This is a genomic window from Runella sp. R5_40 (assembly GCF_057652295.1).
In genome coordinates, this window is record NZ_JBYFCH010000008.1 from 173,014 (window position 1) to 288,356 (window position 115,343).

General features: G+C 45.9%; 85 protein-coding genes (2 of these 85 only partly in view). 49 read left to right on the forward strand and 36 right to left on the reverse strand.

Features of this window, described 5'->3' with window-relative positions:
• The 4 genes from AC23N5_RS16420 to AC23N5_RS16435 form a co-directional block, all read right to left on the reverse strand.
• Positions 1 to 664: the 5' portion of a response regulator transcription factor gene (locus AC23N5_RS16420; RefSeq protein ID WP_183974915.1), read on the reverse strand. It extends 32 nt beyond the left edge of the window; the window shows 664 of its 696 coding nt (coding positions 1-664); it begins with the start codon at positions 662 to 664; its stop codon lies beyond the left edge, outside the window.
• 3 nt (positions 665 to 667) lie between these two features.
• Positions 668 to 2,506 (reverse strand): sensor histidine kinase, encoded by a 1,839-nt coding sequence (locus tag AC23N5_RS16425; RefSeq protein WP_487756411.1) that lies wholly within the window; start codon positions 2,504 to 2,506, stop codon positions 668 to 670.
• A gap of 30 nt (positions 2,507 to 2,536) precedes the next feature.
• On the reverse strand, positions 2,537 to 3,277 hold the full coding sequence (locus AC23N5_RS16430; protein ID WP_487756412.1) for a GLPGLI family protein: 741 nt from the start codon (positions 3,275 to 3,277) through the stop codon (positions 2,537 to 2,539).
• Between the two features lie 158 nt (positions 3,278 to 3,435).
• Positions 3,436 to 6,231, reverse strand: a complete 2,796-nt coding sequence (locus tag AC23N5_RS16435; protein WP_487756413.1) for an outer membrane beta-barrel protein — start codon at positions 6,229 to 6,231, stop codon at positions 3,436 to 3,438.
• 266 nt (positions 6,232 to 6,497) lie between these two features.
• On the opposite strand from AC23N5_RS16435, the gene AC23N5_RS16440 reads away from it, so the two are divergent.
• Positions 6,498 to 7,322 carry an aminotransferase class IV gene (locus AC23N5_RS16440; protein WP_487756414.1) on the forward strand — a complete coding sequence of 275 codons (825 nt, stop codon included), beginning with the start codon at positions 6,498 to 6,500 and terminating at the stop codon, positions 7,320 to 7,322.
• Between the two features lie 83 nt (positions 7,323 to 7,405).
• A complete protein-coding gene (locus AC23N5_RS16445) occupies positions 7,406 to 7,816 on the forward strand; it encodes a DUF6326 family protein (protein WP_487756415.1) in 411 nt (136 codons plus the stop codon).
• On the opposite strand, the gene AC23N5_RS16450 is transcribed toward AC23N5_RS16445, so the two are convergent.
• Positions 7,788 to 8,366: a Crp/Fnr family transcriptional regulator gene (locus tag AC23N5_RS16450; RefSeq protein ID WP_487756416.1), complete on the reverse strand. Its 579-nt coding sequence runs from the start codon at positions 8,364 to 8,366 to the stop codon at positions 7,788 to 7,790. The genes AC23N5_RS16445 and AC23N5_RS16450 overlap by 29 nt on opposite strands.
• Before the next feature lie 42 nt (positions 8,367 to 8,408).
• Entirely contained in the window at positions 8,409 to 8,984 is a 576-nt protein-coding gene (locus AC23N5_RS16455) for a Crp/Fnr family transcriptional regulator (RefSeq protein ID WP_487756417.1), read from the reverse strand.
• A 171-nt stretch (positions 8,985 to 9,155) separates the two neighbouring features.
• On the opposite strand from AC23N5_RS16455, the gene AC23N5_RS16460 reads away from it, so the two are divergent.
• Positions 9,156 to 9,656 carry a cupin domain-containing protein gene (locus tag AC23N5_RS16460; RefSeq protein ID WP_487756418.1) on the forward strand — a complete coding sequence of 167 codons (501 nt, stop codon included), beginning with the start codon at positions 9,156 to 9,158 and terminating at the stop codon, positions 9,654 to 9,656.
• Here AC23N5_RS16460 and AC23N5_RS16465 read toward each other — a convergent pair.
• The 4 genes from AC23N5_RS16465 to AC23N5_RS16480 are packed head-to-tail and all read right to left on the reverse strand — an operon-like array spanning position 9,653 to position 14,031.
• Positions 9,653 to 10,327 carry an ABC transporter ATP-binding protein gene (locus tag AC23N5_RS16465; protein WP_183974895.1) on the reverse strand — a complete coding sequence of 225 codons (675 nt, stop codon included), beginning with the start codon at positions 10,325 to 10,327 and terminating at the stop codon, positions 9,653 to 9,655. The genes AC23N5_RS16460 and AC23N5_RS16465 overlap by 4 nt on opposite strands.
• Positions 10,328 to 10,350: 23 nt before the next feature.
• Positions 10,351 to 11,607 (reverse strand): ABC transporter permease, encoded by a 1,257-nt coding sequence (locus tag AC23N5_RS16470; RefSeq protein WP_487756419.1) that lies wholly within the window; start codon positions 11,605 to 11,607, stop codon positions 10,351 to 10,353.
• Positions 11,604 to 12,704, reverse strand: coding sequence for an efflux RND transporter periplasmic adaptor subunit (locus AC23N5_RS16475; RefSeq protein ID WP_487756420.1), 1,101 nt, complete (start codon positions 12,702 to 12,704; stop codon positions 11,604 to 11,606). The genes AC23N5_RS16470 and AC23N5_RS16475 overlap by 4 nt, the downstream gene beginning before the upstream one ends.
• Positions 12,705 to 12,732: 28 nt before the next feature.
• On the reverse strand, positions 12,733 to 14,031 hold the full coding sequence (locus AC23N5_RS16480; RefSeq protein WP_487756421.1) for a TolC family protein: 1,299 nt from the start codon (positions 14,029 to 14,031) through the stop codon (positions 12,733 to 12,735).
• Positions 14,032 to 14,191: 160 nt separating this feature from the next.
• On the opposite strand from AC23N5_RS16480, the gene AC23N5_RS16485 reads away from it, so the two are divergent.
• From AC23N5_RS16485 to AC23N5_RS16500, 4 genes are all read left to right on the forward strand, one after another.
• On the forward strand, positions 14,192 to 15,328 hold the full coding sequence (locus AC23N5_RS16485; protein ID WP_487756422.1) for a DUF819 family protein: 1,137 nt from the start codon (positions 14,192 to 14,194) through the stop codon (positions 15,326 to 15,328).
• A gap of 263 nt (positions 15,329 to 15,591) precedes the next feature.
• Positions 15,592 to 15,972, forward strand: a complete 381-nt coding sequence (locus AC23N5_RS16490; RefSeq protein ID WP_487756423.1) for a hypothetical protein — start codon at positions 15,592 to 15,594, stop codon at positions 15,970 to 15,972.
• Positions 15,973 to 16,051: 79 nt separating this feature from the next.
• Positions 16,052 to 16,924 carry a glycosyltransferase family protein gene (locus AC23N5_RS16495; RefSeq protein WP_487756424.1) on the forward strand — a complete coding sequence of 291 codons (873 nt, stop codon included), beginning with the start codon at positions 16,052 to 16,054 and terminating at the stop codon, positions 16,922 to 16,924.
• Positions 16,925 to 16,970: 46 nt separating this feature from the next.
• Positions 16,971 to 17,387, forward strand: a complete 417-nt coding sequence (locus AC23N5_RS16500) for a DUF1801 domain-containing protein (RefSeq protein ID WP_487756425.1) — start codon at positions 16,971 to 16,973, stop codon at positions 17,385 to 17,387.
• A 56-nt stretch (positions 17,388 to 17,443) separates the two neighbouring features.
• Here AC23N5_RS16500 and AC23N5_RS16505 read toward each other — a convergent pair whose 3' ends face one another.
• Positions 17,444 to 20,314: a M16 family metallopeptidase gene (locus AC23N5_RS16505; RefSeq protein WP_487756426.1), complete on the reverse strand. Its 2,871-nt coding sequence runs from the start codon at positions 20,312 to 20,314 to the stop codon at positions 17,444 to 17,446.
• Between the two features lie 156 nt (positions 20,315 to 20,470).
• Between AC23N5_RS16505 and AC23N5_RS16510 the strand changes: the two genes are divergently transcribed.
• Entirely contained in the window at positions 20,471 to 21,085 is a 615-nt protein-coding gene (locus AC23N5_RS16510; RefSeq protein WP_487756427.1) for an IMPACT family protein, read from the forward strand.
• A gap of 87 nt (positions 21,086 to 21,172) precedes the next feature.
• Here AC23N5_RS16510 and AC23N5_RS16515 read toward each other — a convergent pair whose 3' ends face one another.
• Both AC23N5_RS16515 and AC23N5_RS16520 read right to left on the reverse strand, forming a co-directional pair.
• The gene (locus AC23N5_RS16515) at positions 21,173 to 21,472 is read right to left on the reverse strand and encodes a hypothetical protein (RefSeq protein ID WP_487756428.1); all 300 of its coding nucleotides are present in this window, start codon (positions 21,470 to 21,472) and stop codon (positions 21,173 to 21,175) included.
• 557 nt (positions 21,473 to 22,029) lie between these two features.
• Positions 22,030 to 24,285 carry a S9 family peptidase gene (locus tag AC23N5_RS16520; protein ID WP_487756429.1) on the reverse strand — a complete coding sequence of 752 codons (2,256 nt, stop codon included), beginning with the start codon at positions 24,283 to 24,285 and terminating at the stop codon, positions 22,030 to 22,032.
• Positions 24,286 to 24,441: 156 nt separating this feature from the next.
• Here AC23N5_RS16520 and nth point away from each other — a divergent pair, with 156 nt between their 5' ends.
• From nth to gldG, 3 genes are all read left to right on the forward strand, one after another.
• Positions 24,442 to 25,101, forward strand: a complete 660-nt coding sequence (nth, locus tag AC23N5_RS16525) for an endonuclease III (protein ID WP_183974874.1) — start codon at positions 24,442 to 24,444, stop codon at positions 25,099 to 25,101.
• A gap of 55 nt (positions 25,102 to 25,156) precedes the next feature.
• A complete protein-coding gene (locus AC23N5_RS16530) occupies positions 25,157 to 26,242 on the forward strand; it encodes an aminotransferase class V-fold PLP-dependent enzyme (RefSeq protein ID WP_487756430.1) in 1,086 nt (361 codons plus the stop codon).
• 264 nt (positions 26,243 to 26,506) lie between these two features.
• On the forward strand, positions 26,507 to 28,138 hold the full coding sequence (gldG, locus tag AC23N5_RS16535; RefSeq protein WP_487756431.1) for a gliding motility-associated ABC transporter substrate-binding protein GldG: 1,632 nt from the start codon (positions 26,507 to 26,509) through the stop codon (positions 28,136 to 28,138).
• A gap of 52 nt (positions 28,139 to 28,190) precedes the next feature.
• Here the strand turns inward: gldG and AC23N5_RS16540 are convergent, their stop codons facing one another.
• The gene (locus AC23N5_RS16540) at positions 28,191 to 30,077 is read right to left on the reverse strand and encodes a DNA topoisomerase IV subunit B (protein ID WP_183974868.1); all 1,887 of its coding nucleotides are present in this window, start codon (positions 30,075 to 30,077) and stop codon (positions 28,191 to 28,193) included.
• A 406-nt stretch (positions 30,078 to 30,483) separates the two neighbouring features.
• Between AC23N5_RS16540 and AC23N5_RS16545 the strand changes: the two genes are divergently transcribed.
• From AC23N5_RS16545 to AC23N5_RS16650, 22 genes are all read left to right on the forward strand, one after another.
• The gene (locus tag AC23N5_RS16545; protein ID WP_183974866.1) at positions 30,484 to 32,967 is read left to right on the forward strand and encodes an SLBB domain-containing protein; all 2,484 of its coding nucleotides are present in this window, start codon (positions 30,484 to 30,486) and stop codon (positions 32,965 to 32,967) included.
• Between the two features lie 23 nt (positions 32,968 to 32,990).
• Entirely contained in the window at positions 32,991 to 34,070 is a 1,080-nt protein-coding gene (locus tag AC23N5_RS16550) for a hypothetical protein (RefSeq protein WP_122933198.1), read from the forward strand.
• Between the two features lie 212 nt (positions 34,071 to 34,282).
• Positions 34,283 to 35,125, forward strand: coding sequence for an ABC transporter permease (locus AC23N5_RS16555; RefSeq protein WP_183974864.1), 843 nt, complete (start codon positions 34,283 to 34,285; stop codon positions 35,123 to 35,125).
• 35 nt (positions 35,126 to 35,160) lie between these two features.
• On the forward strand, positions 35,161 to 36,411 hold the full coding sequence (locus AC23N5_RS16560) for an ABC transporter ATP-binding protein (protein WP_028523120.1): 1,251 nt from the start codon (positions 35,161 to 35,163) through the stop codon (positions 36,409 to 36,411).
• A gap of 21 nt (positions 36,412 to 36,432) precedes the next feature.
• Positions 36,433 to 37,506, forward strand: a complete 1,074-nt coding sequence (locus tag AC23N5_RS16565; RefSeq protein WP_122933201.1) for a DegT/DnrJ/EryC1/StrS family aminotransferase — start codon at positions 36,433 to 36,435, stop codon at positions 37,504 to 37,506.
• 2 nt (positions 37,507 to 37,508) lie between these two features.
• On the forward strand, positions 37,509 to 39,578 hold the full coding sequence (locus tag AC23N5_RS16570) for a glycosyltransferase family 39 protein (protein ID WP_487756432.1): 2,070 nt from the start codon (positions 37,509 to 37,511) through the stop codon (positions 39,576 to 39,578).
• Between the two features lie 90 nt (positions 39,579 to 39,668).
• A complete protein-coding gene (locus AC23N5_RS16575) occupies positions 39,669 to 40,367 on the forward strand; it encodes a WbqC family protein (protein WP_183974855.1) in 699 nt (232 codons plus the stop codon).
• Positions 40,368 to 40,371: 4 nt separating this feature from the next.
• The gene (locus AC23N5_RS16580; protein WP_028523116.1) at positions 40,372 to 41,025 is read left to right on the forward strand and encodes an acetyltransferase; all 654 of its coding nucleotides are present in this window, start codon (positions 40,372 to 40,374) and stop codon (positions 41,023 to 41,025) included.
• A 93-nt stretch (positions 41,026 to 41,118) separates the two neighbouring features.
• The gene (locus tag AC23N5_RS16585) at positions 41,119 to 42,111 is read left to right on the forward strand and encodes a glycosyltransferase family 2 protein (RefSeq protein ID WP_487756433.1); all 993 of its coding nucleotides are present in this window, start codon (positions 41,119 to 41,121) and stop codon (positions 42,109 to 42,111) included.
• 3 nt (positions 42,112 to 42,114) lie between these two features.
• Positions 42,115 to 43,218, forward strand: a complete 1,104-nt coding sequence (locus AC23N5_RS16590) for a glycosyltransferase (protein WP_487756434.1) — start codon at positions 42,115 to 42,117, stop codon at positions 43,216 to 43,218.
• A gap of 93 nt (positions 43,219 to 43,311) precedes the next feature.
• Positions 43,312 to 44,496, forward strand: coding sequence for a glycosyltransferase family 4 protein (locus AC23N5_RS16595; RefSeq protein WP_487756435.1), 1,185 nt, complete (start codon positions 43,312 to 43,314; stop codon positions 44,494 to 44,496).
• An 87-nt stretch (positions 44,497 to 44,583) separates the two neighbouring features.
• Complete coding sequence (locus tag AC23N5_RS16600; protein WP_487756436.1) at positions 44,584 to 45,561, forward strand: glycosyltransferase family protein; 978 nt, start codon at positions 44,584 to 44,586, stop codon at positions 45,559 to 45,561.
• Between the two features lie 262 nt (positions 45,562 to 45,823).
• On the forward strand, positions 45,824 to 46,747 hold the full coding sequence (locus tag AC23N5_RS16605; protein ID WP_487756437.1) for a hypothetical protein: 924 nt from the start codon (positions 45,824 to 45,826) through the stop codon (positions 46,745 to 46,747).
• Between the two features lie 83 nt (positions 46,748 to 46,830).
• Positions 46,831 to 47,940, forward strand: a complete 1,110-nt coding sequence (locus tag AC23N5_RS16610; protein WP_487756438.1) for a glycosyltransferase family 4 protein — start codon at positions 46,831 to 46,833, stop codon at positions 47,938 to 47,940.
• 3 nt (positions 47,941 to 47,943) lie between these two features.
• Positions 47,944 to 49,140 carry a glycosyltransferase gene (locus tag AC23N5_RS16615; RefSeq protein WP_487756439.1) on the forward strand — a complete coding sequence of 399 codons (1,197 nt, stop codon included), beginning with the start codon at positions 47,944 to 47,946 and terminating at the stop codon, positions 49,138 to 49,140.
• Entirely contained in the window at positions 49,140 to 50,189 is a 1,050-nt protein-coding gene (locus AC23N5_RS16620) for an SGNH/GDSL hydrolase family protein (protein WP_487756440.1), read from the forward strand. Before AC23N5_RS16615 ends, AC23N5_RS16620 begins: the two co-directional genes overlap by 1 nt.
• An 84-nt stretch (positions 50,190 to 50,273) precedes the next feature.
• On the forward strand, positions 50,274 to 51,308 hold the full coding sequence (locus AC23N5_RS16625) for an acyltransferase family protein (RefSeq protein ID WP_487756441.1): 1,035 nt from the start codon (positions 50,274 to 50,276) through the stop codon (positions 51,306 to 51,308).
• 12 nt (positions 51,309 to 51,320) lie between these two features.
• The gene (locus tag AC23N5_RS16630) at positions 51,321 to 52,037 is read left to right on the forward strand and encodes a glycosyltransferase family 2 protein (protein WP_028523106.1); all 717 of its coding nucleotides are present in this window, start codon (positions 51,321 to 51,323) and stop codon (positions 52,035 to 52,037) included.
• An 8-nt stretch (positions 52,038 to 52,045) separates the two neighbouring features.
• On the forward strand, positions 52,046 to 53,344 hold the full coding sequence (locus tag AC23N5_RS16635; protein WP_487756442.1) for a hypothetical protein: 1,299 nt from the start codon (positions 52,046 to 52,048) through the stop codon (positions 53,342 to 53,344).
• 18 nt (positions 53,345 to 53,362) lie between these two features.
• Entirely contained in the window at positions 53,363 to 54,931 is a 1,569-nt protein-coding gene (locus AC23N5_RS16640) for a hypothetical protein (protein WP_487756443.1), read from the forward strand.
• A 23-nt stretch (positions 54,932 to 54,954) separates the two neighbouring features.
• On the forward strand, positions 54,955 to 55,947 hold the full coding sequence (locus AC23N5_RS16645) for an SGNH/GDSL hydrolase family protein (RefSeq protein WP_183974829.1): 993 nt from the start codon (positions 54,955 to 54,957) through the stop codon (positions 55,945 to 55,947).
• Positions 55,925 to 57,064, forward strand: a complete 1,140-nt coding sequence (locus AC23N5_RS16650) for a glycosyltransferase family 4 protein (protein WP_487756444.1) — start codon at positions 55,925 to 55,927, stop codon at positions 57,062 to 57,064. The genes AC23N5_RS16645 and AC23N5_RS16650 overlap by 23 nt, the downstream gene beginning before the upstream one ends.
• Before the next feature lie 111 nt (positions 57,065 to 57,175).
• On the opposite strand, the gene AC23N5_RS16655 is transcribed toward AC23N5_RS16650, so the two are convergent.
• Positions 57,176 to 58,339, reverse strand: coding sequence for an FG-GAP repeat domain-containing protein (locus AC23N5_RS16655; RefSeq protein ID WP_487756445.1), 1,164 nt, complete (start codon positions 58,337 to 58,339; stop codon positions 57,176 to 57,178).
• A 216-nt stretch (positions 58,340 to 58,555) separates the two neighbouring features.
• Here AC23N5_RS16655 and AC23N5_RS16660 point away from each other — a divergent pair, with 216 nt between their 5' ends.
• On the forward strand, positions 58,556 to 59,068 hold the full coding sequence (locus tag AC23N5_RS16660; RefSeq protein WP_310586995.1) for a hypothetical protein: 513 nt from the start codon (positions 58,556 to 58,558) through the stop codon (positions 59,066 to 59,068).
• Positions 59,069 to 59,147: 79 nt separating this feature from the next.
• Here AC23N5_RS16660 and AC23N5_RS16665 read toward each other — a convergent pair whose 3' ends face one another.
• The 4 genes from AC23N5_RS16665 to AC23N5_RS16680 form a co-directional block, all read right to left on the reverse strand.
• Positions 59,148 to 59,825, reverse strand: coding sequence for a superoxide dismutase (locus AC23N5_RS16665; RefSeq protein WP_084332294.1), 678 nt, complete (start codon positions 59,823 to 59,825; stop codon positions 59,148 to 59,150).
• 250 nt (positions 59,826 to 60,075) lie between these two features.
• Positions 60,076 to 61,449 carry a glutamine synthetase family protein gene (locus AC23N5_RS16670; protein WP_487756446.1) on the reverse strand — a complete coding sequence of 458 codons (1,374 nt, stop codon included), beginning with the start codon at positions 61,447 to 61,449 and terminating at the stop codon, positions 60,076 to 60,078.
• Between the two features lie 42 nt (positions 61,450 to 61,491).
• Positions 61,492 to 75,897 carry an Ig-like domain-containing protein gene (locus AC23N5_RS16675; protein ID WP_487756447.1) on the reverse strand — a complete coding sequence of 4,802 codons (14,406 nt, stop codon included), beginning with the start codon at positions 75,895 to 75,897 and terminating at the stop codon, positions 61,492 to 61,494.
• A 65-nt stretch (positions 75,898 to 75,962) separates the two neighbouring features.
• Positions 75,963 to 77,639, reverse strand: coding sequence for an AMP-binding protein (locus AC23N5_RS16680; protein ID WP_487756448.1), 1,677 nt, complete (start codon positions 77,637 to 77,639; stop codon positions 75,963 to 75,965).
• Positions 77,640 to 77,728: 89 nt separating this feature from the next.
• Here AC23N5_RS16680 and AC23N5_RS16685 point away from each other — a divergent pair, with 89 nt between their 5' ends.
• A complete protein-coding gene (locus AC23N5_RS16685; protein ID WP_487756449.1) occupies positions 77,729 to 78,679 on the forward strand; it encodes an alpha/beta fold hydrolase in 951 nt (316 codons plus the stop codon).
• On the opposite strand, the gene AC23N5_RS16690 is transcribed toward AC23N5_RS16685, so the two are convergent.
• Positions 78,676 to 79,647, reverse strand: coding sequence for a zinc-dependent alcohol dehydrogenase family protein (locus AC23N5_RS16690; RefSeq protein ID WP_487756450.1), 972 nt, complete (start codon positions 79,645 to 79,647; stop codon positions 78,676 to 78,678). The genes AC23N5_RS16685 and AC23N5_RS16690 overlap by 4 nt on opposite strands.
• A gap of 70 nt (positions 79,648 to 79,717) precedes the next feature.
• Between AC23N5_RS16690 and AC23N5_RS16695 the strand changes: the two genes are divergently transcribed.
• Positions 79,718 to 80,443, forward strand: coding sequence for a lysophospholipid acyltransferase family protein (locus AC23N5_RS16695; protein WP_487756451.1), 726 nt, complete (start codon positions 79,718 to 79,720; stop codon positions 80,441 to 80,443).
• A gap of 21 nt (positions 80,444 to 80,464) precedes the next feature.
• On the opposite strand, the gene AC23N5_RS16700 is transcribed toward AC23N5_RS16695, so the two are convergent.
• The 3 genes from AC23N5_RS16700 to hisA all read right to left on the reverse strand — a co-directional run bounded on the left by AC23N5_RS16700 (position 80,465) and on the right by hisA (position 82,316).
• Positions 80,465 to 80,704 (reverse strand): hypothetical protein, encoded by a 240-nt coding sequence (locus AC23N5_RS16700; RefSeq protein ID WP_028525763.1) that lies wholly within the window; start codon positions 80,702 to 80,704, stop codon positions 80,465 to 80,467.
• Positions 80,679 to 81,278, reverse strand: a complete 600-nt coding sequence (locus AC23N5_RS16705) for an RNA polymerase sigma factor (protein WP_028525764.1) — start codon at positions 81,276 to 81,278, stop codon at positions 80,679 to 80,681. Before AC23N5_RS16705 ends, AC23N5_RS16700 begins: the two co-directional genes overlap by 26 nt.
• Positions 81,279 to 81,593: 315 nt before the next feature.
• On the reverse strand, positions 81,594 to 82,316 hold the full coding sequence (gene hisA / locus AC23N5_RS16710; RefSeq protein WP_487756452.1) for a 1-(5-phosphoribosyl)-5-[(5-phosphoribosylamino)methylideneamino]imidazole-4-carboxamide isomerase: 723 nt from the start codon (positions 82,314 to 82,316) through the stop codon (positions 81,594 to 81,596).
• Positions 82,317 to 82,497: 181 nt separating this feature from the next.
• On the opposite strand from hisA, the gene AC23N5_RS16715 reads away from it, so the two are divergent.
• Both AC23N5_RS16715 and murI read left to right on the forward strand, forming a co-directional pair.
• Positions 82,498 to 84,903 (forward strand): endonuclease MutS2, encoded by a 2,406-nt coding sequence (locus AC23N5_RS16715; protein ID WP_487756453.1) that lies wholly within the window; start codon positions 82,498 to 82,500, stop codon positions 84,901 to 84,903.
• 7 nt (positions 84,904 to 84,910) lie between these two features.
• Positions 84,911 to 85,735, forward strand: coding sequence for a glutamate racemase (murI, locus tag AC23N5_RS16720; protein ID WP_487756454.1), 825 nt, complete (start codon positions 84,911 to 84,913; stop codon positions 85,733 to 85,735).
• A gap of 187 nt (positions 85,736 to 85,922) precedes the next feature.
• On the opposite strand, the gene AC23N5_RS16725 is transcribed toward murI, so the two are convergent.
• Entirely contained in the window at positions 85,923 to 87,158 is a 1,236-nt protein-coding gene (locus AC23N5_RS16725) for an ABC transporter permease (RefSeq protein ID WP_487756455.1), read from the reverse strand.
• A gap of 200 nt (positions 87,159 to 87,358) precedes the next feature.
• On the opposite strand from AC23N5_RS16725, the gene AC23N5_RS16730 reads away from it, so the two are divergent.
• Together AC23N5_RS16730 and AC23N5_RS16735 are read left to right on the forward strand one after the other, a co-directional pair.
• Positions 87,359 to 88,201, forward strand: a complete 843-nt coding sequence (locus AC23N5_RS16730; protein WP_183974801.1) for a universal stress protein — start codon at positions 87,359 to 87,361, stop codon at positions 88,199 to 88,201.
• A gap of 105 nt (positions 88,202 to 88,306) precedes the next feature.
• Complete coding sequence (locus AC23N5_RS16735) at positions 88,307 to 88,573, forward strand: hypothetical protein (RefSeq protein WP_487756456.1); 267 nt, start codon at positions 88,307 to 88,309, stop codon at positions 88,571 to 88,573.
• 179 nt (positions 88,574 to 88,752) lie between these two features.
• Here the strand turns inward: AC23N5_RS16735 and AC23N5_RS16740 are convergent, their stop codons facing one another.
• The 4 genes from AC23N5_RS16740 to AC23N5_RS16755 form a co-directional block, all read right to left on the reverse strand.
• Positions 88,753 to 89,343, reverse strand: coding sequence for a pseudouridine synthase (locus AC23N5_RS16740; RefSeq protein WP_487756457.1), 591 nt, complete (start codon positions 89,341 to 89,343; stop codon positions 88,753 to 88,755).
• Positions 89,340 to 89,534, reverse strand: coding sequence for an RES family NAD+ phosphorylase (locus AC23N5_RS16745; RefSeq protein ID WP_487756484.1), 195 nt, complete (start codon positions 89,532 to 89,534; stop codon positions 89,340 to 89,342). Before AC23N5_RS16745 ends, AC23N5_RS16740 begins: the two co-directional genes overlap by 4 nt.
• A gap of 52 nt (positions 89,535 to 89,586) precedes the next feature.
• Positions 89,587 to 90,003 (reverse strand): type II RES/Xre toxin-antitoxin system antitoxin, encoded by a 417-nt coding sequence (gene parS, locus AC23N5_RS16750; RefSeq protein WP_487756458.1) that lies wholly within the window; start codon positions 90,001 to 90,003, stop codon positions 89,587 to 89,589.
• Positions 90,004 to 90,072: 69 nt separating this feature from the next.
• Positions 90,073 to 91,254 (reverse strand): thiolase family protein, encoded by a 1,182-nt coding sequence (locus AC23N5_RS16755; RefSeq protein ID WP_487756485.1) that lies wholly within the window; start codon positions 91,252 to 91,254, stop codon positions 90,073 to 90,075.
• 69 nt (positions 91,255 to 91,323) lie between these two features.
• On the opposite strand from AC23N5_RS16755, the gene AC23N5_RS16760 reads away from it, so the two are divergent.
• Both AC23N5_RS16760 and AC23N5_RS16765 read left to right on the forward strand, forming a co-directional pair.
• Positions 91,324 to 92,292, forward strand: a complete 969-nt coding sequence (locus AC23N5_RS16760; protein WP_487756459.1) for a DMT family transporter — start codon at positions 91,324 to 91,326, stop codon at positions 92,290 to 92,292.
• 27 nt (positions 92,293 to 92,319) lie between these two features.
• Positions 92,320 to 93,684 (forward strand): DUF2254 domain-containing protein, encoded by a 1,365-nt coding sequence (locus tag AC23N5_RS16765; protein WP_487756460.1) that lies wholly within the window; start codon positions 92,320 to 92,322, stop codon positions 93,682 to 93,684.
• A 101-nt stretch (positions 93,685 to 93,785) separates the two neighbouring features.
• Here the strand turns inward: AC23N5_RS16765 and AC23N5_RS16770 are convergent, their stop codons facing one another.
• The gene (locus tag AC23N5_RS16770) at positions 93,786 to 94,757 is read right to left on the reverse strand and encodes an aldo/keto reductase (protein ID WP_487756461.1); all 972 of its coding nucleotides are present in this window, start codon (positions 94,755 to 94,757) and stop codon (positions 93,786 to 93,788) included.
• A gap of 63 nt (positions 94,758 to 94,820) precedes the next feature.
• Between AC23N5_RS16770 and AC23N5_RS16775 the strand changes: the two genes are divergently transcribed.
• The 5 genes from AC23N5_RS16775 (at position 94,821) to AC23N5_RS16795 (ending at position 103,880) form a co-directional block, all read left to right on the forward strand.
• The gene (locus tag AC23N5_RS16775) at positions 94,821 to 97,250 is read left to right on the forward strand and encodes an AsmA family protein (RefSeq protein ID WP_487756462.1); all 2,430 of its coding nucleotides are present in this window, start codon (positions 94,821 to 94,823) and stop codon (positions 97,248 to 97,250) included.
• A gap of 368 nt (positions 97,251 to 97,618) precedes the next feature.
• Positions 97,619 to 98,836 (forward strand): porin, encoded by a 1,218-nt coding sequence (locus AC23N5_RS16780; RefSeq protein WP_487756463.1) that lies wholly within the window; start codon positions 97,619 to 97,621, stop codon positions 98,834 to 98,836.
• 598 nt (positions 98,837 to 99,434) lie between these two features.
• Complete coding sequence (locus tag AC23N5_RS16785) at positions 99,435 to 100,247, forward strand: DUF2490 domain-containing protein (RefSeq protein WP_487756464.1); 813 nt, start codon at positions 99,435 to 99,437, stop codon at positions 100,245 to 100,247.
• Positions 100,248 to 100,268: 21 nt separating this feature from the next.
• On the forward strand, positions 100,269 to 101,690 hold the full coding sequence (locus AC23N5_RS16790; protein WP_487756465.1) for an inorganic phosphate transporter: 1,422 nt from the start codon (positions 100,269 to 100,271) through the stop codon (positions 101,688 to 101,690).
• A 162-nt stretch (positions 101,691 to 101,852) separates the two neighbouring features.
• A complete protein-coding gene (locus tag AC23N5_RS16795; RefSeq protein WP_487756466.1) occupies positions 101,853 to 103,880 on the forward strand; it encodes a CHU_0125 family OmpA-like outer membrane integrity protein in 2,028 nt (675 codons plus the stop codon).
• A gap of 99 nt (positions 103,881 to 103,979) precedes the next feature.
• On the opposite strand, the gene lacZ is transcribed toward AC23N5_RS16795, so the two are convergent.
• Complete coding sequence (lacZ, locus tag AC23N5_RS16800; RefSeq protein ID WP_487756467.1) at positions 103,980 to 107,363, reverse strand: beta-galactosidase, LacZ type; 3,384 nt, start codon at positions 107,361 to 107,363, stop codon at positions 103,980 to 103,982.
• Positions 107,364 to 107,643: 280 nt separating this feature from the next.
• On the opposite strand from lacZ, the gene AC23N5_RS16805 reads away from it, so the two are divergent.
• On the forward strand, positions 107,644 to 108,420 hold the full coding sequence (locus tag AC23N5_RS16805) for a type III pantothenate kinase (protein WP_487756468.1): 777 nt from the start codon (positions 107,644 to 107,646) through the stop codon (positions 108,418 to 108,420).
• Between the two features lie 35 nt (positions 108,421 to 108,455).
• On the opposite strand, the gene AC23N5_RS16810 is transcribed toward AC23N5_RS16805, so the two are convergent.
• The 6 genes from AC23N5_RS16810 to AC23N5_RS16835 all read right to left on the reverse strand — a co-directional run bounded on the left by AC23N5_RS16810 (position 108,456) and on the right by AC23N5_RS16835 (position 114,303).
• Positions 108,456 to 109,115, reverse strand: coding sequence for a DUF2490 domain-containing protein (locus AC23N5_RS16810; protein ID WP_487756469.1), 660 nt, complete (start codon positions 109,113 to 109,115; stop codon positions 108,456 to 108,458).
• A gap of 258 nt (positions 109,116 to 109,373) precedes the next feature.
• The gene (locus AC23N5_RS16815; RefSeq protein WP_183974763.1) at positions 109,374 to 110,033 is read right to left on the reverse strand and encodes a DUF4956 domain-containing protein; all 660 of its coding nucleotides are present in this window, start codon (positions 110,031 to 110,033) and stop codon (positions 109,374 to 109,376) included.
• Positions 110,002 to 110,838 (reverse strand): polyphosphate polymerase domain-containing protein, encoded by an 837-nt coding sequence (locus AC23N5_RS16820; RefSeq protein WP_487756470.1) that lies wholly within the window; start codon positions 110,836 to 110,838, stop codon positions 110,002 to 110,004. Before AC23N5_RS16820 ends, AC23N5_RS16815 begins: the two co-directional genes overlap by 32 nt.
• Positions 110,786 to 111,268 (reverse strand): hypothetical protein, encoded by a 483-nt coding sequence (locus AC23N5_RS16825; RefSeq protein WP_487756471.1) that lies wholly within the window; start codon positions 111,266 to 111,268, stop codon positions 110,786 to 110,788. Before AC23N5_RS16825 ends, AC23N5_RS16820 begins: the two co-directional genes overlap by 53 nt.
• A 7-nt stretch (positions 111,269 to 111,275) precedes the next feature.
• On the reverse strand, positions 111,276 to 112,733 hold the full coding sequence (locus AC23N5_RS16830; protein WP_487756472.1) for a CotH kinase family protein: 1,458 nt from the start codon (positions 112,731 to 112,733) through the stop codon (positions 111,276 to 111,278).
• 79 nt (positions 112,734 to 112,812) lie between these two features.
• Positions 112,813 to 114,303 carry a CotH kinase family protein gene (locus AC23N5_RS16835; protein ID WP_487756473.1) on the reverse strand — a complete coding sequence of 497 codons (1,491 nt, stop codon included), beginning with the start codon at positions 114,301 to 114,303 and terminating at the stop codon, positions 112,813 to 112,815.
• Positions 114,304 to 114,506: 203 nt separating this feature from the next.
• On the opposite strand from AC23N5_RS16835, the gene AC23N5_RS16840 reads away from it, so the two are divergent.
• On the forward strand, positions 114,507 to 115,343 hold the 5' portion of the coding sequence (locus AC23N5_RS16840) for a sensor histidine kinase (protein ID WP_183974746.1). The gene runs 252 nt beyond the window's last position; the window shows 837 of its 1,089 coding nt (coding positions 1-837); its start codon is at positions 114,507 to 114,509; its stop codon lies beyond the right edge, outside the window.

Sequence of the window (115,343 nt, forward strand, 5' to 3'; positions counted from 1 at the left end):
GGGTAATGATTTCGAGGGTGGCGTCGTCGCGGAAGTAGTCACGGAGGCGGGTGATATAGACGTCGAGGTTGCGCGAATTAAAGAAGGAATCGTCGCCCCAAACGCGCAAAAGAATATCGCGACGCTGTACGGTGAAGTTAAGATTTTCGGTCAAAATAGAAAGCAGCTCGGTTTCGCGGTGGGAGAGCTTCCGAACGTTTCCTGCTTGATGAAGTTCGTAGCGGTGAGGTAAAAATTGGTACTGACCGAGCGCGATGGCTTGGTTGGGGGAAATGGCGGCGGTTGTCGCGGTTTTTTGTTGGGTAAGGTGCAACAAATTCTGAATCCGAACAATGAGTTCTTCCATGCTAAAGGGTTTTCGGATAAAATCATTGCCGCCTACTTGAAAGCCCTTCAAAACGTCTTCAGTTTGGGTTTTGGCCGTCAAAAAAATGATGGGCATGTCGGGTTGTAACTGTCGGATGTCTTGGGCCAATGCGTATCCGTCGCGATACGGAAGCATGATGTCAAGCACACAAACGACGGGCTGAAAGGACTTAAATTGGGCAATAACCTCTCTTCCATCGGCAACCATACAGACCTCAAACCCGCGACTTTCGAGGCTTTCTTTGACAATTTTTCCTAAAAATGGTTCGTCTTCGACGTAGAGAATTTTGGTTGACATGGTTTACGCTTTGGGTATTGTAATGGTAAATGTACTGCCTTTTCCCGCTTCGCTTTCCACGGAAATCGTTCCCTGATGCTGCTGTACCACCGAAGCGACGTAGTTGAGTCCCAAGCCGTAGCCTTTGACGTTGTGGGTGTCGCCCGTGGGTACGCGGAAAAATTTATCGAAAACGCGCGTTTGGTATTCGGTAGGAATGCCAATGCCCTGATCGCGGACGGTGAGGGTAAGCTGGGTCGGTGTTTCGGATAATTTCAAGGCAATCTCGGGCGTACTTTCGCTGTATTTCAGGGCGTTGTCTAACAAATTGTAAATAACGTTGGTCAAATGAACGCGGTCGGCTGTAAGTAAAAAATCGCTGCCTTGGGTCGTAAACTGCACGTTGGCCCGAAACTTCTCAAATTGAATCTTCATGGATTGCAGCACTTGCTCGACCAGTTGTGCGGTATCCAATTCCTCTTGGTTTAGCTGCAAACCTTGTTGCTCAAAGGTGGCCATTTTTAGTACTTTATCCACCAAAAGCGTCAACCGACTAAGCTCATTTTTAGAAATTTCGAGGTATTCTTGGGTCAGTTTTGGGTTTTGAGCGGCTCCAAAATTTTGCAATGCTTCGATGGCGACACTCACCGTGGCAATGGGCGTTTTCAGCTCGTGGGTCATGTTGCTGATAAAATCATTTTTCAGCTCGGTCAATCGGCGTTGCTGCTGTAAGTTTCGGTAAATAGCTCCAAAAGCCAAGCCCGTGATGGCCAACAGAAGGAACGAAAATAGACTTTGTGGGATGATTTTTTTTAACAAATATCCCTGATAATCAGCAAAAACGGCGCGATAGGTGCTTCCCATCGGCAGGGCTGTTTTTACGGCCGACGTAGCGAGGGAGGCCAGCGAGTCGGACGTGGTGGTGGTATCGGTTGTTTTTTTACGAATGACCTTAAACGGCAAAGGAAGGCGCGCTTGCCGAATTTGACGGCCATAGACTTTCTTGATGTCTTTGAGTTGGAGAGAATCGTCGTCGAGGCGAATGACGAACTGCTTTTCTGAGGTAGCGGTACTTTTTACCGTAGAGAGCCCCAGCTCTTGCTCCTTGCTTTCAGTGTCTGTTTTACGAATGGAGATTTTGATATTACCGATTTGTTTAAAATCAGATGGCTGACGAATACTATCTTTGGGAACATTGAGCCGAATAAACGCCCTCGCAACTTTTCCCACCATATCTTGTAGGGTATCTGTTTTGGGCAAAGAACGCACAAACATAATATCCGACTTCCCTGCCGCAGAAGTATCTTGAATAGTCATGGTCGTAATCGTAATATTTCCAACCTGATTAACTCGAATGGCACGTATGTCCTTCGGTTTGGTATTCATCAACACTTCGTGGAACTTATCTTTTGTAAAAATACTGCTGTCTTTTAGTTGAGGAGCGTTAAAGTGGGAGGTGTAACGGTAAGCAGAAGCGTTCGTATCTTTAGGCGCTTTGTTAGATTTAATGATAGTATAAGCAGGAAGAATCGGCGATGTAATGTCTTCTAGTGTAGGCGAGTATCTTATGATTGCCTTGGGAGTAGCCTTTTTTTTGAAAGTGGTTTTTGGAGTTAGGGTTTTGATAGAGTCAATGGGCGCAGAAATTTTACGCTGAATGACCGAATCTTCCATCGTTTGAATGGTGGTTCGGAAGAGAATATCGGTTTCTTTTTGTAGGATACTTTTTTGTTCTTGGTATTCTTTACGCAGCCAAAATACCAGAAAGGCCGCTAGTAATAGCATACTAGCGACCATAAGCAGCCCTCCTGTACGGGTAGCATATGCCCCCGACGATAACGTATTTTGCGTTTTTTTGCTCATTTTTCTCCCCTTTTATCGGGTTGGGAATTTTTAATTCCGAATAATCCGAAAACCTCCTCCCGAAGCGCCCATTTCTTTCATGTACTCGTCGCGCTTCTTAGTAAACTCGGCATTGGTGATTTTCTTGCCTCCCGATGGTGCTTTCAAATCGTTGCCCGTGAGGCTTTTGAAATCAATTTTGGTGGTTAGATAGACCATGTCACCGTCGTTGACATCGACTTCCAAAATTAAGCCAGGAAGTCCACCAAAACCAGCGGGGCCGCTTGGAACGGGTATCGCTTCCGTAAACCACGCCACAATCGGTTGATTGTTGACTTTGTTCACCATCGTGGCTTTCATGCAGTCGTAGTTCTGAATTTTCTTGGTTTCGCCTGTCAATTTCCACGGCATTCGTTTGAGGGTATCTTCTACCAAAAACTTTTGTCCTGCTAATTCACGAATTTCGATGTTTTTTTGCAAATCATAATTGCGATAGGTCTCATTTTGAGGAACCCGAACCACCATCCGAACAGTCGCGCCGTTACCATCGGTACTTTCCGACTCTTCATTGGCTGGTTGTTCGGCAGCTTTGTAGAGCGATTCGCTGCCTTTAAAACTAAGCTGCATTTTGTTGGTACGAAACTCAGGAATCATGGCTTTCATCGACTCGTCTTGGAGGCGTTTGTGCATGTTGATTTTTTGGTCGTAAGACACCATTCCTTCGTTTTGCTGGGCCACGACGGTCACCAAAGGACTCACCGCCAAAAGAAATACTAAGAGTTGTTTTTTCATTGGGTTTAATGTTAATTATTGGTTTGAAATTCAAGTTTTAATATCGAATTCGGGATGTGAGCATCCCTCAGCACGGATACGACGCTTAGAAAACTCGGGATGTGAGCATCCCTCAGCACGGAAATTCGACACTCTGCACTCAACATTCGACACTCCCTCTATCCTCGTTGAATCACGCGAATGCCACCCGAAGGCGCGCCGCCTAGCAGGTTTTTGAGGCTGTAGGTGAAACTGAGCAAGTAGTAGCGCCCGAGCGAACGAATACGCTCGTCTTGAACGAAGTTCGCTTGCGCCATTCGGTTGATGCTCACGTTGCGATTGAGCATATCTACGACTGAGAATTTGAGTTCTCCCCGTTTGTTTTTCAAGAAAAACTGCGAGATAGAAGCGTTCCAAATGGGTACTTTTTGGTTGAACGACGAACCCGCAAAGTTGTAAATGCTGTAGTCGAGCGATGAGCTTAGGTTGAGCGACTTGGTGAGTTTAAAGTTCCCCTCTACGTCGTAGCGCTGGTTGACAAACGATTGATTTAACGCACTGTTGAGCGAATAGGCCGTTTGATTGTACGTGACACTTCCGCTGCTCGAAATGTCAAAAAACTCTTTAAAGCGGTAGTCCAAACGGAGGGTGTTGCGGCTTTCGAGGCGGCGCGTGCGATTATCGACATCGTTGACGGGAGTGATGCCACGATTGAGGAGCAAATTGCTACTAAAATTCACCCGCGTGTTGAGCGCCTTAATGCGGAAGCCTTTTGATAAGTTGGCGTTGAAGGTATAGTCATCTTTGACGTTGACGGGGCGGTAGGTTCGCACCAAGTTTGCGTCAATTTGCTGGGCGTTGGTAATGCGGTTGGCGGTGTAGGTGAAATTGGCAAACGCAAAGAAGTTGCTAAAGTTCAACTGGTTGAAATTGAAAAAGTTGAGGTTCATTCGATGATTGTATTCGGGACGTAAGTTGGGATTGCCCAAGACAATGTTGAGCGGGTCGCTGTTGTCAACAATCGGTGAAAGTTGCTGAATACTCGGTTCACGTACGTCGGCATCGTAGGTAAGGCTGAGGTTACGGCTAGTTGAGAAATTATATTGGTAACGGAGGTTTGGCAAAAGGTTCGTAAACGAGCGTTTGATTTGGGTATTTTGTAAAATCAATTCCCCGTCTAAGGTCGATTGCTGCACGCTTAACCCCGTCGAAAAGTTGTATTTTTTGCCGTTGAAACGCAGGTTAAAACCACCTCGTTGATAGATAAAATCATTACGGAATTGATTGCTCAACAACGCATTGAAACGAGGCGAGCGGCCGTCGCCATTGACGTCAAAAACTTGGCGATTGACGTCGTTTTGGGTCAAATTGAGGGCATAATTTAGTTCCAAAAAGCGACGTTTTCCCAAGGGCTCCGTGTAAGACGCCGTAAGGCCATAGCTTTGGCGGTCGTTGGTTTGGGTATTGGTTTGGCGCAGGGTATCCACGCGGTTTTTCGCTCCCGACGGCGCATAGAACGAATTGACGGCTTGCAGGTTGCCGTTTCGGTCGCTTTGCTCTATCCCGAGGGTGAAGTTGGTGGAAAGTGTACGTCCTTTTTTGGCAAACTTATGACGCCACAACAACTCTGAGTTCAAACGAAAGGTGTTTCCTTTGGAAAAAGACTGGCGCGTCCCCTCGTTTTCTAATGCTCCATTGGCGTTGGTCGTGCTGGCGCTGCTACCCGTGTTGGCACTGTTTTGGGCGTAGTTGGCGTTATTTGTCCATTTGAGGGAGTTAAGTGAGTCAATTTTATGGTCTATCGTCCAACTAGCGCGGTGGGTGTTGTTGGTCGTAGTTTGGGCGGTATTTTGTTTTGATACAAAACTACCCGTGGGAAGAAATGACTCTCGATTGGTCTCTCTGTCAATGAGTTGGTCGAGTTGGTTGTAAAAATAACTGCTTTGGAGTTCCGTTTTTTTGCTGAGTTGGTCGTTGTAATTAACCCCTATCCCACCCGATTTGACAAAGCCGTTGTTACGACCGTTAAAATTGAGGGGAATGATGGCGTCATCGTCGGAGTTAAATTGTAGGCGTATTCCGCCACCAGCCATCATTCTTTGGGCGGCCCCCGTAAAATTCATGTAGTCGTCGATGGAAAAACCTTGCTGATTGATGTTGTTGGCCATTCCCAAAAATGAGAATTGACGTTTTTTACTAAATCGGTTGAGGTTGGCCTTCACCGAATAGCGGCTGTCGGGGCCTAAACCCGCCGTAGCCATCCCAAACATTCCTTTTTTCTTCTCTTCTTTGAGCGTCAGGTTAATGGTTTTTTCGCGTTGGCCGTCGTCGATGCCCGTAAACTGCGATTGGTCCGACTTACGGTCAAATACCTGCACCTTATCCACCGCGTCGGCGGGGAGGTTTTTGGTTGCCATTTTGGGGTCGCGTCCAAAAAACTCTTTGCCATCCACCATCACGCGGCGTACTTGCTGTCCTTGGGCTTTTACCGTTCCGTCGCGGTCCACTTCCACGCCTGGGAGGCGTTTGAGCAAATCTTCCACAACGGCGTTGGGTTGTACTTTAAACGACCCCGCATTGTATTCAATCGTATCTTGCTTGATTTTGACGGGGTCACGTTCTCCCTTGACAACCACCTCGTTGAGGTCTTTGGGAATGGGTAACATTTTAATAAAACCAAGGTCAATGACTTCGCTTTTTTGGGGGGCAATGTTTTGCTGAACGGGCTGTAAGCCAACGTACGTTATTTTGAGAAAATAGGCTTCATTGGTCAGGTTTTTAAACTCGAATGCTCCCGTACTTTGAGAGCGAGCAAAAGAAACCAACGACGTGTCTTTTCCGTCGAGGAGCATCACGGTGGCACCGTCCAATGGTCGGTTGGCTGAGTCGCGCAGGGCGCCTTTGATACTGATTTTTTGGGCAAAAGCAGCACTTGAAATCAGGACAAGTACTAAAGCATGTACATAGTTTTTCATATAAAATAGCTGCTCAAGTGTCGAGGGTTGCTCACAACCCGAGTACGCTAGTCGGTACCCAGGTTGTGAGCAACTCTCAGCACGGATTATAAAAAATAGCTGTTGGGTGAATGATAATTGAAAAAAATCATGGCTGTAAAGATTTTGATGGGACAAAACTAGGGCAGTGGGCGGAGGAAGTAGGTTAAAGGCCGTTGAAAGAATGTTAATTAAGGTTAAAGCCAAATTCCTATCTTTGTGAATCCTCATCTTATCCTCTCAAAACCATGCATTGTTACTTCAACGGCGCTATCATGCCTGTCGAGCAGGCTTCTGTCAACATCAACGATTTGGGACTGTTGCGCGGCTACGGCCTTTTTGATTATTTCCGTACCTACAACGGCGTTCCTTTTCAGTGGGACGGATACTGGGCGCGTTTTGTCCGCTCGGCTGAGGTATTGCACTTGCGCGTACCATTGACCCAAGCCCAAACGGCTGAAATTTTGACAGAACTCCATCGCTTATCGGGACAACCCGACGTTGCGTTTCGTTTTGTGCTAACGGGCGGGTATTCGCCTGATAGCGTGAGTGTTGTCGAGCCTAACTGGTTGATTATTGCCGAAAATTTACCCAAAGACAACCCCGAAGGCCGTGTGCGGGGCATCAAGGTACTTCCCTTTGAGTTTGTGCGTGATTTGCCCGAGCTTAAAAGCACCAATTACCTGCACATGATTCGCTTGGCGGCTGAGATGAAGTCACAAGGAGCGGCGGATTTGCTTTACTACAAAGACGGCGAAGTAAGTGAGTTGACGCGCAGTAACTTCTTTATTTTCAAAGGAGATACGTTGGTGACGGCCGATAAAAATATCCTGCACGGCATCACGCGCAAGGTGGTACTGGAGCTTGCTGAAAAAGAGTTTAAGGTAGAGATTCGCCCGATGTTGGTGTCAGAATTGGAAGAGGCCGACGAAGCCTTCACGACGAGTACGACCAAATGGGTCATGCCTGTGGTACAAATTGGGCGTCAGATAGTGGGCGACGGCAAACCTGGGCCACGTACGCTCAAACTACTAGCTCAGCTTGAAGCATTGGTCAACGGCTACGGGAAATAGTAGTCGCATTACGTTCTTAACCCAAGTCAATCATTTTCTTGTTGGTAGCTTCGACCTTTGTGGTTGAAAAAACGAACAAGAAAATGAACAAGAAAGACGTATTATCAACGATTTGGGTATTTGTTACCATCAATTACCTCTACTGTGACCTCATTGGCCTCATGGACGCCTCGCTTTTGAAGCAGTACTTGACGGGGCAGGTCGAAGGGATGGCCATTTCTAGGGAGTTTTTGTTGTATGCGGGTATTTTGATGGAAATTCCGATTTCGATGATTCTCTTGTCAAAAATCTTACCCGACAAAGCTAATGCTTGGGCAAACATCAGCGCGTCGTTGGTAAAAACCCTTGTCATGGTGGCGACACTATTTATGGGAACGCCTACGATTTATTACCTCTTTTTTGCGGTGATTGAGATTTCGACCACGATTTTTGTTTTTGTCTATGCCCTGCAATGGCTCAAAACGCTTAGGGTTTCTTCGCCAATCGCCGCCTAATTCTGCTCAACGACTCAGGCTTGACGCCGATGTAACTGGCAAGCTGGTATTGCGGAATGCGCTGGATAAGGCTAGGCCGTGTTTCGAGCAGGCGCAGGTAGCGTTGTTCGGGGGTATCGGTAAGGTAGGTAGTGACGGTCGCTTGAAATTCGGCGAAGGTATTTTCGACAATTTTTCGCGCAATAAATTCAAGACGAGGGTACAATTTAAACAACGATTGCGCGGCTGCATCGTTGCCAATGAGCAAGACACAAGTTTCGTCGCATACCCAATAATGAGGGAAAGGTTTGGGCGTGTTAAAACTACTGAGTGAAATAATCCATTGGCCTTCTGTGAAAAAAGCGGTCGTTTTTTCTTCGCCGTCCACGAGGCTATATTGGCGTACAAGTCCTTGAAATACAAAAAAAGTAGAAGTAGCCATTTGCCCTTCTTGGAGCAAAAACGTCCCTTTTTCAAACGTTTTGATGATTGCGCTGTCCGCAATGGCCGCGGCTTCTTCGGGCGAAAGAGGCGAAATCTTGGAAAAATACTCAACCAGTTGGTTTTTCATGATTTTATTGACGTTGTCATAACTTCCTTTTAGGCTCTCCTGCTACTTCTTCGCCAGCCGCCGCCTAATCCTACTCAACGATTCGGGGGTGATACCCAAATAACTCGCAATTTGATGCTGAGGAACGCGCTGGAGTAAGTCGGGCCGATTGGTTTGCAAGTTGAGGTACCGTTCTTCGGGCGAAGAGGTAATAAACGTCGCAAAGTCTTCTTGGGTTTTACCAAAACCTTGCTCCACCATCATTCGGGTGAGCGATTCTAGCTTTGGGAATTTTTGGTACATTTCCTTTTCCTCGCTTGGATTCCCCACAATCGCAGTCACGTCTTCAACGCACATAAAATAATGCCTCGATGGTTTTTGCTGAAGGTAACTGTCAAACGAGACAACCGCTTGATTTTCTGTGTAAAAGGACGTCGTTTTTTCAATGTCATCGTCGAGCAAATACTGCCTGACACATCCCTTGAGGATGAAAAAGCACTTGGAAGAAATTTCACCTTCCCGCAAAATGTGCGTGCCTTTGGGAAAGGTTTGAATGTCCAATAAAGCCACAATCGCCTCCATTTCTTGCCGAGGCAATGGCGCGTCTCCGAATAATTGCTGTAGAAGGTCGCTGTTCATTATTTTTCTTAGGTGTAAATTAAACTTTTTACCTCCCATTTCCCCCAAGTTAGACGCATTAAAAAAATAGCCTCGGAGAGGCGAATCCTTTGTAGAGAAAAGGCAAACCGCCAAAAGTATAGCGCGAATTTGGTAGTTTTATGCCAATTTTTCTAATACAAACCTACATCAATGAAACCAGCGAATTATTGGGTTGAAAAATACAACATGTTGTCGCATCCTGAAGGCGGATTTTTTGCTGAAACGTACCGTTCAGCGGAAGTGATTCCGCAAAGCGCGTTGCCTGCCCGTTTTGGGGGTGAGCGAAGTTTCAGTACAGGCATTTATTTTTTGCTCGAAAACCATCATTTTTCGACATTACACCGCATTCAGGCCGACGAAATGTGGCATTTTTACGCAGGAGGCCCGCTGGATGTGTACGTCATTTATCCCGACGGACGCTTGGAAATCATTCAATTAGGCAATAACCCCGACGCAGGCGAGGTGTTTCAGGCGGTAGTACCTGCAGGAACGTGGTTTGGCTCCAAACCCAAGGCCGAAAGTGCGTATTCGCTAGTAGGTTGCACAGTAGCGCCTGGTTTTGACTTTGCTGATTTTGAGTTGGGCGAACGGGCGCAATTGTTGGCGCTTTTTCCCCAACACCAAGACGTAATTCACTTACTGACGCATTAATGGCGAACGATGCGCCCGTCCGACATTTCGATGATGCGGTCACTGCCGTTGGCAAAGTCAGGGTCGTGGGTGACGGTAATGATGGTTTGTCCGTTTTCGTGAGAAATTTGGCGAAAAATGTCAAAAACCAGCCCCGAATTGGCTTTGTCGAGGTTGCCAGTCGGTTCGTCGCCCATGATGATGGCAGGGTCATTGATGAGCGCCCGCGCAATAGCCACCCGTTGCTGCTGCCCTCCCGAAAGTTTGGAAGACTGTTTGCGGGCGTGTTCGGTCATGTTGACAAGGCGTAGTTTTTCGTAAGCCCTTTCTTCAATCTCTTTGTTGGAATATTTTCCCAACTTCAACGCGGGAAGCATCACGTTTTGCAAAACCGTAAACTCGGGTAGCAAAAAGTGAAATTGAAAAACAAAGCCCAAATGTTCGTTGCGAAAAGCGGCCAGCGTGTCTTGGGGTAATCCCGTAAGGCGTTGGCCGTTTACTTCGAGCAATCCTTCGTAGTCAGTGTCCATGGTCGAAAGGATGTACAAAAGGGTGGACTTACCACAACCTGACTTGCCGATAATGGATAAAAATTCGCCTTTTTTTACCTCAAAATTCACGTCTTGCAACACCTGAAATTTTTCAGGCTCAAAGAAGTATTTGTTGATATGGGATGCACTGAGGACGTTCATAGTGGTAGGGGTTGAAGAACTTTTTAGCCTCGCAATATCGCCACGGGGTCGATTTTGGCGGCTTTACGCGAAGGAAAATAACCTGCTAAAATGGTGGTAATGACGCCAAACGCCAGCCCCATGAGGTAATACTGGGCCTCAAAAAGGACGGGAAAGGTTTTAAGGCTAATCATGTCGCCCGTCTCGAAAGGGGTAATCGACAGGGCATAACTGATACCAAAACCAATGAGTAGCCCTAAGACGCCACCTAAAATTCCGATGATAATGGCTTGGAGCAAAAACACGGCGACGACGTCTTTGCTTCCAAATCCTGTGGCTTTCAGAATCGCAATGTCTTTAAGTTTGTTGATAACGTTCATGTTCATGATGTTATAAATTCCAAACCCTGCCACTACGAGTAAGGTCATCGAAATCACAAAGGTCATTACGTTCCGAATCTTCTTTCCCGCCAAAATCGCTTGGTTGGCCGTGCCCCAGTCTTCGGTGTGGATGTCAAACTGTTTTTGGAGGGTTTGGGCAAAATCAAGGGCTAAAAGTGGGTCGGTCATTTTGATGTGAATGTCGGTGATGTAGCTGGCATCTTTTCCCAAAATCTCCTGCACGGTACTGATGCTGGTGTAGCAGCGGATGTTGTCAATTGTGCCAATCCCGAACCCAAAAATCCCCACTACCCGAAGGGTAAGGTTGCCGCCCGTTGGTGTCGTAACGCTGACCTTGTCGCCGACGTTGACGTTGAGTTTTTTGGCTAAATTGGCACCTACGACAATGCCCTTGGGATTGGTCAACAGCGCTTGAAAACTCCCCGATTTGATGCGGCTATCTAGGTTGTACAGGCGGTTTTCGCGCGGATAATCGATTCCTGCCATACTTCCTGAAATCTGAATGGGGCCGTTGTTGAAAAAAGCTTGTGAGCTTACCTCGGGCGAGACGCCTAGAACGCCTTTCATTTTTTCGATGAGTCGCACCATTTGTAGGCCATTTTTGATGCGGGGAAGTTGCTGCTTGGGTTTTTGGTGATAAACGACATTGACGCTGCTGTCGGAGGTGCGATTTTGGTCTAAAATGCTGGGTCGTTGGGTGTTGACTTCGTTGTAAATCCGAACGTGCGGGCTGGCGTCAAGCGCCGAATCTTCCAAAAACTGGTTGACGCCCTGCATGAAACTAATCATGACGATAAACATCGCAATCCCAAACGTCACGCCGAGCATGGCCACGAGGGTTTGGCGTTTTTTTGCCAAAAGGTGGGTTTTGGCTATTTGGAAAGAGAGTTTGAGGTTCATGGTTTTAGGAGAACGCTTTGGACGGTTAGGCCATTTTTAACTTCTACGAGTTCAAAATTCTCGGCACCTTTGGTGATTTTGATTTTTTGCTTGTCTTTGTCGGCACGTACCCACACGCTGTCTTGGCCCACTAAATAAGCTTTGGGAATCGTCAGGGCTTTCGGATTGTGCGAAATGACAATGTTGGCTTCGACCGTTAGGCCATAGTAGGCTTGCGGAACTTCGCCAATAAAATCGGCATCGACCCGAAACGATTGGTCCACCTTGTTAAGTTTGGGGTAAATTTTCGTGATTTGAGCTTTGAACACTTTGTCGCCGTAGGCATCCATTTTTACCACAATGGCCTGTCCAATGCGGAGTTTTGAAAAATCGGTTTCGTCCACCGCCAATTGAAGATAAACGTCTTGCGGGTTTCCCAACAAAGCTACGGCTTCTCCTCGGCGCACCAGTTCTCCCACTTTTTTATACACTTCATACACCCGAGCCGCTTCGATGCTCTTGATGCGGTAGTTGTCGCCTTCGCGGGCGTTGACCCGAAAATTGGAGCGGGAGTTTTGGAGGTCAACGTACAATTGATTTTTGGTACGCTGCCACGTTTTTTGGCGGGCCGCTACGTCGTTTTTGGACGTGCGATAGGCCAATTCTGCCCGTTCTACTTCGACTTTGGCCGTGGCGTTTTGGTCATAGAGGGCTTTGAACCGAAAATAATTGACCGAGTCGTTTTCCAGTTTGGTACGGGCATTGCGAAGGGCAACTTCCAACTCAGCCAACACGGGCGAGCTGTCCGAAAAATTGGCTTCAGATTGGCGGTAAATATTAGCAGCGGCTTCGGCGCGGGCGTCTTGCGACAGGCTTTCCAGCGAAAACAACAGTTGGCCGCCTTTTACCACATCGCCTTCCGTGACCAGTTGTTGTTGGAGGTAGCCGTCGGCATTGGCCACAACCTTGTATTCATTTTTGGGAAAAACGTTGCCCGAGGCATACACGGCTTCGGTGAGGTCTTTATAGACGGGAGAGGTGGTTTCGGATTTGGAAGAACAGGCCGCGATAAACAGCAAAAGGCTCAAAGCGACCGAAGAAAGGATATAGCGTTTCATGGTAAATTCGGTGTTAATGGGGCAATAGTTAGTTTCTCAACTCTAGTAATTTTCCGTTAATCATCACATCGGCCAACGTGCGCAAGTACTTGTTTTGGGCGTTTAAGGCTTCGTTAAATACGTTGAGGTACTGGTCGTAGCTCAAAATTCCGCCTCGGTATTTGATAAGCACCAATTGCAAATTCTCTTGGCTCAATTGATACGCTTCTTCGTTGGTTTTCAGTGAACTAACTGCTTGACGGTAGTTGAGTAAAAGTTCCTCGGTTTCGGTCTGAAACTTTCGTTTTTCGTTGTCAAGCTGAAGCTGGGCGATGTCTGCATTCACCTGCGCGCGTCCGATGGCGCTTTCTCGGAGGCGAGCCGTGTAGATGGGCACTTCAAAGCGGAGCCCCGTGACGCCGATACCGTACCATTTTTCGTTGAAATTCAGAAAGTTGAACGTAGAACGTTGCGCTTGCTCTTGGTAGCGAGCAAAGGCCGACAAGGTGGGCAAGCGGAGTAATTTTTCTTTTTTGAGTTGCGCTTGGGCTACCACCAGTTGCTGGGCACGAAGCTGCAATTTGGGGTGACTTTCTCCTACGCTTTCTTTGACTGTCGCTAACGAAGCAGGAACAACATACGGAGCCAGCGTTAGATCTTGGGTATGGAGCAGCAACCGCAGTTGGTTGAGATTTTTGGCGTAGGCCAATTCATTTTGCTTCAACACATCTTCCACGCTGAGGCGGGTGGCTCGGCTGCGATTGTATTCGAGCTGGTCGATGAGTCCTTTGTCTTTGCGTTCTCGCGCAATCGCCACAATGCTGTCGGCATTGGCTAAGTTCCGTTGGAGGAGGGCGAGATACTGTTGGGTAAACACCGTAGCAAAGTACAAACGAGCGACTTGTGTGCTGAGGTCGTCGGCGAGGACAAGCGTTTGTAAATCAGTTAGTTTTTGATTTTGTTGGGCAAGCTGAACATCTTGTTTTAATCCTGCATTCCAAAGCGGAGCGCTGGCTTCGAGCCCAGCGGTAAGGTTGAACGGCACCCCAAATTGTACGCCGCGGTACTCTCCCTCTTTTCCTCCAAAAAACTGCGCAGGAATTAGCTGCGTGGGCAGCACAAAATTGTAATCCAAGGCCGTTGTGAATTTAAGTTGCGGAATGCGCGTACTTTGGGCAGCGGTGACATTCCACGACTGGATGCGGGCATTTTGTTGGGAAATCTGGAGGTCGGCGTTTTGTTTTTTTGCCAACTCAAGGGCTTCATTGACCGTTGAAATAACCGTTTGGCCGAAGACATGAGGAGACCCTAACAACAACGCAATAAAGGCAAGAATGAGCTTTTTCATACGGCTCTAAGTTTCAGTATCTGAGGTGTAGTGATTACATTTGGTAAAAATCACGGAACAAAGCAAAAGTATCCATGACGAATGTCACCTACGAAGGTGAATGAAGCGGAAAAAAAGCTGTTGAAAACGGAAAATTTGAAAGCAAACCCTTTAACTCGTAATGAATTCTCTCTACATCTTGACGATGCTCTGTGCCAATGTGGTACTGGCCGAATGGCTGACTAAATTCCCTTATCTGCGCTCAATGGGAGCGGCTTTGCTGGTGATTATCACCACGGCCATCACCGCCAATCTGGGCCTGATTCCATCGTCGAGTGAGGAAGTGCCCGTTTATGATGGTATTTTTTCGTACCTAGCGCCCCTCTCTATTTTCTTTTTGATGCTCAAAGCCAACTTGCGCAGCCTCCGAAAAGCGGGAGGGGTCATGCTTTCGTTGTTTTTATTGGGGTCAATTGGGACAATTTTGGGAGTTATTGTAAGCCTACAACTTTTTGATGCTCCCCGCTCCTTGGGCGAGCTTCATTATGCCATTGCGGGCATGTTTACGGGGACTTACATCGGGGGAAGTGTCAATTTCAACGCCGTTGCGCTGCATTATGGAGTTTCCAAAGCAGGAACATTATACGCAGCAACTACGGCGGCTGATAATATCATTACGGCTATTTGGATGGTAGGAACACTGGCCATCCCCCAATTTTTGAATCGTTTGTACCCTCGTCAAAAGCGCCAAGAAGCGGTCTCGTTAGTGGAATTGGAAGAAGAATTGAGTGAAAACGAAACTGTAGGCCCCAAAGACGTGGCGTTGTTGGTCGGGTTAGGGGTTCTGAGCATTTACCTGTCCCAGCAAATCGCCCAGTGGATTCCTTCTATCCCCGTGGTGTTGATTCAAACGACCTTAGCGTTAGGTTTGGCCCAAATTCCCGCCATTCATCAGTTGGCAGGCTCGCGGATGTTGGGGCTGTTGTGTGTCTATTTGTTTTTGGCGGTCATTGGCGCTTATTGCGACATTCCTGCGCTGGTAAAAGACGGAAAATTGGCGTTTACTTTGTTGGGCATTATTACCGTTTTGGTGGTGATTCACGCAAGTATTGTTTTTGGCATAGGTGCGTTGTTAAAACAAGATTGGGACATGTTAGGCATTGCTTCTCAGGCCAATATCGGGGGCGCAAGTTCGGCGTTAGCCTTGGCCAAAAGCCTTCATCGCCCCGATTTACAGCTCCCTGCGGTACTCATTGGCGTGCTAGGAAATGCCATCGGAACGTATTTCGGGATTTGGATTGCCGAATGGATGAAGTAAAACAAAATGTAACAGTGAAGACATTCGTAAAGCACGTATTTACCAAACAGTTTGGAAAAAAAATCTTAATCTGGGCAGGTATCTGTGTGGCATTCTGTGTATTGGTTATTATTAGCCCTGAGCTTGTTCCCATTTTAGTATTATGCGGAATTGCATCCTTTTTTACCGTTCCTCTGGGAATCCTTCTGTTATTAATCGTACCCATTTGGTACTTACTAGCACCCAATAAACATCTAGTCACGGCATTACAACTTGCGCTCCTAATGATAGGACTACCCGCCGTATCTTGGACGACCTACTTGGTGGGCGATGAAAAGGCATTAGATATTCGAGCAGAATGGCGTTACCATGCAGCCGAGGAATTGATTGCTGAATTAGAAGAATACAAACGCAAGCATCAAACCTATCCAGTATCGACGGGAGGAGTTCCTTTTGAATTCAAATCAAGAGAAGAGTGTCGAAAGAATAACATTCGCTATACCAGTCAAGGACAGTTTTTTAGGGTTTATTTTGACTTGTCTTCTCATTCGTTTATCGTTTACAACTATACCTATTGCTCTGATTGGTCGAAAGTACCTCAAGAATCAATCGTAGGCCAACCGACTGAGCGAGCAAACTGGCGGCTAATCAGTAGAGCCGATTAATTCTGGGGAGATTAAATGAATGAATGGGCAAAACAGCGGCGATAAATCGTAAATTTGACCCAAAAATTAGACCGAAATAATGCACGTTACGGGTTTTACCTTTATTCGCAATGCCGTCAAGTTCGACTTCCCGATTGTGGAAGCCATCACCTCCATCCTACCCATTTGTGATGAGTTTGTGGTGGCCGTAGGAAAAGGCGAAGATGAAACACTGGAGCTCGTGCGGCAGATTGACCCCCAGAAAATCCGTATCATCGAAACCGTATGGGATGAATCGCTCAAAGACGGGGGAGTAGTGTATGCCAAAGAAACGGATAAAGCTTTTGAAGCCATTTCGGCTCAAAGCGACTGGGCATTTTACATTCAGGGCGATGAGGTGGTACATGAAAATGATTTGCCCAAAATCAAGGCCGCCATGGAACGCTGGAAGGACGACAAAAACGTGGACGGGCTGTTGTTTTACTATACCCATTTTTACGGCTCGTACGACTATATCGGCGATTCGCCCACCTGGTACCGTCACGAAATCAGGGTGGTGCGCAACGACAAACGCATTTATTCGTACCGCGATGCCCAAGGATTTCGGAAAAACAATAACGAGAAGCTACGAGTGAAGCTAGTAGATGCCCGTATTTACCACTACGGTTGGGTCAAAGACCCGCGCGTGATGCAAGAAAAATACGTGCACATTCACCAATATTGGCACGGCGGAGACGTAGAAGGCCACGTGAATGTATCGGCTGAAGGGTTTGATTATTCACAAATTGACTCGTTGGCCAAGTTTACGGGAAGCCATCCCCGCGTGATGCTGCCCCGCATTCAGCGCCAAAATTGGCAGTTTAGCCATGATATTTCGCACAAAAACCTCCGTTTTAAGTACCGTCTCAAAATGTGGGTAGCTCGTCTAACGGGATGGTATATTGGTGAATACAAAAACTATAAGCTGCTCTAAAAGGAATCCATTTGACACTCTCCTCTCCTAAACTCGACACTCAAAAATGGTTGAATACGCCGATGCTGATGATTTTTTGGCCAGTCAAACCCCCGAAATTCGGCAGTTGTTGTCGTACGTTCGGCAGTTGGTGATGGTGGCGCACCCCAAAATGAGAGAGCGGTTTATGTACAACAATACCCTCTTTTTTATGTGCCTAGATTACGTTTGTTATTTTGGCAAAATTCAAAAAACCAAGGGCGTGGAGATTGCGTTTGTAAAAGGGTTTTTACTGAAAGACGAAGCGGGAGTGTTGGAGGCGAAAGGCCGAAAAATCATTCGTGGCATGACGTTTCAGAACCTCAAAGACTTTCAGGCGCGGGAGGAAGCATTTTTAGAGGTGTTGCAAGAAGCCATTTTACTGAACGAAACCCAACCTCAAAAAACCTTCGCGAAGATTATGTTTGAGCGTCGCAAAAAATAAGGGCTGCCCAAAAGCCATTGCTTTCAGACAGCCCCAAAAAGAGAAGGACTCCGTTGTTATTTTTTCTCAGGAAGCAACACTACCTTGATAAAGTTGGCGTCGTTGAGGTACTTGTTGGCAGCAGCTTTGGTACTTTCTACGGTTACTTTATTCAATTGTTTTTCCCAACCCAAAATATCTACTGGATTTTCGCCAATGCTATACGCTCCAATCAATTGGTTTTGCCAGAATCCATTTTCTTTCATCTGAACTTCCATTGAGCGGCGGGTTTCGGCTTTGAACTTGTCAATATCCACTTGGGTTGCGCCGTTTTTCTTGATTTCGTCCAAAACAGCCAACGTCTTAGTCGCCAATTCTTCTACGCGCTCAGGGCCTGTGCCGTATCCGATACGAACCGTGTAGCGAGGCGCGGGAGTTTTGCTGTAAGAAGCGCGCGCACCGATACCATATACACCGCTTTCTTTCTCACGAATCACCTCGATAAGCTTGATGTTCAAGATTTCTTCGAGGGCGTCGAGTTGCCAGTTGTTGTCTTCGTTGTAAACATAGTCGCCACTGAAAATCAACGAAGCTTGGCTTTTTTGCTCAATTCCTTTATACACTTTCTTGTCAAGACGTCCCGACGGAGTACGGATACCTAAGTCGCGGAAGCTTTCTTTTTTGTTTTGTGACGGAAGCGCGCCCAAGTATTTTTCTAACAAAGGCTTCACTTCGTCCACCTTGAAACTTCCCGTGAAGAAGAACGTAAAATCAGACGCATCTGCAAAGCGCTCTTTGTAGATTTGGAAAGCACGGTCGGGGTTAATCATGTCCCAACGCTCTACCGAAATAGGCTGACGGCGGAAGTTGTTGTTCCCCAAAATACGGCTCAACGAATCTTGGAACACCACTTCAGGGGAAGGAGAAGCGTTGCGGTTTTGAATGGCAGAGCGCTGCGACGTCAAGAAACCTTTGATGATGTCGTCGTCTTTGCGAGGTTTGGTAAAGTATCCATACACCAATTGCAAAGCTGTTTCGAGGTCTTTAGGGCTACAGTTTCCGCTGAACCCTTCTTCGTTTTCCCCTACAAACGGGCTAACGTTGGCAACTTTACCCGTAAGGTATTTTTTCAACGCAGGCGTATTGAACTCGCCAATTCCACTTTCTTCTACCACGGCATCGGCCATGCCTGCGCTCATAAAGTCTTTTTCGTCGTAGAGCGACGTACCGCCTTGGCTGCGAGCGCCAATCAAGATTTCGTCGTTTTTGAAGTCAGTAGGCTTCAATACTACTTTCACGCCGTTGCTTAGTGTCAACTCTGTCACGCCAATTTCTGGGATTTGCTTCGTAGAAACCGTGCGACCAGCAGCAGGAAGGTTCTCGATAAGTGGTTTGTTCACTACTTTATCCACGTATGCAGTAACGTCTTTACCCGCGCCGTTGATCCATTCCAAAATAGTGGCTTCGGTTGGTAATTTTGCTTTGTCTTTTTCAGACGCAAGCACCAATACCGTACGGTTATCAGCAACCAAGTACTTGTTGGCAAGGGCGTTGATTTCCGCAATAGTGATGCCGTCTAGCTGTCCTTGCACAAACTCAAATTGAAATTCTATACCTGGAATAGGTGATTCTTCAAGGAAGTTACCCATGTATTCGTTGACGTAAGAAGCCGACTTGGTTTTGTCTTTTTCCTTGAAACGTTTTTCGGTAGCAGTGAGCAATTGCTTTTTGGTACGGTCTAATTCCGTATCGGTAAAACCAAATTTTTTCACGCGAGCACCCTCGTCCAACACCGCCTTAACGGCGCGTTCTAGGTTGCCATCTTTTGCCACGGCAATGTTGATAAACGAATCATAATCACCAATGAAACCGCCGTAACCCGCACCCCCAAACAAGAAAGGAGGGTTAGCTTGTTGCGTTTGTTCTTGCAAACGTGCTTGGAGCATTTGGTTAAACAAGTTGCGCTTGATGCTTTCGCGAGAATCACCGAGCGTTTTTTCTTCTGCTTTTGGTAACTTCGTAATCACCTGCGCAAGCATGTAAGGTTGCTCTGGGTCAGTTACGATGGCTACGCGCGTACCTTTAAAATCGGCTACGGGGAATTTGCCCAACGGACGAGGTTTCGTGGCCTTTGGAATCGATCCGAAGCGCTCTTTAATCATTTTTTCTACTTGGTCGATGTCAAAATCTCCCACGGCTGCAATCGCTTGCAAGTCGGGGCGGTACCATGTTTTGTAGAAATTACGGATGGTCTCGTGGCTGAAGGTTTTCAAAACTTCTTCGGTACCAATAACATTGCGTTTCCCATATTTTGAATCGCCTACGAGGATAGGCATCCACTTGTCGCGCATCCGTTGTTGGGCGCCTTTTCCACCACGGAGTTCTTCCAAAATAACGCCGCGTTCTTTGTCGATTTCTGCACCTTCAAACGTAATGTTATGTGCCCAGTCTTCCAGTACGACAAACGCTTTGTTGAAAATATCAGCCGAGTCGGTAGGGACTGGCAACTGATATACCGTTTGGTCTTGTCCTGTGAAGGCGTTGAGGTCGTCACCAAATTTCACCCCTGCGCGCTGGAGGTAGCTCACTAGCTCGTTTTTGGGGAAGTTTTTGGTGCCGTTAAACGCCATGTGCTCGGTAAAGTGGGCGAGTCCGTTTTCTTTGTCTTCTTCCTGAATTGCCCCTACTTTGTTGATGAGGTACAATTCAGCGCGCTTTTTGGGTTCTTCGTTTTTACGGATGTAATAAGTCATACCGTTGGGAAGTTTGCCGTAGCGAACTTTGGGATCCATTGGAATGGGTTTCTTGAGATCGGTTTGGGCATTGGCTGCGGTTGCCCAGCCGAAAGCTACAGCAAGAAAGAGTAGTTTGGCTTGTTTCATAGATGTTTGAAGTCTATTGGAGAGATTGATTTGGAGGTAAAACAACTTATTTACGGAAGTGTTCATAAATTATTGTGATAAACGGTCTGAAACGAGGTTTAGCTAATCAAAACCTTGCAGGTTTTTTTTACCTGTAAGGTTTGTAATCATGATTGTACTACTTTTGACTATTTTAACAAGAACGATTGTGTTCGTTATTTTCTAAAAAGAAATATTCCTGAAATGTTATTTGACGATAGTTATAAAACCATTGATGCCCCGTCGGAAGGTTTTTTTCGCGACCGAGGTAGCAAATTTTTGGCCTACGCATACCCCATCAAGACCGAAGACGACGCCAAAGGTCACCTAAATGAGCTGTACGAACTGCATCCCAAGGCAGTTCATCATTGCTACGCCTACCGATTGGGGCTGGACCGTGCCCAATTTCGCGCCAACGACGACGGCGAGCCTTCGGGGTCGGCGGGAAAACCGATTTTGAACACCATTTATGCCCACGACCTCACCAACGTATTGGTGGTAGTAGTGCGGTATTTTGGGGGAACCCTGCTGGGCGTCCCTGGTCTTATCAATGCCTATAAAGTCGCCACCGACGAAGCCCTAAAAATAGCAAAGGTGGTGACTTTGCACGTGCGTGATGTTTATACCTTGGTCTATCCTTATGAGCAAATGAACGATGTCATGAAAGTTATCAAGGCGTTTGACCTAGTACCCCAACACCAGCAATTTGACAACGAATGTAGCCTCCAACTCGAAATCCGAAAAACGATGCTGAACCAAGTGCTTGGCAAACTAGAAAAAATCGACTCGTTGCGCTTGGAGTTTGAAAGGACTATTTAGATGTTATTCCCTTGAACTTTTGAAGTGAGTTTTGGGTGTAAACTCTGTATAGTTCTTTTAATTTGATGTCAGTCTTTTTGTAGGTTATCATTGTGAAAATGGGTGATTAAAAAAAGACCCTATTGTGAACAAGCTACAAGCTAGTAAAATTAAAAAAGACCAAAGCCCATAGCCAAAAGATGAAAATCTGTTTCTATAAATTCTTAAAAAAGAAACTACTAACAGTATGAGCTGTAATAATAAAAAAGGCAGTGTGAGTGTTTCTTGAAGAATACCCATTGCAAAAAAATCAAATTGAAATACGTAAGTATTAACACAAAGAAGAGAAAAGTATAATCCAATGATTACACTTAAAGCAAATAGCTGTTTGCTTGTGATGGCTTTCATATCTATTTTTTGTTTTTAGTAACTGTTTAGGCTATTTTCAAAGCCATTTTTTTTGCGCTATTACCCACTTCAATAAATATTCCCATACTCAGCAGAACCCTGCCAAGTATATCGGCTGTGCCTGAGATGAAGAAATAACAACCCGCTAAAACAAGCATTATACCGATTAAAAGTAATTTGAATGTAGTAGGTATTTTTCTGTTTGTTTAAAAAGTACAATTAATGGTTAGAGACAATCAACTACATTGGTATGATGAATTTCAATAAAAAATCAGGTAAAAACCAAATTGTAACCTTAGTTTTTTGGCAAAAAACCGTGAAACCTACTTTTTAGCCCGTGAAATCTACACAGAATTGCATTTTATCAAATGTTTCACGGCGAAGTAAAAATGAAGAGAAGTACTATTTATATACTATTGGTATAGTGTATAAGTATATTTGATAAAATAAGAAGAAGAAGGGGTTGTTGGAAAAGTACAACTAATAGGAGGTGGGGATTGAAATAAATTGGCCGATAATGCGTAGGTATTAGCTTGCATTATCGGCCAATTGTGTTTTTACAAATTCTTCAATACCCAATCGGTCATCATTTGGTAGCGGTGAATGAGGGTATTTCCGCCGCCTATGCCGTGGTTGCGGTTGGGATAATAAAACGAATCAAACTGCTTCCCTGCTTTGATGAGGGCGTTGACAAAATCAACGGAGTTCTGGAAATGCACGTTGTCGTCGCCCGTTCCGTGAATGAGGAAGAACTTACCCTTGAGCTTATCCACGTGCTGAATCGGCGAGTTGTCGTCGTAGCCCGCAGCGTTGTCTTGGGGGCGTTTGAGGTAGCGTTCGGTATAAATGGAATCGTAGTAGCGCCAAGTCGTGACGGGTGCGCCCGCAATTCCCGCTTTGAAATAATTGGCCCCAATGGTCATGCAGAGCGAGGTCATATAGCCACCGTAGCTGTGGCCGTGAATCCCGATGCGGCTTGCGTCCACGTACGGGAGGGTCGCCAGGTATTTCGCCCCTTCGATTTGGTCTTCCGTTTCTAGTTTTCCAAGTTGGGCGTACGTGCACGTACGGAAAGCGTTCCCGCGTGCGCCCGTTCCACGCCCGTCCACCGACACAATCAGGTAGCCTTTGGTCGCCAGTACTTTAAACCAGCCGATGAGGGCATTGGTCCAGGTGTCGGTGACGGTCTGCGAGCCTGGCCCACCGTAAACGTACATCAGTACAGGGTATTTTTTAGCAGCGTCGAAATTCAACGGTTTAATCATCCAACCATTTAGCTCAGTACCTTGGGTGGTGGTAAACTTGAAAAAGTTTTGGGTGGGAAGGTCGTACTCAGCCAAACGTTCGCGGAGTTTTTGGTTATTTTCGAGTACTCGCACGGCTTGGGTGGCGGTGCTTTGGTGTAAACTCACTGTCAGAGGCTCTTGCGCCGATTGATTATACACCAAGTAGTAGCTACAATCAGGACTCATGTTGATGGCGTTATTGCCCGATTTTTCGGTGAGTTTGACGGGCTGGGGCGCAACCACTGGCGTGGCTTTCTTTGATTTTTTGGCCACAGGCGTCGCAAAACTCAAACTGTACAAATGGCGCTCCATGGGCGACACCATCGACGAAGTAAAATAAATCACTTGTTTTTTCTCGTCAATACCCACAACGTCAGTTACTTCCCAGTTGCCCGAAGTCAATTGTTTGACCAGCGTGCCATTGATGTCGTACAAATACAAGTGCTTGTACCCGCTGCGCTCCGAAGTTTGAATAAACGATTTGCCGTCGGCCAAATAGGTGAGGTCGTCAGTAAATTCCAAGTCCACGTAGGTTTTGCTTTCTTCACTCCACACAGTTTGCGACTGCCCCGTGGTGGCATCGGCGTGCAAAATATCCAAGCGGTTTTGAAGGCGATTCATGCGCTTGAGCGACAACACATTGGCGTTTTGTGTCCACTTGATGCGGGCAATGTACTGGTCGGCTTCGGGGCCAACGTCGATTTTGGCTTTTTGGTTAGTAGCCAAATGATGTACCCAAATTTGCACCACAGAATTTGCCTCTCCCGCCTTTGGATATTTATAGCGGTAATCTTTGGGGTACAAATCACCCCAAATTTGCATGTTGTATTCAGGAACGCGGCTTTCATCGAAACGATAGTAGGCAAGTTTGGTACCATCGGGCGACCATTCGAAGGCTTTGGCAAAGCTAAATTCTTCTTCATAGACCCAATCGCAGGCCCCATTGATGATTTCGTTGCGGCGACCATCCGTAGTGATAGCACGTTCAGTCATGGTCGCAAGGTCGGTGATGTACACGTTATTGTCGCGGACAAAAGCCACTTTCGAGCCATCAGGCGACAGCGTAGCAAGCATTTGTTTGCCATTTTTTGACAATTGTACCAGTTTTTTGGTTTGCAGGTCATAGACGTAAAAATCGGCCTTGAATGAGCGGCGATAGATACGCTCAATGCCCGTGGTAAGCACCAGTTTTTGTTCGTTGGCGCTCAACTCATAGCTATCAAACTGGATACTTTGGTTCGTACCTTCGACTTTAACAGCCGTTTGGTCAAACAACGTTTCGACGGCTTCGCCCGTGGCAATGCTGTATTTGACCACTTTGCCCGCTTGTTGAGCGGTATAGAATCCTCCTGCTTGCATCCAATTGACACCCGTGACCGTGCGAGGGGTAAAAACAGAGCCTTGTGGGCCGTAAATGTCGTTGAGGGCGAGGGTTTTCTTTTGTGCCTGCGATGGGCTTGCTAGGGTGGCGAGTAAAAAAGCCAATGAAACACCCCAGTTTTTAAGGGAAATAGTGGTTTTTCTCATGTACGATTGATGAATAGGTAAACGGATAAAACTCGACAAAGATAGCCAAATCTTATCCATCAACGACATCACCCATATTGAGGGAAAAAAGTATCTTTGGGGACTGTTTTGGAAACACACAAACACCAACGGATAACCGTGCGACAGCACTTGTATATGTTAAAAAAAGAACGTTACCGCCAGTTAATTGCGCATTTCTCTCAAAAATTCCCACAAGCCGAAACCGAATTGCACTACACCAATCCGTACGAATTGCTGGTGGCGGTTATTATGTCGGCACAGTGTACCGACAAGCGGGTGAACATGGTGACGCCAGCCTTGTTTGAGCGTTATCCTGACCCGCAAGCATTGGCCGACAGCACCTCTGATGAGGTTTTCCAATATATTCGGAGCATTTCGTATCCCAACAACAAAGCCAAGCATTTGGTAGGAATGGCGCGAATGCTGTTAGATAAGTTTGGCGGGGAAGTGCCCAGTTCGATTGAAGAACTTCAGCAAATGCCAGGCGTGGGGCGAAAGACCGCCAACGTCATTGCTTCCGTCATTTATAATCAACCTGCCATGGCCGTTGATACGCACGTTTTTCGGGTATCGCACCGACTGGGCTTGGTTCCTAAAACAGCGACAACTCCGCTGGCTGTTGAGAAAGAACTCATCAAATACATTCCTGATTCGGTGATTCCTGTGGCGCACCATTGGCTCATTTTGCACGGACGCTACGTGTGTCTTGCCCGAACTCCGCAGTGCGACAAATGCGATTTGACGCATTTGTGCAAGTATTTTGAAAGCCAACAGAAGAAAAATAGTCCGAAGTAGTCAGCAATTTAGCGTATTTTTGTGGCCTACTTTCATTTTGACCACCTACTTACCGATGAAACAAGTGTATTTTACGGCAGGACCCGCAGAGATGTATCCTACCTTCGAGCAACATTTACGTACGGCTGTCGAAAACCAACTTGGCTCCATTTCGCACCGAAGCCAGAAATTCAGAGACATTTACAAGTTCACGGTCGAGCAACTTCGTACATTGATGAACATTCCCGAATCGCACGCGATTTTTTTTACGGGCTCGGCGTCGGAAGTATGGGAGCGGATATTGCTTAATTGCGTAGAGCACGAAAGTTTTCACTTGGTCAATGGCTCGTTTTCCAAGAAATTCTACGAGTATGGAGTTTCCTTGCGCAAATTTGCTCACAAACAAGAAAAACCGTTTGGTGAGGGGTTTGACTACGGCGAAGTAGAAGTTCCTGAGTATGCTGAAGTTATTTGTGTAACTCAAAACGAAACCAGTTCGGGTGTTCAGATGCGCGAACCGGACATTCATAAATTGAAGCGGAGCAATTCTAAGAAATTGATTGCGGTTGATATGGTTTCGTCGGCGCCTTATCCCGAATTAGACTTTGGCGTGATTGATACAGCCTTCTTCTCAGTACAAAAAGCCTTTGGCTTGCCTGCGGGGCTAGGGGTATGGATTGCCAACGACAAATGCCTTACCAAGTCGGAGCGGTTGAATAAGTACGATGACATCACGATTGGAGCACACCATAACCTGCCTTCGCTTTGGAAAAACTTCAAAACCTACGAAACCCCTGCTACGCCCAACGTATTAGGCATTTATCTGTTAGGTAAAATAGCCGAAGACCTCAACGCCATCGGAGCGGATGTGGTTCGTAAGCAGACCGAAGAAAAATACAAAGTTCTTAATAAATACGTAGAGACAAGCAATGTGTTTAGCCCAGCGGTAGCTGAGGAAAGACACCGTTCTCGGACGGTTGTGGTGGCCAATACCAGCAAGTCATCGGCGGAGGTAATTGCGGAGGTGAAAAAAGCTAATATGGTGGTTGGAAGTGGCTACGGGCCTTTCAAAGATAGCCAAATTCGCATTGCCAACTTCCCAGCGGTTTCGCTTGAGCAAGTGGAATTGCTGATTGAAGAATTGAAAAAACTAGAGAATTAACCCGCCGAACCCGCCGTCAGACGACAGTCAGACGGCGGCAGTAGTCGATAGTCAGACGGCAGAGGTAGGCGATAGTCAGACGGCAGCAGTAGTCGATAGTCAGACGGCAGAGGTAGGCGATTCTCAGAGGGCAGTAGTCTGACTATCGTCTGACTACCGTTTTATCGTCTGACTCTTGTTTTGTAACAACAAAAAAACGCCCTGCAAATGCGATAAAGCTTCGTTGTTCGTTTTTGGTGTATCTTTGGCCGAAAATTGGGACGTATGAAGTCGAACCTTGCACGCATTGCTCTTTTTATTGGGATTTTAGTCGGAATAAATGCCATCGCAGCATTTGTTTTTTTTCGTTGGGATTTGACCCAAGAAAAACGCTACACTATCTCGGACGCTACTAAAAAACTTCTCCAAAACTTGGATCACCAAGTGGTGATTAAGGTCTATCTGACGGGCGACTTTCCAGCGGGTTTTGAACGGTTGGAACGCGCCATTCAAGAAACCCTAGAATCATTTGTTGATTATGGCGGAGGCAATGTGGCCTATCGCTTTATTGAACCTACTGACCCCAAACTTCAGGAAGAACTCATGGGTAAAGGATTGATTCCGACCAATTTGTTTGCCAACGAAGAAGGAAAACGTACCGAACGCCTGGTGTTTCCAGGGGCTGTTTTGGTATATGAAGGCAAGGAATATCCCGTCCAACTGTTAAAAGGGAACAAGTCGGCTACGTCGGAAGAACAACTCAATCAATCGTACGAAGGCGTAGAGTTTGAGTTGGCGTCGGCGATACGTCGATTGGCGCAAAAGGACCGCAAGCGAATCGGGGTTTTGGTAGGTCATACCAAGGTTCCCCCTCCGCGTTTTTCGGATTTTTTGGCCAATCTTCAACAGAATTATGACCTTTACTTTGACGTTCAAAACCCTGACAATTGGGATAAAGGTGACTTGTTGGTAATTCCCAAACCTGATAGCCCTTTTAGCGAAGATGAAAAATACCGCCTCGACCAGTTTGTCATGCGCGGAGGAAAACTACTAATGTTTGCCGACGGTGCGCGCGTTGATAGCGTAAGTTTGGAAGGAACATTTGCGCAGCCTTTGGATGTCAATCTCGATGATTTGTTGTTCAAATACGGGTGCCGAATCAACCAGAATTTAATCAAAGATTTGAGTTGTGCCATGATTCCCCTCAATGTGGGTAACATGGGCGACAAGCCGCAGATTCAATCCATGCCGTGGCGCTTTTTCCCTTTAATCAATAATTTTGGAAAACACCCGATTGTCCGCAATCTAGATGCCCTTTATACCCGTTTTCCCAGTAGTATTGACACCATTCAGGTGGATGGTATCAAGAAAACACCATTGCTTCTGACCTCGCGCTACACCCAGCTACGCAAAGCGCCAGTGTTGGTAGGTTATAACGAAGCGCGTCAGCAACCCGACCCGCGTGAGTACAACGCAGGTGAAAAGCCCATTGCGGTGTTGTTGGAAGGCTCGTTTTCGTCGTTGTACAATAACCGTTTGTTGCCTAACGACCCACGTACAAAATCGTTTTTGGGAAAAAGCAAACCGACCCAAATCATTGTAGTATCTGATGGTGATTTGATTGTGAATGATATTGATTACAAGCGCAATGCCCCTTTGCCGTTAGGCTACGACCGACTTTCTGGCAATACGTTTGCCAACCGTGATTTTGCGTTGTACGCCGTAGATTACTTGGCTGATTCGGAAGGATTAATTACGGCAAGAAACAAACAAGTGACGCTGCGACCGTTGGATAAACTGCGTCTTAAAGAAGAGCGTATGCAGTGGCAACTGCTGAACTTGTTAGGCCCGTTGGTATTGATTGGTGTCGTGGGCGTAGTGTGGCAATGGAATCGTAAACGCCAATACGGAAGCTAAAATCAAAGTTCCCTGCGTACCGTTTTTGCAACGGCGCGCAGGGAATAATACGTTAAGCTGCGAGATTGGGGTCTTCGACCACGTCTTTTTCGACCCGCAAGTTATCAATGATAAACCGTTGACGTTCGGGGGTGTTTTTGCCCATGTAATACGTCAACAATTTGGGAATAGTTGTTTCTTTTTCCAAAATCACGGGTTCGAGGCGAATGTTTTCACCAATAAACTTTCCAAACTCCTCGGGAGAGATTTCCCCAAGCCCTTTGAATCGCGTAATTTCTACTTTTTTGTTACCTCCTAATTTTTTGAGTGCCTTTTGGCGTTCTTCGTCGCTGTAACAATAAATCGTCTCTTTGTGATTTCGGGGATTTCGGACGCGGAAAAGCGGCGTTTGTAAAATGTACAAATGCCCGTTTCGGACCAAATCAGGGAAAAACTGCAAGAAAAACGTCAGCATCAACAAACGAATGTGCATCCCGTCCACGTCGGCATCGGTCGCAATCACAATGCGATTGAAACGTAAATTTTCCAGCCCTTCTTCAATATCTAAAGCGTGTTGGAGGAGGTTAAACTCTTCGTTTTCATACACCACTTTTTTGGTTAAACCAAAGCAATTCAGGGGCTTCCCTCGTAAGCTAAACACTCCTTGGGTTTGTACGTTACGAGACTTCGTAATCGAACCACTCGCCGAGTCTCCTTCGGTGATAAACAAGGTTGTTTCGTAACGGTCGTCCGATTTTACATCTGGCAGGTGAATGCGGCAATCACGCAGTTTTTTGTTGTGCAAACTTGCCTTTTTTGCTCGTTCGTTCGCCAATTTTTTGATACCCGCCAATTCTTTTCGCTCGCGTTCTGATTGCTCAATCCGTTTTTTTAACGCTTCCTTAACCGCTGGATTCATGTGAAGGAAATTGTCGAGCTTTGCTTTGAGAAAGTCGTTGACAAATGTCCGTACGGTAGGGCTGTTGGGATCGGGAGAGATATTGCTTGAGCCTAGCTTAGTTTTGGTTTGGGATTCAAAAACAGGTTCTTGTACCCGAACGCTAACGGCGGCTATGATAGATGCCCGAATGTCTTCTACGGCATAGTCTTTGCCGAAGTGATCGCGAACGGTATCGACGAGCGATTGCCTAAATGCCATCAAGTGAGTACCGCCTTGGGTGGTATATTGGCCGTTTACGAACGAGTAATATTCTTCCCCGTATTGGTTGCCGTGTGTCATCGCAATCTCAATGTCCGAGCCTTTGAGGTGGATAATAGGGTAGCGAATCGAATCTTCGTCGGTTTTATTACGGAGTAAGTCGAGCAAACCGTTTTGAGAAACAAATTTTTGCCCGTTATAATTGATGGTAAGACCAGCGTTGAGATAACAATAATTCCAAATCATGTTATCCAAAAACTGCGGGATGTAGTGGTAATTTTTGAAAATGGTATTGTCAGGCTCAAAAATCATCAAGGTTCCGTTGCGTTGATTCGTATCTTCTTCGCCCGATTCTGTCACGATTTCACCTTTGCGAAATTCGACCCATTTGGTTTTTCCTTCGCGAAAAGACTGCACTTTAAAGTAAGAAGAAAGGGCATTGACAGCCTTTGTCCCGACTCCGTTGAGCCCTACCGATTTTTGAAAAGCGCCCGAATCATACTTTCCACCCGTATTGATTTTAGAAACGCAATCCACCACTTTCCCAAGCGGAATTCCTCGTCCGTAGTCACGAACTTCGACGCGGTGTTCTGAAATTTTTATATCAATCGTCTTTCCAAAACCCATGGTATGTTCGTCAATGGAGTTATCAGCAATCTCCTTGACCAATACGTAGATACCATCATCGGCAGCTGAGCCATCGCCGAGCTTGCCAATGTACATTCCAGGACGTAATCGGATGTGTTCTTTCCAATCGAGCGAACGAATACTGCTTTCGTCGTACTTTACTTGTTCTGCCATTAATAGTTCAAAGATTATTTGTAGCAGGCTTGTAGATAGCCTTTGGTATGATTTTACAAACTTACAATTTTAAGTCTTGAAGCACAAGTGCAGCCTTATCACAAAATATTTCTGACCAAACACTTGTCATATTCAGGGGTAAAGTATTTACTTTGTAAAACAAAGTTCTTTTTGTTGATTTTATTTAAAGCTCTATAGAAAAAAACAAAGTAGTAACAAAACCATGAAAATATCGGAAAAATCATACAATAAGCCCAGAAAATGGCCGTAAAAAAGAAAAAAGTTTAAAAAACTGAAAAAGTTACGTTACTTTGTCGGCCAATTTGATTCTGTATAAATATTGGCTTGTCTATCGTGTTAATTTATTGTTAATCAGAATCTACCTTTTTTCTCTGAAACACATTTCATGAAGAAGTTTTTTAAAGATTTTAGCGCAGGACGCGCAGTCTTACACCTATTTTCGATTAGTTTATTAACAGCCACTTTAGTAAACGCCCAAACTCCTGCTGGAACAGGAAGTAGTAGCTCAAGTTCAAGTTCGGCGCCTGCGCAGGGTCAAGCCCCTGCTTCTACAACGCCAGGCTCAACGGCTCCTACCACGACAACGTCGCCTACTACTACTACGGCCGACAAAGGAACAGATGCAAAGAAAAGCGCTGATCCTAAGGCTCTTAATCAGGTAGAAAAAGCAAAGGACAAAGAAACGACAGCTGCTGATGCTCAGTCAAACGAAGATACAGAAGAAGCGTATCGTCAGGCAGAGTTGAATAAGATGCGTCGTAAGATTTTTGGATACCAGCTTTTTAATAATCCAAATGTTTCATTTGCACCTTCTGATAACATCGCTACCCCCCGTGACTATACCATTGGGCCAGGGGATGAGTTGATGGCGTACATCTACGGTTATTCACAGTCGATGTTAGAACTGCCCGTCAACTCAGATGGATTTGCCTTTGTGAAAGCGGTTGGCCCAGTGCAATTAAGCGGTCGGTCGATTGAGCAGGCACAAAAAGAATTAATTACTCGTCTTTCGCCTTACTACAATAATCTTGGGGCGCCAGGAAGTAGTGCAAGTACCTATCTTCAATTGCGTTTGGGACGGATTCGTACCATTCGGGTGACGGTATTGGGTGAAGTTACGACGCCAGGTACTTACAATGTTTCGTCGCTTTCAACGGCGTTGAATGCGCTTTATCTTACAGGAGGCCCTAATGAATTAGGGTCATTCCGTCAGATTCAGGTGGTGCGTAAAAACAAAACCGTAGCAACCCTCGATTTGTACGAACTGTTGATGAACGGAACCTTGAACTCAGACATTCGTTTGCAAGATAATGACATCATTCAAGTGGGTGTTTACAAAAAACGGGTAGAGATAAAAGGAAATGTAAAACGTCCAGGCTTGTATGAGCTTCTTGACAATGAAACAATGAGTAATGTCCTAAACTACGCGGGTGGTTTTACGGACAATGCGTATACGGATCGGTTGAAACTCTTGGGGCTTACGGCCAAAGAGCGCCGTATTGTGGACGTGCGTTCGACAGACTATGGCACATATATTCCTAAAAATGGAGACGAAATTACGGCTGATATGTTGTTGGCGCGTTTTGAAAACATGGTCGTTATCTCAGGGCCTGTGTTTCGTCCAGGACAATATTCGTTGGATCAAAATAAAACGTTGCTTCAGCTAATTAAAAGTGCCGAAGGTCTGACAGGCGAAGCTTTTACAGGGCGTGTGAATGTGATTCGTACGCGGGAAGACTTGTCGGTAGAAAATATTTCGTTGAATCTAGCGGATATGCTCAACGGCAAAACCCAAGATTTAATCCTTCAACGCGAAGACCAAGTGATTATCCCTTCTAAATTTGAACTTCGTGAAGGGACTTTCATTAAAGTGATTGGAGAAGTAAACCAAGGCCCAGAAGTTAATCTTCCTTACAGTGCCAACTTTACGTTAGAAGATGCAATCATTCGTTCGGGTGGTTTTAAAGAGTCCGCATCTACGGCTCAAATCGAAGTGGTGCGCCGCAAGCGTGATGTGAACGTACAGTCTGCCACTGCACAAGTAGCCGATATATTCTTGTTTGACGTTAATCGTGATCTTACACTCGACGGAAATGACAGCCGTTTCATATTGGAGCCATACGATGAAGTGTTAGTACGTCCATCGTCAAACTATCAGCCGCAAACATTCGTGACTTTCAAAGGAGAAATCGTAAGTCCAGGAATATATGGTATCAAAACCAAGGATGAGAAATTGTCGGACCTACTCAAGCGTGCAGGAGGATTGACAGCACAAGCGTATGTAAATGGAGCGACTTTGTTGCGTAAGATTACACTTTCCGACGAAGAAATCGCACAACGCAACCGTGCAGTATCTGAAATCTCGGATGATGCTAAAAAAGGCCGTTTTGACGACGAGGGCGTTGTAAAAGATAAGCAAGAAGCCATTGGCATTGATTTGGGCCGTATTCTTCGTAACCCAGGAGGCCGCGAGGATATCATTATCCAAGATGGTGACGTGATTGATATTCCTAAGCGTCTCGAAACGGTACGTTTGCAAGGAGAGCTTCTTTTCCCAACCACCGTAAAATACCGCAATGGTAATTCGTTTATGGATTATGTTTCGCAAGGAGGCGGCTTTACGCGGATGTCACTCAAACGTAAATCGTACGTGATTTATCCCAATGGTTCGATTGATCGTACGCGCAAGTTCTTGTTCTTCAATGTGTATCCAAAAGTAGAACCAGGTTCTGAAATCCATGTGCCACAACGTACCCAATCAGACCTTGCAGAGGCGCAAAGAGCGATGCAGTCAGTGATTGGTATATCATCAACCTTGATGACATTGATTACTACGGTGTTGGCTTTCAGAGTATTAGGTGCAAAATAAAAAGAATTAACTAAGAAGCTTTTATGGAACAACAAGAGCAAGTAACCCTCACGCCCAAGCTGATTTTTCAAAAGATAATCGCTACCAAGAACCTAGTTCTAAAAAACTGGTGGATTATTTTATTAATTACGGCGATTGGTACGGGAATAGGATACTACATAGATGCGGAAAAAAATAAACGTCTTCAATACTTAGCTAAAATCGTTTTTAGCATCAGTGGCGCGTCTGGCGGACAGGACATGGGAGGTTTTGGAAGCTTGTTAGGAATGTCAGGTGGTGGACAAGGTGGTGACGCAGGATTGTTTAGAGGAGAAAACCTGTTTTATGTCATCAAAACGCGCCCCGTGTTGGAAAGAGCGTTGCTATCAACGGTGACTTTGAGTAATGGGAAAAAAGAAAAGTTTGTCAATTACTACCTCGATTCGACCTACTTGCGTCAAGACGAATGGGCGAGTTTTTTGCCCGAATGGATGAATGTGCGCATTACGCATAATCGCCGCGACTCCATGACTAAAGTAGAACGTCAAGTGTTTGATGGGGTACTTTATCGGGTAAAAGACCGAGAAATCAAAATTTTGCAACCTGACATCAAGACAGCTTTTTACGACCTAACGGTGTCGATGGAAAATGAGCAGGTATCAAAAACATTTGCGGAATTGTTGTTGACAACCATCGAACGAGTTTACCAAGAAACCCAAACCCGTAAGTCGCGCGAGATGATGGGCATCATGCAGCGTCGGGTCGATTCGTTAGGGCGCGTGCTGAACCGTACAGAGAGCAGTTTAGCGCGGACTGTCGTCATCAATACCGACGCCGTCGCTCCTACCGCCAAAGTGGAAGAGGGGCGCCTGACTCGAAGTAATACGTTTGTTTCTTCGCTCTATTTGGAGGCTTCGCGCAGCTTGGAAAACTTACGGATGTCGATTGTCAAAGAAGCTCCGTTATTTACCATCATCGAACCCGCAGTATTACCACTCGAAACTCGTCTTTTCACGCGTGAGAACACCAAGTTTGGAGCGATGTTAGGACTCATTGTGGCTATTATCTTTGTGCTCGCCAAACAAACGTACGGTGAAGCATTGAGAGACATGAAAAAGAACTAAACATAAGACAAGAAAATGAAGCTTTGGGTGGGAGAAATCCTGTTCAAAGCTTTATTTTTGGCATAAAGTAATTGTGCCAGTATAAAGCTATTTCTATTTTAACCCCACGCCTTTAGGCTGGGGTCTAAGGGGTTACTTAGTATCAATACTGTTAACAGTTAACAAATAACGATTAACCGTGCGAAAGCACTTAAATCTGAACGTAAAAAACAATGGCGCATTCGGAAGAAGTAATCATTGAAGCTGGCCACGGAGCAAAGAACTACTGGCGTGACTTGTGGAAAAATCGTGAATTGTTGTTGATTCTTTCCCGTCGCGATTTATCAGTTCGCTACAAACAAACGGTAGTTGGGGCTGGCTGGGCTGTCATTCGGCCTTTTGCAACCATGCTCGTCATGGTTTTTGTGTTTGATAAAGTAGCCAAATTCAAAGGAGACGAAGGAATTCCTTATCCGTTGATGGTATTGGCGGGAATCACCATTTGGAACTTCTTCTCTACAACCTTTACCCAAATTAGCCACAGTATTTTGCTGAATTCTAACTTGGTGACCAAAACCTATTTCCCGCGTTTAATCATGCCATTGAGTTCGGTGGTTGTGGGGTTTGTCGATTTCATTATTTCGATTGTTCTATATGTACTCATCGCCATCTGGTACCAACATTTTCCAAGTTGGCAACTTTTGCTTTTTCCCGCTTTTGTACTTTTGACATTGGCGGCTTCGCTGGCTTTTGGACTATTTTTTGCCGTGATGAATGTGCGATTTAGGGACATTGCGCAGTTGATTCCTTTTATTGTTCAAATCGGATTTTACGCTTGCCCTATCGCCTACAGTAGCAGTATGGTCGAAGCCAACCAAGGAGCTTGGTGGTATGACTTGTATTATCTCAACCCGATGGTAAGTATTATTGATGGGTTTAAGTGGTGTCTTTTAGGCGACGGCGCCTTCTTTAAAGTGAGTAGTTTGTACAGCACAATAGGTTTCACAGTGGCCGTATTGGGTATTTCGATTTACTATTTTCGTAAAGAAGAAAATTCGTTTGTTGACTACATTTGATTACTTTTGAAACTAGAACAATACCTATACGACCAATGGAGGTTATCGTTGCGGAAGATATTAGCAAAAAATATATCATAGATCACCAAAAAAAGGCTCGTAAGAATTTTACACTACGAGATACTTTTTCGGAGAAGTTTAAGCATTTTTTTGGCAAGGGAGAAGAGGACGAAGTCGAGCACGAGGAATTTTGGGCCTTGCGTGATGTGAATTTTAGCGTGAACCAAGGCGACCGCGTTGGTATCATTGGTCACAACGGTGCAGGCAAATCGACTTTGCTGAAAATTTTGAGTAAAATCACGGAGCCTACCAACGGTCGAGTGACCATCAAAGGACGAGTCGCTAGTTTGCTTGAAGTAGGAACTGGGTTCCATCCCGAACTCACTGGGCGCGAGAATATCTTCTTAAACGGGGCTATTTTGGGCATGAAACGCCACGAAATCAAGGCTGCGTTTGATAGCATTGTTGATTTTGCGGGAGTCGATAAGTTTTTGGATACGCCCGTAAAACGTTATTCTTCTGGTATGTACGTTCGTTTGGGCTTTGCCATTTCAGCGCACTTGAGCCCTGAGATTCTTATCATCGACGAAGTACTGGCCGTAGGAGACGCTGATTTTCAGAAAAAATGCCTCGGTAAAATGCGGGATGTCTCGGAAAGTGGTCGTACCATTTTATTTGTGAGTCATAACCTTGCCGCCGTGCAGTCGTTGTGTAACCGCGCTTTCTATTTTGAACACGGTCGTCTCAAATTACAAGGAGATACGACCCACGTAGTTAATAACTACTTGAGCCACGTTGCAAAAACTACCCTTGAGCACACTTGGGAAACTCCCGAAGAAGGCCCAGGAACCGATGAGGTGCGTTTCCGTAGTATTCGGGTGAAGCCTGCGTATGCCAGCGGAAAACTGTACATCGACGTAACGACCCCCATAAAAGTACACATTGAGTTTTGGAACATGGCCGAGCGCGCCGACCTTAACTTGAGCTTGCACCTTTATGCCTTTACTGGCGAGTGTATTTTTAATGTTGGGACAACCTCTCAGTCTTTTGACAAAGGTTTGGTGTCGGCAACGCTTGATATTCCTGGAAACTTCCTTAATGATGGTTCGTACGTCATATCGGTGATGGTTGTCAAAGATACCTCTACCGTTTTATACCAATTGGCTGAAGCGGTTTCGTTTGAAGTAGAAGACCACCGTGAAGGTGTGACGTGGTATGGCAAATGGCCTGGTTATGTACGCCCTCAGTTTAATTTTCAAATTAGCCAATCAGAAGTATTGGTTTAAACGGCTGGATTGTCCAAGCGAATGATTAACGTTACCAAAACATACCTTCCCGATTTTGATGAATATGTTTCTTATTTAAAACAAATCTGGGACAATTCACAGCTGACCAACAATGGCCCCTTGGCCCAGCAGTTGGAAAAAGGACTTAAAGAATATCTTGGAGTCGAGTATTTGTCTTTTTGTGGAAACGGCACCATCGTGCTGCAAATGGCATTGAAGCTACTCGAGCCCGCTGGGGAGATTATTACGACGCCTTTTTCGTACGTAGCGACTACCAACGTTATTTTGTGGGAAAACCTCAAACCCGTTTTTGTCGATATCGACCCTGCGACCTATTGCATCAATCCCAATTTGATTGAAGCGGCTATCACCGAAAATACACGGGCGATTTTGGCCACCCACGTCTATGGCAATGCTTGTGATGTGGAAGCCATCGAGAAAATAGCCCAAAAATATAACCTCGTTGTCATTTATGATGGGGCTCATGCCTTTGGGGCTAATTATTTGGGGAAATCGCTGCTCTCTTACGGTGATTTTGCCACGTGTAGTTTCCACGCCACCAAATTGTTCCATACCGTAGAAGGGGGGGCAATTGTGACCAATACTCCTGAACGTCACGAGAAAATGCACTTGATGCGTGCTTTTGGGCACCGTGGAGATGACTATTTCTTTATGGGGGTCAACGGGAAAAACTCGGAAGTACACGCTGCAATGGGGCTTTGTAACTTGCCAATGGTGCCTCAATTGATTCAGGCACGGAAAGCTGTTTGTGATATATACACGGAGCTTCTCGACTGGAGCCGCTTGTCGGCACCTCAGTGGGCCGATGGACTAGAGCGTAACTACTCCTACTACCCAATCGTTTTTGAGTCAGAAGAAAAACTACTTCAGGTAAGAGACGTTTTGGCACAGCACGAGATTGTGCCACGTCGTTATTTTTATCCTTCGCTCAATCAGCTTCCGTTTTTAAAGGAAGCCGAAGCTTGTCCCGTGTCTGAAGATATTTCGTTGCGGGTGGTATGTTTGCCACTTCATGCCGAGCTACCTCACGAAGATGCTAGACGAATAGCTACGTTGATAAACCAACATCTGTAACTATGGCATTGCTTAGTTTAGTATGTTTCGGGGTATTCGTTGGATACATCGGACGGACAGCCGCTCAAATTTGTCGCCCGTCGCTTATCGACTGGCTCTTAACATCGTTTCTCCTTTTTGCGAGTAGTATTATTCTCACGGGATTTTGTCTATCCCCTTTACACCTTACCAGTGCTACGTGGGCTTGGGCGTTGGGGGTATTTGTACCTCCTACGTTGATTTGGGGTGTTTTTTCAAAAATAGCCCCCCAAAAAACGCCTTTTGCGCCGCTGACAATGCTGGTACATCGGTGGCACGCCGCACAACGCTGGTACGTGAGCGGTGGTGCTTACCTTCGTTTCTTATTTGGAATAATGATCCTGACCCTAGCGGTCATTGGCATCACCAACTTAATCCTTGTCTTGTTTACCGTTCCCAACGAATGGGATAGCATGACAGGCCACCTCAATCGGGCTGTGCAATACATTCAACGGGGTACGATGGCGCATTTTGGTGGAACCAACTGGAACATGGATACCTACCCTAAAAGTGTGACCACCATTCAAATTTATTCCTATTTGATGACGGGGGGCTTTGAAAACGCTTTTAAACTCATCCACCATTTATCGTACTGGATGACCATCGTGGCCGTGTTTGGCATTGCTCAACGCGTTGGGAAAAATCGCTTGAATGCGAGTTTCTTTGCGGCGTTTGCTTTTGCCATGTTTTTGGATTTTTTAATGCAAGCCATCACCACCGAAACGGACATCGTTCTGACGGCTTACTTTAGTACGCTTTTGTATTTTTTGTTCACTTACCGCATCACGCGCGAAGACCGTTATTTATACTTAGCGGCATTAGCGTTTGGGGTAGTGTATGGCCATAAAGTAACGTTTACCCTGTTGCTACCTTCGGTATTTGTGGTGATGATTTATACCGTATTTTTACAAAATGCGTGGGGAGAAAAAAAGGGGCTTAAAAAAGGCTTTTTTAATTGGGCAGCCATAGGAAAGTTGGCAGTTGCGATTCCGCTTTGTTTTTGCATTTGGACATTGCCAACGGGCTATTTAAAAAACATTGAAGTATTTGGCCACCCCATTGGCCCACCTACTTCTCTCAAACACCAGTCCATCGAGCGAGCGACTTCCAACGGAGGCTTTCGGAATTTATTTGAACAAGGTTCACGCAATGCGGTGCGCTATGCGTACGATTTTGTCAATTTAGACGGTATTCGCAATGTGGAAATAGGCCAAAAAGCCAACCGCGTTATGCGTAAGCCACTTGTTTATTTGGAAGATAAACTGAAGATGCGTTTGGATGAAACGACGGAGTTTTCAATTGTTCCATTTACGTTTGAACGCCGTTTTGAGTTTATTAATGGAAACCCTTATTGGGGCATTTTCGGTTTCGCGTTGGTGTTTCCTTTGCTATTTTTGGTGATGATTGGCCTAGTGCGCTCGCCTGCGCATTGGTTTCTGGGTATTGCGTTGCTGTTGCACTTTGCGGCCTTATCCTATTCTGCCCCTTACGACCCTTGGAAAGGACGCTATTTTCAGGAAACAGGGGTACTGGGCGTGCTGTTTTTGACGCTGTTGTTTAGCCACAAATATAGCCTCGAAAAATCGGGCTACTCGTGGGCGCTTAAAACCTACGTAGGCATCGTGACAGTACTGGGCTGTATTTCGGCCTTGTTAGCGGTGTTTTTGAACGTGCGTTGTTTGCCTTTTGACGCACTTGGGCATAAGTCGGCGTTTAAGACCGAACGGATTGAATTGATGACTTTTGCCCGTCCTGATATTACCAAAGCCTACCAAAAATTTGACCAAATGGTGCCCGACTCCGCCACGGTGGCCTTGGGTACTATCAACGATGACTTTGAATATCCGTTGTACGGTAAGCACCTTTCGCGGCGCTTGATTACCATCAATCCTTTTGAAAAAGGCGTTCAACCCATTCCGAAGGAGGCTGATTATCTGTTTTTCTCGAAAAATGTCATTCCTCCTCTTCCGACCGATATTCGTTTGGGGACAGACACCACCATGAAAGACCTGATTGTGCCAGGGGAAGATTACTACCTAAGAAAATTGAAATAAACCAACTTCTCGAAAGTTCAAAACTTTCGAGAAGTTCGCTCTCTACACCTGCGTACCTCTTTTATTCATCATTCTAAAAACGATTAATCTATGCGTCTTGCCATTATGCAACCTTATTTTATGCCGTACATCGGGTACTTACAACTGATGAATGCTGTAGATAAGTTTGTGCTGTACGATGACGTCAATTATATTAATAAAGGCTGGATCAATCGGAATCGTATCTTGGTCAACGGGCAAGAGTATTTGTTCACGATTCCGCTTAAAGAGGCCAGCCAAAATAAGCTTATCAATGAGATTTATCTTTCAAACGACCCAAAATGGAAAGGTAAATTGTTGAAAACTATCGAACAAGGTTACAAAAAAGCGCCATTTTATTTAACGGCCTTTGAGGTAACGGAAAAAATTATCAATTTCGATGCCGAGAAATTGAGCGACTGGATTGCGGCGGGTTTTGGGGTTTTGGCCGAGCACTTGTCGATTAAAACGGAAATTGTACCTAGTTCGGCGATTTACCAAAATACGCACCTGAAAGCGCAAGAACGAATTTTAGATATTTGTTTGCAAGAAAAAGCGCAGCATTACATCAATCCGATTGGTGGCACGGAGCTTTACGACAAAACGGTGTTTGAAGAAAAAGGAATTCGGCTCAATTTTATAAAATCGAAACCCGTGGGGTATGCTCAATTTAAAAATGAGTTTGTCCCTTGGTTATCAATCATTGATATTCTAATGTTCAATGAAGTAGTTGACATTCAGCAGTTTTTAAACGAATACGAACTGGTATAATCTTATGGCAAAAGTGGTCATCTTTGGTGTTCTTGACACCGCAGAACTAGCTCATTTTTATTTAACGCACGATTCCGACCACGAAGTGGTGGCATTTACGGTCAATCAAGAATACCTGAAAGAAACCGAATTTAAGGGGTTACCTATTGTGCCATTTGAGGAGGTAGAAACGTTTTACTCGCCGTCGGAGTTTAAGTTTTTTGCGCCTATGACGGGCCGAAAAATGAATAAAAATCGCGAAAAAGTCTATCTCGAAGCCAAAGCCAAAGGATATGAATTTATTACCTACATCAGCTCCAAAGCGACGTGGTTTGGCAACGAAATCGGCGAAAATTGCTTTATCCTTGAAGATAATACCATTCAGCCTTTTACAAAAATAGGCAATAATTGTGTGCTTTGGAGTGGCAACCACATTGGTCACCACGGAATTATCAAAGACCACGTATTTTTCACTTCGCACGTCGTGCTTTCGGGGCACTGTGTGGTAGAATCGTACTCGTTTTTCGGAGTAAACGCGACCATTCGTGATTATACGACCATTGCCGAAGGCACACTGGTTGCTATGTCAGCGTCTATCACCAAAAATACCGAGGCTTGGGGCGTTTATATGGGCAGTCCCGCCGAAAAAAGACCTATTCCAAGCTTTAAAGTATATTAAAAGAGCAGTCAGCGGTTAGCAGACAGTAGCTGGCAGTCAGAAATACTGACCGCTGCCTGCTAACTGCTAATGGCTGATTACTGACCGCTGAACATGGACGTTTCGATAATCATTATTCATTATAAAACGCTCAAACTAACCACCGACTGCATTCGGTCGATTTATACGCATACAAAGGGGGTTAGTTTTGAAGTGATTGTGGTTGATAACGACTCCCAAGACGGGGCAGATGCCATCATTACCAAAGAATTTCCTGATGTTCAGTGGCTGCAAATGGGCTACAACGCAGGTTTTTCAAGGGCTAATAATAAAGGCATAAGAGCTTCTAAAGGTCGTTATTATTTACTTCTGAACTCCGATACTGAGTTTTTGGATGATATTCTGACCAAGTGTGTTATGCGCCTCGATAGCCAGCCCGAAACGGCTGCTTGCGGGGGTGTACAACTATTCTCAGATGGTACGCCACGCCCTTTTTACCGCAGTCTCGCTATATTCAAACGGACTTTATACGTGATGCCGCCTGGGCGTATTTTTCAACGTGTTCTCGAAAAACTCATCCCCGAAACGCATTACGACGACCCCGACCAAGTGGATTGGGTACCTGCGGCTTTTTTGTTGGTAAAACGAGAAGTAGTAGCGAAAGCGGGTTTGTTGGATGAGGACTTCTTTTTATACGGCGAGGATGTCGAATGGAACTGCCGTTTGGGGCGGGTCGGGAAGCTGAAAGTGTTTGAAGACTGTGGGTATATTCACCACGAATGGGGGAGCAACCCCAAACGGAAAGAGGTATTGATTACGATTATCAATCGTTTTTATCCTCAAATCCAGCTTTCCAACTTGGTGTGGATACGTAAAGAGTTTGGAATTGGTCGTTTTTTGGGACTAATGCTCAATTATTACTTGATGATTCCCATTTATTTTGGTTGGAAAATAACCCTCAACGTCTCTAAGTTTCGCAATCCGTTTGGAGAATTGGAGCAACAAAAAGACTTTACCCGTAAAGTGTGGTTGTTTTCTACCTATTTTTGGAAAATCATTCGTAACAAACCCTATTTCTACAAGCTCGACCCAAAGAGCCACGTCTAAGGCATGAAGATTTTATTTTTTACACCGACAGGAGCGCGGACGGGTTCAGAGATGGTTCTTTGGTACATGATTAAACACCTTTCGGGGAGTGACATCAAAACCGCTGTTTACTCGCGCCAAGCGGGGGAATTGTTTGCCAAACACTCCCCTGCCGATGCTACCTATCTCCATAAATTTCACCGTGGGCTACCATATTATTCTGTAGAGGCAGTCTATCACAAAATCGTCGGACTTACGCCCGAGGAGAGTTATATCAAACGGATTCATAACGAATTTAAGCCTGATTTGTGGTATTTTAACACCATGACCATGCCGCAGTTTGCCAAACTTGCGCGCAAGCTTAACGTACCTTATGTAGTGCACGTACACGAGTTGTGGGAAACGTACGACATGGTGCGCGCTGATTCGTTTTCGGAGATGCTTACCCATGCCAAAGCGTCGATTGGGTGCTCTAGCGTGGTAGCAGAGCAATTGGAACGAATGGGTACACCCAACGTAAAATTGCTACACTCCTTTATTGATACCGAAAAAATCACCCTCAAAAAAGACCCTGCCGTACTAAGAAAAGAACTTGGTTTGCCAAGCGATGCTTTTGTGTGGTTGATGTCAGGAACGATGTGTATGCGCAAGGGATACGACATGATTCCTGATATTTTGGCACAATTGCCCAAAAACGCGTACATCGTGTGGTTGGGAAGCAAGAGTGATTACGGAATTTCGTACTACCTCGAACAGCGCGTACAGCGTGAAGGTTTAAATTTTCTGGCCTTAGGCTCAAAAGGAGGACAGGATTATTACGATTACCTCAATATCTGCGATGGCTTTGTGCTTACTTCCCGCGAAGACCCTTTTCCGTTGGTGATGATAGAGTCGGCGTACCTGCAAAAACCCGTCGTTGGGTTTAACTCAGGAGGAATCAGCGAGTTCGTGCAAAAAGGAATGGGTGCAGTGGCTCCCGCCTTTGACATTCCGAAACTAGCTCAAATCATGCAAGATGTGATGAATGGCCAACTGTCTATCAACAAAGAAACTTTACGCAATCGGGCGATGGAGTTTGATATTCATAACCAGCTCAATCATTGGAAACAGTTTTTTGCGACACTTTAAACGATATGTTTTTTGCCTTCCTTTACCTTCCCGAAAGTTCAAAACTTTCGGGAAGGTAAAAACTTTCGGGAAGATATTAGTTAGCTTTAACCGATGAAAAAAAATCTCTTTATAAGCCACGATGCAAACCGAGCAGGGGGGCAGATTGTCTTGTTGCAGTTGCTACGACAATTGAAGCAACAGGGACTTCCTATGCACTTATTGCTTTGTAGCGACGGCCCATTGGAAGAGGAGTTTCGGGAAGTCGTGCCCACTACGCGCTTGCCTCGTTTGGGAGACATTCATTTTTCCCCTTTCGTAACGAAAGTATTACGCTTGGTTGGCTGGGAAGAACGCATGAAGCATCGAGTATTGGCCAAGCGTTGGGCGCAGTTTCGGGCCGAGATGGAAGCCCAGGATTTCGGATTGATTTTTGCCAATACCATTGCGGCGGCCGCTGCTTATCGGCACCTGAGTTTTTTATCCGCGCCTACTGTCTTGTTTGCGCACGAATTGGAAATGTCCATCAAAAAATACAGCCATCCCGACGATATGGCGCATTTGATGGCGAACGCCAATCACCTGATTGTTGTGTCGAAAGCCGTTGCTAATTATTTCAAAGCTACCTATCAATACCCCGATGCTCAGATTAGCACGTTTCAAATTATAGACATTCCATTAATTCTTCAACGAATAGAAGAAGGCCGAAAAACGGACATTCGGAAAGTATTGGGCGTTCCTACCGACGCGGTACTTATAGGCGGGTGTGGCCATGCCGAATGGCGAAAAGGCAATGACGTCTTTATGATGGTAGCCCAGCAAGTGATTCAGCATTTTGGTGAGCGTCCTGTGTATTTTGTGTGGGTAGGGATGCGCGAAGATTCGGAATGGTACGAAGTGCAGCGCTTTGACGCCGAACGCATGGGGTTGTCGGAACGCATCGTTCACGTTGGGCTCACGTCGGAAGTATTCCAGTATTTGAGCCAATTCGAGGTATTTACGCTAACCTCCCGCGAAGACCCGTACCCGTTAGTGGTATTGGAAACGGCTTTAGCCGAACGCCCCATTGTGTGTTTTGAAAAAAGCGGTGGGGCCCCCGAATTGGTAGAAGAAGATGCAGGCTTTGTGGTGCCTTATTTGGACGTAGCTGCGATGAGCAAAGCCGTCATTACGCTCATTGAGAACCCCGATTTACGCCGTCAGCAAGGCAAACGTGGCAAAGAAAAGGTATTGGAACGGCACGCGACCGACGCCAGCGTTGCCAAAGTAGTAGAAACCATTCGCCGCTTAAACCCCTAACATTTGTGGATTAGACCACGGAATAGTTGGCATTTACCCGTGTAGGTCAGATATTTGCACATTGATTAGCACGATAGCACCCAAACAATGACATTAGCTTTTACGCTGTGTTCGATTAACTACTTGGCTCAGGCACGTACCTTGGGCGATTCGTTAAAAAGAACCAACCCTCATATTCGTTTTATCATCGGATTGGTCGATCGCTTGGACGTAGCCCAAGTACCAGAAGATAAACTCCCTGATTTTGAGTTGTTAGAGTTGCATCGCATAGGCATCGATGGCCTAGACCAAATGTGTGAGCACTACAACATTACTGAGCTTAACACGGCTGTAAAACCTTATTTTATCCGCTATTTTTTTGAAAAGGTGCCGCAGGTGCGAAATGTGATTTATTTCGACCCCGATATTATTGTTTATCAGCCGTTGACGCAGCTCGAAAATTTGCTCGAAGCCAATGATATTGTGGTGACACCTCACCTTGCCACGCCCATCGACGACCAACTGACGCCGAACGAACTTCACCACCTTAATACGGGTGTGTATAATCTTGGTTTTATCGCTTTACACAAAAGCATTGAAGCGGTGGAGTTTGTGAAATGGTGGGAAGAAAAGCTTTTCGATGAATGTAAAATTGACCTTTGCAAGGGTCTCTTTGTGGATCAAAATTGGGTCAACTTCGCTCCCGTTTTTTGGAATAATATCCACGTCGAAAAGCACCCAGGATGGAATGCTGCCTACTGGAACATGCACGAACGGCGTTTCTCCCAGCACGAAGGCCAGCATTGGGTGAATTACAACCAGCCCGTGGTGTTTTTTCATTACAGTGGTTATGACCCTGCCAAGCCGAGTGTGGTATCAAAATACCAAGACCGTTTTGATTTTCAAAAACGTCCTGATTTGAACCCTTTGTTTGACTACTATCGGGAAGAATTACTCCGAAATCACAACGCGTATTATCGCCAGTTTCCTTGTTTTTATATCAAAAAAGAACCTGTCTATAAATACCAGCGCGTCCGTCAGTTGCTGATTAAACCGCTGGAAGCCGCTTTGCGATTGTTGAGCTAAGACTTTCCAAGTTTAACTTACGGTAGAAAAAGAAACTTGGAAAGTCTCGAAGAAGCAACCTTCCCGAAAGTTCAAAACTTTCGGGAAGGTTCAGAAAAGAAACTTGGAAAGTCTCGAAGAAGTAACCTTTCCGCAGTTCAAAACTTTCGGGAAGATTCCGAAAAGGAACTGGCTACGTCTCAAAAAAGTGACCTTCCCGAAAGTTCAAAACTTTCGAGAAGATTCTATAAAATACCTGTTGAATCAAAACTCGTCTGTTCGATTGAAAACGATTGTTTTTACTGTTTGTACTCCCGACCAATATCCTTTTGTGAAAGTACTGGCCGAAAGCCTTCCAGCTGGTGTTTCTTTTAACATTGGAACCGTCGCAGGAACGTTGGAAAAGGGAGTTTCATTCGCTGACTTGGGCCATAGCGAAGTAGCATCGATGCAGCAACGCTATGATACTACAGCACTTGCCGCAGCGAGTAAACCTTTTTTTGCCGACTATTTTTTGCAAAAAGAGCAAGCAGACGCAATTGTTTATTTTGATCCAACCATCTGGTGGTTAGGAGATTGGGCAGAGATAGAAACCCAGTTGCAAAACAATGATGTGGTGTTGACACCGCGTTTGACGCGCACCTTTGGGCAATCTTCGTACGGGGATGAAAAGCTGTTTTTGAACACAGGCATGTACGATGCAGGTTTCTGGGCCATGAAAGCGACGGATAACACGCGGAAATTGTTAAAATGGTGGCAAGAACGCTTGACCGACCGCGCCTATTTCGATGTGTGCAACGGCATGAACCACGACCAGCTTTGGCTTAATTATATCCCCATTTATTTTGATAACGTTACGTTAAACAAAAACCTAGGTTGGAATGTTGCTTTGCACAACCTGCACGAACGAATCGTCACTTCGACGCCCAACGGCTGGCGAGTGAACCAAGAAACGCCATTGGCATTTTTTAATTTTAGAGAAAGCCTTTCCAATAACATTGTCAACCAGTATGTGGGAGCATTGGCGTTGCAAAAAACGTATCTCCAGCGCGTTCAATCGCACGGAGGTGTGCCAGCGGCGCCTTTTTCGGTGCGGACTCAGCTTCGCCCAACGGTGCCTGGGTGGAAACAATCGCTCCGACAACGTATTCAATCCGTGATTGATTCAATCCGGTACTTTCCACTTTACCATAAAATCCACCAGTAACTCAAACTGTTAACCCTTTTTTTGTACTTTTGCGGGAAATCTCCGCAAAATGCGGTTCGTTTTTTATCGGTAATGCGTACTGCATGAAAATTTTATATGACCACCAGACTTTCACTGGCTCCCAGTATGGAGGTATTTCGCGGTATTTCTTTGAGTTGATGAACGCTTTTTGGGAACGAAAAGATGTTGATTTTGAGCTCTCTTTGAAGTTTTCTAACAATGAATACTTACGCAATGTGCCCTATGCTCACCCTTGGGGCTACGCACGTTTGGCAAATAATTTCAGGGCTAATCAAGCCTTTTCGCTGGTTAACCGTCTTTGCAGTTCTACCAAGCTAAACGCGGGCGATTTTGATATTTTTCACCCTACTTACTATCATTCCTATTTTTTGGATAAAATAGGGAAAAAGCCGCTGGTTATTACGTTTCATGATGCACTAAGTGAAAAGTACGGAAAGCAATTTCCTGTGCTTGGTGAAGGTCTTACCGAATTAAAACAACGCTTGCTGACGCGTGCGGATGTGGTTATTTCGGTTTCGGAAGCGACCAAACGTAGTATTTTAGAGTATTTCAGCATCGACGAAGCCAAAGTCAAGGTCGTACCGTTGGGGAATTATTTTGAACGGCCCACGGCCAATCATTCGCTGGCACTGACCTTGCCCGATCGCTTTGTCCTTTTTGTAGGTAAACGCGATTTTTACAAAAACTTCGACAGCTTCTTTGAATCGGTGGCGCCATTGTTAAAAAACGACAAGGATTTACACCTTATCTGTGCGGGAGGAGGAGGGTTTTCTCCCGAAGAAAAACAAGCGATTGCGGAGCAGGGATTGCAAAGTCGCGTGATTTACCAACCGATTATCGACGACATGACCTTGATTCAGCTGTACGAAGAAGCGCAGGTATTTGTGTTTCCGTCGTTGATGGAAGGGTTTGGGCTTCCCATTTTGGAAGCCATGAGTTGCGGTTGCCCCGTAGCTGCTACCACTGGGACATCATTTGATGAAATTGCCCAAGATGCGGCAGTTTACTTTGAAGCTGAAAACAAGGAGTCGATTCGAGCGGCGGTAGAAAAGGTGGTTTATGATGAAACCCTCCAGCAAACCATGCGTCAGCGGGGCTATGAGCGTGTGCCATTGTTCAGGGCCGAAACCACCGCCCAAAAAACATTAGAAGTATATAAAGCATTGGTATAACGCATGATGACAATTCCCGAACGTACGCTTATTTACGACCGAGACATCAGCGGGCACCATTTGGACTATTTACAGTTTTTGGTAGAATACCTCAAAAAAATGCCCGAAACGGTTCGTAGTCAATTTGTATTTGTGCTCCACGAAGGAGCCAAAGTGCGATTTGGTAAAGACGAGAAGTACGTCCAGTTTCGTTATATTCCAGAGAAACAATTAGAGGCATTCATGGCGCTAACGAGCGTATTGCGTCGTGCTTCTGCCGAAATGAATTACCTGACGGGTTTGGTCAACGAATACAACGCCAATCGCATTATTTTTATGCACATCGACGCATTTCAGTACGAGGTAGGTCGTGGGGCAATTCGGCGATTGGGGGTTAAATTGTCAGGCTTGCTGTTTTTGCCTTTTCGTAAGCACTACGAAGATGGTTCGACCTTCAAAGCAAAAGTGCGCCGCGACTTGCGTGGGTTACGAAAAGGATTGCAAATCAATTGGATGTTGCGTAATCCGAATTTGGAGAAAATCTTTTTACTAAATGATAAACAAGGGGTAAAAGAATACAACCAACGTTTTGGGCAACGCTTCGATTTTTTGCCTGACCCCATCGAAGTGGGGCAAATGGCGGAGCAATCGGTCGAAACCCTCAAAAACGAGTACGGAGTGGAGGCTGGCCGTCGTGTGTTTTTGATTTACGGGCATTTATCAGCCCGAAAAAATGTACCGCACATTCTTGAAGGACTAAAGCAAATTCCTGCTGAAGAGCGTCAAAAAATGTGTTTTTTGATATGCGGTGAGCCAGAAAAAGGGTATGAGAATACCTTGTTTACGGCCATCCAAGAAGCCGAAAAAAAGTACCCCGAAATTCAATTTGTAAAGCATTTTCGGTTTTTTGACCCGCACAGTACCAACGAAGTGTTTAAAATCGTGGATGTGGTCTTGGTACCTTACATCAATTTTTATAGTTCGAGTAATATTTTAGGATTAGCAGCTAAGTACAGCAAGCCTTTGATTGCCTCCAATCTGGGGGTCATGGAAGGTTTGGTGACACACTATAAACTGGGGGTAACAGTCCCTCCGCACCGCCCCGAAGCCATAGGGGAGGCGATGTATCGTTATTTACACCTAAATCAGATTGACATAGACGGTAAGCCCTATCTGCAAGACCATTCTGCGGAGGTTTTCTGTCAGAAGTTATTATTTTAATGAAGACAAATAGGAATGTTTTCCTTCTGGCAACGGCCTCGCTGGTGTTGCTGTGGGTTGTGTTGGAGCTGATGGGCCGCGTAGCCCTCGCCGTGGTGATGAAGTATCCTTTCTGGAAACCTACCGATAAGTTCTATCCCGAACTGGTCAAGATTCAGAAAGAAAACATTTCGCAACAAGACGACACGTTCGACTTGTTGATTTTGGGTGGTTCGGCGGTGAGTTTAGAGTTTGGACTACCGATTAATAAAACGCTGGATTCGTTGTTGAAACAGACGGCAAACGGTCGGAAAGTTCGCATTTTCAACGCCGCGACTCCAGCACATACCTCGTTGGATAACCTCAATAAGTACCGAATGTTGGGTAAACAGCGGTTCGATTTGGTGATTTACTACGAGGCCATCAACGAGACGCGTGCCAACAATATTCCGAGCCAACTTTTTTCGGACGATTATCGGCACGTGATGTGGTATTATGATTTGGCAATCATCAAACAACACCCCGAGGTCAACTGGACGGTGTTGCCGTTTATTACCCATAAAGGGTTTAACTTGTTGGTAGATAAGTTAAAAGGAAAGAAATTTTTAGAATTAAATACGGTCAATCCAGACTTAGTTCAATACGGCAAAGAGATAAAAACGGGGAAGCCTTATCAAGCTAATATTGAACAAATTATATTGGAGGCACGTAAAAGAAGCGAAAAACTGGTGTTGATGACCTATGCTTTGTATGTGCCACCAAGCGTGATTGGGAACGGTGGATACACCGACTACCGCGATTTTGCCAAGTGCCCTTACCCATCGCCCTTGTGGCTTTGGGGCGACCCTGTCAATGTTGATACGGGAGTCAAGGCGCACAATGCCATTTTGCGGAAGTTGGCAGCCCAGTATGGTACCTATTTTGTGGATATGGACCAGCTTTTACCCCGTCAAAAGGACTATTATTGTGATTTGTGCCATTTGACTGAAAAAGGAGGAAGTGAGTTTGCGACGTTGGTAGTTCAGTATTTGTCCAAAGAGCAGTTGATTCCGATGGCGGTGAATCAATGAATTAAAAACCAAAATTTCACTTTGAAATACAAAGTGAATAATTTTACTTTGTAACACAAAGTAGAAAAGGACGATATTGGAACCATGCATCAACGACTAGCAACACTGGACACATTTAGGGGAGTGGCAGCACTGGCAGTGGTGCTTTTTCACCTGACATTGCACCAGTACGATGCTCCTTTTCACTTGAATTGGGGCGCAACGGGCGTCGATTTGTTTTTTATTATCAGTGGTTTTGTCATTTTTTTGACCCTCAACAAAACCCAAAGTGTGCTTGATTTTGTAGTGGCTCGGTTTTCACGATTGTACCCTGTGTATTGGGCCGCAGTAACCCTCACGGCACTTTTTATGGCCATTGGGAGCTGGTTAGGGTACAGTCAAATCAGCTTGGGGGAATACATTGCCAACATGACGATGTTCCAATATTACTTCGGTATCAGGGACTTAGATGGGTCGTATTGGACATTGATTGTCGAAATGCTTTTTTATGGCGTCATGCTTTTAGGGCTTTGGCTCAATCAGCTAGGACGATTGGAGTGGTATGGATTGGGGCTGGTAATGGTTCAAATTATCCTCCACGGATGGGTGCGGGTGGCAGCTCCCAGTGTTTATGAAGTCATATTGAAAGGGTTTCCGTTAATGAACCATTTTCAGCTTTTCTGGGCGGGTATCTTGTTTTACAAAATGTTCACCCAAGGATATGACAGATGGAGGTTAGTTGGAATAGCAATTGCCTACGGAGTTACGCTATATTTGTACGATAAAACGGGACGTAGCAACCTATTTCTGAGTTTTTGGGAATATAGTGTTACTACCACGGTTTATTTTGTACTCTTTTTCTTGTTTGTGAGTCATAAGTTAGAGTGGATTAATAACCGCGTCACGCTTTACTTAGGAACAATTTCATACAGTCTGTACGTGATTCACCATTATTTTACGGTAGGGGTAATCACAGTATTAAAAGATAAATTTGGGTGGTCGTTTATACAAGCGAGCACCGTAGCTTTGGCCGCAGCGTTCGTGTTGGCTACGGCCATTACCTATTTTATTGAAAAGCCTTCGTTGCAGTACTTACGTGTGTGGTACAAAAACAGAAAGGCATCGTATCAAACACTTTAATAGTAGTTACTTGTGAATCAAAAGCTTAGTGTCATCATTCCAGCCTACAACGAAGAAAAAACGATTCAAACGGTATTGAAGGCTGTTGCATCTGTAGAGTTGATTGGAGGTTTTGAAAAAGAAATAATTGTGGTCAATGACTGTTCAAAAGACGGTACTGAAGCCCAGATTTTGGCGTTTAAGGCCAACAATCCACAGGTAGAATTGGCCTACTTCAAACACGAGGTAAACCAAGGAAAAGGCGCGGCACTGCATACAGGAATTCGCCGAGCTACTGGAACGTACTTGGTGATTCAGGATGCGGACTTAGAGTATGACCCTCAGGAGTTCAATATTTTGCTCCAGCCCATCGTGGACGGCCACGCAGATGTGGTTTTTGGGTCGCGTTTTATGGGTGGAAAAGCGCACCGAATTTTGTTTTTCTGGCATTCCATCGGAAACAAAATTTTGACGTTTGGAAGCAATATGTTTAGCAACCTCAACCTGACCGATATGGAAACCTGCTACAAGCTGTTCCGTACCGATATGATTCAGGGGTTATCTTTAGAGGAAAAACGCTTTGGTTTTGAACCAGAAGTCACGGCCAAGATTTCGCGCATTCCCAACATCCGTATTTATGAAGTAGGAGTTTCGTATTACGGAAGAACGTATGCCGAAGGCAAAAAAATTAACTGGAAAGACGGCTTTAGGGCGATTTACTGTATTTTGAGATACGGCTTGTTTAAATAACAACAGCTATGTTAGACGATTTTAAATACTACCGTCAGGCACTAGGAGTAAACATGCTCTGGAATTCTTACCCCATCGTATTCATCCTTCGTGATGGGTTTGGGGTGGGGCCTAGTGGGAGTACCTTTACCATTTTATATTGGGGGCTAGGCTTATTGCTACTGATGCCTATCAATATCTTTCGTACTATTTATTTGCCCAATCGAATGCTTTTTGCATGTTGGTTTGGGTTTATTGTATTGGGGTGGTTGTATTGGAAATACTATCCAAGTATCAATGGCGAGCCCGAAAGACTCCGCGAAACTCTGACGTACATTATCCCGCTGCTTTTTTTGTTTGCCTCCATGTACTATCCCAATAATAAAGTCCATATCATTCTGATTGTCATGGTCTTTTATTCGTTGTTGGCAAGTACGGGGCTTTTGTACAGCCTCACGCGTGACCCGCACTGGACTTTTGGAGAACGGGCCGCGATTAAGTTTGCCGCAAATACCCAAAATAGTAACCCGCACGCCTATGCCAACAATGCCCTTTGTGGGATTCTGGCATCGTTTATTGTGGCTGCTCGTATGAGGAGTGTCTTGGTTAAAATATTCTATTATTTGGTCGCTATCTTTTCGGTGGGTGTATTGATTTTGGCTCGTACGAACACCAGTTTGATTGCCCTTGGTGTGATGGCCGTTATTTATTTGACCTTTCACGGGAAAAGCGTAATAAAATCGGTATTTCAGATGCGAACGCTGGGTTTAGTCGCAGCCGTTTATGGAATTGTGGCGTTGTTGCTATCTCAGTTTGCCTTTGCTTCCTATGCCCTAGAGGTATATTTACAGGCATTTATTACGCGTTTTGGGAAGGTGATTTATACCGTTACGGGGGTTGAAGTAGATCAAAAATCAGCAGAAATTGATTATTCGTCTGTCAACCGTGTGTATAGTTTTAAATACGTATTTGAGGAGTTTTTGGGCGAAGGCTCTATCGGTCTTATTTTATTTGGCGAGGGCTATAAATCTCAGTTCTTTGATGTGCCAGCGCTCGAAGCCCTCGTAAATCAGGGTGTTTTAGGGTTTATTCTCTTCAATAGCTTCTTCTTTGTAATGGGCATTATTGCGGTACAGCAATTCTTTAAACCTGCCAACGACCTTTCGTTGTTCATGGCCTATTTTTCCATTATCGTCCTAATCGCGTTATTTTCGGGAGCTCGCCCCATCGACTTGAGTATGTGGTTGGTTTATGTATTTTACATCCGATTCTTCGGAATTTATTCAAGCGATTCTTCCATCAAACCCCTTCAACCCCAACCTGCTTAAGGTAGCGTTTTGTTTTACATGGTTCTTTTCAACAAAATATTGGCTAGTCGATGGCTGCTTGGGGTATTGCTGATTGCATTTACGATAAGTGGTTTTTGGGTTGCATTGGTATTGGGAGAAGACCCAGGGTTTGGTTTGTCGGTATGGAACGATATGGCCAATGGTGGGCCATTGAATCAATTGGCCATTCCTTCACCTACTGACATTGTACAAAATAAAGAGCTGTTTCTAACGTGGTGGAGTCCAGGACAGTACGCTGTCCCTGGCGTAGTGAGTCAGTTGTTGGGCATTTCTACGGGTACGGCCAGTATTTGGGTAACGCTTTTGTTTTCGATAGCAGGATTGGTCGGCTGGTATTTTGTCTATCGGGAGTTGGGCTTCGACGAACTCGTCATTGGGCTTTGCTTGTTTTTGATGGCAACCTCTCGCTTGTTTACCATCAATTTCCTGAATTACACGGGTGGAGAGCTGCTGCTGTTTGGGAGTCAATCTTGGACCATTTGGTATTATCTTAAATACCGCTCTGCTCCGCTGAAGCTCTTTATTGGGCTGTTGTTGCTTTCGTTGGTTAGCTTTTTCTTAAAGTCAGCCTATACCATTGGCTTTGCCGCGCTGGGCGGGTGCGCAGGGCTAGCTTTTTTGTCAGACCTTGCAAAAACCCGAAAATTACTTAGCCCGAGTTTGGTGACTGTGCTAGTCATAGGGCTGTGCATCGTTTGTTATTTAGGAATTACGCAGTTTGGTTTTGTAGCTTTAGGCACTAGCCCGATTACGAGTACGAGCCAACCGTTTAAAATGGTTTGGGCTTCTTTTGAAACGCTTACCTATCCGCTGACCCACTGGTTTAGTATTGCCGAAATCTATCCTCAATTACTTCAGCGCACGAGTTTTCCGCTTTGGGGGCATGGGGTGTATTTTGTGCTGCTATTGGTAGGTTTTGTGGCAATGATTCGAATTGCCTTGGAGACGCGCTATGTGGCAGCTAGAGCGGTATTTGTGGGGTTTTATGTCGTGTATTGCGGTGTTTTTTTATTGCTGTACAACAAAGGCGCCGATATATCTATCGAATACCGCCATACCAAAGTCGTAGCTTATCTATTTTTGCCTTTGCTTGTGGCGGCGCTCCAACAACCCATTGCTACTTCATACCGAGCGGGTATTTTAGGGTTATTATTGATTCTGAATACGGGTTACGGCCTCAGTACGTTTGTGTTGAAGAAAATAGAAATTACGCGTGAATCGGCGACGGGAACGTCAGGGTTTGCTTTACGCCATGCTTCCGACGAAGACCTTGCCTTTATTCATTCGGTCGATAAACCAGCGAATATTCTGTATTTTACGTCGGGGTCTATGAATGTCGATGCGATTCATGCCCGCAAACTGGTAGGAAGTATTGATTACAAATTTGCGCGGGGATGTGGCTTTATTTTTGACAAATACGAAGGTAAAGCAGGCAATATCTACGCGTTTGTTCACGAAGCGTACGAACAGCTTCCCACCAACCCGTCGCTGCAAGCCCAGTTTCCTGGTTATACATTCCGTTTGGTGAAACAAACGAAACGATTTAAGATTTACGAAGGGCTATAAAAGGCTCGTTTAAATACACTACAATGAAGAAAAATTGGCGCAAGTATGGATTGATTTTGGGGGCTTTGTTGGGGCTGTCTGAGTTGATTTTGCGCTTTGGTTTTGGCTTTTGTAATGCGCCACTTTACATCGAAGACCCTGATTTTGAGTATGTTTTTGCCCCAAATCAGTACCGCTTTCGTTTCCGAAACGTGGTAAAAACAAACGAATTTTCGATGCGAAGTGAGCCAATAAACCCTACCGACACAACGGTCGTGCTGCTGATTGGCGACTCAGTTATCAATGGTGGAAACCCTACCAGCCACGAGGAATTAGCTTCAACATTGTTAGAAAAACAATTTACGGAACATTACCACCAGCCCGTTCGTGTGCTGAACGTTTCGGCGGGGTCGTGGGGACCTGACAATGCTTTTGCGTTTTTGAAAAAGAACGGATTCTTTGGCGCAGATGTCATTGGTTTGGTGACAAGTAGCCACGATGCCTACGACAACATGAGCCACCATAAGTTGGTGGGTGAAAACCCGAATTATCCCAATAAACAATATAAAGTAGCCTTGTACGAGTTTTGGCACCGCTACATTTACACGTTGTTTATTTATCATTACATCGAAGCACCGTTGAAAGAATGGTTGGCGCCTGCTACCCAACACGCACCCAACGACGTAATTCATAAATTTGGAACGACCTTTAATACGGGTTATCAACAATTGGCCGATACGACCAAAGCCATGGGGATTCCATTTTTTATGTACCTGCATCCTGAACTACCCGAAATTGCTCAAAATCGTTACGATAGCCAAGGAGAAGAGATTTTGGCGTTTGCCCGAAAAAATCACATTCCTGTGATTGATGAGCTCAAACTGCATCCGCCCAAAGACCTTTTCCGTAATCCTGATTTTGACAGTATTCACTATAATGCCAAGGGACAAGCGTTTATGGCCAAACATTTGTACCCTGTTTTGAAACAATACCTCGACGCTTATTTTGCCCAACATGCGCGTTCTCATCGTCCATAATCAACTTTGGGCACACTACAAGTCCAAGTTATTCAGTGAATTACACCGTTTTGCTCCCCAATACGGGCTTGAAATTAAGGTGGTGCAAATTGCACTTTCTGAAAAAAGTCGGGCCAATATGGGCGAGGCAGAGGCTTTTCGGTACGATTACGACTACGAAGTACTTTTTAAAACATCCCTCGATCAAGTGAGTCTTTGGGCGCGAACCAAAACCCTACTGGCGAAAGTTCATGCCTACCGTCCTGATGTGCTGAACCTCACGGGCTGGTACGATCCTGCACAGTGGGTATTGCTTTTTTATGCCAAACTGCGGGGTATTAACGTGGTAATTTCCAACGAATCGAACGTGCGCGACCACGTTCGGATGGGGCTCAAAGAGCGATTTAAGCAGTTTTTGTTGAGTCAGGCCGACGTCTTTTTCTGTTTTGGGAAATCTTCGGCTGCGTACTTGGAAAAATTGGGTGTCAAATCCGCTCAAATAGTGACGCAAAGGGCCGCTATTGTGGACAATGACGTCATTTTAGAACATTACCACCGCGCGTTTGCCCAACGAGAAAGCCGTAAAAACGCCCGAAATTGGGCACCTTATAACTTCATTTTTGTAGGTCGATTGATTCCGCCCAAAAACCTGCCACTGCTGCTCCAAGCTTTTGCCGAAGTACAGAAAAATGCGCCCGACTGGGGACTAGTACTGTTGGGAGAAGGAGAACAAAAAGCGGAACTACAAACGATGGCCGCGACAATTCCCAACGTTCGATTTGAGGCGGGCGTACCTTGGTACGAAGTAGCCGAATACCTAGCTTTAGCCGATGTGTTGGTGCTGCCAAGCGAGTCGGAGCCTTGGGGGCTGGTAGTCAACGAAGCCATGATATGCGGGCTGCCTGTATTGGTATCGGAGCCTTCGGGCTGCGTGGACGATTTGGTACAAGTGGGTAAAAATGGCTGGGTATTTAACCCACATCTGTTGCCTGATTTTGTGAATAAGTTGCGCCTTTTTGTGGATAATACTGAAAATTTGACTCAAATGGGAGAAAAATCAAGGCAAATAGTAGCTGATTTTGAACCGCAAAAAGTTGCCCACGAAATGCTTCAAGGAATCAAAAGTTTGGGACACTAGACCCTCCAAGTTTGGTTATCTGTGAAGTGAAAACTTGGAGGGTCTGGCTTCGTTATTGGATTAGCCCCTCCAAGTTTGGTTAGCTACGAAGTAAAAACTTGGAGGGTTTGGTTATTTTGAAATACGTTGATTCCAATATACCAAGACGTTGAGCGTAGAACGCCCCGATGCAATAAGGTCTAAATCGCCGTCATTGTCGAGGTCGGCGGCTTGCAGGTCTTCGCAGGCCATCATGACACTTTCGTCCAACGTGAACTCTTCCCAATTTTCACCATTGGCATCTTTAGGAACAAACAACCGCACGCCCACTTTTTTATCGGCGTTCGGATTGCGCCACCCTACCGCGATTTGTGAAGAACCCGTTCCCAAAAAATCTTCACAAACCACCGCGTGGCCTTGATTGAGGCGGGTGGTCAGTACCTTTTTTGTGTTGGTTTGAGTATCTAGAACAACGAGCTGATTGCCATGCCAAGGACTAACGGCAGCCACAAAAGGCTTTTTGTTGGGCAAATATCCGCGACGTACCTCACCCATACCCGTTCCTTCGCCTATCCATTGCTGCGTGGGCGTCCACTGTCCTTTCTGATAACTTACTACCTTACCGCCTTCTTTGCTGCCAATCAGAAGGCGGGTCGCGTCTTTGTCTTCCCAAATTTCAAAATTGTGCGTAATGTGCAGCGTGGAATCAATCAGGTGATAAGGCCAAGCCTGTTTTGGATTTTTAGGAACATCGTACGCCAATAGTTTTACGCCTACTCCTTCACCATTGGAATTTCCCAATCCGTGAAGCGGCGCTACAATGAGCTGGTACTTAGTTTTATCAACTTTTGCCCAACGCATTCGGTGGGTAGTGATTTCGTGGTGAAGGCGTACGGGTTCCCAAAGCTGAGTGGGGTCTTTGGGGCGAACCAAATAAAAAACTGCTCCCGATTGGGTGATGTCTTTGGTTTCGGCGGGGTTCCACATTGCCCCTACGGCTACCTCTACACGACCGTCGCCGTCGATGTCGCGGGCGGCGATACAGACGTTGTCTTTTGTAGTAAGATTTGTTGCCATGACAAAGCGTTTCCAATCACCATTTCTATACCAAACAATCTCTTTTTGGTCGGCGAGTAAAATATCTTTTCGTTGGTCGCCATCTACATCGCCAATGGCCAATCCGTAACCAATACTGATTTGATTGTCAATGACTTGTATTTTAAAATTGGGGACAGGGGATTGGGCAAAAAGTGAGGCCGTGGATAGTTGGATAAGTGCAAAAAGTAGCTTTTTCATTGGCATAGAAATTAGAAAGTGTGACGATGAGAAACGCACGGGCGTCTAATGATTTAAAAAGCAATTAAAAAGCACAATCTTTTCTTAAATTGTGAAAAATTGCAATACATTTGACCAAACCAATAAAACCACTATTTAAACTCAATCTTACACAAAATGAAAAAGTTACTCGCCCTGTTAATCACCCTTTTGTGCTTTGGCGTAACGCTAGATAGCGTGGCACAAACCGAAACAAAACCGAAAAAGGAAAAGAAAGAAAAAGCAAAAGACAAAGCCGAGGATAAAAAAGATAAAAAGGAGGACAAGAAGGATAAGAAAGAAGATAAAAAAGACAAGAAGGAAGACAAAAAAGATAAAAAAGAGGACAAGAAAGATGCCAAAACTGACAAGGGCAAAAAAGACAAGTTAGAAGACAAGGCTGACAAAAAAGAAGATAAGAAGGATAAGAAAGAAGACAAAAAAGACAAGAAGGAGGACAAGGCTGATAAGAAAGAAGACAAAGCCGACAACGCTGATAAAAAAAGCAAGGGCACGAAGGTGAAGCCTGCAGCGAAAGAGGATGATGGCAAGGAAGCTGATGGAAACACGCGCAAGAAGGTAGCAGGTGCTGATAAAACGATGGGTAAAGACGACAAAGGTCGTACGATTTACCAAGGCCCTCGCGGTGGTCAATATTACATCAATTCAAACGGGAATAAGACATACTTGAAAGCCGACGACAAATTGTAATCGTTGGAACGAAGAATCATAAAAAGAGGCGGCTCGTTTACGGGCCGCCTCTTTTTATGAGCAAAAATTTGTTGGGAGCTTACTTTGACGCTGCTGCGTAAAGCTCAGCTACTTTGTCCCAGTTAACAACGTTCCAAAACGCATCGAGGTAGTCAGGGCGTTTGTTTTGATATTTCAAGTAGTAAGCGTGTTCCCACACGTCAATCCCTAAAATAGGTGCGCCTTGCACGTCAGCTACGGGCATGAGTGGGTTGTCTTGGTTTGGGGTAGAAGTGATGACAAGTTTTTTGTCTTTTACAATCAACCAAGCCCAACCTGAGCCAAAACGACCCGCGCCAGCAGCTTTAAATTTGTTTTTAAATTCGTCAAATGAACCAAATTCTTTGGTAATCGCTGCGGCTAATTCTCCCGAAGGCATGCCTCCTTTGCCAGGGGCCATGATGTTCCAGAAGAACGTATGGTTCCAGTGACCTCCGCCATTGTTGCGGATGGCAGGAGCCGTTTCTTTCGTAATTCCTTTTACCAAAGCATCAATGCTCAATTTTTCTTCGGGCTTTCCTGCCACGGCCGTATTGAGGTTGGTGATGTATGCTTTGTGGTGACGGCCGTAGTGAATTTCCATCGTTGCTTTGTCGATGCTAGGCTCAAGCGCTTCGGGAGCGTAAGGAAGCGGGGCTTGCGTAAATTGGGCGATTGCCTGCAACGACCCTGCTGTAAGAACCACTACAAGTGCGTTTCTAAGAAAATTAGTTGTCATTGTGGTATAAAAGAATGGTTGAAACGTGAATGAGGTGCAATATTACGCAGAATAGAACGCAAGAAAAGCGAACAAAGTTGTTTTTAATCAAAAATAAAAGACCTTCTGCCCGAAGTCAGAAGGTCTTTCATAAGTATAAATGTCTGGAAGGGTTTAGGAATAACTTCTACAAAGGTACAAAATTATTTTAATAAATGAACTATTTCAAGAAAAAATTTGAAAATAGTATCTTTTTGCCCTGCCTAACCTCCTAGATTTGTTCAAAATACCGTTTACGTTCCCAATCCGTTACCGATGAATTAAATGCTGCTTGCTCGGTACGATAAAAATGGGTGTAGTGTTCTACAACGCTCTCCCCAAATGTTTCTTTGGCAAAAGGGCTATGGCTAAAAATGTCGATTGCTTCGGCCAATGTATAAGGAACGCGCGGCAAGTGAGCTGCGGCATAAATGTCACCATCAAAAAGGGCTGGTGGTTCAATCTTGTTTTTGACGCCTTCCATTCCTGAAGCTAATAAGGCTGCAAAAGCCAAATAAGGGTTACAGTCGGCACCTGGAATGCGGCATTCGATGCGCAAGCTTTTTCCTTGGCCTACTACCCGATAGCCCGCTGTGCGGTTGTCATAACTCCAGGCCAGACGCGTGGGTGCCCATGAGCCATCCACGTAGCGTTTGTAGGAGTTGATGGTAGGAGCATAAAATACCATTACATCAGGGGTGTATTTGATACATCCTCCCAAAAACCAGCGAAATACATCGGATCCTTTGACGGGGCCTAGTTGGGTATCGCCGTCAAACGCGTTTTGACCTTCTTGCCATAAACTAATATGAATGTGACAGCTTGAGCCTGCGCGGTCGGCGGCAAATTTGGCCATGAACGTCACGCTCCAACCCATGGCTTCTGCAATTTCTTTGAGGCATTGCTTATAGACAACGTGGCGGTCGCCCATGTCCAAAATATCCGAATAACGGACGTTGAGTTCGTGCTGACCCAATCCCCATTCTCCTTTAGAGGTTTCAACGGGCACACCCGACTGTTTCAAATAACGTCGTGCGGCGGCATTGAAAGCTTCGGTGCGTGTGCCTTGTAAAATATGATAATCTTCGATGTACCAGCCTACTGGTTTGAGGTTGTGATAGGCTTGGTTATGAGCCTCGCGGAAGGAGTTCTCGAACAAATAGTATTCTAATTCGGACGCCGCAAAAACGGTATAATCACTGGCTTTTTCGAGTTGAGCTCGAAGGATAGAACGAGGGGCAATATCGACGTATTCGTGCGTTTTCTCATTTTTGACGTCACAAATAACCATTGCCGTGCGGTCGAGCCAAGCAGCAATCCGAAGGGTGGACAAATCAGGAACTAAATGGAAATCGCCGTAACCCAATTCCCAATTGGCAAAAGAATACCCTGGAACGGGCTCCATGGCCATATCGGTTGTGAGGAGATAATTGCATCCGTGTGTTCCGCTTTCAAAAACGTCGTTGACGAAATATTCGGCATCAAATCGCTTCCCGACGAGGCGTCCGTAGTGGTCGGTAAAAGCAACAATGATGGTTTCAATGGTTTGTTGTTGGACAGCATCTCGTAGCTGTTCGATGGTTAAAAGGCCCTTAGGTTTAGACATGGTGTTATTTTTTGCCCCAAGTTAGGCAAAAACCTCAAAAGGTTATTTCCCTTTTTTCTTCATTTTCATTTGAAGAGGCAAACAATTTTGTTTGTCGCAACTACAATCGTTGTGCGTAGTTTGGATGGTGACGTCGTAGAAAAGCCCGCAACGATTAAAAATTCTAACGGTATAGTATTGGTTAACATTGGATAGCGCGCCTATAATTCCGTCAGTAGGAAGCGGTTGCGCCGTTTCGTACGTCGCTCCTCCTCGGTAGGATGTTCCTAGTGAATAATCGAACCGCTCGCCGTCTTTTAGGTTTTCAATTATAATTTGCCCATCGCTCAGCACGGTATCTCCAATACAAGTGGCAGGGCGCGTAGTCAAGGTAAAAGTAGGTTGCCCGATTTTTGCTCCAACGGCTTTAGTACGAGCGCTACTCACGCAGCCTGCTACCACGAGTGAGCGCCCTTCGGCATAAAATTCGCCAAAGAAGTTAGGCTGGTAAGTAAGCGAATTGGCTTTAAGTAAGTTGCCATCTTTGTCGTACCAATCGACGGTTATGTCTGTCCCGACAGCCCCCACTAAAATGGGGAAAGGCTCGCCTTCGCAAATCGTAAAGCTGGATGGCACTACCGAAACGGTTGCAGGGTTACAGTTACAATCTACGCTTGTGATAGTGACGGTTGTATCGGTAAAGCAATTAGGTTCTCCAAAAATACGGATGGTATAGCTTTGGGACGAAACTGGATTAGGAATATTACGAACCAAAATACTATCCCTAGGGATATCAAGAGCAGTGTCAAAGGTTCTACTACCTGTATAAGAGGTGCCTACGGAGAAATCATACTTTGTTCCATTTTTGAGACGAGTCAACGCAATTTTGCCATTGTTTTGAGCGGCCGAATTGTTACAAGTCGAGCGATTGGTCGTCACCTGAAACGACGGCAATTCATTGATAAAGGCATATGAAGGTGCGCGCGAAGTTGACTTGCAGTTGGTGAGCGTATCGCGGGCTTCGGCGTAGTAAATACCAGCTTGGGTAGGTTTGAACAGAATCGAACCTCTCAACAATAGATTTCCACCCGTTGGGGCATCGTACCAATCGACGGTCACGCCTGAATCGACAAAGCCAGTGACGGTTCTGAGGGTATCGCCTTCGCAGACGGCTTGGCTTTCAGGGACAACGAACACGGGTTTAGGACATTCGCAAATGCGTGGTTCAAAAGCGACAGTGGAGTCGGTATAGCAACCCGTGCTATCAAAGAGTCTTACGGTATAAAACTCGGTGGCAGCGGGGTTTGGCAAATTGCTGAGGAACACGCCGTTGGCAGGGATGTCAGTGGCGTTGTCGTAGGTTTTGTTACCTGTATATGTTTTAGCTTTAGAGAAATCGTAACGTTTCGCGCGTTTTACATCGACGATGGTGATTTTGGCGTCAGGTCTTACGGTAGTTCCGTCGCAGCTACCTCGGGTGACGACGAGGTCGAACGACGGCAATTCATTGATAAAGGCATACGAGGGTGCGCGCGAAGTTGACTTGCAGTTGGTGAGCGTATCACGGGCTTCGGCATAGTAGATACCAGCTTGGGTAGGTTTGAACAGAATCGAACCTCTCAACAATAGATTTCCACCCGTTGGGGCATCGTACCAATCGACGGTCACGCCCGAATCGACGAAGCCAGTGACGGTTCTGAGGGTATCGCCTTCGCAGACGGCTTGGCTTTCAGGGACAACGAAAACGGGTTTAGGACATTCACAAATGCGTGGTTCAAAAGCGACGGTGGAGTCGGTATAGCAACCTGTGCTATCAAAGAGTCTTACGGTATAAAACTCGGTGGTAGTGGGGTTTGGCAAATTGCTGAGGAACACGCCGTTGGCAGGGATGTCGGTGGCGTTGTCGTAGGTTTTGTTACCTGTGTATGTTTTTGCTTTGGAGAAATCGTAACGTTTCGCGCGTTTGACATCGACGATGGTGATTTTGGCGTCAGGTCTTACGGTAGTTCCGTCGCAGCTACCTCGGGTAACGACGAGGTCGAACGAAGGTAACTCATTGATAAAGGCATACGAGGGTGCGCGCGAAGTTGACTTGCAGTTGGTGAGCGTATCACGGGCTTCGGCGTAGTAGATACCTGCTTGGGTAGGTTTGAACAGAATCGAACCTCTCAACAATAGATTTCCACCCGTTGGGGCATCGTACCAATCGACGGTCACGCCCGAATCGACGAAGCCAGTGACGGTTCTGAGGGTATCGCCTTCGCAGACGGCTTGGCTTTCAGGGACAACGAACACGGGTTTAGGACATTCGCAAATGCGTGGTTCAAAAGCGACGGTGGAGTCGGTATAGCAACCCGTGCTATCAAAGAGTCTTACGGTATAAAACTCGGTGGCAGCGGGGTTTGGCAAATTGCTGAGGAACACGCCGTTGGCAGGGATGTCGGTAGCGTTGTCGTAGGTTTTGTTACCTGTATAAGTTTTGGCTTTAGAGAAATCGTAACGTTTCGCGCGTTTTACATCGACGATGGTGATTTTGGCGTCAGGTCTTACGGTAGTTCCGTCGCAGCTACCTCGGGTGACGACGAGGTCGAACGACGGCAATTCATTGATAAAGGCATATGACGGTGCGCGCGAAGTTGACTTGCAGTTGGTGAGCGTATCACGGGCTTCAGCATAGTAAATACCTGCTTGGGTAGGTTTGAACAGAATCGAACCTCTTAACAGGAGATTTCCACCCGTTGGGGCATCGTACCAATCGACAGTCACGCCCGAATCGACGAAGCCAGTGACGGTTCTGAGGGTATCACCTTCGCAGACGGCTTGGCTTTCGGGGACAACGAAAACGGGTTTAGGACATTCACAAATGCGTGGTTCAAAAGCGATGGTCGAATCGGTATAGCAACCAGTACTATCAAAGAGTCTTACGGTATAAAACTCGGTGGTAGCGGGGTTTGGCAAATTGCTGAGGAACACGCCGTTGGTAGGTATGTCGGTAGCGTTGTCGTAGGTTTTGTTACCTGTATAAGTTTTGGCTTTAGAGAAATCGTAACGTTTCGCGCGTTTGACATCGACGATGGTGATTTTTGCGTCAGGTCTTACGGTAGTTCCGTCGCAGCTACCTCGGGTAACGACGAGGTCGAACGAAGGTGGATTGCAACCACAATCGGTGCGAGCAATGGTAACTGTTTTGTCGGTAAAGCAATTGGGTTCACCAAAAATACGAATTGTAAAGGTTTGGGAAGTGGCAGGATTGGCAATATTCTGAACAAGAACACTGTCGGCGGGGATGTCGAACGCATCATTGTACGTACGTTTTCCAACGTAAACAGAGCCTACTGAAAAATCGAAACGACTGCCATTTTTGAGATTTTTGAGTACTATTTTGGCATCATTTTGGGCAACAAAGTCTGTACAAGATGCTTTCTGTGCATCAAGGTCAAATGACGGTAATTCATTGACAAAAGCATACGATGGGGCGCGTACCAAACCTTTGCAGTTGGTGAGCGTATCGCGGGCTTCGGCATAATAAATACCTGACTGCGTAGGCTTGAAGAAAATCGAACCACGCAAGAGAAGGTTCCCGCCCGTTGGCGCATCGTACCAATCGACCGTCACGCCCGAATCGACAAAGCCTTGTACCGTTCGTAGCGTGTCACCTTCACAAACAGCCTGACTTTCGGGAACGACAAACGGCGGTTTGGGGCATTCACAAATGCGCGGCTCGAAGGCCACGGTAGAGTCGGTGTAGCAGCCTGTGCTATCGAAAACGCGGAAGCTATAAAATTCGGTGGCAGGCGGATTCGCTAGGTTTTTTAACGCAATTCCATCGGCAGGAATGTCCGTGGCATTATCATAAGTTTTATTTCCAGCATAAACCGTTCCTTTGGTATAATCGTAGCGTTTGCCATTTTTTACGTCAACGATGGTGATTTTGGCGTCGGGGCGTACATCGGTACCATCGCAAGTACCTCTGGTAACGACAAGGTCAAACGACGGCATTGGATTGATAAAAGCATACGAAGGAACTCGTCCCAAACTTTTGCAACCCGACAAGGTATCACGTGCTTCGGCGTAATAGATTCCTGCTTTGGTGGGTTTAAAGAAAATAGACCCTTTTTTGAGTAAATTACCTTGCTCGTCGTACCAATCAACCGTAATTCCTGGCTCTACAAACCCACGAATGGTGCGTAATGTATCATTTTCACAAACGCTTTGGCTTTCAGGAACAACAAACGGAGGCGTAGGGCAGATACAATCGCGGCGGGCTAAGGTCGCTACTCGGTCGGCGTAACATCCCGTCGCGTCAAAAACCCGAACGGTGTAAGTGCGCGGGGTCATTGGGTTAGACAGCGTATCTGTCAAAACCCCATCCGTAGGTATTGCCCGAGCAGTAGCAAAAGTTTGAGTTCCTGTGTAGGTGCTTCCGACCGAAAAATCATAACGGAGTCCGTTGGTAACATCCTTGATGATTAATTGTCCGTCTTTGCGAGCATCTAAGCCGTCGCATGAAGTCGAAATTGTTTGGGCCGTAAAAGAAGGAGTTGGGTGAATAATCACTTCGGCCGAGGCCCTTGAGTTGCTTAAACAGCCAGATAGTTCGGCGCGAGCTTCGGCATAGACTTTACCCGCCATAGAAGGCTTGAAGGTAAGCGTGCCAGAAGCAATTAAATTTCCTCCCGTGGGGGCATCGTACCAATCTGCTGTGACGCCCGCACTCACAAGTGCGTAAATGGTTTGAAGCGTATCTCCCTCACAAATCGTTTGGCTAATAGGTGTTACTGCAATGGCGACGGTGGGACAAGGGCAAACGGGTGATGAAACGGTAAACGTAGTGTCGCAGCTATTTTTGCTAAAAACTAACGAAGTGTTGGTTCCTACAGAAAGCTCGCTGATGGTAAAACGCCCATCGCTTACCTGTAATAACGTTCCCGAAGGACTGGCAACAGTTCCGTTTGTTTTTCCGTAAATCGTATAAACTTTCAATGATGGTGCACAAACAACCGAATCGACCGTAAAGGTAGGTTTAGGTTTAATCGTTACGGTTACGGTGTCGGTTTGTACACAGCCATCCAACGTAACCATTACTGTATATTTCCCGCTTTGTTGGGGCTGCATTCCGTTGATGGTCACTTGCGGTGACGTACCAATCGTTACGCCATTAGGGTCTTGCCAAGCATAAGAGGCATTGTTGACGGCGGTTGTGGTCAACTGTAATTGTTGCCCTTCACAGACGGGGCTATTTGAAAGGGCATTGACCGATGGGCGGGCTTTAACGGTGACTCGAATCGAGTCAGTGACGCTGCAACTGCCGAGGGTTGTTGTCATCAAATACACCCCGCTCATGTCGAGACTAGCATTGGCACGAACCACTGCCGAGTCAATCGCTAAAAATTGTTTTGGCCCCGACCAAGCAAAGGTGGTTCCTTGCGGTGCTCCCTGCACAAATAGTCGAAGGCTATCACCTTCGCAAATGGGGGAATTGCTACTGAGGGTAAAAACGGGACGTTTTTTTACCAAAACATCGATTGTATCGTAGTTGACACAGCCGTTGAGACTTACTTTGAGTAGGTACTTTCCAGCGTCAGCGAGTTGAGCAAGGGGTTGGGTAAAAGTGGTTTGGGTACTGATGACATTTCCACCCAATTTTCGCCATTCATAAGTAGCGCCGATTCCTGCATTTTGAGCCGTAAGGCGAAGGGTATCGTTTTCGCAAATAGGGCTGTTGCTGATGGCATTGGCCACAGGAAGTGGGAAAACGGTGTAGGTCAAGGTGTCGGTTTTAACGCAACCGTTAACTTTCACCGTGACTTGGTATAACCCACTTAAATTAGGGCGGGCAGGGGTAATGATTGGGTTTTGTTGAAAACTCACATACTCGTTGGGGCCAGACCACTCAAAGGTCGCGCCGATTGGTGGGGCGTTGGTAAACAACTTGATGGTATCGCTGTGGCAAATGGGGCTATTGCTGCTGATCGAAAAGGTTGGCAATGGTTTGACAAGTACATCAATGGTGTCTTTGTTTTCACAACCATTCTGACTCACCGTAAGTACGTATTTGCCCGAATCGTTTGGTTGGGCATTGGGGATATTGAATAAACGTTGGTTGCCTACAATGGTGCCAGTGGTCAGTTTTTGCCAGGCGTAGGTAGCACCCGAACCTGCATTTGCGGCGGATAAAAATAGTGTATCTCCTGCACAAATGGGAGCGTTAGAAAGGGCTTGGGTCAATGGCAAAGGCGTGACCGTAACCTGGGCAGTATCTTGCTGAACGCAGCCGTCCAAAGTTACTTTTACTCGATACGTTCCCGTTTGGCTTAGAGATGCGTGTGTTACGGAGTACAAAGAGTCAATTGAAACCACTTGGTTGGTAGGGCTAAGCCATTCGTATGTGGCACCAAGAACCGCAGGCGTTTTCAATACAAATGGACTACTTTCACAGACAATGACCCCCGTGGTGTTGGCTATTGGCAAAGGTTTAACAAGGACGGTGGTGCTATCCTGAACCGTGCAACCATTGGCCGTAACGGTCACGATGTAGTCGCCTGACATGCTAGGTTGGGCATTGGTACGCAATGGACTGCGGGTAGAAGCACTAAAACCGTTTGGCCCACTCCAGAGGTAAGTAGCATTGGCGTTTGCTGCCGTTGTTAGTTGTAAATCAGTGCCCTCACAGACAGCGCTGTTGGAACTAGCCGCTACTACAGGCAAGGCTTTGATGGTTAGTTTGATGGCCGTGCGGGTATTGCTAACACAAGTACGAACGGTAATGTCGGTACGGCGGGTTTCGGCATAAAAAGTATGCGTACCCACGGCTACTTGGGTAGGCGTGTACTGGAGCGTGCCCGTGGCTACTTTGTTGCCGCCCATCGGCGCATCGTACCAATCGACGGTTTCGTTGGCATTGACGGTGGCTTCGAGCGAAGGGTTCGTTTGTTCAAAACATACTTCTTTGTCTCCAACATTGACAGGAGCAGCCAAGTCGGGGCAAAGGCAATCAGGTTTTTTGAGAATTACCTGTGTTTTGCAACCATCTACATTGGTTACGGTAATGGTAATGTTTGGCGTTCCGAACGGACTAGCGCCAATGATTTCGTAACGGCCGTTGGTGAAATTAACGGCGGTGCCTTCGGATGAGGAGACGGTTACGCCCGAAAGCTCAGTGGTTAACCATACCACGAAGTTTGATAAATCCGTGCTGCAAACGGTGGAGTCAATCACCAGTTTTGGCAGTGCTACAATGGTGAGTGATACGGGCGTACGGGTGCTGCTCACGCAATCGTGAATGAGGTTGCGGGTTTGGGCGTAATAAATGCCTGCGTTCGTTGGGGTAAAAGTTTCACTTCCCTGAACGATGGGTGTCCCGCCCGTAGAGGTTTCGTACCAATCGACAGTTTCATTGGGGCCAACGTTGGCCGAAAGTGTCGGTATCGTTTCATTTTGGCAAATTTTCTTATTGCCTCCGCTGCTTGGAGCATTGACTACGGGGCAAGAACAATCGGGCGGTGTGATATTTTGAGACACCGAACAACCTTTGTCAGAAGTCACACTTACCGAAAGTGGATTGACCGACGGAAGTACGTTTGAAATGGTATAGGCGTTTGCTCCCGTAGGCGTAATGGTTCCCGCCGACGAAGCTAAAATTCCATCTTCAACTGTGACATCGACTCGGTATGACTTCAAATTAGGAGCACAAGAAGTGCCTACAATCGTGAGTTTTGGTTTAGGGTAAATAACGACCACCGCAGTGTCTTCGTTGGTACACGCACCTAACGTTACTTTGAGGCGATACACCCCCGCATCGGCGATTCCAACGTTGGTCAAAGCAAACGAAGAACTGCTACTTACCACCGCGCCTGCGGCATTTGTCCATTCGTACTGAGCTAGGCTTCCCGCATTGGCCGCAGTAAGCGTGATTGTTCCACCTTCACAAACAGGCAACGACGCCGACGCCACCGCAATCGGAGTTGGGTTGACGGTCACGCTGATACGGGAAGTATCACGGCAACCGCTCAAACTAGCAATGACTTCATAGATGCCCGTTGCATTTGTGGTGACGTTTTCGATTTTGGGATGTTGGTCGGGAGAAGTAAAGCTATTTGGCCCCGCCCACTCATACTTGGTCGCCGCTGGACTTGTCACCGACGTAAACTGCAGCGTTTGTCCCGAACACAGCGGGGTATTGGCTTGTACAGTTACGTTGGGCAATGGCTTTACGATTACTTCTACTGTATCGCCACTTACGCAATTATTTTTTGTGACGGTTAAAAAATACTTTCCAGCATCGGTAAGGGCTGCTTTGGCAATGCTAAATGAGGCAGAAGTACTCAGAACCGTTCCTGCTGAATTTTTCCACTGGTATTGAGCGCCCGTTCCCGCATTTTGGGCGGTAAAGTTAAGCGGGCTGTCTTCGCAAACAGGGCTGTTAGTGAGGGCATTGGCAACGGGGTTTTCGTAAATTGTCACCTCCACCGTGGTGGTGCTACTACAACCGTTACGAGTGACGGTCAAAAGGTACGTGCCGCTGTGTTGGGGTTGGGCAAGGGTGATGATTGGGTTTTGCTCGTTGGTTCGACTGAAGCCATTAGGCCCCGACCAAGCATAGGTAGCTCCTGCCCCCGCATCTGCCGCAGAAAGCATGAGGGTTTGACCAGCGCATTTTGGACTATTGGAAGTGGCTTGTGCAATGGGACGGTCTTTGATGACTGCCTCCGTGGTAGTGGTTTGGCTACAACCGTTTACGTCGGTGACTTTGACCGTATAAATACCCGATTGCGCAAGCGTTGCGGGGTCGAAAGAAAAACTCGCCGCCGTTGAAACAACGCTATTGGCCGCATTTGTCCATTGATACGCCGTACCGCCCGAAGCATTAAACGTGATTTTTTCACCAATACACACAGGCCCGCTGTTGGCGGCTGTTGGTTGGGGTTTGGGATAAACCGTAATAAGTTGGTTTTTGACCGTTTGACAACCTTTATTGCTCGTGACCGTTACGGAATAACTGGTTGAGGTGGCAGGAGAAACGGTGATAGACGAAGTAGAAGCGCCCGTATTCCAGAGGTACGTTCCACCGCCTGAGGTAGTTAGGGTTGTCGAAGCGCCTTCGCAAAGAATAGCGTCATTGTTGGCAATGCCCGAATTGTCAGTGGTAGTGATGGCAACAACAGGGTTGGGATTGACTGCCAATACCGTGGTATTGTTAGAGGCAATGGGAAGAAAACAAGCGCCACCTACGGCACGTTGAACGCTGTCGATGCGTAGCAAGGCCCCGTTCTGGCTTAATGTCAAGGTTGCCGTTTGGAATGAGGCATTGCCTTGTGCATCGGTGGTGACGGAGGCGGTTAGGTTATTGGTAGTACCAATCGAATATTTTAAATTAAAGGTAGTATTGGGACGTAATCCAGAGAAGGCAACGGTGCTTTTTTGCCCTTCGCAAACTTCGTTGGCCGACATACAGCCAAAGACCAACGGTGTTTGATCATTGCCTACCAAAATCTCTACTTTGTTGCTTTCTGCTGAAGTTGGTTGAGTACCTGTCAGCACGATGGTTCCTGAAAGTTTGAAACCCATCCCAAAGTCCACATTTCTGATGGTCCAACTGCTAAGACCTGCGCCACTAAAGTTGCCAACGGCATTCCCGTTGAGCACTACGTTGGTAAAAGCTACACTTCCTGTAGGTTCATTTTGACTACCTACTACCAGCTGCATGACGTTCATGGCACAGCTATTTTGTCCCGAACGATACGTATTTATAGCCGCCGCTACGTTGGGATACGTAAGCGTAAATGTACCTGCACTGTTGACAATGCTCGCTTTGAGTACATCGGTGGCGGGGTCATATTCAAAGGTAACGTCGTTGTTGCCCGAACGCCAGCTGGCATCCGTTTGGGTTCGGCGGGGTGGGGCGATGCCTAAATCTGGGATTCCTACGTATAACTCTTTTTCGGAGGGCAAACCAAATGAACGGTAACGTACACCTACCAAAGAAGTAAAGTTGGCAGGCGCTCCTGCCGATACGGTGGCCGTTGGTAGCGCTGCATTGATGCCTAAACTATAGGTAACAACGGGCGATTGGCAACCGTTGGCGTCGGTGACTCGGTAAGAAATCGTAGCGACACCTGTGCCAGTTGGGGTAATGTTGGCCGTACCGTTGTTATTATTGGTTAGGGTTAATAAACTAGCCCCTGATGTAACTTGCCACGTGTGTGTATAAGGAGTGGTACCTCCGTTTGGATTACCATTGAGGGTAATTGAGTTGTTGATACACAAATTACTCGGCCCAGTAATACTGGCTATCGGCGACGGATTTACCGTTAAAGAAACAGAAGTTGTATCAGAACAACCTTCGGCGGTTGTCGCAATAACGGTGTAAGTTCCTGTATTTGAGGTGGTGGCGCTGGCGATGGCTGGGTTTTGGTCAGTACTGGTAAAACCATTTGGCCCCGTCCAAGCGTAGGTAGCGTTGGCGATGGTCGGGGTCGTTGTAAAACTAACAGGTTGTCCTGCGCAAACGGGATTGGGCGCTACTGAAGCCGAAATCTCAGGTTTTGTTTTGATGGAAATAACGACATTGCCATTCATCGTGGCAGCACAAACGGGAGAGGTTGTTGAACTCGCCTCCACGGTGTAGGTCCCTGTGGGTGTTTGTGGGCCAAAATTCAGGGCAGCACCCGTACCTGAAACCGCAGTCCCCACATTTTGTCCGTTTCGTTTTAGTTGGTATAAAAAACCTGTTTCTGAACCACTCAGACCTACAGATACACCTGGACTTCCTGCACAGTAAGCACCTCCACCAGTGACGTTATAAAGTTGGGGTTGAGGGAAAACCGTTACTGTTGTGTTTTTTTGTTCAACACAACCTTCGCGGCTATCGGTTACTTTGATGCTGTATGTCGTTGTTGTTGCAGGATTTACCGTGCGTGTGGTTGCGGTACTGCCATTTTCCCACTCGTAGGTAAGTGTGCTTGCGCCACCCGTGGCACTGGCCGTAAGTGTGACAGGTTGTCCCGCACAAATGGGCGTTGGAGTGGCTGAAAGGTTGACCGTAATAGGAGGAGCAATGCGTAAATCGGCGGCGCGTTTGAGGGTACATCCTCGGCTGTCGGTGATGACCACTTCTACCAATAAATAATCGTTGGTGGTAAAAGAACGAGGATTGCCTGTTTGGCCGTCTTGCCACGTATAAGTATAACCTGTGCCGCTACCTCCTGATGCTATAACGTTGTACAACATGTATTCTCCAACGCAGACGGTATCATCGAGCGCTTGTAGTTCGCCAGAGATGGGCGGCAGTTCGTTGACCGTAATACTACCATTCATCATCACCGAACACGCTGGGTTGGCGGTTGTGCTTGCTCTTACTTGGTACGTTCCTCCAAAATAATTGCCTATTGACAAGGCTGAACCCGTTCCCATTTTCCCTTGGCCTATGTTGACGGTATTGCGAACAAGCTCGTACAACACACCCGTTTGTGAGCCGCTTAGGGTCAATGGGATGCCGTTCACTCCCGCACAAATGGTCAAATCACTTGGCGCGGTTAAGGTAAAAAGTTGAGGTTTAGGAATGACTGTTATTGTGACGGTATCGCGGTCTGTACAGCCATTGGCATCGCTTAGGCTGACAATGTAGCTTGTGGTAGTCGTAGGGCTAACGGTTTTCGCTGCTCCTGTTCCCAAACCATTGTCCCAACTATACGTATAAGGTGTTGTTCCGCCTACCGTCGTGGCATTCAAGGTGACAGCTGTTCCTTCGCAAATAGTTTGGTCAGCACCAGCATTTACATCAGGCGTGGGGTTCACTTTGACCAAAGTAGTGGTGGTATTTTGGCAATTATTGGCATTATATACGCGAAGCGTGTAGGTACCTGCCTGTGCCAATTGAACATTTGACAGGGTAAACTGCTGGGCAGTAGCCACAATAGCTCCACTGGCGTTTTTCCACTCGTAATTTACGCCTGCTCCTGCGTTTGCCGCCGACAAAATAACGCTACCGCCTACACAAGCAGGGGAGGTGTTGGAAGCTGATGCGGTAAGCTGCGCTGCTTGACCCACCACAACGTCGGAGGTAGTGGTAGTACAGCCGTTGGTATCGGTAACACGCACGCGGTAAGTGCCTGCGGTAAGGCCAGAAAATTGATTGCTGGTTTGGGTCGTGCCAAAAGACGTACAGTTACTTCCGCTACAAAGGGCATACACCAAGCCGCCCGTTCCGCCACTGGCGGTTAGGCTAATTTTTCCATCATTTCCCCCAAAACAGGTTGCAATGGTAGGTGTAGCCGTGGCCGAAATGGCCGTAGGTTGGGTAATGGTATAACTTGCTGAAACCTTACAGTTGTCATTATCAGTGACTGTCACAGTATATGTTCCTGCGGTAAGATTAGCAACGTCTTCTGTGGTTGCAATGATTGTTCCTCCGCTATTTTTCCATTCATAACTTTTAATGGAGGTAACACTCGTGGCGGTGATATCCACTTTCCCATTAGCGCCACCGTTGCAGGTGACGTGGGTGAGGTTGGCAGTAATGCTTATCTGGATGGGCTGGGTAATGGTAGCTGTGGCGGTGGTCGTACAGCCTTTACCATCGGTGACAGTAACGGTATAGTTTCCAGCGGGCCGTCCTACAATGCTACTGCCTCCCGTGCTGCCATCTGACCAAGTATAAGAATAAGGGGATGTTCCACCGTTGACATCGACGGTAATGGCACCGTCTGTCCCGTCAAAACAACTCACGTTCTTGACCGTCACAGACGCGGTCATGGGATTGGGTTGATTGACGTTGATATTTTTGGTGGTCGTGCAGCCGTTCCCGTCTTTTACCGTGACATTATAGGTGCCAGCGGCAACGGCATTGAAAACGTTTTGGCTTTGAAAAGCACCATTGTTGAGTTGGTACTGTAACGGGGATGCACCTGTGGCCGTTACGGTGATGGTTCCGTTGGCTTGACCAAAACAAATGGCGTCTGTTTTGGTCAGACTGGTAATGTTTGGAAGGGCATTTACCGTAATTTTGATGTCGTCGGTGGCTGTACAGCCTTTGGTATCGGTGACTGTGACAGTATAGATAGTCGTTGAACTTGGCGAAACGGTTTGGCTGGCGCTGTTGTTCGCGCCATTGCTCCAACTGTAACTGTAATTGGGGGTTCCTCCGCTGGCTGCGGCTGTGATTGTAGCCGAGCCGCCCGCGCAAATGGCTTGGTCAACCCCCAAGTTGACGGAAGGTTTGGGGTTGATAACAACCGAAAAGGTTTGTGCTTGACTTGTACAGCCATTGGCCGATCCTGTAACGGTAAACGTACCCGTAATGGGGGAGTTAGTGGCATTGGTAGCCGTAAATACGGGAACTTGACCCGTACCACTGCCAGAACTCAGCCCGATGGCGGTGTTGTTGAGTTGCCAACTGAAGGTAGAGGCTGGGGTCGAAGTAAAATCTGTTAAATCAACAGAAGTGCCAGCACAGTATTGAAGCGGTGTTCCTGAAGCCGTAGGTAATGTTATTTTCGGGATAGCATATACCGTAAGCGCAACTGGGTTGGAGGCGATGCGGCAATACCCAATGCTAATATTACCTTGTTCTGCGGCGAGTAGTCGATATTTTGTTCCAGCAGGTGCCGAAGAAACGGAGGTATTGAGCGAAGTAGCTCCCGCAATATCCGTCCAAGTGCTTCCATTGTCGCTGCTTTGTTGCCACTGAAATTGTGGATTGTTATAGCCTGGTGAAATAGAGCCACTTAGGCTTACATTGCCACCTTCACAGATACTAGGCACATTGGCCGATACAGAAATAGTGGGGCCACAAGGACGGAACGTAATGTCATCAAGAAGTAGGTCGTTTCCACATCCACCTGCGGCATTGTTAATGATTTTTAAAACAACCTGGGTTTGGCTGGCAGGGGTTGTAAAAACAAACCCGTACTGTTTCCAAGTGAGTGAGGAAGATTCTGGGATATTTCCTGTGCTATAAGAGCCGAGAAGTGTACCCGAAAGAGACTCGATGCGGAAGGTAAGATTGGGGTCTATTCCGCCACCACTACAGGCGGTTGGTCTAAGTAAGTTGGCAATCCAGCCCGCAAATTCGTAAGTAGTGTTTCCACAAAGTCCACTGATGGTTTGGCGGTAAAACTCGCCGATTGTGTAAGACGCATTGTAAATAGCCATCCGACCGTTGACGTCACCAGGGGTGTGGTCTTCGGCTACATCAAACCAAGAATTGCTAAAACAAGAAAAAGTACTGTTCGTGACGGTGTAGTTGCCGTCATTAGGGCATGAGTTGGTTTGCTGAGTATAAGTGGTACTAGCTCCTGTGGCCGAAGTTGGCAAGGTGGTATAGCCTGTTCCTGTGCCAAACGTGATGTTTACCACTGGGTCACCAAGACTTCCTGTGCAAGTTTGGGCAAAACTGTAGCGTATCGAGCCCAATAACAAGGCCGAAAGAACAAAAAATGCCGTTACTAACGTTTTGATTCTATGAAACATTCACACGAGTTGACTAAGCCTATCTCAGACTTAGCCAAAATCGTGCCATTTAGTAGAGTACTCCATTATGATTCCCAAATTATACTTTCTTTGGTTTCGTACCAAGGCTCCATCATTGGGGCATAATTTTTTTCAATAACGTTTCTTTTTGTCTTCATTGTGGGAGTAAGCATGTTATTATCGACCGTCCAAGTGCCCTTTATGATGACTATTTTTTGCACTCTTTCGTATGTTTTTAGGCGAGGATTTAGGTCAGAAAGGGTTGAATGTAGGCTTTGATTAATGGTATCTTTGTCAAATTTTTGGGCCATTTCTGATAAAACAACGAGGGCAATGGGCTGCGGTAAGTTTTGTCCTACAACACAAATTTGCTCAATCATTTTGTTGTCGGCAAAGCCAAATTCTATCTGTGAAGGTGCTACATATTCTCCCTTCGACGTTTTATACATTTCTTTGACCCGACCCGTAATTTTGAGGTATCCATCTTCATCGACTTCGCCCACATCGCCCGTATGAATCCATCCTTCTGAGTCAATGGTGTCGGCCGTGAGGGACGGTTCACGGTAATAACCCAGCATATTCCAAGGCGAACGAGTTAGAATTTCGCCCGTACCTTCGGCAATGACGACCTCCATGCCTGGGTAAATTTTTCCTACACTCCCATCTTTGGGGGTGTCGTGGGGCATCATGCACACCGCCCCTAAGTTTTCGGTCATCCCGTAGGCTTCCTGAATGGTAATTCCCAACCGCCTGAACCAACGAATCAAGGAAATCGGCATCGGTGCCGCGCCCGTAAGCACCAACTGAGCTTCATTGAGCCCAAGCCCTTTCCTAATTTTTTTCTTGACAATACCACTCAATACTGGGATTTTGAGCAACATATCTAGTTTTTTCTGCGGCATTTTGGCCAAAATACCCAACTGAAATTTGGTCCAAATACGGGGTACAGCCAAAAAATGGGTTGGGCTCGCCGCTGCTAAGTTTTTGGCAAAAGTATCAAGTGATTCGGCAAAATAAACCGTTCCGCCCGTACCCAAACTTGTCGCTTCTATAATGTTTCGCTCTGCAATGTGACACAAAGGTAAATAGGAAAAAAAACGAGGATTAGGTACATCGTACCGAAGAATGTCCTTAGTTCGGCCAACGGCCTCTGATACCGCTCGGTGCGTCACCATCACTCCTTTGGGGTTTCCTGTAGTCCCCGAAGTATAAATGATTGAAAACAAGTCATCAGGTTGAGGCGTGGGATTGTCGGAAATAGGGGCGTGGTTGGCCAAAATGTCATTCCACTGAATGTGTTCAGCGTCAGGATTATAAGTGGGAAACGATATACATTTAATAGCGGAAGAAACCCCTTTTTTCATTCCTGACCAATCGTCGAGCTTACCCACAAACAAAACCGAACAACCACTGTGGGTGAGCACTTGCTGAAGCTGGTCGGCGGTAAGGGTGGCATAAAAAGGGACCGAAACGTGGCCTGCCACCATAATCGCTAAATCGGCAATAATCCATTCGGCACAGTTTTTGGAAACCAGCCCGATGTTGCTTTGGGGCGGTAGGTTGAGCGAGCGCAAGTAGGCCGAAACCCGCCGTACTTGATCCCCGACTTCTTTCCAAGTATAATCTCTGAAACTATCCCCAAAGGGCTGACGAAGATAGACCTGATGAGGCCGTTCTTTTTCCCAATGGTATAAATTGTCAACAAAGGTAGTTCCTTGCGTAGGCGAATTGGTGGCTTTCATCGTGGGTCAATTGATTTAGGTGTTTTAACAAAAATAGTATTATATTGTTAAAAAATTGATTTGTATTGATAAAAATCGTTTTTCTAAAAATGAAAACCTGGGGAAAATACATTGGCTTGGTTGTTATTTTGGCGGTATTGCTGTTAGTAGGTATTGGCTACCAAAGCGACAAATCACCCGAGGAACTCAGGCAGAAATACGGTCAAGCACCTTCGGATTTTATTCAGGTTGATGGAATGAAAGTGCATTATCGACGCGAAGGAAAGCGGTTGGGCAATGAAGTGCCTTTGGTATTGATGCACGGCACTGGGGCATCGCTGCATACGTGGGATGGCTGGGTAAATCAACTTGCAAGTGATTTTGAAATCATCCGATTGGACTTACCTGCCTACGGCCTAACAGGGCCAGAGCCTCGTCACGATTATTCAATGGAGGCTTATGTCGAATTTTTAGGCCATTTTTTGGATAAAGTCGGCGTTTCAGAATGTTATCTCGCTGGAAATTCGTTGGGAGGGGCTGTTGCTTGGGAGTTTGCGTTAAAACATCCGCAGCGGGTAAAAAAAATGATATTGCTTGATGCCGCAGGTTACCCACTAGTGTCGAAGAGTGTCCCCATTGCATTTAGAATGGCCCGAAACCCGATTGCCAAACATTTGATAAAATACGTTACTCCTCGGATAGTAGCCGAAAGCAGTGTAAAAAATGTCTATTTTGACGATACCAAAGTGACAGCAAGCTTGGTAGAGCGGTATTGGCTACTGACTTTGAGGGAAGGAAATCGCGAAGCGTTTGTGAAACGCCTCAATGCACCCACTACCCAGCGCCGTACTTGGAAAGATATTCATCAATTGTCGATGCCTGTGATGATTCAATGGGGGCGGCACGACGAACTTATTCCGCTGGCTATTGCCGAACGCTTTCACAACGACTTGCCCAATGACACACTTATAGTATATCAAAATGCGGGGCACGTACCTATGGAAGAAATTCCCGTACCTACGGCCAAAGATGCACGAGAATTTCTTCGTAAAAAGAACTAAGGCTTGATCAATACTTTTCCCCAACGCCCGTGCGCTTCGGCGTGGGTAACGGCTTTGGCCACCTCGTCCAATGAATAAGTGGCTTCAATCGGCATCTGCACTTTTCCCGTGGCAAGCAACTCAATCACTTCTCCAGCAACGCGGTGGCGAGTGGTAGCGTCGGTGCGCTTCATCCAGTCGGTCAGCCAAAAACCTTTGACCACAAGCTCGCGGAAAATCATCAGCCCAAAATTGATGCTAGGGTCTTGCAAACTCATCAACCCATATACCAGCATCACACCCCCTCGGCCCATACATTTGAGGGCTTCGCTGGCGGTATGCCCACCGACGCACTCCAATACGGCGCGTACACCTTCGTGGTTGGTGATTTGCTGGACTTTTTTCGGAACGTTTTCTTCTTCAGTATTGATAATTTCGTTGAGGCCAAGGGCTTTTAGTTCTTCGTTGAGCTCATTGCGGCGTACCGTTCCGATGGTTTTGATGCCTCTCATTTTACAAATTTGAATCACCATTTTGCCCAATGCAGAAGCACAGGCCGTAATCATGAGCCATTCGCCCGCTTTTACGCCCGATTCTTCCACCATCGCAACGGCCGTGAATGGGTTAACAAAAAGTTGGGCGGCCACCTCGTCCGACATGGCCTCGGGTACGGGAATGAGGGTGCGGTAGTTGGTTAAAACGTACTCGCTCCACGCGCCAATCGCCGTAAAACTCACGCGCGTACCAGTGCTAAGTTTCACATTGGCTCCTGCTTGTTCAATCACCCCAACTCCCTCAAATCCTGCGCCTGAGGGTAACTGAGGACGAATACCGTATAGGTTTTGGACAAACATAATATCGGAAGGGTTGATGGGGCTTGCCAATACCCGAATCAGTACCTCGTCGGGGCCAGGAGTGAGTGGTTGCACTTCTTCAACGTGAAGAATGTCGGCAGGTTTTCCAAAATGTTGGAATACGACTCGTTTCATAAGAGTTTTTAGGTTAATGGGTACGGAATAAAATCTAATTTTACGGTTCAATATTCGTCAATTTATTTTTATGAAGCTACTCTATACCATTTGGTGTGTTTTTTGGCTTATGCTGATTTTCTTGTTGCTGTTTCCTTTGATGTTTATTTGTCTTCAACGGGAAGCGTGGAAACCGTACGCCCATTGGTTAAACCGATTGTGGGGTAAACTGTTTTTTCCCTTGGCGGGGATTAAAATTGAAGTAGAGTATCAATTTCGTCCCGACCCTGCGCAAGCATACGTGTTTTGCGCCAATCACTTTTCATACCTTGACATTGCGGTTATGGGGGTGATTCTTGAGAACTACTTTGCTTTCGTCGGCAAACATGGGGTTAAAAATATTCCGTTGTTTGGCTATATGTTTCAAAAACTTCACATCCAGGTCAACCGCGAAAACAGCCAAAGCCGCGTAGGGTCATTAAGTCGGGCTCTAAAAACATTGGCCAAGGGGAGAAGCATTGTGATTTATCCTGAAGGAGGAATAAAAACAAAAAAGCCACCTCAAATGCACTCGTTTGTGGACGGGGCATTTAAGATGGCCATTCAGCAGCAAGTGCCAGTAGTACCTGTCACCTTGCTGACCAACTATAAAATCTTGCCTGATGAGACACCCATTCGGCTATCTCGTTATCCAATGAAAGCCATTGTACACGAGCCACTCGTGACAGTTGGGTTGGGACAAGAAGACGTTGTGACGCTCAAAAACAATTGCTTTGAGGTCATTGATAGAGCCTTACGTGGCGCTCACAAACTATAAAAAAAGCAATCAACCGAAGCTTTAGGCGACCGATTGATTGCTCTTATAATTTTGTGAATACGCCAGAATATTGGAAACAACGCTGTTTGAGGGCGTTCGCTCAATTTTGTTCATCAGACTTTTCATCTCAAGGGCATCGAGATAAAATTCTAATAACTCTTGATCCCCGATAAGGGCATCTTCTATGAGCACATTTTCGTCTTCGGTGGTTTCTTCGTAAACATACCGAATTACATCATCTGGGGTAAACAGTTGTATCATATATAGGAACGCGGTTGCTGAGTTGCTTTCGCAAATTAATCAGCGCGTAACGCATTCTCCCCAAAGCCGTGTTGATACTCACTCCTGTGGCATCGGCAATTTCCTGAAAACTCATGTCTTCGTAATGGCGCATAATAAGCACCTGACGCTGAGGATCGGGTAACCGTTGAATCAGTTCGCGGAGGTGTTCATGTGTTTCTTGACGAATTTGGAGCGACTCGATTGAGTCTTCCGAAAAGTCTAAGGTATTGAACACACTGCTTCCATCTTCAAACACTACTTCCGGGTAACGTTTATCACGCCGAAAATGGTCAATAGCCAAATTGTGAGCAATTCTCAATATCCACGGCAAAAACTTGCCCTCATCGTTATACTTACCAGATTTGATGGTATCCACAGCTTTAACGAAGCTATCTTGCATCAAATCTTCAGCTACGTACTGATCTTTAACAATCAAATAAATAGTGGTGTAAATCTTTGACTTGTGACGCTGAACAAGTTTTTCGAAGGCTTTCTCGCTGCCTTGGATGTACAATGAAACAAGCTCACTGTCGCTAACTTGGTACTTTTCCATTTTTTTATGTACAATTAGTTAACGTAAAGCGTTGTTTCGATAGTATGTCCCCCTTTTAATTTTAATGAAGAAATTTATTTTGCGTCTTATTCTTGTGCCAAAGATAAATGATAAAAAAAATATTGTGCAAGCGTTTGCCAAATTTTTTTTAAAGTGTAATCGTAACACCAAATTAAATTTCGACTATTCAGAAGAAGTCAGAATAAATGTCGGTATTACACTAATCAAAGAAAAAATAGGATAGGTGTTTAAATTTTAATTTTTTTAATCTTTAAACACCGTATTTCTTCTAAGTAACAGCAACTGGTTTTTAGACTAAGCTACCCAGCGTGTTAATTCAGCCAAGGTAACTCTGCCTTCATAAATTGCTTTGCCGACAATCACGCCAAAAAGATTCATTTCGGCCAAACGCTCAATGTCACCAATGTTGCTTACACCGCCGCTGGCAATGATATTCAGCTCGGGGCAATGCTCTTGAAGGTTTTTGTACAAATCAAAGGAGGGGCCTTGAAGTAACCCATCTTTGGCGACGTCGGTACTGATGGTGTACTTGGCTCCTTTTTCTACCCATTGTTGCACAAAATCATATACCCACAAACCTGTGCCTTCTTCCCAACCGCTCACGGCTACGCGTTCGTTGCGGGCATCAGCGCCCAAAATCATTTTGTCGCCGCCGTGTTGGTTAAGCCACGTTTCAAATAAGTCGGGATTTTTTACGGCAATGCTACCGCCTGTTACCTGTTTTGCTCCCGAATCGAAAACAATGCGTAGGTCGTCGTCAGACTGTACCCCGCCGCCGAAGTCGATGTGAAGCTGAGTTTGGGTGGCGATTCGCTCCAATACTTTCCAGTTGACGACTTTTTTTGCTTTGGCGCCGTCCAAGTCCACCAAGTGGAGGCGAGTCAAGCCTGCATCTTCAAACTCTTTGGCAACTTCGAGCGGGTTTTCGTTGTAAATGGTTTTTTGACCGTAATCGCCTTGCGTGAGGCGGACGCACTTGCCTTCAATGAGGTCAATGGCAGGAATGATATGGAACATAAAGACTTAGTCAATAAATATACCTTCGGAGGTTCAGGACGAAGGTTAGAGGTGAGTTTTTGCGGTAAAATTAAGGAGTGTAAGTGGGTTTAACAATACTGAGTACCTTTGTAGGAACTTTTCACTAGATTTTGAGCATTGAAAAGTGGTAATCGGTGCTGAACAGCATGACAAAATAGAAATGTTATACCCGCAAGATTTAGAACAAAAATTAGGTTTTGACCGTATCCGTGAGCACTTGAGAGAGCTTTGCTTGAGCCCGCTTGGGCAAGCATTTGTGCAGAAGATTCGCTTTTCGGACAATTTTGCCGTCATTGATAAACTCACTCGCCAAACCGCCGAAATGAAGGCGATTATGGAAGAAACCTCGGGAGAGTTTCCTGCCCAAAATTATTTGGACGTGACGTCTGCCCTCGAAAAAATTCGCATCGAAGGCATGTTGCTCTCGTTGGAGGAGTTTTATGACCTGAAACTATCGCTTCGTACGATTCGTCAGGTGCTGAAATTTTTGGCCGACCAAGAGGATGACCGCTTTCCGTTTTTACGGGAGTTGGCAGGGAATGTGAAGGTAGAGAAATCGGTCAGTGATTCTATCGACCGCATTATTGATGACCGTGGTTTGGTACGCGACAACGCTTCGCCTGAGTTGGCGGACATTCGGCGACGGCTAATTTCTGAGGCGGCGACGGTGCGTAAAAAATTGGAATCTATCCTAAAACACGCCAAAAATAGTGGCTGGGTCAACGATGACGTGTCGTTTACGGTGCGTAACGGCCGCATGGTGATTCCGATTTCGGCCGAGCACAAGCGCAAATTAAAAGGGTTTGTTCACGACGAATCAGCGACGGGACAAACGCTCTTCATGGAGCCTGCCGAAGTACTGGATGCCAATAACGAGATTCGTGAGCTGGAATACGCCGAACGCCGCGAAGTGAATCGTATTTTGATTCAGTTGGCCAACCAAATTCGTCCGCACTTGAGCGATTTGCAGCGGGCGTATCAGTTTTTGGGGATGGTTGATTTTATCCGTGCCAAGGCTAAACTAGCGTCATTGTTGGATGCTTCGCAGCCTACGTTTGTGAATCAGCCCATGATTGATTGGCGGCAAGCGCGGCATCCGCTGTTGTATTTGTCTTTCCAACAGCAAGGTCGAAAGGTGGTGCCGTTGACCATTCAATTGTCGCAACAGCAACGGATTTTGGTCGTTTCGGGTCCCAACGCAGGTGGAAAATCGGTTTCACTCAAGACCATTGGCTTAGTACAATATATGTTTCAATGTGGGCTGTTGGTGCCCATGCGAGAAGATTCCAAAATAGGGCTTTTTCAAAACTTGTTTATTGATATTGGTGATGAGCAAAGCCTTGATAATGACTTGAGTACGTACAGTAGCCACCTCACCAACATGAAGTACTTCTTGAACTTTAGTCAGAAGAAAACCTTGTTTTTGATTGACGAATTTGGAACGGGAACCGAGCCAAGTTTGGGTGGAGCAATTGCCGAAGCGATTTTAGAAGATTTGACCAAATCGGGCGCGTACGGAGTCATTAATACCCACTATACCAACCTCAAAACCTACGCCGATAAAACGCAGGGGTTGGTCAATGGTGCGATGCGCTATGATGGGGAGCATTTGGAACCACTTTATGAACTCGAAATTGGGAAACCAGGAAGTTCGTTTGCGTTTGAAATTGCCTCAAAAATTGGATTACCCAAGGCTGTCGTGCAGCGGGCAAAAGGGAAGTTAGGTTCTCAACAGGTTAACTTTGAGAAGTTGATAAAAGAATTGGAAATTGAGAAAAAGGTCTTTTCGGAGAAAAATATTGAGGTAGGTATTAAGGAGCGAAAATTGGCCCAGCAATTGGTCGAAACGACGGCATTGCAATTGCGCTTAGACAATGACCAAAAGAAAATTCTGAACGACGCCAAGCAAAAAGCGAAGCAATTGTTGGCCGATACGAATCAGCGTATTGAGAATACCATTCGGGAAATCAAAGAGAAAAAAGCCGAGCGCGAACCTACCAAGCAAGTCCGCCAAGAATTGGAGAAATTTGAGGAAAAAGAACTCGTGCTTCAGCCCGTAAATGAACCTGAAAAGGAGGAGTTTTTGCCCGAAAAAGGAGAAATTGCTGTTGGTAGCTTTGTTCGAATCAAAGGCCAAACGACGGTAGGAGAGGTGTTGGTGATGAAAGGAAAAGATGCCGAAATTCGGATTGGTGACCTAAAATCAAACGTAAAATTAAACCGTTTGGAAAAGGTGTCAAAGAAGGCATTTAAGGAAGCTACGGGCGAAAAAAGCGCGGGAATCCGCCTCGGAGGAATTGATATGAACGAGAAAATGCTCAATTTTAGTTTTAACCTTGATATTCGAGGAAAACGGGGCGAAGAGGCGATGATTGAGCTTGATGAACTTATCAACAACGCCATTATGCTGGGCTACGACGAATTGCGAATTGTGCACGGCAAAGGCGATGGTATTTTGCGGCAATTGGTTCGGAATCACCTCAAAACGTTTAAGCAAGTAGGAAAAATGACCGACGAACACCCCGACCGTGGCGGAGCAGGAGTGACGATTGTTCAGATGAAATAATATGACAATGCAAGGGCCAATTGGGGTATTTGATTCGGGGTACGGAGGGTTGACAATTTTAAAAGAATTGGTCAAGCAATTACCGCAATACGATTATTTGTATTTGGGAGATAACGCGCGTGCTCCTTATGGCACGCGCTCGTTTGATACGGTTTATCATTACACGTTGGAGTGCGTAGAAGCATTGTTTGCCAAGGGATGCCACTTGGTGGTTTTGGCCTGTAATACGGCCTCGGCCAAAGCATTACGGAACATCCAACAACTGGATTTACCACACATTGCGCCCGATAAACGCGTATTGGGCGTCATTCGCCCGACGACGGAAGTAATAGGTACGTTTACGGAGAGTCAGCACATCGGTATCTTTGCCACGGTAGGAACGGTTGCTTCGGAGTCGTATTTGGTAGAAATTGAGAAGTTTTTCCCAAAAGCAAACGTCCACCAAGAAGCGTGTCCTATGTGGGTGCCGTTGATAGAAAATGGAGAATTTGACAGTGACGGTGCCGATTATTTTGTCAAAAAACACATTGAACACTTGCTCGGCCAAGCGCCAAATATAGATGCAGTTTTGCTAGGGTGTACGCATTATCCCTTGTTAATCAAAAAGATACGTCAATTCTTGCCTGCTCATATCCGCATTGTTAACCAAGCAGAAATTGTGGCAGCGAGTTTGGCTGACTACCTTCATCGCCACCCTGAAATAGAAGCAAAATGTGCTAAAAACTCGCAGCGGATCTTTTATACAACCGACTCAACGGAGGCATTTGACCGTCAATCGGCGGTGTTTTTTGGGCAAGAAGTGAAGAGCCTTCACCTTGATTTGGGGAAATAGGAAAAATTAGAAATTAGTACATTGTTAGCTAAGTTTCATTAAAATTTACCCGCAGATGCGCGCAGATTAAATCCACGCAGATGGACGCGGATCAATAACTACATACGTCGCTTCGTCAGCGGCTTTCTGCGGGTAAAAATAAAATTATTTACTTGACTCTTCGTTCGGTACGACAAGACAAAATAACCTATTCTTCGGCCAACGTCCGCGAAAGATTGATGCTATAAATGCCGATGGAAGGAATGGCTGCGGCCAAAATTCCAATCAAAATAGCACCGCCAAACAACCAAATTTCTTCGGTGAGAAGGCTAAAATCAGAGAAAGAATAGTGGTAATCTGACTCGGCAGCGCGGCTGAATAACCACAAACCTAAGCGACTCAACAGCACTCCCGCTATGTAGCCCGCCACGCCAAGCATGATTCCTTCGAGTAAAAGCATCACAAAAAGCTTGGTGCGGGTAGCGCCCATGGAAAGCATCAAGGCCATTTCGTATTTACGTTCTTTCAACGAATTGTAAAGAGAAATAAACACACTCACGCCCGCAATCAAAATGATAATCAGGGCAATAGCGCGCAGGGTGTCGATGCCCACACCGAGCATTGAAAACAAGCGATTGATTTCAAACGCTACCGAAGCGGCCTGCATTTTGGTATTTTCGTTGATAAAACGAGGCAATGCCACCATTCCCATTGGGTTACGGAATTTAATTAACATGCTCGTAATTTCTTGACTTGGGTCGTCGGTTTGGGTAGAGTCGTCACCCATGAGCAAGTTGGTTACATTGGCCCCTTGGCCTGGCGTTTCGGCATGTTCGTGAATGGCCCAAACGCTCGAAATATCAGTCAAAATCAACTGGTCAATCACCGAATTGTTGGTTTCAAAAACCCCCACAACCTTGTATTTTTTGTCGCCATGTACGTCGTCCATGTTGTCGAAACCGTGGCCTCCTGCAAATACATCTCCTACTTTGAGCCCCGTAACGCGCGCTACTTTCGCACCGATGGTTGCTTCCATTGCTTTTTCAAAAAGCCGCCCTTCCGATACATTGGCTTCAAAATGTTTAGGGTATTTGGGATTGGTTCCTACGATGCGAAACGATAGATAATTGTCGCCCATCGACAACGGAATCGCGGTTTTAACCAGCGGATTGCGCATTATTTTTTGCGCTTCGTCGAGCGAAATATTCCCCGTAGGAGAGTCGATTTGGTAAATACTTGACAAAATAAGCTGCAACGGGCTGCCTTTAGCCCCTACAACCATGTCGATACCTTTGATGTTACGGCGAAATTGCTCGTCAAGTTGTTTGTTGAGAAGTAACAACAACGAAATGATACCAATTCCGAGCGTCATGAGTAAGGCACTCAGAAAACTATTGAGCTTTTTGTCTTTGAGATTGGCCCAGCTAATCTTGAAAAGGTTCATCGGTGTATAATCGGATAGAGAAAATGAGTTACCAAAGTTACGGATAGATGCTGTGATAGACGGTATTCGTTGTCGATATTTTATTGAGGCTCGATGTTAGTTGATGTAAGTCAGTTAGTTAGCGTGATATTCATCATACTTAACATTGGAACACAAAGCTACCTTGAGGCATCAGTTCAAACCAATAAACACTTAGCACAATGAAAAAGATATTAGTCCCAACCGATTTTTCTGGTTTTGCCAATAATGCCCTCGAAGTGGCTGCCGATATAGCTTTGAAAACAAATGCCTCGATAATGCTGCTTCACGCCAATGAAAAAATGGTGACAGCTACGCCGTTGGCCGAGTACTATCTGTACGACAAAGCCATTGAGGATGAGTACCTTGATATGGTGAATGAAAGTTTGAAAAAGACCCTCGCTGAGATAGCGGACAACGATAAGTTTGCACGGGTTAAAATAGAAACGGCCGTGATTGGTGGCCCAATGGTCAGTGTAATTGAAGAAGTGGTAAAGGACCACGCCATTGACCTGATTGTGATGGGAACACGCGGTGCTTCGGGCATGGAAGAGTTTTTTATTGGCTCTAATACCGAAAAAGTAATTCGTCGTGCTCCATGTCCTGTGTTGGCTGTGCCTAAAGCGGTGACGTCGTTCAATAAAATTGTGTTTCCCACGACCTTGAAAGAAGACCAGAAAGGGGCATTCAGTGCCTTGGCCGAATTACAAGATATTTTCCACGGAGAAATTACGCTGTTGTACCTCAACAATCCCAGTCATTTGAAAGATAACGCAGCGATTGAAGCGCGTAAAAATGAGTTGTTGAAAGCAACGGCACTCGGAAAAGCAACATTGTTTGTGTCGGATGCCGACGTCTTTAATGAAGAAGAAGCAATTTTGGATTTTGCGCACCAACAAAAAGCCGATTTGATTGTGATGGCTACGCACCAACGCCGCGGATTGGCGCACATGTTCATGGGAAGTATCACGGAAGATACCGTCAATCACTCTGATATTCCTGTGCTTAGCATTAGTATTCGATAGAAGGGGGCAGTGGTTACTCATATCTGTGTCAGTGGTTACTTATAACCACGCCTGAGGTTTCTCACAACCGAGTATCGCAAGGTTTTGAGAAACCTTTTTTTCGGGATGAGAGCATCCCTCAGCACGCTTTTGTGTCAGTGGTTACTTATAACCACGCCCGAGGTTTCTCAAAACCGAGTGTCGCAAGGTTTTGAGAAACCTTATTTCGGGATGAGAGCGTCCCTCAGCACGCTTTTGTGTCAGTGGTTACTTATAACCACGCCTGAGGTTTCTCAAAACCGAGTATCGCAAGGTTTTGAGAAACCTTTTTTTCGGGATGAGAGCATCCCTCAGCACGCTTTTGTGTCAGTGGTTACTTATAACCACGCCTGAGGTTTCTCAAAACTGAGTGTCGCAAGGTTTTGAGAAACCTTATTTCGGGATGAGAGCATCCCTCAGCACGCTTTTGTGCCAGTGGTTACTTATAACCACGCCTGAGGTTTCTCAAAACCGAGTATCGCACGATTTTGAGAAACCTTATTTCGGGATGAGAGCATCCCTCAGCACGCTTTTCAGCACCGTAATTTTTTAAAAAGCCATTCTTTCTCTACTTCTTTCACTTCTGAGGGTTGAAGTGAACCCAATTTTACGTCCTCAATCGACCAACGAACCAACCGCAACGTCGGAAACCCTACGGCGGCCGTCATGCGGCGTACTTGGCGGTTTTTTCCTTCGTGAAGCGTAAGGGCTACCCAACTCGTCGGGATGTTTTGGCGAAATCGTACGGGAGGATTACGTTCAGGCAAAAGCGGTTCATTGACCAGTTGTTGCACTTTAGCGGGCAAGGTCGCGTGTGGTTTTCCATCAATCGAAATCGTTACGCCCGTTTGAAGTTGGTGACAAGCTTCCTCCGAGATTTGCCCATCCACCTGCACAAAATAAGTACGCTGATGCTTAAACTTAGGATTGAGAAGACGGTTGTTAAGGAACGTGTCGTTGGTCAAAAGTAGCAGCCCCTCGCTATCAGCATCAAGGCGACCAACGGGGTATATATCTTTCGGGAAGTCAAACGGTAAATCAGCCAACGTAGGCTTGTCGCCTTCCTTTGAGAACTGCGACATCATTCCGTAGGGCTTATAAATCAGGAAGTAACGGTATTTCATTTAAAAAATCGGCTATCGAACGAGAAGGGAATACTTTCCACCACCTTTATTTCTTGCATCCTTGGGTGATTCGGATTGATGAGGTAATTGAATGACATAGGAACAATCACCGAAGGAATGGCCATTATCAGCGAAGATTGCTGTTTAACCCAGTCGTTCGTAAATTGTTGAGTAGTAGGCGAAGTATAAATGCTATTCCAACCGTGAAAACTTGGCTTTTTGAAGGCGAAAAACGTGCATCATCTAAATGTAAACGCCGTACTCGATGCGTCCTAGGGCAGTTTCTACTACGTTTAAGCCCGTGATTGTGGCCAATAACTGAATCGGGGCTTCTCCATTCATGGTTCGCAAGGGGCGTCGTAACCAGCGCTGAAACTTTTCTCGGCTCTCAAAAACGCTTTCTCCGTATTGAAGAACTTTCTTCAGTTGCAATAACCGATCAGAGGCGCTGGCATCAAGACGAGCGTCTTCTTTGTAGCGATGGTAAGTACGCTCGGACAGGTTTAAAATTCGGGCCATTTCGCGGTCATTGAGGTCATACACATTGGCCAACGCATCGGCGTCGTTTTTAGTAAGACCTTCTCGCGTTTTTTCGATGAGTAAAAAAGGGTCATCGAAGGTCAACAACAGAAAAGACGATTGTTGAGGTTGTGTAATCATGCCTTTGTTATTTGACACAAATATAACTGCAATTTGGCACACTTTTGTTCCTGAGAACCCTAAAACGCTTTATAGGTTCTCAATAATCATAGCCGAAGCGCCACCTCCGCCATTACAAATAGCGGCGAGGCCGTATTTACCTCCTTTTTGCGTGAGTACATTTTGAAGTGTAACGACGATACGTGCACCCGAGCAGCCAAGTGGGTGGCCCAGTGACACCGCTCCGCCAAACACGTTGGTTTGCTCATGCGATATGCCCATTTCTTTCATAAAGGCCATCGTCACGACTGAAAATGCTTCGTTTACTTCAAAATAATCAATATCGCTTATACTCAGTCCTGCTTTTTTGAGGGCTTTCGGTGCGGCAACGGTAGGCGCGGTGGTAAACCATTCGGGTTCGTGCTCGGCATCGGCAAACGACACAATGCGCGCCAACGGAGTGATACCGAGTTCTTTGACTTTGGCTTCGCTCATCAAAATCGTCGCCGCTGCTCCGTCGTTGATGGTAGAAGCATTGGCCGCAGTCACGGTGCCTTCTTTCGTAAAAGCAGCCCGCAACGACGGGATTTTGTCAAATTTTACATTTTTATATTCTTCGTCTTGAGCAAACGTAGTAGGGTCACCTTTTTTCTGGGGAATTTGAACGGGTACTACTTCCTGCTGAAAATTTCCTTCGCTCCAAGCGGCGGCACTTCGTTCGTAAGAAGCAATGGCAAACGCATCTTGCTCTTCGCGACTGAAACCGTATTTGCTGGCGGTAGCATCGGCGCATACGCCCATGGCCATGCCGCCATAGACATCGGTAAGGCCGTCTTTGGCAAGACCGTCGATGAAGGTTCCGTTGCCGTAGCCATAGCCACCAAAACGGGCTTTGTCGAGGTAAAACGGAATTTGAGACATGTTTTCCATTCCTCCCGCAACTACCACATCGGCGTCGCCGAGTAGGATGTCTTGGGCGGCCATCATCATAGCTTTCATGCCCGACGCACACACTTTGTTGACGGTTGTGCAAGTAGCGTTTTTGCTAAGTCCTGCAAAGATAGCTGCTTGGCGCGCAGGCGCTTGGCCGAGATTGGCCGAAACGACATTGCCCATATATACCGCTTGAACTAGGTTGGAATCTATATTAGCTTTGGTAAGTGCCCCGCGGATGGCGGCCGCCCCTAATTGCGTAGCCGAAACCGTTGACAAAGAACCCCCAAAACTTCCGATGGGAGTGCGGGCCGTGGATACTATATAAACCGATTGCATGTCGATGATGAAAATAAATTGGTTTAAGATATAAAGAACCAAAGGTAAAGGTTTTTCGGTTTGTTCAATATGACTCGACCGTATTACTGGCTTGGTGCCATTTTTGTATTCTTTGCTGCTTTTTGTTTTGCCATGAAAGGCATTTTTATCAAGTTAGCTTTCCGTCATGAGATTGATGCGATTTCACTTCTAACACTGCGCATGGGGCTTTCTGTTCCTTTTTATGGACTCATCGCTTGGCGGCTTTCTTCCCAAAAAGACAACGTCCGTTTTACACCCAAACAATGGCTATGGGTGGTTTCGATGGGGATTACGGGCTACTATTTTGCGAGCTATTTCAACTTTTTGGCTTTCCATTACATTACAGCGAGCTTGGAGCGCATTTTATTGTTTATTTATCCAACGTTTGTGTTGTTAATCAATGCTTTTTTTCGGAAAAAGGCGATTACCAAACTTCAAATAGGAGCAGTGGCGCTGACTTATACGGGTATCGTGCTGGCTTTTGCCCAAAATGTAGATTCATCCCAGCAAAAGGACTTGTTTTGGGGTTCTTTTTGGGTGATTATCAGCGGGTTGGTGTATGCGGTTTATTTGGTGGGAAGTGATAAGATTATCTCCCAAATCGGTGCCCAAAAATTCACGGCTTATGCCATGATAGCTGCTACTGTACCGACGGTTATCCATTGTTTTGTGGAAAATGGGCTACACATAGGTCATTACCCGTCGGAAGTTTATTGGATTGGGCTGGTAATGGCGCTTTTTATTACGGTGTTACCCTCCTTCGCTCTGACCGAGGGCATCAAACGAATAGGCTCAGGCAATGCCGCCATTATTGCTAGTATTGGCCCTGTTTTTACCATTTTTGTGGCAACTGTCGTTTTGGGAGAACAAATTTCAGCCCTACAAATTGTCGGCACGTTGCTGGTGTTATTGGGCGTATTTTTGATTGGCTGGAAAGGCAATAAATGGGAATGTCGAGGGTCGAGTGCAGAATGTCGAATGGGGAACATTTTTTATTCGACATTTAAAAAAAGGTAATTTTGGCGGAACGTAATTTTGGTAAAAATGCTCTTTCGTCGATTGTATAAATTCCATGAGCAGGTCAAATCTAGCTGGGTTTGGCTTACGCTTACTTCTTACATCATTACCGCTCTGCTGACCATTGGGTTACATGGTTGGCAACCAGGTCAAAAGGGGGTATTGTTAGATGGCTATCTGACAGCACTGGCGGGGATTTTGACAACCATCGTGGTGACCACTTTCTCGTTTGTGTTTGTGGCCTTGCAGCTGGCTTCCGTACAATTTTCGCCCCGAATTATCCGCTCTTTTTTTGAATACGACCACTTTAGCCGTTTTTTCTTGTGGTCGTTTTTGGCCTGCGTGGGGTACTTGATGGGGCTTCAGTATTTCGGCTGGTCGGAGGCATCGTTGATTTACCCGAAATTTGGCATCGTCGGTAGTTTTTACCTGATTCTGATGGTATTCCCTTTGTTTATTCACCACATTGTTGGCAATATCAATGCCTCCAGCATTACCCAAAATATTGCTCGTCGCACCATTGAAGAAATTGACGAATTGTATGAGCCGCTATCTCCTACCGAAGTGGAGACGGGAAAGGTACGAATCTTAGCCCCCGTAAGTGGTTATTTGGATTCCATTCGCTACGAGGCATTGGAGGCCTTGTTTCCGTTGGAAAAAGAGGTAAAAATGACCGTTCGACCGCACATCGGGAGTTTTGTGATTAAAGGAGGGGTGCTTGCAGACATTGATTGTCCGCCCGCGATGCGCGATTTTTATGCACAGCTGACAAAGCCGATTCAGGGCTGTTTTGTCATTGATAAGTTCCGAAGTTATAAACAGGATATTCCGTTTGGGATTCGCCAATTGGTGGACATTGCCATCAAAGCCATTTCGCCCGCGGTCAATGACCCAACGACGGCCCTCAATTGTATCGACTACCTTGGTTCGATTATCCAACGGGCTGCGCAAAGCGAAGCAAATTCGCGGGAAGCTAAGCTGTTGGCCCAAAAGAACATTCACATACGAGAGTTTAGCTTTGAGCAATTGGTGGATTTGGCGTTTGACCAAATCTATTTTTGGGGAAAGGAAGATTATATCGTCGTACGGCATTTACTGAAAACCATCACGAATTTGCTACCTTTTATGCCTTCGGAAGACAAGCTAAATGTGTTGTTTCGACAGGTAGAAGACTTTGAATTACAGTACCTTCACGATGAAGAACAAAAAGGGAAATTAACCGCAACTTTTCCCCGAAAAGAACACCGCAATAGCCTCCGCGACCATTTGGCCGAATTTTACGAAGGGGCTTTAGAAGCAATCGGTGAAAAAACACCTACTTCAGTGGTACTTTCTAGGAAACAAGCACAATTCCGTAGTTCATTAAAAGCAGTAGCCAAATGCTATGAATGAGAATGTCGAGTGCAGAGTGCAGAATGTCGAATGGGGTATTTCTTATTCGACATTCTGCACTCTGCATTCGACATTCGGATTGTCAGCAACCTTCAACACATTTATTGGCTCCAGCTCGTAGGCGTGCGGTCCCAGCGGTGGCCTTTGAGGGCGTCAATCAGGTCGGCAGATAGTTTTTGTCCGTCCGAAGTAGCAATGTTAGCCTCGACATTTCTAAGTTTTCGCATCCCAGGAATGGTCGTTGCCACGTCCGAGTTGTTTAAAATGAACCGTAAAGCCATTTCGGGCATATTCATCCCACTAGGAATCAACGGGCGAAGTGCGTCGGCGTGCTCTACGCTCGAAATCAAGTTTTCGGGTACAAAATACGTACTACGCCAGTCGTTTTCGGGAAAAGTTGTTTCTTTGGTAAACGTCCCTGTGAGCGTTCCTTCGTCAAACGGCACCCGCGCAATCACGGCCACGTCCAGCTCACGGCAAAGGGGGAAAAGATTATCTTCGGGCGCTTGGTCGAAAATATTGTAAATGACCTGAACGGCCGAAATCAAGCCTGTGCGAAGGGTGTTCAATACATTATCAGGTTCCCAGCGATTGACACTAATCCCCCAGTGTTGTACTTTGCCTTCACGCGTGAGTTGTTCAATCGCCTTTTGCCATTCTTCGTGTTGTGCCCATTGGTCTTCCCATACGTGAAACTGTTGTAAATCAATGGTTTCAATACCAAGGTTTTTGAGGCTTTTTTCGGTGTATTCCACAATGTGCGACGCAGGAAAGCACTCTTCCAAGCTGTATTCGGGCTTCGACGGCCATTTAAAATTCTTGGGAGGGATTTTGGTGGCCACGTACAATCGCTTGTCGGCGTGACGTTTTACGAGCTGGCCAAGCACTTGTTCGCTTTGTCCTGCTCCGTAGCCCCATGCCGTGTCAAAAAAGTTGCAGCCCAATTCCACCGAGCGGTCGAGGGCGGTGGTGTATTCGTTTTCTTCGGAGCCAGTCCAGCCTGCCAAGCCCCACATTCCGTAGCCGATTTCGCTTACTTGCCAATCGGTTCTTCCAAATCTTCGGTAGTGCATTTGTGTTGGTACGATTTTTTCAGCTAAAAGTAGTGTATATTGTCGTGTTACTTTCCAACAGTCATGCCGTTTCCGAAATTTCTTAAAATAGGGCTTTACATTTTGGGCACTTTTGCGGTACTCGCAGGCGGGGTGTTGACGTGGGCATACCAGTACCGCGACGATGTATTTCAGTACTTACTCAAAGAAGCCAATGCCCGCATCCGTGGGACGGTGACGGCCCGTAAACTTGATTTTACTCCTTTTGCAGGCGGTTTTGGCTTGTCGTTTACGCTTTTTGACATTCATTTGCGCGACAGTGCCTACGCAATTCACCACAAAGAACTATTGGCGTTGGAACGGCTGACGGTTCACATCGACCTGCGGCAACTGCTTCGTAAGCAATTGCAAATCAATTCAGTAATGGTTGACAAAGGAAAGCTATCGGTTTTTGTGGACAAAAACGGGTACAGCAATTTGCAGGCAGTTGCTCCCAAAGATTCTTCATCGACCCAAGATACAACCACCAGCGCGGAGGGTTCGTTGGGGAAAGAGTTACTCAAAAGTCTTCGTCAAGTAAAGGTGAAGGAAATGGAAGTGCATTTGCAAGATTCGTTGAAAGGAAAAGACATTCATTTTTGTTTGGAAAAAATAACCAACGACCTCGAACGCACCGATACCTGTTTGTGGGTACACCTGCGGGGAAAAACGCAGTTTCGCCAGTTGACTTTTAACCTGAATCGGGGAGGTTTTCTGGAAAATAAAGCGACAGAACTCGACTTACATTTGTCGTACGACCTCCACCGACGCGTGGGTATCGGCCCTTCTGAAGTGTTGGTCGAGCAAGATACGTTTCGATTACGGGGCAGTTTTGATTTTAAAGACGAAGGTCGGGTACAATTGTTTGTCAGTACTGACACCATCGCCGCGCCGAGGGCTTTGTCGATTTTACCGCGACGATTGGCCAAACGTATCGCCAAACATAAAGTACTGCCCGTTGTCAAAGCCGAAGTGAGTGTCGATGGGCCACTGAGAACTGGTGCCGATCCTCATATTGAAGTGGAGGTGCAGACCCAAACGTTTTTGTACAAAAGTGCGATTGGGCCACTTTCGCAGACAGTGGGACGCGCCCATTTTACCAACCGCGCCGATACGTCGTTGCCCGTTAGCAATCAGAACTCTCGTTTGGTTGCCCCCCACGTGAGTGGGCTGTTGTACGGAGTTATTCCCATGAATTTGTCGTTTACCATTACTGATTTTGACGACCCATTTTTACACATGGAGGGCAATACCAAAGCCAATGTGGCTCGGTGTAAGGCGCTTTTTGACCCCAATCAGGTTCAGCCTAAATCGGGGAATGTTGTGGTGAATTTTTGTTATAAAGGTAAAATTTCACCCATTTTTGACCCGAAAACCAACCGCCTAAACGGTAAACTTGACGGAAATGCCAAGCTAGAAAAGGTGGCGTTTTTATACACACCCCAGCAAATAGATATTCAGCGTGTAGATGGCTTCGTGCGGTTTGCGGAAGACAAAGCGGATTTAACCTATTTGCACGTATATCACCAAAAAAATCAAGTGCGGGTGAGTGGCAATGTGACAGGACTAACCCCCTATGCCTTTGGAACAACGGCCTCGGTGAAAGCAAATGTCTCGATTTTTGCGCCTGATTTGGGCTTAGACTGGATCCGAAATTACCGCCCAACTCCCCAAAAAAACACCAAAAAGCAATTGACGGATATTACCTCGAAGTTTATTCAAAATTTGGATTTAAAAGTTCATTTGGCGGCTCGACGGGTGCATTATCGGAAGTTTGAGGCGCAGGGAGTGAGCGGGAGGGTATATATGACTCGCCAAGCTATCCGTTGTGAAGACGTAAAAATGCACGCTTTTGGGGGCGATTTTCGGGTGACGGGCGGTATTGAGCAGTTCGATTTGCCGACCCATCGGTTGTATGCCAAAGGAAACGTAGCCAATGCCGACGTACAAAAGGTATTTTATGCGTTTGAAAACTTTGGACAACAAACCGTTTCTGACCAAAACTTGAGCGGAACGCTGAGCACGGACTTTACGTATAGTACCCAATTAGACAAGGAGTTCCAGTTGTTGCCTAAAACCATGAAAGGGCAATTGAGTTTTAAATTGATCAATGGCCAACTCAACTATTTTAAGCCACTCTTACGCATTCAAAAAGTACTTTTTAAGCGCCGTAATTTTCAAAAAATTCAGTTTGAGGGTCTTAAAAATGAGTTTGTTCTTCAAGGCCAAGAGTTGTCGATGAATCAAATGAAGGTAGCATCTAGTGTATTGACTTTTTTTGTGGGAGGAACGTACAGTTTTGGCGATAAAACGGATTTGTTGGTACACATTCCTTTAAATAACCTCAAGCGTAATCCAGAAGAAGAAGAACTTGAAACGTTGGATGGAAACAATTTGCTCATTCGGGCGGTGGATGAGCGGGGCGAAATCCGACTCAAGTATGACATGGATTGGCGCAAAAAAACACATAGGTAATGGGGGTTGTATTAACAATTTCTTAATATATAGGATGGGCTTGCCAATTGGGCTTTTTGTTCGTTTTCTGCCAATACACATTGCGCCTAAAGGTTATTGTCTTTCTTAAAAAGAGCATTTCTGCTTTTTTATTTTGATGTAAAAGTTTGATTGCCAAGTGATTGATGTTTTTGTTTCTTGCCTTTTGAAATAATATCCTGTACAAGATGGAGGTGCCCAATCACTGCAAAAAGCAGAGGGAATTGCTACAAAACATAATATAAAATTAATGATTTGGTAATAAACTTAATAATGTAGCAACATTTGGGAAACAGTAATTTTGCGCTGACAATTAACCCAAGACACCAATACAACTCTGACATCTGGAAATGAAAAAGTACTTAGGAAGCGCTGCTTTCTTGGTGGGGCTATGCCTTGGCCAATCGTCTTATTCTCAGGTAGAAAAGCCCAAAGAAAGTACAGGGCTGAAACTAGATTTAGCAAAAAAATGGTTTGAACGGATTAGCCTTCGCGGTTATGCGCAGGTTCGTTACAATCGCCTTTTTGAAACTAATTCTAAGTTGAAATGTGAACAGTGCGACAGATCATGGGGCGAAAACGGCGGCTTTTTTGTGCGTCGCGGGCGGCTCATTTTTTCGGGCGATGTTTCCGACCGTTTGTACATCTACGTGCAGCCTGATTTTGCTTCTAACGTAAGCAATTCATTTCAACACAGTTTTCAGATTCGGGATGCGTATTTTGATTTAGCAGTGGATTCCAAAAAGGAATTTCGTTTTCGGGTCGGACAGAGTAAAGTCCCTTACGGATTTGAAAACATGCAATCTTCGCAAAATCGCCTTTCGCTTGATCGGGTTGATGCCCTCAATAGTTCGGTGGCCAACGAACGCGATTTGGGTGTGATGTTTTATTGGGCCAATGCCAACATCCGAGAACGTTTTGCCTTCTTGGTAAAATCAGGCTTAAAAGGCAGCGGCGACTATGGCATTTTTGGGTTGGGTGTTTACAATGGTCAAACCGCCAATAAAGCCGAAGTCAACAATAACTCCCACGTTGTGGCCCGCCTCACTTATCCTTTTAAATTCAAAAATGGCCAGTACGTGGAGGCTAGTCTTCAGGGATATACGGGGAAATACACCATTGAAAAAGATGCTGCCAATAAAGGTACCCAAACGTTGTTTGATGACCGTCGAGCAGCAGCTTCATTAGTTGTTTATCCTCAGCCTTTTGGCTTTCAGGCAGAGTACAACGTAGGCAAAGGGCCAGAGTTTGACCCCACTACCATGACGACCCAACAGAAAAAACTTTGGGGAGGCTATGCGCAAGTGATGTACCGTTATAAGAGCCTGAATCATCAGTTGATGCCTTTTGCTAAGTATCAATATTATCATGGCGGAAAGAAACAAGAGATAGATGCCCGCCGCTATATCGTAAATGACATAGAGCTGGGAGTAGAGTGGCAATGGAAAGACTATTTTGAGCTAACGGCGCTTTATGCCATATCAGACCGCGTATTTGAAGACAGTAAATTACCCCAAAATCACCAGAAGGGGAGCTTGTTGCGGCTTCAGGCACAGTTTAACTTTTAGCCATTACGTAACAATTTCTTAACATTGGAGGCTACGTCGCGTTTTAGTCTCTGCACTTTTTTAGGTTAAGCTTTCGTCTTTACTTTTTTATAAGTGGCACAAAAAGGGAGATAATCTCCTTCCTTTTTGTGCTTTTTTGTTTGTTAAAATATTGATAATCAATAATTTTGTGGATGGTTCGGGTTTCTTGCGTCATTTTTTTTAGAAAAAAGTTCGGGAGAAGTGTCTCAAAGTAAATACAACTCGCTGAAAACCTGACCTTTGAAAAATTAACACAAAATTAATGATTTGGTAACAAATGAAATTTTACAACATCCCTGCACTGACACCACTTTTGAATCGAAAATTGACCAAAAACAGCAATAAAATTCTGACATCGCCCTCAAAAAGAGACTGCTAAGTAAGAAACTTCGAGCTTGTGGTGCTTGAATTTAACAATTTGGTAATACTCGACACATACTTACTACACACTCTCATTCTTAATTTTGCACATCATTCAATGACATCAATTCGTTGTTTGCTGTTCTGTACGTCAGGACACATTTTTTTACCGAACAGAACTTTCATTCTAAATTTTATCGGGGCGCTTTTGCTTATTATGGTTTCTACCTCCTTGCCATCAGTCTCACAAAGCCCACGACGCTATTATCACATTGCGAATGGTTGGACAGATGTGAACATCTCGGGGAAAATCGCGGGAAAATTTTCTTGGCAGTTAGAAAACCAGCACCGTCGTCAGGATATGCAAGGAGCATATAAATCAGAAACGACCACGGGCAACCCCTACAATAACCTCAATCAGCACGTTTTTCGCCCCTTTATTCATTACCAAGTCAATCCCAACGTTCGAGTATCGTTGATGCCCTTCGGATGGATTGGTTCCAATCGTTTTGCGGAAGGAAAGCCGTTTGCATTTTTCTCTGAATTGCGCGTGTCGCCGCAAATCATTCTTACCCAAAACTTAGGACGCCTTCGGGTAGATCACCGTTTTCGCTACGAGTTTCGTTGGCTTGGCAAAAACCAAGCACTGAACGACAAATCGTTTGTGTATGGCGGCGACTTTTCGGAAACGAATTACCGCGAGCGTTTTCGCTACCAAGCCAAGTTGACCTTGCCGCTTAATAAAGCCCAAATGGGAGACAAAACCCTTTATGCACAAGCGTACAATGAGCTTTTCTTGAACATGGGAAAGAATATCAGCAACCTAAATTTGTTTGACCAAAATCGTGTGTTGGCTGGCTTGGGGTATCGCCTCAATCACCATTATAGTGTGGAAGCATCGTACATGCAGCAAACCATTTTTAGATTTAACAATACCGACAAGAATAACGTCGATTTAAATAATATTTTGCAACTGAACTTTGTACTGTCCAATGTGGAGTCGCTTTTTAAAAAGAAGGCGTCTCATTAATTCACTTTTATTTCTAAAATCATGTTTGGCTTAGAGACTGACATCTTCATCCTCCTGTTTATCTGTATCTTGTGCGCTTGTGCATTTGAGTTTGTGAATGGTTTTCACGACACTGCCAACGCCGTAGCTACCGTTATTTATACCAACTCACTCAAGCCAACAACGGCGGTCGTGTGGTCGGGATTTTGTAACTTTTTAGGGGTAATCTTAGGAGGGATTGCCGTGGCGATGGGTATCGTCAACTTGCTGCCCGTGGAACTACTGATAGATCAAAATATCTACCATAGCATTGCCATGGTGTTAGCGCTGCTATTGAGTGCGATCATCTGGAACTTTGGTACGTGGTATTTTGGCTTGCCAGCATCCAGCTCGCACACCTTGATTGGGTCGATTTTGGGAGTTGGTTTGGCGTTTTCGATGATGCCCGAGGCGGCCGACGGCGCAGGGGTTAACTGGACGAAAGCGACCGAAATCTTCGCTTCTTTGTTGCTTTCTCCGTTGGTGGGTTTCAGCTTGGCGGTGGTGTTGATGTTTGCATTGCGCCGTGCACTTAATAAAGAAGCGCGTGAACAAGTATTTAGCGAACCCAAGAAAACCCAAGAACCTCCAACTTGGATTCGTGCAATTTTGATTTTGACTTGTACGGGCGTGAGCTTTTTTCACGGAAACAACGATGGCCAAAAAGGCGTCGGTTTGGTGATGTTGATTTTGATTGGGGTCGTGCCTGCTTACTTTTCGTTGAACGACCAGATTGACCCACGCATGGTAAAAGATAACTTGGTGGCGATTGAGCAAACGGTGAGTAAAATTGACACCACACTGCTTGGTATTGAAGACAAAAAGCGTTTGGCAAAAGTCAACGGTAGCACCGAAGATTTGATGAAAGTGATTAGCGCTGCCGACTCAGCGGGACATATCGAACCCAATGCACGCCTAGAAGCGCGTCGTGATATTTTGGTGATTAACAGCAGTTTGAAGAAATTGATGGACAGCGAGTCGGTGAGCATGAGCGACCAAGACAAGAAAATCATCAAAGAAAACACGGACGACAAAAAAGGACTCCGCCGTTTGACAGATTACGCACCTTTTTGGGTGGTATTGATGATTTCGTTGTCGTTGGGCTTGGGAACGATGGTCGGTTGGAAGCGTATTGTCGTGACAGTAGGCGAAAAAATCGGTAAGTCGCACTTGACGTATGCCCAAGGTGCTTCGGCTGAATTGGTGGCCAGTATGGGAATCGGGATTGCTTCGGGCTTTGGATTGCCAGTAAGTACGACCCACATGCTTTCGTCGGGGATTGCGGGTACGATGGTGGCTAGCAAAGGGATTAAAAACCTCCAAGCCAAAACCGTGCGTAATATCTTGATGGCTTGGGTGCTTACTTTGCCTGTCTCGATTTTCTTGTCATTTACCTTGTATGTCTTTTTCCGTTGGATTTTCTAAGCTAAATAGCTTATAATAAAGAACGCTGACAGTATTTTTAAGCTGTCAGCGTTTTTTTATGATATAGAACCAATGCAACATTTCAGCAACTTTTAGCGTTAAAGTTTAGCAGAAAAAAACGATTTCGTTAAATTAGCCGCTTACGTTTTGTCCCGATCGCTTATGCAAAAGCATTTCTTTATATCCAGTTTGGCCTTTGTGGGTTGCTTGACCCTCTTCACGGCTTGTAACTCCACCCAGTCAATGTTTAAGGAGGGTATTTCTAAGTTTGACAAAGGGGAGTATGAGTTGGCTATCAAAGACCTCCGCACCGTTGCAAATGCAAACTACGAACCTTCGCGTACCAACTATCTATTGGCCGAATCGTACCGCTTATCTAACCGCTTCGAGTTAGCTGCTCCTTACTACAAAAAGGCGTTGGAAGCGGGCAATCCCGATCCCGAAATACCGTTTCACTACGCGTACATGCTCAAAGCCTCGGGCGAGTACGCGGAGGCAGCCAAACAATTGGAGAAATATTTGGCCAGCAATCCTACCAACAAAGTAAACGTAGAAAAGGCCAATCGGGAGCTCTACACGCTGCGTTCGATTGACGTTTTGCGAGATAAAAAAACGTTTTATCGGGTGCAAAACCTCGAAAAGTTGAATACCGCAGGCGGGGAATATGGCCCTTTTGTAAAAGATGGAAATCTGATTTTTGCCTCTACTCGAAAAAATACCGCTTACAAAACAAACGGTATGCCGATGTTGGGGATTTATAAAGTGAAACTCGCCGACGAATACGCCGAAACCTCAGGCGAACCCGAGCCATTTAGCCCTGCGTCTTTCTTGGAAGGTGTCAACGAAGCCGACGTGACTTTTACCAAAGATGGTAAAACTGTCGTGTTTTCGCGCGCTAATACGGGGGGTAAAAAAGGAACGGCTGATTGCGATTTGTACCTGAGCCGTTTGGTCAGTGGAAAATGGTCAGAGCCGCGAATGATTCCCGTGAGCGACTCCGCTTCGTGGGACGCCAACCCCGCTTTCTCGCGCGACGGGCGCACGCTGTATTTTTGTTCTAATCGCCCAGGCGGAGTAGGAGGAATTGACATTTATCGGGCCAATATGGATGCTTCGGGGCGTTTTAGTAAACCCGTCAACATGGGCAAAGATATCAATACGCCTGGCGATGAAATGTTCCCGTATGTAGGCCCCGACTCAAAACTTTATTTCTCTTCGGATGGCCATCCAGGATTAGGGAAATTGGATGTGTTCGTCGCTACTCGTTCGCAAGGAGTGATTACGGTCGAAAACCTTGGGCCACCTATTAATACCCGTTTCGATGATTTCGGGATGGTATATGTCGATGATGAAATGCGTTTTGGCTTCTTTGCTTCTAACCGCACGGGCGGAAAAGGCGACGATGATATTTACCTTTTTGAGGATGAAAGTGTGGGACTGGATTCGACGCAGTTGGCCGAATTGGAAAAATTGCCGATTGATGACCCACGCCGCCGTACCGTTGGTAAACCTGAACCTCCTAAAATCGTTAATTATTTCTTAGCAGGAACGGTAAGTTCAAACGATACGCCTGCTGCAACGCTCGATTCGGCAGTGGTGAAAATGTACGAAGTAAGCTCGGATAGCTTGGTAGGACAAGGAATCAGCCGCGATGGAGGTGTTTTTGGAACGTTCCCGTTGGAGGAAGGAAAAGATTATACGCTTTTGATTGAACGTAAGGGCTATATCACAAAACGCGACGCCTTCTCGATGTCTGGAAAAGCAATTCCGCAAATTTTCCGTAAAAAACTAACGATGGATACGACGTTTTATGTGGCCTTCAAACTCGACCGCTTGGCATTGAACAAGACGTTTGTGCTCGAAAACATTTACTACGATTTAGATAAATTCAACATCCGTACCGATGCCGCAGTAGAGTTGGATAAACTGGTTCAGATTTTGAAAGATAACCCGACGGTAAAAATTGAATTGAGTTCTCACACCGACGACCGTGCAACGGATGCCTATAACAACAAACTTTCGCAAAACCGTGCGCAGTCGGCCGTTGACTATATTGTGTCAAAAGGCATTGAAAAAGACCGATTGGTGGCCAAAGGGTACGGTGAAACGCGCTTGATTATAAAGAAAGCACAAACCGAAGAAGAACACCAAAAGAACCGTCGTACAGAGTTTACGATTTTGAGTTACTAAGTAGCGCGCGGTTATCTGTTATTGGTAAACCAACAAAAAGCCCAACTCCTCGGAGTTGGGCTTTTTGTTGGGGAGAGGGTTGCTCTCAACCCGACTATACTATCTTCTGCGCTTTTTCTTAGAAGATGATTTTTTACGGTAGCTTTTTTTCTTGGTGTACTTGCGTGATTCTGCTTTGCGAATCGCGGCTTCTTGAGCATCAAGTGCTTCTTGTCCCGATGACTCTTCTTTGACAATCGAGGCAGGAGCGCCCAACTCGGATGCTGCTTGCGACTGGGCGGTCATTTCGGGAAGTGCCGATTGGGTAATGGCACTCAACGACATTGACGCATCAAATGGCCGCAAACGGAATGAGTAAGCGTATTCTTTATCGGTCAAAAGGTATTCTTCGTGCGTGCGTGGTGTCCAGCTATCGTCGCCACCTAGCCCCATTAATTGATGGTCGAAATTCAACACACTCACCTGTCCGTGGGGAAGTTGTTGCGTAGTTTTTGCGGCGAGTAGGTCAGCATCTGTATAGTCATGAGCGCTAAAATTAAACACTGGGCCACCCATCACTGCCAATCCAAAACCAACGGAATCCGTCACGGCAGCCCAGCGAACATCGCTTTTGTTGCCGTTTTCTTGCGCCATAATGTACGGGAAATGTTGGCTGGCAATGGTACCGCTGTATTCGCCAACCCGCGCGGCTGAAAGGCGGTCGGGGTAGCTTTCAAACGGCCCGCGTCCATACCACGTAAGGTTACGAAACGAAGCAGGAAGTTGCATTTGCATTCCCACTTTGGGAAGTGGAGGTACGTTGTTGCCATTGACCGTAATGGTGTTTCTGACGTCAATATCGCCTGAACCAAAGACGGTATAAGTCGTTTTTACGACAAAATTAACCCCTGCACGGCCTACCCACGTACTTTGGGTATGAATTTTTGCGACAGAAGGGCTTACTTGCTCAATACGAATATCGCCCCCTAAACGGCGAAGGCTGTCTAACCCTGCGGCTCTCCAACGTGCTGCAAAAGAGTCTTTTCCGCCCCCTTCGTCATTGTCGGTAGGCACTCGCCAAAAGTTAGGCTGGAGCGGTTTGGCAATGAGTTCCCGATTTTTGTAAATAAAAGAACTGATACCCGCCACTTTGCGGTCGAAAATGATTTTGAACTGGGGATTGGTCAACTGAATCCCTCCGCCACGTACCAATCCTACCTTGACAGTCGCATTGGCTGGCCACGTCACCACCGTTTTGGCCGTTGGGTAGCTATTTTTGATGTATAGTTGTTCAAAAGCCACTTCGTGCCCTGCTTGCGCCCATGCGGTGTTTTCTTTGAGTTTGACACTAAGATTCAGGAAATACTCCCCGCCCGAAGTCGGCATAGAAAAAGGAATAGAAAGCGATTGGTTGGCACCAGGGGCAGCATTCAGGTCGTTGAGGTCGCCTTGTTGTACAACTTTGCCGTTTTCGAGAAGCTGCCACGTCAATTTGAAAGGCTTTAAGCTCAAGAAATTGTAGGTATTTTGGAGCGTAATGGCTTGATTTTGGGTCGAAAGCGTATCTTTTGGCGAAAACTTGATGTATTGATATACGTGTTTTACCTCGTTGATTTCTGGCTGAGGCGTGCGGTCAGGATTGACCAAGCCATCGCCTGCGTTGGCGCCATCAATGCGGTTAACGTGGTCGATGTACCAATTGCCCGCTTTGTCTTTGAGGGTTAAACCTTGGTCCACCCAATCCCACAAAAACCCACCTTGCATTCGGGGATTTTTGTCAATAAGCTCCCAGTAGTCGCTCAAATTTCCGACGCTATTTCCCATCGAGTGCGCGTATTCACAAATAATCAACGGGCGATTAGGGTCTTTCTTGGCCATGGCTTCCATCACTTTGACCGAAGGATACATCGTGCCGTTGATGTCGTACTTCGTCACGGGCTGCTCCACGTCTTCAAAGGTTTTGGGGTAATTGGAGCGACCTTCGTAGTGCAGCGGACGGGTAGGGTCGATGAGGCGGATGATTTCGGCCATGCTGTCAAAATTTCCTCCCATGCCCGACTCGTTTCCAAGCGACCAAATGACGATAGAAGGGTGGTTTTTGTCACGTTCCACCATGGCTTTTCCACGAGCGACAAACGCGTCTTTCCAGTCGGCATTGGCCGCTAAAACAATTCCTTTTTGTTGCCAAAGCTCGTGGCTTTCGATGTTGGCTTCGTCGATGACGTACAGGCCGTATTCGTCGCAGAGGTCGTACCAAAGTGGGTCGTTGGGGTAATGTGAGCTACGAACTGCGTTGATGTTATGCTGTTTCATCAACACAATGTCTTTAATCATGGACTCACGGCTGATGACACGGCCTGTGTTTGGGTCAAACTCGTGGCGATTGACTCCCTTAAATTTTACCGCTTTGCCATTGACCAATAGTTGACCATTGCGAAGGTTCACTTCACGGAAACCGACACGGGTACTTAATACTTCGGCGATACGTCCTTCGCCGTCTATCACTTGAATCAGTAATTTGTAAAGATTGGGTGCTTCGGCACTCCACAAAGCGGGGGAAGTAATGGGTACGTTTAAGTTCAGGTACGACTCGTCTTTCGGATCCATCATTGGTACGTTTCTTACCAAATCGTCCTGCACAAGGCGGCCAGAAGGGTCGTAGAGTTTGAACTTAACTTGGTATTTATCTTGCACTTGCGACGAAAAATTTTTGACAAAAGCCGCCACTTTTAGCGTTGCATTTTGGTAGTTATCGTCCAAATCAGTCACTACGTAGTAATCGCGAATGTGAATCGTAGGCGTAGTGTAGAGATAAACATCGCGGAAAATTCCCGATATGCGCCAAAAATCTTGGTCTTCGAGGTAGCTACCGTCCGACCAGTTGATGACCTGAACCGTCAGTTGATTGTCGCCGCCGCGTAGGTATTTGGTGACATTAAACTCAGCGGGTGTCATTCCGTCTTCGTGATACCCCACCTGAAGGCCATTTACCCAAACATAGCAAGCCGACTGAACTCCTGCAAAATGCAAAAAAACGTCGCGGCCTTGCCAATTGGCAGGAAGACTAAATTGGGTACGGTACAATCCCACGGAGTTGGTATCGCTGGTGATGCGCGGCGGAGAGGCAGGGAACGGGTGCTTGATGTTGGAAAAAATAGGGCGGTCGTAAGGACGACCTTCGCGAGCGCCTACCACTTGCCAATTGGATGGCACGGGCAAATCGTCCCAAGTAGAAGTATTGACATTTTGTTGAAAAAAATCACCTGGAACTTTTGAAGGATGCGATACCCACTTGAATTTCCACGTACCATTGAGTGATTTGACGTAAGGAGAAGCCGCTCGGTCAAATTTCAGCGCTGAGGCTTCGTCGCTGAAAGGAACAATCGTTGTATGAGGGCGTTCGGTATTTCTACTAATGACAGCAGGGTTTTCCCAGTCGGGTAAATCTTGGGCAAATCCAATACAAGGAACGAACAAGGATAAAAAAACGCTTAATTTGCGCATAAATCAAAAGCGGTTAGATTCAAGAAACGCTAGTAAAGAATAGAATAAAAAACCTTGTTTTAGGTAAAAATGGCTGATTATCAGTATTTTGTTTTGTCTAAAAAAAGGAGTAGCGTCATCATTGGTTAATTAATAATTTACAAAATAAAGGCTCTTTGAGCAGAACCAATAAGAATAAAACGAAAAAAGAAGCGTAAATATTGGGTACTCGTTTTACCCTACCTGCTTTCTTGAATGGAATCCGCTCGCAAATTTCAATCATTCTAACCTCAAAAGTATCATGCTTTTAGCCGTTGATGTAGGCAATACTGACACCGTTTTTGGCGTATGGCAAAACGATGAATGGACGCATATTTTTCGGGTACGTTCGCTCACCGATGAAGGAGCGCCTCACTACGAAACCAAACTTCGCCTTCATTTTTTGGAAGCAAATTTGTTGATTTCGGACGTACAAACGACGGTGTTGAGCAGTGTTGTACCGCCACTGACGCCCGTTTTGCGTAGCATGTTATCGGGGCTTTTTGGGATGCCACCTGTGGTGGTTGGGCCAGAGGTATATCCTGGGCTAAAAGTAGAAATTGATCATCCGCACGAGATAGGAAGCGACTTGGTGGCCAACGCGGTGGCGGCTTACACCAAGTACGGACGTAATGCGGTTGTGGTGGATTTTGGTACGGCGCTTACGTTTACGACCGTCTCGGGTGACGGACGGATTTTGGGCGTGGCCATTGCTCCTGGGCTAAAAACAGCTGTAAAAGCCTTGTTTTCAAACACGGCCCAGCTTCCCGAAGTACCCCTCAAATTGCCCGAATCGGCCATTGGTAAAAACACCACGCACGCGATTCAGGCGGGGATATTGCTTGGCTACGAGAGCTTGGTGCGCGGCATGATTACGCGGATTCGGCGGGAGCTCGATGGCGACTGCATTGCCCTAGCAACGGGTGGGCTTTCGTCGATTATTGATACCCTGCACGGAGAATTTGTGGAAGTAAACCGCAGCCTTACCCTCGATGGCCTACGCATCATTGGAGAACGCGTATCTGGGCTTTCAAGATAATAGTTAGTTGGCGCGAGGCAAAGCCTCGTGCCAAATCAAAGCTTCAACTTATACGAAACACCAATTAAAAAACGATTCTCTTGACTACCTTGAAGTCGGTAATCCGTAAAGCCTGAAACATCAATTTTGTTACGTTTGTTGATGGCAAACTCAATCCCGCCTTTGTTTCGCATTTGATCAAAACCAACGCCGCCTAGCTGATAAAAAAAGTCGGTAGAAACGTAAGGGGTAAAGCGCGATTTGTTGGGATAAGATACTTCAAATTTGTTACGCACATAGCTTTTGTCGTTTTCGAGGCCGCTGTCGTCGTCCATAAACTGGTTTTGGTACCGCAAACGATAATCAAATTTCAACTTCCAGATTTTACGGTCGTAAGCAATATCGGCATAAAAACGGTGGTAAGGATGGTATTCGTAGCCTGTTTTATCGTCATTTTTCTTCCGACGACCTATAAAACGGTAATATCCGCTTACTTCCCAGCGCTTGTTAAGTTTGTACGACACTCCAGCTTCGCCCAGGTATGCCCGTAAGATGGAAACGTTATCGGTAAAACGGAACTGTGTATTTACACTCACTGAAAGCGATTTGGTGATTTTTTTCTCCACCCCCACGCCCGACCACAAACCAATGTCCGTTGCTTGGGCTTGCCCCAAAAACGGTAAACATACGAAGGCTGCGATTGCTATTTTTTTCATTTTTTTGATGGTTTCCTGTTTTTAGTTTTGGGTTTACTTCTTGCCTCCTTCGAGCGGGTTGTGAGCAACCCTTAGCACGGCACACGGCTTGCCCCTTGCTTTTTGCCCTTTGTTCGTCCTCGGTCGGGTTGTGAGCAACCCTTGTCACTTTTAGGTTTCCTGTTTTTAGTTTTGGGTTTACTTCTTGCCTCCTTCGAGCGGGTTGTGAGCAACCCTTAGCACGGCACACGGCTTGCCCCTCGCTATTTGCCCCTTGCACTATTCGGTCGGATTGTGAGCCACCCTTAGCACTTGATTTTTTACCGTTCCTTGGTAATAAAAAATCATGATAAGTGCCGAGTCCTTCAAAAAATCCATCGTTTGAATTTCTACGCGGTGAACGGCCAAGCCTGTTCGGGCGCGCAAATCTTCCAATAACTCTTCTTGACGCTCGGGCGTGATGAGCTCGATGCGGTCGTATTGGATGTTTTTGGTCAGCTCTCTTTTGATAAGCAAATTTCCTTCCAAAAGCCACACCACCAATAAAATCATTCCGTTAACAAGCCCTAACTCGTCCCAACTACCTTTGATAATGGCCGAAATCAACCCCACCGAAATCACGATAAACAAGTACGTCATGTCTTTGGCCGACAGTCCCTCGGTACGGTAGCGCAACATTGAGAAGACCGCGAAAAGTCCAAAAGCAGCTCCCATCGACATCTGTACTTTATTGAGAAGGTACGTGATGAGGAAAATCACAAAGTTGAAGCCAAAAAACGTCAAAAATAAGTCGGTACGGCGGTAAATACGGTAATAAATCAGACGTACAAGAATCGTTGTGGTGAGCACATCAACGAGCAGGCGTACAAAAAACTTTTCGGGTAGTTTATTAAACCACTCAAAGGTATCAGGCGTGGTGAGTTCTTGCAGAAAAAGCATGCGCTAGTTTGTGTAAATGATTGAGTTTTGATTTAAACCGATTGTACTTGACGTGGTTGTAAAGGCTGATAATGCCCAGGCAATATTTACTAATCGACCCTTCTCTGAGTTTATACTTTTTCATCAGATCCAGAAAAAACGAGTGCTTGAGCGACTCTTGCTTTACTTCGGCGACGACAACTGGAGCATAATTTTTAACCATCTTTTCGTTTCGAAACGTCAGGTTTAAATCCAGCGTAAGCCGTTCGGCAGTAGTTCTACTTACAAGGGTCATGCGGGTATAGTCCACCCACAAAACGGGCTGTAAGTCGGTGGCAGCAAACGGCGTCTGCCGTTGTAGGAAACCACAAACATTATCTTCCATCTTTTCGCCAGGAAGTTGTTGTTGGCGCACTCGTGTTTTGATGGTACGCCCTTTATTATTCTTAAATTTAACTTCCGTAAAAATGAGGTTTGACTGCACGTAGTTACGCTGACGAATCTTGTAGCGATTAAGCCTTCCCGACTGATGTTCGTGATAAAGTTGCAAAGATTCGGTATCAAAATACAACGTTTCATAGTCGGCTAGGCGCAGGCCATTTACCTCCAAAATACGGTAATGAGGAAGCAAATCGGAGAGAATAACCGAGAACATTCCGAGCGGAATCACAAACTTGGCATCGGTACGGTTCATCAGCTTTACGCTGTCCATTTCGGCCAACGAAATCGCTTCAAACGCCTTGGCTTGCTGTTTGATTCCCTCAAACAATTCCTCAGTCGTCGTAGCGGTATTTTTTAGTCTGAATGAGCTTGCCCTTGCTGTCATAGGTTTTCTTTTCCGATTTGAGGCCACGTCGGTCGGTAACAAAAACCGCACGACTAACCAGTTGATTTTTTGAATTGAATTCCGACTCTTCGACTTTTTCGCCTAGTTCGTTGTATTTATAGACTTCTCGTTTGAGTTGGTGATTGGTAGCATCGAAGGTAATTTCTTGCGTTTTGTTATCGAATTTGTCAAAAATCCGCACGATACGTTCTTCCACTTTTCCGTAGTTATCGTACTTCACTTCTTCGATGACGTTGCCATCTTTGTCAAATTTTTTGTACGAGTCATTTCGGGTAACTTCCTTTCCATCAACGACTTCGGTAATGGTTTCGGTGGTAGAAACAATGTCGTACTTTTTTACTTCCTTTTTGCTTTGTGCCCAACCAACGGATATGCTCAATAAGGCCACAAAGATGCTACTGTTCGACATATACTTTTTATTTAAGGAAAGTATTAACTGCTTGGTTTCGAGTGACAACGTGTTGTTTGAGTTCAGCCAACGATGCCGTGAATGCGGCCGTATTTGTGAGGTTGGTATAAGGTGACACCTCTTTTTCAGTACCTGTTACGTAGGGCGTGACAAGCGTTGTGTATTTTTCAAACAACTCGTTCATTTTGGCAGTGGTGAAAACATTATCCGCAAACGAACGCACGTACTGTTTGTATTTGGCGTAATAAACGGGGTCAGCGGCGACGTTGCGAATGAGTGGCCAACCCGTCCCTACTTCGGTCATGGCCAACGACACGGCCGAACGGCTCATTCCCCCGCCCGTTGATGAGCTAGTCATCGACATATTGTGGTCCCACGGAATCCACGTCAATTTGTTCGTCGGCGAGTTGTACAGGTAATAATTGTGCGCCATTGCTCCGTACGAATCCCAGTTGACGATGGTGTTGTTGATGGCCAAGTACTTTAAATAATTATCAACGTTGAAAGTTTTTTCGAGATTAGCGCGCCACTGTGCGGCGTTGGTGGTGCGGTCGGTGCTGTTGAGGGCCGTCACAAACGCCTGCACATCGCTGTAATCAGGGGTTGTTTCGTTGTTTTTCTTTTCAAATTGTGATTGAACAAACGACTGAAATGTCGATTCAGGCTTGTAAATGTTCCCTTTCTTTTCTCCGAACTGGTCTTTTACCATCGTGTCGTCAATGATTTCGACCATGGTATATACGCCACAGTACTTGGCTCCTTCGCCAAAGTTGATATATACTTTATAGAGGGCCGTACGGGCGGCAGCTACTCCTCCCATGCGAAAAATATCAGCCACTACTTTTTCCCGAATAAGTGAGTTGTCGGCATACGCGGGTGACATGGAGAGTTCTTTGAAACCGTACAAGCGTTGGTTATCAATCTCTGGATATTTGTCTTCAAATTCATCCAATTTTAGTCGAAAAGGAAGTTTATAAATACCAGCGCCCCAAGTCGAAGAAAGACTTGAATTGCCTTTGAGGCGGAGTCCGACTTTGTTCCAAGTTTTACCGTTGAATTTGAGGGTAGTAGCTACGTAGATGGGAGTACCACCGATGAGGTCGAGGCCACCACCGCCACCGCCGCCGTTTCCTCCGTTGGGTGGGTTGCCGCCTGGTACTCCGCCGCCACCTTGCGAACCGCTGCTACGCGTGCCAAAAGCAGTTCCCGTCAGGGTCTGCATGTCGGTTTTGATGGCCGTCCAATCGGCCGCCGTCATTGTAATTTCGAGGGTATTAACCTGACTTTGTGGAAAGACAATGTCATAGTTGGGGGTGCCATCGCCACTGTGCGACTCCGTTGTCCAGTCGGGATTGGCCGTTTCGGCAGTACCATCGCCAGGGGACACATCTTGCACTTTGTCCTTACAAGAGGTGACAACAAAGGCCATGAGTACCACAAAGAGCGTGGAACGAACAATTTTCATAGAGGTGTCAGAATATGAGTTTAGAGGCATCGGTATCAATGAGGTTTACGTTAAAAGAAATAGTTACGTTGCAAGAGGGCTAGGGCTTTTGTAAAAACGCTGCTATTTTTTGCGTTTGAGATACGACGTGTTCATTGAGTTGTTCCAGCGAACGACCAAAACTAGCCGTATCCCGTAGCTGAGAATAAGGTCTTGTTTCCTTGCCCTCCACAAAAGGGGCAATGAGTCGATGCTGACGTTCCAATAACTTTTTCATGTTGGTAGTTGTAAATAGATGTTGGGTAAACTCTTTGACGTAATTTTTGTATTGCGTAAAATAGACGGGATCATCGGCTAGGTAGCGAATCAGTGGCCATTGCTTGCTGACGGTCGAAAGGTCGAGGGAAACATTCCCGCCAAATCCACCTTTGTTGCCTCCCATCGGTGGTGGCGGTGGAAAGAACCCTTCAGAAGGGGCACTACTTTCATTGCGCGCCATTACAGGAGGAAACATTCCACCACCGCCACGGTTCGAAAAGGCTTCGTTGTTGTCCCACGGAATCCATGTAAGCTTTTTGGTAGGAGAATTGTACAGGTAAAAGTTGTGCGCCATGGCTCCGTAGGTATCCCAGTTGCCAATGACGTTGTTGATGGCCAAGTATTTTAAAAAATGAGGAACATTGAAGGTAGCTTCCAAATGCGCTCGCCACTGGGCAGGCTGTGTAAGCCGAGTAGAATCATTTAGCGCCTTGATGAACGACTGAACGTCTGAGTAATCTGCTTTTTTCTTGTTATTTTTCTTCTCAAACTGAACCGCCGTAAACTTCTGAAACGTGGATTCGGGTTTGTAAATATTTCCTTTGGTGTCTCCAAACTGAGTACCAACCATCGTGTCGTCAATGACCTCGACCATGGTATAAACCCCACAGTATTTCAAGCCTTCTCCAAAATTGATAAATACGCGATAAAAAGCCGTTTGGGCGGCGGGAATGCCTGCTTGACGGAATAAATCAGCGGCCACTTTTTCGTGTAAAAGTGAAGGGTCGTTGGCCGCAGGTGACATCGACAACTCATGAAAACCGTAAAATGAGGGTTTCGCTGCCCCTTTAGGTGCAAATTCATCAAACGATAATCGGAAAGGCAATTTGTAAATCCCTTGCCCCCAAGACATCATTAGGGTCGAATTACCTTTGAGGCGAAAACCTACCGAATTCCACGTTTTTCCGTTAAACTTCAACGAAGCTACCACATAATTGGGCTCGCTTTGGCCAAAAGAAGCAGGACCTCCGCCCATCGAACCTCCCTCCCGCATGGCAGCAGCAGAAGCCCCATTTCTAGGCATCGGTCCTGGAAATCGACTTCCTTTTCCAAATTCATTCCCAAATTTCTTTTTCATATCTATTTGTATGCTATCCCAAGTGGCTTGGGTAAGCGTGATTTCTAGCGTATTCACGCGATTTTGAGGAAAGACTACCTCGTAATTGGGTCGGCTTGACTTACTTTTTGGGGTAGAAGTGTTGTTTTGGCTCATGCTTTCGACGGAAATCCAACAGAGCAAGCTGAGCAAAAAAAGATAAGGTGTGCGTTTCATCGGTTATGGCGGTTTTAAAGGTGATTACCGCCAATGAACGCAAGATGTGGCAGCTCTTGCCGTATGTGCCTACAAATACTGGATATGTGTAGAAGAATGTTAAGAAATTGTTAAGTTTGGTAAAGGCTCTACACAAACCACTGATAAATAGACACATTGCAACGAAGGTGGGTAAAAAAATGTATAGCTAGGAAAAGGATTTTATGAAGTATTTAGAACGATATAACGGGTGGCTGCACCTCATTGGCTGGGTAGTTTACATCGCCTCTCCGTTGCTATTTTTTTCCTTTTCAAACACGTGGTTTCCGCCAAATTTTGGCAGTTTTTTGCTGAGTAAGCTGGCAGGTGATGCCTTGTTGATTGCCTTTTTTTACCTCAATCTCCAACGCTTAATCCCGAATCTGCTGTCTAAAAAGAATGTGATTGCGTACGTGGGGGCAGTGGCAGGAGCATTGTTGATTTATTTGATTGCCAACGATTTGCTGATGCAGTGGTGGCGAATGAGCCGCCCCCCGATGCTTGGGCAAGTACCTCCGCCGATGCCTCCACCCTCGGGCAGAATGCCCGTTCGGCCTCCTTTTGGGGCGATAGGGCCTCCACAAATCACGGCTTTTTTGTCGTTTTGTTTGATTACGTTGGCCAGCTCGATGATTGCCTTGGTGCGTGACCGTTTGCGCGAACGCGAAGAAAAACAACAGATTCAATTGGAAAAAATAGCCGCCGAATTGGCCGTGTTGAAACTTCAAATCAGCCCACATTTTTTGTTTAATACGCTCAACAACATTCGCTGGTTGACACGCCAAAAGTCGGATAATGCCGAAGAAGCAGTGGTGAAACTGTCGCAGTTGCTGCGGTACGTGATTTATCAGGCCAACCACGAACGCGTGCCATTGGCGCAAGAAATTGAGCATTTGCAGCATTTTATTGACCTCCAAAAAATGCGACTGACCGAGCAAAACTCCGTTTCGTTTGTACACGAAGGAGCGATTGAAAGGTATCAAATTGAGCCTTTGTTATTTTTGCCTTTTGTCGAAAATGCG

What these genes read in the sequence shown, in the direction of transcription:
- AC23N5_RS16735 (WP_487756456.1), top strand. Translation starts at nt 88,307, where the DNA reads ATGAGAGCATCCCTCAGCACGCTTTTGTGTCAGTGGTTACTTATAACC.
- AC23N5_RS16700 (WP_028525763.1), bottom strand. Translation starts at nt 80,704, where the DNA reads ATGATACAACTGTTTACCCCAGATGATGTAATTCGGTATGTTTACGAA.
- AC23N5_RS16555 (WP_183974864.1), top strand. Translation starts at nt 34,283, where the DNA reads ATGGCGCATTCGGAAGAAGTAATCATTGAAGCTGGCCACGGAGCAAAG.
- AC23N5_RS16790 (WP_487756465.1), top strand. Translation starts at nt 100,269, where the DNA reads ATGTTTGGCTTAGAGACTGACATCTTCATCCTCCTGTTTATCTGTATC.
- AC23N5_RS16485 (WP_487756422.1), top strand. Translation starts at nt 14,192, where the DNA reads ATGAATTCTCTCTACATCTTGACGATGCTCTGTGCCAATGTGGTACTG.
- nth (WP_183974874.1), top strand. Translation starts at nt 24,442, where the DNA reads ATGTTAAAAAAAGAACGTTACCGCCAGTTAATTGCGCATTTCTCTCAA.
- AC23N5_RS16705 (WP_028525764.1), bottom strand. Translation starts at nt 81,278, where the DNA reads ATGGAAAAGTACCAAGTTAGCGACAGTGAGCTTGTTTCATTGTACATC.
- AC23N5_RS16440 (WP_487756414.1), top strand. Translation starts at nt 6,498, where the DNA reads ATGCATTGTTACTTCAACGGCGCTATCATGCCTGTCGAGCAGGCTTCT.
- murI (WP_487756454.1), top strand. Translation starts at nt 84,911, where the DNA reads ATGCAAGGGCCAATTGGGGTATTTGATTCGGGGTACGGAGGGTTGACA.
- AC23N5_RS16655 (WP_487756445.1), bottom strand. Translation starts at nt 58,339, where the DNA reads ATGAAAAAGCTACTTTTTGCACTTATCCAACTATCCACGGCCTCACTT.
- AC23N5_RS16760 (WP_487756459.1), top strand. Translation starts at nt 91,324, where the DNA reads ATGACTCGACCGTATTACTGGCTTGGTGCCATTTTTGTATTCTTTGCT.
- AC23N5_RS16565 (WP_122933201.1), top strand. Translation starts at nt 36,433, where the DNA reads ATGATTAACGTTACCAAAACATACCTTCCCGATTTTGATGAATATGTT.
- AC23N5_RS16515 (WP_487756428.1), bottom strand. Translation starts at nt 21,472, where the DNA reads ATGAAAGCCATCACAAGCAAACAGCTATTTGCTTTAAGTGTAATCATT.
- AC23N5_RS16665 (WP_084332294.1), bottom strand. Translation starts at nt 59,825, where the DNA reads ATGACAACTAATTTTCTTAGAAACGCACTTGTAGTGGTTCTTACAGCA.
- AC23N5_RS16520 (WP_487756429.1), bottom strand. Translation starts at nt 24,285, where the DNA reads ATGAGAAAAACCACTATTTCCCTTAAAAACTGGGGTGTTTCATTGGCT.
- AC23N5_RS16475 (WP_487756420.1), bottom strand. Translation starts at nt 12,704, where the DNA reads ATGAAACGCTATATCCTTTCTTCGGTCGCTTTGAGCCTTTTGCTGTTT.
- AC23N5_RS16670 (WP_487756446.1), bottom strand. Translation starts at nt 61,449, where the DNA reads ATGTCTAAACCTAAGGGCCTTTTAACCATCGAACAGCTACGAGATGCT.
- AC23N5_RS16650 (WP_487756444.1), top strand. Translation starts at nt 55,925, where the DNA reads ATGCGCGTTCTCATCGTCCATAATCAACTTTGGGCACACTACAAGTCC.
- AC23N5_RS16560 (WP_028523120.1), top strand. Translation starts at nt 35,161, where the DNA reads ATGGAGGTTATCGTTGCGGAAGATATTAGCAAAAAATATATCATAGAT.
- AC23N5_RS16545 (WP_183974866.1), top strand. Translation starts at nt 30,484, where the DNA reads ATGAAGAAGTTTTTTAAAGATTTTAGCGCAGGACGCGCAGTCTTACAC.
- AC23N5_RS16540 (WP_183974868.1), bottom strand. Translation starts at nt 30,077, where the DNA reads ATGGCAGAACAAGTAAAGTACGACGAAAGCAGTATTCGTTCGCTCGAT.
- parS (WP_487756458.1), bottom strand. Translation starts at nt 90,003, where the DNA reads ATGATTACACAACCTCAACAATCGTCTTTTCTGTTGTTGACCTTCGAT.
- AC23N5_RS16825 (WP_487756471.1), bottom strand. Translation starts at nt 111,268, where the DNA reads ATGTCGAACAGTAGCATCTTTGTGGCCTTATTGAGCATATCCGTTGGT.
- AC23N5_RS16795 (WP_487756466.1), top strand. Translation starts at nt 101,853, where the DNA reads ATGCAAAAGCATTTCTTTATATCCAGTTTGGCCTTTGTGGGTTGCTTG.
- AC23N5_RS16550 (WP_122933198.1), top strand. Translation starts at nt 32,991, where the DNA reads ATGGAACAACAAGAGCAAGTAACCCTCACGCCCAAGCTGATTTTTCAA.
- AC23N5_RS16755 (WP_487756485.1), bottom strand. Translation starts at nt 91,254, where the DNA reads ATGCAATCGGTTTATATAGTATCCACGGCCCGCACTCCCATCGGAAGT.
- AC23N5_RS16830 (WP_487756472.1), bottom strand. Translation starts at nt 112,733, where the DNA reads ATGAAAATTGTTCGTTCCACGCTCTTTGTGGTACTCATGGCCTTTGTT.
- AC23N5_RS16595 (WP_487756435.1), top strand. Translation starts at nt 43,312, where the DNA reads ATGAAAAAAAATCTCTTTATAAGCCACGATGCAAACCGAGCAGGGGGG.
- AC23N5_RS16620 (WP_487756440.1), top strand. Translation starts at nt 49,140, where the DNA reads ATGAAGACAAATAGGAATGTTTTCCTTCTGGCAACGGCCTCGCTGGTG.
- AC23N5_RS16645 (WP_183974829.1), top strand. Translation starts at nt 54,955, where the DNA reads ATGAAGAAAAATTGGCGCAAGTATGGATTGATTTTGGGGGCTTTGTTG.
- AC23N5_RS16695 (WP_487756451.1), top strand. Translation starts at nt 79,718, where the DNA reads ATGAAGCTACTCTATACCATTTGGTGTGTTTTTTGGCTTATGCTGATT.
- AC23N5_RS16590 (WP_487756434.1), top strand. Translation starts at nt 42,115, where the DNA reads ATGAAGATTTTATTTTTTACACCGACAGGAGCGCGGACGGGTTCAGAG.
- AC23N5_RS16725 (WP_487756455.1), bottom strand. Translation starts at nt 87,158, where the DNA reads ATGAACCTTTTCAAGATTAGCTGGGCCAATCTCAAAGACAAAAAGCTC.
- AC23N5_RS16450 (WP_487756416.1), bottom strand. Translation starts at nt 8,366, where the DNA reads ATGAAAAACCAACTGGTTGAGTATTTTTCCAAGATTTCGCCTCTTTCG.
- AC23N5_RS16430 (WP_487756412.1), bottom strand. Translation starts at nt 3,277, where the DNA reads ATGAAAAAACAACTCTTAGTATTTCTTTTGGCGGTGAGTCCTTTGGTG.
- AC23N5_RS16730 (WP_183974801.1), top strand. Translation starts at nt 87,359, where the DNA reads ATGAAAAAGATATTAGTCCCAACCGATTTTTCTGGTTTTGCCAATAAT.
- AC23N5_RS16685 (WP_487756449.1), top strand. Translation starts at nt 77,729, where the DNA reads ATGAAAACCTGGGGAAAATACATTGGCTTGGTTGTTATTTTGGCGGTA.
- AC23N5_RS16505 (WP_487756426.1), bottom strand. Translation starts at nt 20,314, where the DNA reads ATGAACACTTCCGTAAATAAGTTGTTTTACCTCCAAATCAATCTCTCC.
- AC23N5_RS16625 (WP_487756441.1), top strand. Translation starts at nt 50,274, where the DNA reads ATGCATCAACGACTAGCAACACTGGACACATTTAGGGGAGTGGCAGCA.
- AC23N5_RS16805 (WP_487756468.1), top strand. Translation starts at nt 107,644, where the DNA reads ATGCTTTTAGCCGTTGATGTAGGCAATACTGACACCGTTTTTGGCGTA.
- AC23N5_RS16530 (WP_487756430.1), top strand. Translation starts at nt 25,157, where the DNA reads ATGAAACAAGTGTATTTTACGGCAGGACCCGCAGAGATGTATCCTACC.
- AC23N5_RS16425 (WP_487756411.1), bottom strand. Translation starts at nt 2,506, where the DNA reads ATGAGCAAAAAAACGCAAAATACGTTATCGTCGGGGGCATATGCTACC.
- AC23N5_RS16610 (WP_487756438.1), top strand. Translation starts at nt 46,831, where the DNA reads ATGAAAATTTTATATGACCACCAGACTTTCACTGGCTCCCAGTATGGA.
- AC23N5_RS16785 (WP_487756464.1), top strand. Translation starts at nt 99,435, where the DNA reads ATGGTTTCTACCTCCTTGCCATCAGTCTCACAAAGCCCACGACGCTAT.
- AC23N5_RS16435 (WP_487756413.1), bottom strand. Translation starts at nt 6,231, where the DNA reads ATGAAAAACTATGTACATGCTTTAGTACTTGTCCTGATTTCAAGTGCT.
- AC23N5_RS16495 (WP_487756424.1), top strand. Translation starts at nt 16,052, where the DNA reads ATGCACGTTACGGGTTTTACCTTTATTCGCAATGCCGTCAAGTTCGAC.
- AC23N5_RS16680 (WP_487756448.1), bottom strand. Translation starts at nt 77,639, where the DNA reads ATGAAAGCCACCAATTCGCCTACGCAAGGAACTACCTTTGTTGACAAT.
- AC23N5_RS16640 (WP_487756443.1), top strand. Translation starts at nt 53,363, where the DNA reads ATGGTTCTTTTCAACAAAATATTGGCTAGTCGATGGCTGCTTGGGGTA.
- AC23N5_RS16455 (WP_487756417.1), bottom strand. Translation starts at nt 8,984, where the DNA reads ATGAACAGCGACCTTCTACAGCAATTATTCGGAGACGCGCCATTGCCT.
- AC23N5_RS16615 (WP_487756439.1), top strand. Translation starts at nt 47,944, where the DNA reads ATGATGACAATTCCCGAACGTACGCTTATTTACGACCGAGACATCAGC.
- AC23N5_RS16765 (WP_487756460.1), top strand. Translation starts at nt 92,320, where the DNA reads ATGCTCTTTCGTCGATTGTATAAATTCCATGAGCAGGTCAAATCTAGC.
- AC23N5_RS16820 (WP_487756470.1), bottom strand. Translation starts at nt 110,838, where the DNA reads ATGACAGCAAGGGCAAGCTCATTCAGACTAAAAAATACCGCTACGACG.
- AC23N5_RS16635 (WP_487756442.1), top strand. Translation starts at nt 52,046, where the DNA reads ATGTTAGACGATTTTAAATACTACCGTCAGGCACTAGGAGTAAACATG.
- lacZ (WP_487756467.1), bottom strand. Translation starts at nt 107,363, where the DNA reads ATGCGCAAATTAAGCGTTTTTTTATCCTTGTTCGTTCCTTGTATTGGA.
- AC23N5_RS16835 (WP_487756473.1), bottom strand. Translation starts at nt 114,303, where the DNA reads ATGAAACGCACACCTTATCTTTTTTTGCTCAGCTTGCTCTGTTGGATT.
- AC23N5_RS16470 (WP_487756419.1), bottom strand. Translation starts at nt 11,607, where the DNA reads ATGAACCTCAAACTCTCTTTCCAAATAGCCAAAACCCACCTTTTGGCA.
- AC23N5_RS16770 (WP_487756461.1), bottom strand. Translation starts at nt 94,757, where the DNA reads ATGCACTACCGAAGATTTGGAAGAACCGATTGGCAAGTAAGCGAAATC.
- AC23N5_RS16465 (WP_183974895.1), bottom strand. Translation starts at nt 10,327, where the DNA reads ATGAACGTCCTCAGTGCATCCCATATCAACAAATACTTCTTTGAGCCT.
- AC23N5_RS16445 (WP_487756415.1), top strand. Translation starts at nt 7,406, where the DNA reads ATGAACAAGAAAGACGTATTATCAACGATTTGGGTATTTGTTACCATC.
- AC23N5_RS16815 (WP_183974763.1), bottom strand. Translation starts at nt 110,033, where the DNA reads ATGCTTTTTCTGCAAGAACTCACCACGCCTGATACCTTTGAGTGGTTT.
- AC23N5_RS16570 (WP_487756432.1), top strand. Translation starts at nt 37,509, where the DNA reads ATGGCATTGCTTAGTTTAGTATGTTTCGGGGTATTCGTTGGATACATC.
- AC23N5_RS16780 (WP_487756463.1), top strand. Translation starts at nt 97,619, where the DNA reads ATGAAAAAGTACTTAGGAAGCGCTGCTTTCTTGGTGGGGCTATGCCTT.
- AC23N5_RS16490 (WP_487756423.1), top strand. Translation starts at nt 15,592, where the DNA reads ATGATAGGACTACCCGCCGTATCTTGGACGACCTACTTGGTGGGCGAT.
- AC23N5_RS16775 (WP_487756462.1), top strand. Translation starts at nt 94,821, where the DNA reads ATGCCGTTTCCGAAATTTCTTAAAATAGGGCTTTACATTTTGGGCACT.
- AC23N5_RS16510 (WP_487756427.1), top strand. Translation starts at nt 20,471, where the DNA reads ATGTTATTTGACGATAGTTATAAAACCATTGATGCCCCGTCGGAAGGT.
- AC23N5_RS16715 (WP_487756453.1), top strand. Translation starts at nt 82,498, where the DNA reads ATGTTATACCCGCAAGATTTAGAACAAAAATTAGGTTTTGACCGTATC.
- AC23N5_RS16500 (WP_487756425.1), top strand. Translation starts at nt 16,971, where the DNA reads ATGGTTGAATACGCCGATGCTGATGATTTTTTGGCCAGTCAAACCCCC.
- AC23N5_RS16460 (WP_487756418.1), top strand. Translation starts at nt 9,156, where the DNA reads ATGAAACCAGCGAATTATTGGGTTGAAAAATACAACATGTTGTCGCAT.
- AC23N5_RS16675 (WP_487756447.1), bottom strand. Translation starts at nt 75,897, where the DNA reads ATGTTTCATAGAATCAAAACGTTAGTAACGGCATTTTTTGTTCTTTCG.
- AC23N5_RS16810 (WP_487756469.1), bottom strand. Translation starts at nt 109,115, where the DNA reads ATGAAAAAAATAGCAATCGCAGCCTTCGTATGTTTACCGTTTTTGGGG.
- hisA (WP_487756452.1), bottom strand. Translation starts at nt 82,316, where the DNA reads ATGTTCCATATCATTCCTGCCATTGACCTCATTGAAGGCAAGTGCGTC.
- AC23N5_RS16585 (WP_487756433.1), top strand. Translation starts at nt 41,119, where the DNA reads ATGGACGTTTCGATAATCATTATTCATTATAAAACGCTCAAACTAACC.
- AC23N5_RS16580 (WP_028523116.1), top strand. Translation starts at nt 40,372, where the DNA reads ATGGCAAAAGTGGTCATCTTTGGTGTTCTTGACACCGCAGAACTAGCT.
- AC23N5_RS16480 (WP_487756421.1), bottom strand. Translation starts at nt 14,031, where the DNA reads ATGAAAAAGCTCATTCTTGCCTTTATTGCGTTGTTGTTAGGGTCTCCT.
- AC23N5_RS16575 (WP_183974855.1), top strand. Translation starts at nt 39,669, where the DNA reads ATGCGTCTTGCCATTATGCAACCTTATTTTATGCCGTACATCGGGTAC.
- AC23N5_RS16740 (WP_487756457.1), bottom strand. Translation starts at nt 89,343, where the DNA reads ATGAAATACCGTTACTTCCTGATTTATAAGCCCTACGGAATGATGTCG.
- AC23N5_RS16600 (WP_487756436.1), top strand. Translation starts at nt 44,584, where the DNA reads ATGACATTAGCTTTTACGCTGTGTTCGATTAACTACTTGGCTCAGGCA.
- AC23N5_RS16690 (WP_487756450.1), bottom strand. Translation starts at nt 79,647, where the DNA reads ATGAAACGAGTCGTATTCCAACATTTTGGAAAACCTGCCGACATTCTT.
- gldG (WP_487756431.1), top strand. Translation starts at nt 26,507, where the DNA reads ATGAAGTCGAACCTTGCACGCATTGCTCTTTTTATTGGGATTTTAGTC.